Source organism: Streptomyces antioxidans (assembly GCF_000968685.2).
Taxonomy (GTDB): Bacteria; Actinomycetota; Actinomycetes; order Streptomycetales; family Streptomycetaceae; genus Streptomyces; species Streptomyces antioxidans.
Genome location: NZ_LAKD02000049.1, coordinates 1 through 115,343, shown reverse-complemented (window position 1 = coordinate 115,343; position 115,343 = coordinate 1). Strand labels below are relative to the sequence as shown.

The following is a 115,343-nucleotide window of genomic DNA, read 5'->3' as shown; positions in this document are numbered from 1 at the left end:
CGGGGATCCGCGGGATCACGGACGGCAGCAGCCCGCGCTGGAGCACCCGGCTGATGGTCGCCTGCCGGGTGTAGCGGCGGGCGGAGGCGAGCGCCAGGGCGACACGGCGGGCGAAGTCCTCGATCAGGCCGACCACTTCGGCGGGCATCCGCACCAGCCCGGCCCGCCCCAGCAGCAGCGTGCCGAGCGCCCGGCCGCCCGCAACCAGCCTGCACGCGAGGGCCGCGCCGCCGGGTCCGTACGCCGCGGGATCGGCCGGCCAGGGCCACTCCACGGCGCTGCCGCGGACGGCGGTGGGCACATGGGGCGGCTCCTTCTCGAGCACCTGCCGCAGGCCCTCGATGCGCCCCTCGCTGGCGTGCCAGACCCGGGCCAGCCGCGGCGGACCGCTGGTGGAGTCGAGCCAGATCGCGCACCAGTCGGCGAGCCGGGGCACCAGCAGCTGTCCGGCCAGCGAGGTCACCATGTCCTCGTCGAACTGCCCGGCCAGCAGATCGGACGCCTCGGCGAGGAAGGAGAGCGCGCCGCGCTGGATCCACTCGGGGTCGCGGCGGACCGGGACGAGGCCCTGCGCGGGCGCGACGATCTCGACGGCTTCGACGCTGTCCTTACGGCCTTCACCGACAGGCCCGGGCCCCAGGCCCTCCGGGTAGGCCCCGGTCCCGAAGCCGCCGTCCGGCCCGGCCGCGGTCGCGTTCGCCGCGTCCACGGGACCCGTGGCATCCATGGCGGCCGCGGCGTCCCTGAAGGCCGAGCCCCTGGCCCCCGCGGCGGCCGGGACCGTGGGCGCCACCGCCATCTGGAACCACACCGACTTGGTCGCCCGCCGATAGGTCGTCCCCCAGGACTCGGCGATCTCGGTCACCAGCCGCAGCCCGTGGCCCCCGGCGAACTCCGGCGGCTCGTCCGCGTCCGGCGGATCGCCGCGCACCACCCGGGCGGGATGGCGGTCGGTCACCTCCACCACCAGGGACGGAGGCTCGCCCTCGCGGTCCGACACATCCAGCGCACAGCTCACCTCGACGGCGGTCCCTGCGTGCACCACCGCGTTGGTGACCAGCTCGCTCACCAGCAGTACGGCCTCGTCCGCCACCTCGTCGGTGACCCGGTCGGCGGCCGGCACCTCGAGCGCGGCCCAGTCGGCGAGGGCGGCACGGACGAACCGGCGCGCGGCCGAGGCCGCGAGCGGACTGCAGGGCAGGTTGACCCGCGCCGACGCGCTGGTACGGACGGGGCCGACCCCACCCCCGACCGGTAGAACCACCTCACCGCCCTCAACCGACCCACCAGAAGTGGCAGAAGATGACGTCCCCACTGTGCGGCTCCTGAAGAAGCTCCGTCATAACGCCGTATCCGTAACCGTATCCGGCACGGACAGAGTGACAGACGGACCGCCCCCATATGCACCGGGTTACGCAAGTGAACCGCGATAAGGGGAAAATTAATGTGTTCTGCGGGCCGGTCAACCCGAAATCCGGTGCAGGGTCGTATCCTTGTCCGTTAAACCTTAAACCTCCCGCGCGCCGGCGTACATGTCCTCGATCAGATCCTTGTACTCACGCTCGACGACCGGGCGCTTGAGCTTCAGGCTGGGCGTCAACTCCCCGTGCTCCACGTCCAGATCGCGCGGCAGCAGCCGGAACTTCTTGATCGTCTGCCAGCGCTGCAGCCCGTCGTTGAGCCGCTGCACATGACCCCCGATCAGCTCCCGCACCTCATCGGTGGCCACGACCTCCGCGTAGGTCTTGCCGCCGAGGCCGTGCTCATCCGCCCATTTCATGATCGTGGGCTCGTCGAGGGCGATCAGCGCGGTGCAGTAATTGCGGTCGGCGCCGTGCACCAGGATGTTGGAGACGAACGGGCACACCGCCTTGAACTGGCCCTCGACCTCCGCCGGGGCCACGTACTTGCCGCCCGAGGTCTTGATCAGGTCCTTCTTGCGGTCGGTGATCCGCAGATAGCCGTCGGGCGACAGCTCGCCGATGTCCCCGGTGTGGAACCAGCCGTCGGACTCCAGCACCTGCGCGGTCAGCTCCGGCAACCCGTGGTAGCCCTGCATGATGCCGGGGCCGCGCAGCAGCACCTCACCGTCCTCGGCGAACCGCACCTCCAGACCGGGGAACGCCTTGCCGACCGTACCGGTGCGGTAGTCCGCCGGGTTGAGGAAGCTGGCGGCGCTGGACTCGGTCAGGCCGTAGCCCTCCAGGATGTTGATCCCGGCGCCCGCGAAGAAGTAGCCGATGTCGGGCGCGAGCGCGGCGGAGCCGGACACCGCGGCCCGCAGCCGCCCGCCGAACGCCTCGCGCAGCTTGCCGTAGACCAGCTTGTCGGCGACCGCGTGCTGGGCCCGGAGGCCGAAGGGCACGGAGGCGGTGCCGGTGCGGCGGAAGTTGTCCTGAGAGACCCTGGCGTAGTCCCGGGCGACCTGGGCCGCCCACTGGAAGATCTTGTGCTGGGCCGCCCCGCCCTCGCGCGCCCGCTGGGCCACTCCGTTGTAGACCTTCTCGAAGATCCGCGGCACGGCGCACATGTAGGTCGGCCGGACCACCGGCAGATTGTCGATGATCTTGTCGACCCGGCCGTCCACCGCCGTGGTGTGGCCGACGTAGATCTGTCCCGCCGTCAGCACCTTGCCGAAGACATGCGCGAGCGGCAGCCACAGGTACTGCACATCGTCGGGGAAGAGCAGTCCGTCCCGACTGCCGATCACAATCGCCATGTAAGACCAGGAGTCATGCGCCAGGCGTACGCCCTTGGGGCGCCCGGTAGTACCGGAGGTGTAGATGAGCGTCGCCAGCTGATCGCTGCGCAGGGCGTCCATCCGCTCCCGTACGGCGTCCGGCCGACCCTCCAGAAGGGCCGTGCCGCGCTTCTCCAGCTCGGCGAGCGAGAGGACCCAGCCCTCGGGGTCGTCCGCGGCGGGGACCGCGTCATCGGCCTGGATCACCACCACATGGGCCAGCTCGGGGAGTTCCCCGCGCTGCGCCCGCACCTTGGCGAGCTGCGCCGCGTCCTCGGCGATCAGCACCCGGCTGCCGGAGTCGGAGAGGATGAAGGAGGTCTCGTCGGCGTTGGTGGTCGGGTAGACGGTGGTGGTGGCCGCGCCCGCGCACAGCACGCCGAGGTCGGCCAGGATCCACTCCACGCGCGTCGAGGAGGCCAGCGCCACCCGCTCCTCGGGGCGGATGCCCAGATCGATCAGCCCGGCGGCGATGGCGAAGACCCGGTCCGCGCTTTCCCGCCAGGTCAGCGGGCGCCACTCATCGGGACCCGTGCCCGAGGCAGGAGGCACCGGATAGCGGTACGCCTCCTTGTCCGGTGTCGCCTCGACTCGCTGCAGGAAGTGCGTCGCCAGGGACGGCGGCCGGTTCTCGAGCAAGTTCTGGGTGTCGGTCACGGCATCCTCCGGGGCCCGCATCATTGCTTGGTGACTCGCGAGTAACCTTCGAGTAGGTGATCAGGGTAGGGGCCGAATCCTTACGGCGTAAGGGGGCCGGGTCACGTTGTTCTCATGAGATGCCCAGTTGTTCTCACGGGACGCCCCGGAGAAGCGCCCGAAAGGGGGCGGGCCCGGCGCATCCAGCACGCCGGGCCCGGATCCTCCTTCTGGTCCTACGTCCGGCCCTACTTCTTCGCCTTGGAGTCCTTGCCGTCGGAGTCGGAGGACAGCACCGCGATGAAGGCCTCCTGGGGCACCTCCACGTTGCCGACCATCTTCATCCGCTTCTTGCCTTCCTTCTGCTTCTCCAGCAGCTTCCGCTTACGCGAGATGTCACCGCCGTAGCACTTGGCGAGGACGTCCTTACGGATGGCACGGACCGTCTCCCGGGCGATCACCCGGGAGCCGATGGCCGCCTGGATGGGCACCTCGAAGTTCTGCCGCGGGATGAGCTCGCGCAGCTTGGCGACCAGCCGGACGCCGTACGCGTACGCCTTGTCCTTATGGGTGATCGCCGAGAACGCGTCCACCTTGTCGCCGTGCAGCAGGATGTCAACCTTGACCAGCTCGGAGGTCTGCTCACCGGTGGGCTCGTAGTCGAGCGAGGCATAGCCGCGGGTCTTGGACTTCAGCTGGTCGAAGAAGTCGAAGACGACCTCGGCGAGCGGCAGGGTGTAGCGGATCTCGACCCGGTCCTCGGAGAGGTAGTCCATGCCGAGCAGCACCCCGCGGCGGTTCTGGCACAGCTCCATGATCGCGCCGATGAACTCGCTCGGGGCGAGGATGGTGCCCCGTACGACCGGCTCGTGCACCGTGTCGATCTTGCCCACCGGGAACTCGCTGGGGTTGGTCACCGTGTGCTCGGTGCCGTCCTCCATGTCCACCCGGTAGACCACATTGGGCGCGGTGGCGATCAGGTCGAGATTGAATTCGCGCTCCAGGCGCTCACGGATGACCTCCAGGTGCAGCAGCCCGAGGAAGCCGACGCGGAAGCCGAAGCCGAGCGCGGCCGAGGTCTCCGGCTCGTAGACCAGCGCGGCATCGTTGAGCTGCAGCTTGTCCAGGGCCTCGCGCAGCTCGGGGTAGTCCGAGCCGTCCAGCGGATACAGCCCCGAGAACACCATCGGCTTCGGGTCCTTGTAGCCGCCCAGCGGCTCCTGCGCACCGCCGCTGACCTGGGTGATCGTGTCACCGACCTTGGACTGGCGGACATCCTTCACACCGGTGATCAGATAGCCCACCTCGCCCACGGACAGGCCGTCGGCGGGGGTCATCTCCGGCGAGTTGGTGCCGATCTCCAGCAGCTCATGGGCGGCGCCGGTGGACATCATCTTGATCCGCTCGCGCCTGCTGAGCGTGCCGTCGACGACCTTCACATAGGTCACGACGCCCCGGTAGGCGTCATAGACGGAGTCGAAGATCATCGCGCGGGCGGGGGCGTCGTACACGCCCACCGGCGCGGGCACCAGCTCCACGACCCGGTCCAGCAGCTCGGCCACGCCCTCGCCGGTCTTGGCGGACACCCTCAGCACATCGGAGAGGTCACAGCCGATGAGGTGGGCGAGCTCGGCGGCGTACTTCTCGGGCTGGGCGGCGGGCAGGTCGATCTTGTTGAGGACCGGGATGATCGTGAGGTCGTGCTCCATCGCCAGATAGAGGTTGGCGAGGGTCTGGGCCTCGATGCCCTGGGCCGCGTCCACCAGCAGGATGCACCCCTCGCACGCGGCGAGGGAGCGCGAGACCTCATAGGTGAAGTCCACATGGCCGGGGGTGTCGATCATGTTGAGGATGTGGGTGGCGGGCTCGCCGCCCTCGTCCTTCGTCGGCGCCCAGGGCAGCCGGACCGCCTGGGACTTGATCGTGATGCCGCGCTCGCGCTCGATGTCCATGCGGTCGAGATACTGCGCGCGCATCTGCCGCTGCTCGACCACCCCGGTCAGCTGGAGCATGCGGTCGGCGAGCGTCGACTTGCCGTGGTCGATGTGCGCGATGATGCAGAAGTTACGGATCAGAGCCGGGTCGGTACGGCTCGGCTCCGGCACATTGGTAGGGGTCGCGGGCACGCGGGGTCCTGTGTCTAGGCGGGACTCGGTGTTATCGGTATGGGTCAGTCCCGTCCATGGTCCCATGAACGGCGACCTCTTCCGGGTTTGGGACGCCATGGACCCTGCTGGTAACCTGGCCGACTGTGTCTCGTGTCCCCTCTGTCGCGGAGATCTCCGAGGACATCCGCGTGGGGGGCATCTCCGTGGAGGACGTCTCTGTGGGGGACGCGATGGACGTCTTCACGGACGGACGCCATGGACGCCTTACGGACGTCATGGACGTCTTCACGGACTCCATGGGCACGGACGCACCACGAAGCAAGTGAAACCCAACGAACCTGCGAAGGCTTTTACGTGGCGAACATCAAGTCCCAGATCAAGCGGAACAAGACGAACGAGAAGGCGCGCCTGCGCAACAAGGCGGTCAAGTCCGAGCTGAAGACCGCCATCCGCCGCACCCACGAGGCCGTGGCCGCCGGTGACGCCGAGAAGGCCAACGAGGCCATCCGCATCGCCGCGCGCAAGCTCGACAAGGCCGTCAGCAAGGGTGTTCTGCACAAGAACAACGCCGCCAACAAGAAGTCGGCGCTCGCCCAGCACGTCTCCACCCTCCAGGGCTGACGCCTCCGGGGCTGACGCCTCCAGGGCTGAATGCCTTACGGGGCTGATGCCTTACGGGGCCGGTCTCCAGCCGGTTTGGGCACAGCGGTCCCTCTCACCCGCTCCAGCCGGCAGCCGAGGCCCTTTCAGCCCCCTCAGCGGCACCGCGCCGCACGCGGCCTGCGTTCGCCACGCGGGTGCGGCGCACTTGATCGACACGAAGGCCCCGCGCCTGTCCTTTCCCCAGGGCAGCGCGGGGCTTTCGCGCTTAATCCGGGTATGTTCACGTCATGTCGACACCGGGGGAAACACCCAATCCGTATGGGCCGCCGCAGCCGCCCCAGCCGCCTCAGCACAATCCGTACGCCCAGCCGACGATGCCCTCTGTCCCCCTCGGGGGCTACGGGTACGGCTACGGCCACGGTCACGGCCCGATGGGCGCACCGGGCATGCCTGCCGACGCGCCTCCCGTGGGCCCCGGGGGCGGGGGCAGCGGCAAGGGCTGGCTGTGGGGTCTGGGCGGGGCCGTCGTCGCCTCGGCGGTCTGGGCCGGGGTGCTGTTCGCCACGGGAGGCTTCGACGGGAAAGAGGCGGAGGCCGATCTCGCGGGCTACCGCTATACGACCGATCTGTGCGGCTCCACGGACTCCCAGGCCTTCAAGGACTCCGGGTACGAGCACAAGGACGGGAACGGCTCGTCGTCGAACCCCCAGCACAGCAGCTCCGAGAGCCCCGCGCTGGACTCGATGACCTGCAACATCGACTTCGAGCCGAGCGACGCGAGCAGCAGCGACTACTCCTCAGTGTGGGTCTACACAACGGCGTCGCTGCACAAGAAGACCGACCCGGGCCCCGAGTTCGAGGCCCAGTACCGGGCGTACGAGGACCAGAAGACGTCCACCTACAGCTATGCGGTGAGCCCGGTCAGGGGGCTGGGCGAAGAGGCGTATGTGGTGAGGCAGGAGAGCAAGCGCAGCACCTCCAACACCGGCGCCTATGTGATCCTCGCCGTGCGGGACGGCTGGATGACATATCAGTCGACCTGGTCGGAGTATGTGTCGACCTCCTCAGGCACCTCGGCCAAGACGCCGGAGGAGGCCACCGAGATGCTCAAGAAGAGCGCGAAGGCGACGCTGGAGAAGATGAAGCAGTAAGGCCAAGCCAGCACACGCCACGCACACCCATCAGGGCACGCACGCAACGGACCGAACGCCCAACCGACCCCGGGAACTGAGCCCGTGTCCCCGACTCACGGAGCGCAGCCCAAGTAAGCCTCGGGACAGAGCCCAAGCCCAGGCAGGGGCAGAACCCCAACGAAGCCAGGGGCGCGCCCCGGGACGCAGGCAGCCCCGGTTCGGGGACGGGACCGTGCCCGGTCAGCGGCGGGCTGTCCTCGCGGCGCGGGCGATCGTGACGACGGCCTTCTCCAGGGCGTACTCCGGATCGTCCCCGCCGCCCTTGACCCCCGCGTCGGCCTCGGCGATGGCCCGCAGCGCGATGGCCACTCCGTCCGCCGACCAGCCGCGCATCTGCTGCCGCACCCGGTCGATCTTCCACGGCGGCATGCCCAGCTCACGGGCGAGGTCGCCGGGGCGGGCGCCGCGCGGCGCCGAGGCCAGCTTGCCGATGGAGCGGACGCCCTGGGCCAGGGCGCTGGTGATCAGCACCGGCGGCACCCCGGTGGAGACGGCCCAGCGCAGGGCTTCCAGCGCCTCGGCCGCGCGGCCCTCGACGGCGCGGTCGGCGACGGTGAAGCTGGACGTCTCGGCACGGCCGGTGTAGTAGCGGGCGACGACGGCCTCGTCGATCGTGCCCTCGACATCGGCCACCAGCTGGGAGACCGCACTGGCCAGCTCGCGCAGATCGCTCCCAATCGCGTCGACCAGGGCCTGGCATGCCTCGGGAGTGGCCGACCGGCCGGTGCCGCGGAACTCCGACCGCACGAACGCCAGCCGGTCGGCGGGCTTGGTCATCTTCGGGCAGGCGACCTCGCGCGCCCCGGCCTTACGGGCGGCGTCGAGCAGCCCCTTGCCCTTGGCACCGCCCGCGTGCAGCAGCACCAGGGTGATCTCCTCGGCGGGGGTGCCGAGATAGCCCTTCACGTCCTTGATCGTGTCGGCCGACAGATCCTGTGCGTTGCGCACCACCACGACCTTGCGCTCGGCGAAGAGCGAGGGGCTGGCCAGCTCGGCGAGGGTGCCGGGCTGGAGCGCGTCGGGCATGAGGTCGCGCACATCGGTGTCGGGGTCGGCCGCGCGCGCGGCCGCCACCACCTGCTGCACGGCGCGGTCGAGCAGCAGCTCCTCCTGCCCCACGGCGAGGGTCACGGGGGCGAGCGGATCGTCGGTCGTCGTCTTCCTGGCCATCGCGGTCCAGCATCCCACGGACCACCGACAGCCCCGCCGTCCGGATGTCCGACAATGTTCCGGTGATCGATGAAGGACTGAACGGCGCCCGGCACATCCTGGTGCTCCCCGACCGCGACGCGGCGGAGGAGGTGGCCGGGGCCCTTCCCGAGCGCTTCGGTGTGGCCCAGGAGCCCCAGCTGGTGCGGGAGGCCCTGGCGGGCGAGGACGACGCCGAGGACGCCCAGTGGCTGGTGGTCGTCGAGGACCCGGCCGGCCGGCTGGACCCGACGGCGCTGGACGCGCTCGCGGATGAGTACGACGGCTGGCTTGAGGCCGAATGACGTCCGAGACTGGGCCCATAGACAACCGTGGTCACGGAAGAGGGGGACGCCGAGGATGAGCGGCACTGTGACGGCAGTCAGCAGCAACGGCGAGTACACGTTCACCAAGCCGAACCGGGACAGCATCACCCTGCTCACCGGCCTCGGCGTCGAGGGCGACGTCCACGCCGGTGTAACGGTCAAACACCGCTCCCGTGTCGCCCAGGACCCCACCCAGCCGAACCTGCGCCAGGTCCACCTCATCCACGAGGAACTCTTCGCGGAGGTCAGTGCGGAGGGCTTCAAGGTCCTGCCCGGTGACCTGGGCGAGAACATCACCACCCGCGGCATCGACCTGCTCGCCCTCCCCGTCGGCACCCTGCTGCGCATCGGCGACGAGGCAGTGCTGGAGGTCACCGGCCTCCGCAACCCCTGCCTGCAGATCGACCACTTCCAAAGCGGCCTCCTGAAGCGGGTCGTCGGCCGCGACGAGACCGGAAACATCATCCGTAAGGCCGGAGTCATGAGCGTCGTGCGGGAGGGCGGCACGGTCCGCCCGGGCGACCTGATCCAGGCCGAACTCCCCGCCGGACCCCACCGCCCCCTGGACCGCGTCTGAGACGGGTGCTCCCAGCCGCGATGAGTTCCGGCCGGGCCGGGAGTCTCTTCTGGTGACCGTCGGAGAGCGCCGTAGGGCGCTGACGCCGACGCTGACCGGTACGAGACACCACGGAGGACACCATGACGGCCACACCGGACGACCCGACCGCCGCGCTGCCCGGCCGCCCGCCCGTGGTCGACCCGGCCACCTGGCAGGCCGCCCGTGACGAGCTGCTGGTCCGCGAGAAGGCCCACACCCGCGAGGGCGACGCCATCGCCGCGGCCCGCCGCCGGCTGCCGATGGTGGAGTTCGACGGAACGGTCGAGGTCGTCGGAGCCGACGGCCCGGTCCCGTTCCTTGACCTGTTCCAGGGCCGCGACGAGCTCGTGGTCTACAAGCACATGTGGTACGACGGCGCGCCGCACCAGGGGCAGTGCGAGGGCTGCACCACCACGGCCTGGCATCTGAAGGAAGCGGACTACCTCAACGCGCGCGGCGTCTCGTTCGCCGTCCTGACCACGGGCCGCTGGGAAGAGGTGGCCGCCTACGTCGAGTTCATGGGCTACCCCCAGCCCTGGTACTCGGTGCGCGATGTGGAAGGGCCGGCCGGCGGCAGCATGGGGTATCTCACCTCCTACCTGCGCGACGGCGACCGCGTCTTCCTCACCTACTCCACGACCGGCCGCGGCAATGAGCGGGTCAACGGGTCCCTCGGACTGCTCGACATGACGCCCTACGGCCGGGGCGAGGCGTGGGAGGAGACCCCAGAGGGCTGGCCCGAGGGGCGCGCCGGATGTTGGTCCTGGCGCTCGGACGCGGACGGGAACACCACCTGGGGCCCGACCAGCCGCCCCGTGCCGCAGTGGTCCCGGCCCGGGGCGACCCCCGTGAAAAACCTCGGCCGCCACGGCCACCACTGCTGACGCGTGCCGCGGACATGGGGTGACGACAGGCCCAGAGGTGCGACCTGCCCACGGCGACCGGTGGTTGGGGTGCTCCCCGCGGGCCATCAGACGGCCCCGCCGCGGCCTCCGAGGACCGCGCGCAGGCCCCGGTCTCGCGTGACCGCGATGGGGCCGTCGGTGTCGGTTCGCAGCACGGCGGCACCCTGGGCACGCAGGGACGCGATGGTGCGGGGTGAGGGGTGGCCGTAGGGGTTGTCGGCGCCGCAGGAGATCAGGGCCAGACGGGGACTGAGGCGCCGGAGCAGCTGTGGATCCTGGTAGGCCGAGCCGTGGTGGGCCACCTTGAGAACGTCGATCTCGGGGAGGGCCGGGTGGGTCGTCAGCAGGGCCTGCTGGGCGGGCGGTTCGAGATCGCCCAGCAGGAGCAGGGTCAGCCCTGCCGTGCGGACGTAAAGGGTGACGCTCGCGTCGTTCGGGCCCTCGGCCGCGGCCGGGGCGGGCGGCTGGGCGGGCCAGAGGACCTGCCAGGACAGCGGGCCGACACGTCGTCGTTCCCCTGGCCGCGCCGGGATGAGCGGAATATGCGCCGACCTGGCCGTGCGGCGTACGGACTCGGCCTGGCCCGGTGGTTCTTCCAGGGCGGTCGTCTCGATCGCGCCGACCGCGCGGCCGCGCAACGCACCGGCCAGCCCGGCCACATGGTCGGCGTGGAAGTGGGTCAGGATCAGCAGCGGGATCCGGACGATGCCCAGGGAGCGCAGGCAGCGGTCGACGGCTCGGGGCTCGGGGCCGGTGTCCACGACGACGGCCGTTCCGGAGCCCGCGGCCAGGACCAGGGCGTCACCTTGTCCCACATCGCACGCCACCATCCGCCAACCGGGCGGTGGCCAGCCGGTGATGACCCGGGCCAGGGGTGCCGGGCGTACGACGGCCAGCAGCACCAGCAGCACGCATATGGCGCACAGCAGGCGGTGGCGCAGCAGTCGGCGGCCGGCGAGGACCACGGCGAGCGTGACCGCGGCCAGCAGGAGCGCGCCGGTCCAGCCGTCCGGCCAGTCCGCCTCCGCTCCGGGCAGCGCGGCGCCGGTGCGGGCCACCTCGGCGATCCACTCGGCGGGCCAGCCCGCCGGCCAGGCGATCCACCGGGCGAGCGGCGGTGCGACGGCGGCCGCCGCGAGCGCGGCGAAGCCGAGGGTGGTGGCGGGGGCCACCGCCACCTCGGCGATCAGGTTGCACGGGATCGCCACCAGGCTCACTCGCGCGGCCATCACCACGACGACCGGTGCGCAGACCGCCTGGGCCGCGGCGGCGGCCGCCAGCGCCTCGGCCACCCGGGGCGGCACACCACGCCGCTGGAGGGCCGCGCTCCATCCCGGCGCGATGGTGAGCAGGGCGCCGGTGGCCAGCACGGAGAGCAGGAAGCCCTGGCTCCGGGCCAGCCACGGGTCGTAGAGCACCAGCGCGAGGACGGCGGCGGCCAGGGCCGGGAGCAGCGAACGGCGGCGGCCGGTGCCGAGGGCGAGCAGGGTGATCAGCCCGCAGGCGGCGGCGCGCAGCACACTGGGCTCGGGTCTGCAGACGATGACGAAGGCGAGCGTGAGCCCGCCGCCGAGGAGGGCGGTGGTGCGCAGCCGAATGCCGAGCGCGCCCGCGAGACCGCGCCGCTCGGCCCGCCCGGCCAGCCGCGGCGGACCCGTGAGCAGGGCGAGCACCAGCGTCAGATTGCTGCCGGATACGGCCATGAGGTGCAGCATGTCCGTGGCCCGGAACGCCTCGTCCAGCTCGGGCGGCACTCGTGAGGTGTCCCCCACGACCAGCGCAGGAAGCAGCGCCCGCGCGTCCGGGGAGAGCCCGTCGGCCGCGGTGCGCAGCCCGGCGCGCAGCCGCCCGGCCAGCCGCTGGACTCCGCTGGGCGGGCCCGTGACCCTCGGGGGCCCGCCGCGCACGCGCACTATGGCCGCGATGCGGTCCCCATCGCGCAGCGGCGGCACCAACCGGCCGTGGACGCGCAGACGTGTGGACGGCAGCAGCCCGAGCCAGGCCGCCCGCTCCGCGCCGGACCTGGGCTGAACCGTGACCAGGACGGGCGTGCGGATGGCGGTCGTGGTGCCGTTGGGGCCGGTGACCCGGTCGGCCTCCGCCTCCAGGACCACGGACGCGGGAGCGAGCGCCGCGCCCCGCACCCGCGGCCGGGTGAGCCGCGGGTCCCCCGTGACCGTCACCTCACCGGTGGCCTCCGCGTACTCCCGGGCGAGTGCGGGGATGGGGCCACGGCGTACGTCCGCCCCGTGCAGCCCGGCAACCGCCCCCGCGGCGGCCCCGCACAACAGCAATGCGGCGGTCGCTCCTGCCATACGGCGCCCGCGCCAGGCGACGGCGCGCGGCGGTGAAATGGCCTGCTGTTCCGGCGGATCGTCCGGTGTCGGGGCTCGTCGGCGGGGCCGCAGGAACAGGGCCACCGCTCCGAGGATGGCCGCCGCGCAGGCGAGGGCGACCGTCAGGGGGGATGCGTCCAGTGCTGTTGCCGCGGCTGCCCAGGCGGCCAGGGCCGGGGGCACGAGGCGGAGGTCGGGTGGGCCTTCCTGGCGTGGGTGTGACGCACCGCGCGGGGACGCGGCTGCCGCATGGACCGGGGCGCGGGTGCGCGGGGGCTGTGCGGACGTCATGGCTGGACCAGCGGGCGCAGGTCGGCGAAGCGGCGCTCGCCGATCCCGTTCACCTCGCGGAGTTCATCGATGGAGCGGAAACCTCCGTGCTGGGTGCGGTAGTCGATGATGTGCCGGGCCAGGACCGGGCCGACCCCGGGGAGGGTGTCCAGCTGTTCGGCGGTCGCGGAGTTGAGGCTGACCGAGCCGCCGGGTGCCGGTGCCCCCGGTCCGGCCGGTGCGGGTGCGTTGGGCGCGTTGGATGCGGTGGCCGTGCCGGGTGCATTGGCCGTATTGGGCGCGTTCGAGCCACTGGCCGCCGCGCCCGGCGCCGGTGGTCCGGCCGCGGGGGCGCCGACCACGATCTGTTCCCCGTCCACCAGCGGGCGGGCACGGTTCAGCCCGCTCAGGTCGGCGCCCGGCCGTACTCCGCCCGCCGCTTCCAGGGCGTCGGCGACCCTCGCCCCGGGCGGCAGCTCGCGCAGACCGGGGCGGCGGACCTTGCCCGTCACATCCACCACGACCTTCCGGCCGCCACCGGCCGGAGTGGGCCGCCCGCCCGGTGCCTGGCCGGGTTCGGAGGGCGCGGCGCGCGGAGGCTCCGGGTCCGGGGCGCGCACGGTCTGGGGACGGCCGGTCCAGAAGTGATAGGCCGCGAAGGCCATCGCGGTGAGCAGGGCGACCGCCAGGGCGGCGACCGTCTTCAGCTCCATGCCGCAGCGCAGCTGAAGCCACATCGGCAGCCGCTCGCGCAGGGCCAGGCCTGCCCGGTCACGTCTGCGCAGGCGCGGCGGGGCGTTCTCGGACGCACTCTCAGGCCCCTCCCCCGGCGGCTTCTCGCGCCCCTCCCCAGCCCCCTCCTTCCCCTCCTCGCGCCCGTGCCCGGGCGGGCCCCCGTACCCCTCCTCGGGCGGCTCCCTGTGCCCGTCCTCAGGCTCCTCCCTGTGCCCGTCCTCGCGCGGTTCCCCGTTCCGCACCTCCTCCGCTGCCCCAGCCGACCCCGCGACGCCCGGCCCCGCGACTCCCTTCGGTCCGTCCCGGCTGCCCAGAGCGATGGACCCGACCGCCACCGGGGACGCCCGGGGCGCCGGTGACGTGGCGAAGAGCGCCGCCGCGCGGCTCGCGCGTGCAGACGCGACCGGGTGTGTCTGACGGTGCGCGGTGCGCTGGCGGCTTGCGGCGCCGGCCGGGCCCGTACCGGACGGCGGTCGTGGACGGCGGCCCGCCGCGCCGTCGCGATGCCGCCCGCGCCCCGGGCCCGTGGTTACTGTGCGTGATCGTGACCTCATGCCACCTGACGTTAGGCACCTGGAGCCGACCGCGCTGGCCCGCGTCAATTCCCGGGGATAACCCCCGCGTTGTGGACAACTCCGTCACCCCGGCGGGTGAAGAGCCTCCTCCACCCTCCGCTACCGCGGAGAGACCACCGCCCCCAGCAGCCCCGGCCCGGTGTGCGCCCCGATCACCGCGCCCACCTCGCTCACGTACAGCTCCGCGAGCCGCGGCACCCGCTCCCGCAGCCGTTCCGCGAGCGCCGCCGCCCGTTCGCCCGCCGCCAGGTGCTGCACCGCGATGTCCACCGGGCTCCGTCCGGCCCGTTCCACCACGATCTCCTCGAGCCGGGCGATGGCCTTCGAGGCGGTGCGGACCTTCTCCCGCAGCTCGATCCGCCCCTCGTCGAGCTGGAGCAGCGGTTTGACCGCGAGCGCCGAGCCGAGGAGGGCCTGGGCCGCGCCGATGCGGCCGCCGCGCCGCAGATAGTCGAGGGTGTCGACGTAGAAGTAGGCGGCCGTGCCGTCGGCCCGCTTCTCCGCCGCCGCCACGGCTTCGTCCAGCGTGCCGCCGCCCTCCGCCGTCTCGGCCGCCGCCAGCGCGCAGAACCCGAGCGCCATCGCGACCATGCCGCTGTCCACCACCCGCACCGGAACGGGCGCGTCCTGCGCCGCGAGCGCCGCCGCGTCGTAGGTGCCGGAGAACTCGGCCGACAGATGCAGGGAGACGATGCCCATCGCGCCCTCCTCCGCGGCGGCCCGATACGCGGCCGCGAACATCTCCGGGCTGGGCCGGGACGTCGTCACCGGCTTCCGCTTCTGCAGCGCCTGCGCGAGGGACCGGGCCGAGATCTCGGTGCCCTCCTCCAGGGCCCGGTCGCCGAGCACCACCGTCAGCGGCACGGCGGTGATGCGGTGCCGCTCCATCGCATCCTGCGGCAAGTACGCCGTGGAATCGGTCACGATCGCGACATGGCGGGACATGACTGGGAGGTTATCGGGGGATGGCGTCTGCCGACAGCGCGACCCCACCGGATGATCAATTGCCTTGCCGATCATGCCCTGTTCAGACGTGACTCAGATCCTGTTCTCAGACCGGGTTCGTTCGGGGATTACCGTTCTGGGATTCCCGGGCTTCCGGGATTCCGGGGTTTCCTGGGGTTCCGGGCTCTCAGGCCGTGTTCTCGGGACGAGGGGACTGCTGCCAGTGCTTCTGCCACGGCTGGGGCTCCGTATGCTGCCTCTCCCCGAGCGACGGCCGCCGAGACTCCGCCTCCTGCCCCGCCTCGGGCGCAGGTGGCGCCCCCGCACCGGGCCCAGGTCGCGCCCCCGCCTCGGGCGCCGTCAACGGCTCGTCGGGCTCCACCGCCGTCCAGTGCCGCAGCGCCCCCGCCTCCATCTCGATCTCGCGGCCCAGCGAGTCCAGATCGTCGTGCGCCAGCCTCTGCGTCCGCTCCTGCACCGCCCAGCGCAACGAATCGGCCGAGTGGGTGATCCGCTGCGTGCGCTCCCGCATCTCGGGCAGCACGGCGGCGAGCCGGGATCTGTCGGGCTCCTGCTCCAGCCGCTTCAGATCCGCCTCCAGGTCCAGCGCATGCGCGCTCAGCCGCTGGAACAGGCCCAACGACTCCGACAGGGACCGGTCTTGCGGGGCGGCCGCCTGCAACGCCTGACTGGTGGCGCGCATCGAACCGCGCAGGGAGAGCCGCAGCTGGGCGAGCTCACCGGCCGCGCCCGGCTGGGCGAACTGCCGGGCCCGGAGTCTGGTGTCCTCCACCGTGACGCGGGCCTGGTGCACCGTACGGTCGATACCGCGCTTGGCCGCCCTGACCGCACGAACGGCCCCGTAGACCCCCGCCAGCATGATCAGGACGAAAAGCAGCAACAGGATCCAGATGGCTTCCATATGCGCTCCTTGGGGCGGCGGTCACGGCACGGTGGCGGTCGTCCTCTCAGCGTAAACGCGCCGGGCGGATCAGAGGTTCCTGACGAACCCCCAACCCGCCCCCACGGGGAAAGCCGATCAGGCCGGAACGATGTTCACCAGCTTCGGCGCGCGCACGATGACCTTACGGATGCCAGCTCCGTTCAGCGCCGCCACGACCGCCGGGTCGCCCAGGGCCAGCGCCTCCAGCTCCTCGTCCGAGACCGAGGGTGCGACCTCCAGCCGGGCCTTGACCTTGCCCTTGACCTGCACCACACAGGTGACGGTCTCGTCCACGACGTACTCCGGATCGGCGACCGGGAAGGGCTCGTGGACGACCGACCCGGAGTGGCCCAGCCTGCGCCACAGCTCCTCCGCGACATGCGGGGCCAGCGGCGCGATCAGCAGCACCAGCCCCTCGGCCACCGAGCGGGGCACCTCGCGCACCTTGGTGACGTGGTTGTTCAGCTCGGTGATCTTGGCGATGGCGGTGTTGAAGCGCAGGCCCTCCATGTCCTGCCGGACGCCGTCGATCGCCTTGTGCAGGGCGCGCAGCGTCGCCTCGTCGGGCTCGGTGTCGACGACGGAGACCTCTCCGGTGCCCTCGTCGACGACATTGCGCCACAGCCGCTGCAGCAGTCGGTACTGGCCGACCACGGCGCGGGTGTCCCAGGGCCGCGAGACGTCCAGCGGGCCCATGGCCATCTCGTACAGCCGCAGCGTGTCGGCCCCGTACTCGGCACAGATCTCGTCCGGCGTGACGGCGTTCTTCAGGGACTTGCCCATCTTGCCCAGCAGCCGGGTGACCCTCTCGCCCTGGTACCAGTAGGCGCCGTCCCGCTCCTCGACCTCGGCGGCCTGGACGGCGATACCGCGGCCGTCCCGGTAGACATACGCCTGGATCATGCCCTGGTTGTACAGCTTGTGGAACGGCTCGACCGAGGAGACATACCCCAGGTCGAACAGCACCTTGGACCAGAACCGGGCGTACAGCAGATGCAGCACCGCGTGCTCGGAGCCGCCCACGTACAGGTCGACACCGCCGTGCGGCCGCCCTTCGCGCGGCCCCATCCAGTAGCGCTCGGCCTCGGGGTCGACCAGCCGCTCGCTGTTGTGGGGGTCCAGGTAGCGCAGCTCGTACCAGCAGGATCCGGCCCAGTTGGGCATGGTGTTGGTCTCGCGGCGGAACGGCCGCGGCCCGCGGCCGTCGCCCAGGTCCAGCACCACGTTGACCCACTCCTCGTTCCGGGACAGCGGGGTCTCCGGGGAGGTGGCGGAGTCGTCCGGGTCGAAGGTGCGCGGGGAGTAGTCCTCGACCTCGGGCAGCTCCAGGGGCAGCATCGACTCGGGCAGGGGGTGGGCCACGCCCTCCTCGTCGTAGACGATCGGGAAGGGCTCGCCCCAGTAGCGCTGGCGGCTGAACAGCCAGTCGCGCAGCCGGTAGTTGACGGTGCCCTCGCCGATGGAACGGGACTCCAGCCACTCGGTGATGCGCGCCTTGGCCTCGACGACACCCAGCCCGTCCAGCGATACGGAGTCCCCCGTCGAGTTGACGATCTTCGCGTCGTACGAGACGAATGCGTCGTCCCAGGTGGCGGGGTCGGTGCCGCGGTCGTCGGAGGGCTCGACGACGCAGCGCACGGGCAGCTCGAAGGCGCGGGCGAAGGCGAAGTCACGGCTGTCATGGGCCGGGACGGCCATGATCGCGCCGGTGCCGTAGCCCATCAGGACGTAGTCGGCGATGAAGACCGGCACCCGCTCGCCGCTGACCGGGTTGACGGCGTAGGCGCCGGTGAAGACGCCGGTCTTCACCTTGGCCTCGGCCTGCCGCTCGACGTCGGACTTGGCCGCGGCCTGCTTGCGGTAGGCGTCGACGGCCTGGGCCGGGGTGGCGTGGCCGCCGGTCCAGACGTCGTGGGTGCCCTCGGGCCAGGCGTCCGGAACGATCTCGTCCACCAGGCCGTGCTCGGGCGCCAGGACCATATAGGTGGCACCGAACAGGGTGTCCTGGCGGGTGGTGAAGATCGTGATCTTGGCGTCGGGGTGCTCGGCCACCGGGAAGTCGACCCGGGCGCCCTCGCTGCGGCCGATCCAGTTGCGCTGCTGCAGCTTGATGGCCTCGGGCCAGTCCAGCTCGTCCAGGTCGTCCAGCAGCCGGTCGGCGTAGGCGGTGATGCGCATGTTCCACTGGCGCAGCTTGGCCTTGAAGACCGGGAAGTTGCCGCGCTCGGAGCGGCCGTCCGCGGTGACCTCCTCATTGGCCAGCACGGTGCCCAGGCCGGGGCACCAGTTGACGGGCGCGTCCGAGGCGTAGGCCAGGCGGTAGCGGCCCAGGGTGTCGGCGCGCTCGGGCTCGGTCAGCTCGGCCCAGGGGCGGCCGTCGGGGGTGGTGCGCTCATCGGAGGCGAACTGCTGGACCAGGGTGTCGATGGGGCGCGCCGCCCTCGCCTCCGGGTCGTACCAGGAGTTGAAGATCTGCAGGAAGATCCACTGGGTCCACTTGTAGTAGTCCGGGTCGATCGTCGCGAACGAGCGGCGCTTGTCGTGGCCCAGGCCCAGTCGGCGCAGCTGCCGCCGCATGTTCTCGATGTTGGCCTCGGTGCTGGCCCGCGGATGGGTGCCGGTCTGCACCGCGTACTGCTCGGCGGGCAGGCCGAAGGCGTCGAAGCCCAGGGTGTGCAGGACGTTGTGGCCCGTCATGCGGTGGTAGCGGGCGAAGACATCGGTGGCGATGTAGCCCAGCGGATGGCCCACGTGCAGTCCCGCGCCCGAGGGGTACGGGAACATGTCCATGACGAATGTCTTGGGCCGGGCGACCGCCTCGGGGTCGCCGGCCAGGTCGCCGCTCGGATTGGGCGCCTCATACGTGCCGTGCGCGTCCCAGAAGTCCTGCCAGCGGGCTTCGATGTCGGCGGCCAGGGCGGCCGTGTAGCGGTGCGGCGCGGCCACCTCGGCCGCGGCATTGGTCTCGCTCATGGTCCTCAAAGCTCCATCGGTCGTCTCTGCCCGCGGCAACGCAGCGGATCCCTGCTTCCGAAACAAAAAGACCCCTCGCACAGGAGGGGACGCCGCGCTGATGCCGACCGGAGCTGCACTCGGCCGGTACTGATCAGCGCGGCCCGCTAAGCAGAAGGCGTACGGCACGCATGGGGTCAGGTTACCGCAGGGTGCGGACGGGCCGCACGGAGGTGGTGACCGTCGTCACCCGACACAAAAGGCGGGACGTCCTTACGGACGACCCGCCTCCTTGATGTGGAGCTAAGGAGAATTGAACTCCTGACCTCCTGCATGCCATGCAGGCGCTCTACCAACTGAGCTATAGCCCCAGGTCTCACTCCGCCCGGTTTCCCCGGCGGCGACGCCTACATTACACGGACGCCCCGGCCTTCCGCCAAATCGATTACCCGAGGGCCGGAGCAGATCCCCTTTACGCCGTTTTACGCCGTCGCAAACGAATAGAAACGCTTCAGCGTGCAGTGCTCATCGAGGAGCCGACCGTAGATCGGCTCCCCTTCGAGCTCGCGGTAGGTCTCGATGGGATCGCCCCTGATGATCAGCGCCCGTGCGCATTCCGCACACCAGTACTGGTAGTCGGGGTTGAGCGGCTCCATGTCACGGACGATCGGTGTACCGGTGCCGCACCAGTCGCACTTCCGGCTGTGGGCTCCCATCTCACTCAGCTCCAGCTATGGCCGCAGGCCGTACACACGTAGGAAACACCGCCGTTGTCACCGAGGACCTGTGCCACATTCGCGGAGCCGCAGGCCGGGCACACGATGCCCGCTCGTGCCCTGCGGGATGGCACGATGCCCGCTCGTGCCCAGCGGGACGGGTCCTCGATCGCATCGAGGATGCTGGTCCGCATCCCACCTGCCCTCCCCATCGGACGTGTCGGCCCCATCCCCCTCCGGCCGTCCGATTCTGCCACGGGACGACGCGCAGGTCAGCGGAGATGCCCCAGTCGTCTCACCAGACTCGTCAGCGCTCCGCACAGCGCGGCCCCGGCCAAGGCGACGCAGGTCACCCATAGGGCGTCCGCGGAGGCACCCGCACTGGGCACCGTATCGTCCGCCGTGCCCAGGAACACCGCGCCGAAGACCGCGACGCCGGTGAGCAGGCCGAGTTGAGCCGCCGTCACCAGCACCCCGCTGGCATCCGCCGCGTCCTGCTGCCTTACGGTCGCCAACGTCCGCGTGAGCAGGGGGCTGTAGGCCAACGAGAGCCCCGCGCCGGAGGCCGCAAGGGCGACGAGGAGCCATGGGCCGCCGTCCGTACCGTCGCGCAGCGCAAGACCCGCCCCGGCGAACGAGACGGCCGCCAGCAGGAATCCGCCCGGGACGGTGGCGGCGTGCCAGCGGGCGGGCAGCCGCTGCCAGTTGAGACCCACGACGCCGAACGCGACCGCCGTGGGGACGAACGTCAGCCCCGCCCGCAGCGGGCCGTAGCCGAGCCCGCCCTGTACGTGCAGGGTCAGGGCGAACAGGAACCCCACGTTGGCCGCCATCCCCAGTGCGATACGGATCACCGCGCGCGGTATCCCCGGCGCCCGCACCACCCTGGGGGAGATCAGCGGCGCACCGCCGCGGCTGGCCAGCCGGGTCTCGTACGCGGCGAAGAGCGCCACGAAGACCGCGCTCAGCCCCAGGGTGATCCAGCACCACAGCGGCCAGCCCCGCTCCTGCCCGAGCACCAGGGGCACCGTGAACAGCAGCACGGCGGACGCGAGCAGCACCAGACCGGGCAGATCCAGTCCGCCGCGGCGAACGGCCGCGCCCTCCCCGCGAGGGCGCGGCGCGTCGGCCGGGCGCGGGGCCACGGCGGGGCGGGGCGCGTCGGCCGGGTCGTGCAGCAGCCGTGGGCCGAGGGCCAGCAGCGCGAGCCCGATCGGCACGTTCACCAGGAAGACCGGGCGCCAGCCGGAGCCGAACAGATCGGCCTCGACCAGCATCCCGCCGAGGATCTGCCCGCCGGCCGCGCCGGAGGCCAGCACCGCGGAGTACGCGCCCAGCGCCCGCGCCCGCGAACCGCCCGTGAACGTCCGCTGGATCAGGCTCAGCACCTGCGGCAGCATCAGCGCGGCACCGGCGCCCTGGACGAACCGGAAGGCGATCAGCAGCCCGGTGGTGGCGGCGAGCCCGCAGGCGAGCGAGGCGCCGGTGAAGACCGCGAGCCCGGTCAGGAACATCCGCCGGTGGCCGATCAGGGCGCCCAGCCGCGCGCCGGTGATCAGCAGCACGGCGTAGGAGATGGTGTAGCCCGCGATGACGAGTTGCAGTCCGGCGCCGGAGGCGTGCAGATCGGCGCGGACGGTCGGGGCCGCGATATTGACGATGAAGACGTCGAGGACAGCCATCAGCTGACCGGTGAGGACGATCGCGAGCAGCCAGCCGGGGCGCGGCGGGCGCCGGGCGGCAGAGCGCCGGGAGGCGGGGCGCTGGGAGGCGGGGCGCCGCGCGGCCCGGTGGCCGGTGGCCGAGCCGCCATGGGCCCGGTTGTCAGTGGTCTCGCCTTTACTGGATCCAGCGAGGTCCCCTGCCGGAGGGGTCGGAGGAAGGGTGGTCGGGGTGGTGTGTCTCATGGGTCGAGCCTGTGGCCGGACGGATACCGGTAACGAGAGCCCGCCGATGCTGGTAGTGGCAGCACCTGGCAGCCGCCCGCCACCCCCGCGAGCATGGGACCGTACGGCTCGGTGGGGGACCGACCGTGCGGCCCGACGGCACGGGGGATGGGGAGAGCGACGATGACCGCGAGCACTCGGCGCAGACGGCCGGAGCTGGCCGCCTTCCTGCGCAGCCGCCGTGCCCGGGTGGCCCCCGCCGACGTGGGTATGGCGCCCGGTCTGCGGCGCCGCACCCCGGGGCTGCGCCGCGAGGAGGTCGCCCAGCTCTCCGGCGTCGGCGTGACCTGGTACACGTGGCTGGAGCAGGGCCGACCGATCAACGCCAGCGTGCAGGTGCTGGACGCGGTCGCGCGCACCCTGCGGCTGGACCAGACCGAGCGCGAGCACCTTTACCACCTGGCCGAGGTGCCGTATGTGCCCGGCCGGGAGCGCGAGCCACGCAGCGTCAGCCCGGAGGTGCAGGGCATCATCGACGCGCTCGACCCGCTCCCGGCGGTGGTCTACAACGCCCGGTACGACGTCCTGGCCGCCAATGCCGCGTACGGCGGCCTGTTCCCGGAGATGCTGCTCTCCCCCGCCTCCGAGCGGAACGCCCTGTGGCAGCTGTTCGTGGCCCGCCGCTGCTGCGCCCCGTATGTGAACCTCGCCGAGGAGCTGCCGCTCCTGGTGGCCACGCTGCGCGGCGGGTACGGACGCCATGTGGGCGAGCCCGCCTGGGAGGACTTCATCGCCCGGCTGCTGGAGGCCAGCGAGGACTTCGCCCGGCTGTGGCAGAGCGGGGACGTCGCGCCGCAGGGCTCCCGGATCAAGGTGGTGCGGCACGCCTCGGTCGGCGAGATCCGGCTGACCTCGACCTCGATGCAGGTCAGCGGGGTTCCGGAGACCCGGCTCGTGGTCTATACGCCCTGCGACGAGGAGAGCCGCGACCATGCCCGGCGAGTGCGCCTGCTCCACGACCCGCTGATCGGCTGCACGATGCACGCCAAGCCGCTCTCGGTGCTGCGGGAGGAAAGAGCCGCCGCGGAGACACGGGCCGCGAGCGGTGCGGAAAGCAGCGATCCCGCCTCCCTGTGAGGGAGACGGGATCCTGGTGCTGTGGAGCTCCGGTGCTGTGGAGCTAAGGAGAATTGAACTCCTGACCTCCTGCATGCCATGCAGGCGCTCTACCAACTGAGCTATAGCCCCGCTCTTCTCCGCGCCCGAGCGCTTCGAACGAGAAGGAGCATAGCCGGTGACCTGCCGGAAAAGGAAATCCGCCCGGTCGCCGCCGCCGAGCACCGGCCCGGCCGCTCAGTCGTCGTCGCCGAGCACCGGCTCGGGCAGCGATCCGGCGTTGTGCTCCAGGAGCCGCCAGCCCCGCGCCCCCTCGCCCAGAACGGACCAGCAGCAGTTGGACAGCCCGCCCAGCGCCTCCCAGGTCCGGGGCTCCAGACCGAGCAGCCGGCCGATGGTGGTGCGGATCGTGCCGCCGTGGCTGACCACCACCAGCGTGCCGTTGTCCGGAAGCTTGTCGGCGCTCTCGAGCACCACAGGCGCCGCCCGGTCGGCGACCTCGGTCTCCAGCTCACCGCCGCCGCGCCGGATCGGCTCCCCGCGCTTCCACGCCGCGTACTCCTCGCCGAAGCGCTCGATGATCTCCTCGTGGGTCAGCCCCTGCCACTTGCCCGCGTAGGTCTCCCGCAGGCCCGCGTCATGCGCGACCGACAGACCCGTGACGGCGGACAGCTCGGCGGCCGTGGCCGCCACCCGCTTCAGATCGGAGGCGATGATCGCGTCCGGCTTCAGGGCGGCCAGCAGCCGGGCCGCGCGGTGCGCCTGCGCGACACCGGTGTCGGTCAGCTCGATGTCCAGGGAGCCCTGGAAACGGCGCTCTATGTTCCAGGCCGTCTGACCGTGGCGCCACAGGACGATGCGGCGGCCACGGACGCCTTGGATGCCGATCAGCTCAGCTCACCGCCCGCGCCGCCGTCCGGGCCCTGCGCCTGCGCGTACTCCTGCGCCTTGCCGCGGGTGGCCTCGGCGTCGGCCGGGAGCTCCAGCTGCGGACAGTCCTTCCAGAGCCGCTCCAGGGCGTAGAACACCCGCTCCTCGCTGTGCTGGACGTGCACCACGACGTCCACGTAGTCCAGCAGCACCCAGCGTGCCTCGCGGTCGCCCTCGCGACGCACCGGCTTGGCGCCCAGGTCCTTGTTCAGCCGCTCCTCGATCTCGTCGACGATCGACTTGACCTGGCGGTCGTTGGGCGCCGAGGCCAGCAGGAAGGCGTCGGTGATGGAGAGCACATCGCTGACGTCGTACGCGATGATGTCGTGCGCGAGCTTGTCGGCGGCCGCCTGGGCGGCGGCGTTGATGAGCTCGAGGGAGCGGTCCGTGGCGGTCACAGGCAAGGCTTTCGGTCGGTGGTACCTCGAAGGTCTGGTTCCCCCCAAGGGTCTCACGCCCCACCGTCCCGCCGGGCGGCCGCATTCCGGGCCGACCCGGCATTCCGGGTCGGCTCAGCCCCTGGCGTCGTAGTCCGGGCCGAGGAGGACCGTGATGTCCGCGTTGGCCGCGCCCTTGCCCTTCCGCACCGCCGTCTCCGGCAGCCCGAGCGTCTTGGCGACCTCCTTGGCGTGGCCCGCCTGGGCGGCGTCCGCGTAGGTCACCCGCGAGGCCGGCTGTGCATCGCCGCCCTCGGTGGCCGTGACGACCGTAAAGCCGCCATTGACCAGCGCCACCCGCGCGGCGCTCGACGCGTCCTTGGGGCCTCCGGCGTTGGTCACGCTCACCCGGGGCGCCGTGTTCTTGTCGGAGTTCTTGACCGTGCCGCCCAGGATGTCCTTGACCACATGGTCGGTCGCCCGGGCGCTGAGCGTCCCGTCCGCCTGGACCGGCAGCATCGCGGTGTCGTACGCGCCGCTCTTGGCCTGCCCGGCCAGCTTCGCCAGCGAGGCGCCCAGCTGCTGTTCGGACAGTGACGGGTCGGGGATCTGGGCCAGCGACTCCACGGTGCTGGTGGCGCCCTTCTCGTCGCTGGAGAGCTTCTTCAGCGACGCGTGCATGACCTGTCCGAACCGCGCGAGCTGCTTGGACTGGGCCTCTCCCGGCGCGCGGTAGGTGGCGTACGCCACCGCCGCCTGACCGCTCAGGATCTGGTCCTTGCCCCGCTTGACCAGGGGGTCCTCGCCCTTCTCGGGGCTGGGGACGGTCGCGTCGGTATCCAGGCCGATCCCGCCGACCAGTTCGACGAGGTTCTCCAGATAGGGCGTGTCCAGCCGCCAGGTGCCCTGGATCTTCGAGCCCAGCAGGGTGCCCAGGGAGTCCCGGGTGGAGTCGGAGCCCTCGTCGGTCACGGACTTGCCGAGCGTGGTGGAGGTGCCGTCCTCGGCGGAGACGGCCAGGGAGTTCGGCAGCAGGACGGTGGTGCCCTTCTTGGTGGTCTCGTTGTCCACCAGCAGGGCCGTGGAGGTGCGGCCGCCCTTGGTCTCGCGCAGATGGACGACGATCACATCGCGCTTCTGCGGACCGCCCGCGCCCGCCTCGTCCTGGGCACTGTCGGACAGCCCCGGGAGCTTGCCCGCGTGCCAGAGGTAACCGGCCCCGCCCGCCGCGGCGAGGACCAGGACCACGACGAGCGCTATAAGGCGGTTGCGGCCCTTACGGCGGCGTTCGTCACGGCGCTCGGAACGGGTCTCGGCGAACTTCAGCCAGTCGATGACATCGTCGGATTCCTCGTCCGGCTCCTCGACGAAGGAGAACTGCTCGGTGTGGTACTCCTGCCCATCGCTGCCCCCGGGGCGCTGCCGCTCCCCGGAACGGGGCCCGGCGGAACGGGGCGCCCCGGCCGGAGGCGCCTCTGACCCGGGGCGCAACTGCTCCGGGCTCAGCTCCTCGTAGGGGTTCGGCTCCGGGCCGGGCTCCTCGCGCTGCGGGGGGACGGTGGGGGTGGCGGCCTGTGGGTAGCCGTAGCCGTATCCCTGCTGGGGCTGTTGCTGTTGCTGGTACGGCTGCTGTTGTTGTTGGTACTGCTGCTGCTGTTGCTGCTGAACGTACGGGTCGTAGTTCTGCGTCTGGGGCTGCTGCTGGGGCTGGTGGGGCTGGTGATGCTGCGGCTGGCCGTAAGGGTCGTACCCGTACCCGTCGTGTCGCTGCTGTTGCTCCCGGTACTGCTCCTGCTGCTGCGCGTACGGGTCGTAACTCTGCTGCTGGTCCGCCTGCGGCTGGTAAACCGGACGCCCATAGGCGTCATAGCCGTAGATCCGCGGCTCCTGGCCATACGGGTCCTGTGCGTACGGGTCGTACGGATCCTGCCGGTCGTTCACCGGTACCCCTTCAGCAGTCGTGCCGGTACAGCTCGCGCTTGTCGATGTAGCGCACCACGCCGTCCGGCACCAGGTACCAGACGGGGTCGCCATGGGCGACCCGCGCCCGGCAGTCCGATGACGAGATCGCCAGAGCCGGGACCTCCACCAGCGACACCCCGCCCTCCGGGAGCCCCGGGTCGGCCAATATGTGACCGGGTCTGGTCACCCCGATGAAGTGGGCCAGCGAGAAGAGCTCTTCGGCGTCACGCCAGGTGAGGATCTGGGCGAGTGCGTCGGCCCCGGTGATGAAGAACAGATCGGCGTCACCGTTCAGCGCGCACAGTTCCCGGAGCGTGTCGGTGGTGTAGGTGGGCCCGCCGCGGTCGATGTCGATGCGGCTGACCGAGAACTGCGGGTTCGAGGCGGTCGCGATGACCGTCATCAGGTAGCGGTCCTCGGCCGGAGAGACCTTCTTGTGACTCTTCTGCCAGGGCTGCCCGGTCGGCACGAACACCACCTCATCGAGGTGGAACTGCGAGGCCACCTCGCTCGCCGCGACCAGGTGGCCGTGGTGGATCGGGTCGAACGTCCCGCCCATCACGCCCAGTCGCCGCTTGCCGGACCCTTTCTGCTCTTCCATGCGTGCAGACCCTACTGGGCCCGGCCCGGAGCCGGGGCCCATAGGGGCAATCGCCCAGGTCAGCGGTCCCGGTTAAAGCGCGTGGTGATCCACAGCAGCAGGAAGAGGATCACCAGGGCCGCACCGCCGGTCATGAAGGGGCTGATGCTCGAGTGGGTGTCGGTGTGCTCACCGCCCTCGGACGCGAGCGTGGTGAGGGCGGCATGTGCGGTGCTGAAAGCGGTCATCGCGGCAGTACCTATCCGGGTCTAGGCGTCACAACACGTCGGCCACATCGTATGTGAGACGGTTTTCGGTCCCGATGCCTGTATCCACTCAGTCCTGCTTGTAACCGCGCAGCAGGAACCACGCGAGCAGGGCGGCGCCCACCACGCCGACCACGATGACGACGCGCAGCAGCGCTCCCGGGCCGTCGTTGCTGTGGGAGGTGGCGGCGAGGGCTTCGGTGAGGCCAGTCATTTCGGGCATGTCTCCACGCTAACCCCCACACGCCCAGGGCCTAGGCTGGGGCCGCCGGACGGGGCCCTGACCGGGCGCCCCGTCGAGCGGGCAACCAACGAGGGGGCGACATGAGCGACAGCCACGAGACCGGTGGTGGAAACGGAACGGGAGGCGCCCGGGAGCACGTGCCCAGCCGGGAGCGGCGGCGGTTCCCCGGGATCTCCTCACGGGCGTACGAACATCCGGCGGACCGCTCCGCCCTGGTCGCGCTCCGCAAGCTGACCGGCTTCGACACCGTCTTCAAGGCGATGAGCGGGCTGCTGCCCGAGCGGAGCCTGCGGCTGCTCTACCTCTCCGACTCGGTGCGGGTCAGCGAGCGGCAGTTCGCCCAGCTCCACGACATGCTGCGGGACGCCTGCTACATCCTGGACCTGGAGCGGGTCCCGGCCATGTACGTCACCCAGAACCCGCAGCCGACCGCGATGTGCATCGGCATGGACGCGCCGATCATCGTGATCTCCACCGGTCTGGTCGAGCTGCTCGACGAGGAGGAGATGCGGGCGGTCATCGGCCATGAGGTGGGCCACGCGCTGTCGGGGCACTCGGTCTACCGGACGATACTGCTCTTCCTCACCAGCCTCGCCATGAAGGTCGCCTGGATTCCGCTCGGCAATGTGGCGGTATTGGCGCTGGTCACGGCGCTGCGGGAGTGGTTCCGGAAGTCGGAGCTGTCGGCGGACCGGGCGGGGCTGCTGGTCGGGCAGGACCTGCGGGCCTCGATGCGCGGGCTGATGAAGCTCGCGGGCGGCCATCACCTCCATGAGATGAACGTGGACGCCTTCCTCGAGCAGGCGGAGGAGTACGAGTCGAGCGGCGATCTGCGGGACTCCGTACTCAAGATCATGAACATGCTGCCGCGCAGCCATCCGTTCACCACCGTGCGCGCCGCCGAGCTCAAGAAGTGGGCCGCGACCCGCGACTACCAGCGGCTGATGGACGGCCACTACCCGCGCCGCGACGAGGACGGGGACGCCTCGGTCAGCGACTCGTTCCGGGAGTCCGCGAGCCACTACGCGGAGTCGGTCCGCAACAGCAAGGACCCGCTGTTCGCCTTCGTCAGGGATGTGGCGGGCGGCGCCGGGGACCTGGGCAGCAAGCTGCGCGACCGGTTCACCGGCGGCGCGGGCAAGCACGGTGAGACCGCCGAGGAGGACACCCGGCCCGGGGAGGAGGAGCCCCGGGACACGTACCAGGGCAGGGCCCAGGGCGCGGATGAGGACCAGCGGCCCGGAGACGGGCCGGAGGAGCGGCCGGGGAACGACGAGCCCGGGGACACCCCGCCGCAGCGCTGAAACGGCCCCTGGAGGCCCCCAGGCGGGCCTGCCGAGACGTCCGGCGACCCTCAGCGCTCAGGACCGCCCGTCGACGCCGGGCTGGGTCCCGGGGGCTCAAGACCGGGCGGGCTGGGCCCCGGGGGCCAGGACGCCGCACAGCGAGACCGTGGTCCGGCCCGTGGTGTACGGGTCGGTGCCCGTCGGGGCGTCGCCCTTGGCGCTCTGACCGGCGAGCAGCGGCCGCAGATAGCCGGACGTGTTCGCGGCGCACGCCTGCGGGCCCGCCAGCACGGTGCTCTGCACCAGCTCCAGATGGTGGTCGCGCAGATCGTCCCGGTCGAAGCGGAACCGCGTCTCACGGCGCACGGTGAACAGCGAGGCATGGTCGGGTCCGTGCTCATGGGCGGGCTGGAGCGCGTAGACGAAGATGTGGTCGGCGGCGACCTCCAGGGTCGCCGCGCTGCGCTCGATGACCGTAAGGGTGCCGCGGACCCGCACCGGGGTGTTGGCCAGGGCCACCTCGGCCGGGTTGAAGCGGTTCAGCCAGCCGGTGGCCGCATGCCGCCCGTCGTCGACCGGGTGCTCGAAGCTCTGGTCGAACTGGCTCTGCTGGGCCGGGTCCAGCAGCAGCCTCACGGCGTGCACCGGGCCGCCGGTGAGCACACCCGGGTCGATGGCGGACCTGACCAGGTAGTCCTTGGCGGTGGTGAGCGCCGTCATCACCTGGCTCTCGGAGAAGCTCTGGGTGCGGCGGGCGCCGGGCACGGTGACCCCTTCCGCGCCGGTGCGGAACCCCGCGGCCGGGCTGTCGCGGAACAGCTGGTCCGGCCGCCCTCCGGGCACCTCACCGCGCGGCGCGAGCGGCACCACGCTGCTGTGCAGCGGCTCCACCGTCTGCGGCTGCGGCGTCTGGTACGGGTGGCGCACACCCATGTAGACGGCCGCCGCGAAGGCGATGGCGATCAGCAGGACGAGCGCGACGGCCTGGCGCGACGCCCCGGCCCTCGCCCAGGCGTGCCGACTGCGCACCGCCCGTGCGTGCTCGCCCATGCGCTCATCGGCGGAGAACTCCTGGAGCCGGGCAGCACGGACGAACGACTCGTCGAACACGACGGAGCGGTACTCGTCCTCACCACCTCCCGGGACGCCATCGGGTGTCCCCTCGGGAGGGTCTCCACGCCCGGCCATATCTCAAGAGTAGGTCGCCAGGGGCGACCGTAAACGCGGTGGTACTCCACAACTTGGGCGGGGAGTGCGGAGGAAACGCCCCATACGCCGCGACGTGCTAGCGAGGTGCGAGGACGTCACCGCGACGGCGGTACGGCGGAGGCGGTCGGCCCCTTGGCCCCGGTGGGCTCCGAGGCCGACTCCGACCCCGAGGGCTCCAGGCGCGGCTGCCCCGTGGGCGAGCCGTCGACACCGCTGGTGGCGGGCGGCGGGGCGGGGTCCTGGCGGTTGCCAGAGGCGCCCCGGTAGACCGCCGTGAAGGCCAGGGCGACCACGCCGATGCCCATCAGGATGGCCAGCAGCCAGGCCACCGGGCGGTGCCAGCGGGCATGGCCGCGGTAAGGGCGCCCCGCACTGCCGTAGCGCCCATAAGGGCCGTAGGCGTCGCCGTCCCGTCCGGGGCCGAAGCGCCCGTCGGGGTCGTCCGCGCCGTAGTACTCGGCCTCCGCGCCGTACCCGTCCTCGAAGAGCTCGTCCTCGGGAGGGACACCGGCCCTGCGGCGCCGGGACGCCTCGGCCTCGGCACGGGCCTCGGCGGCGGCCAGCATCCGCTCGATGGCGGTGGGCTCGTGGATCGGGGCCGACCGTACGAAGTCCTCGTCGAAGACCACGGCGGCGAACTCGTCGTTCGTCTCGCCGTGGCTGCGGTCGTCGGGCTCGTCGCCGTCCGGGAACGGCTTGCCCCCCACGTCGTCCGGCACCCGTTCAGAGTAGACCGGACGGGTCAATTTGGGCAGGGCGAAATGGTATTCGGGGGAAGATCCACCCCAGGGGTGCCGGAAATCGACCATCCCCCGAACGGGTGAGTCAGCGGGTGTGGCCGTCGCCGGTGACGATGTACTTCGTCGAGGTCAGCTCGGGCAGCGCCATGGGCCCCCGGGCGTGCAGCTTCTGGGTGGAGATGCCGATCTCGGCGCCGAAGCCGAACTGCCCGCCGTCGGTGAACCGCGTCGAGGCGTTCACGGCGACCGTGGTGGAGTCCACGAGCTGGGTGAAGCGGCGGGCGGCCCGCTGGGACGACGTGACGATGGCCTCGGTGTGCCCGGAGGACCACAGGCGGATGTGGCTCACCGCGGCCTCCAGGGAGTCCACGACGCCCGCCGCGATGTCGTACGAGAGGTACTCGGTCTCCCAGTCCTCGACCACCGCCGGGACCACCGTGGCCTTGGAGCCCTCCGCGAGCGCCATGACCCGCTCATCGGCGTGGACCGTGACCCCGGCCTCGGCCAGCGCGTCCAGGGCGCGGGGCAGGAACCGGTCGGCGATGTCCTGGTGCACCAGCAGCGTCTCCGCCGCGTTGCACACGCTCGGCCGCTGGGCCTTGGAGTTCACCAGGATCTCGACCGCCATGTCGAGGTCGGCCTCGGCGTCCACGTACACATGGCAGTTGCCGGTGCCGGTCTCGATGACCGGAACCGTGGACTCCTCGACGACCGTACGGATGAGGGACGCGCCGCCGCGCGGGATCAGCACGTCCACCAGACCGCGGGCGCGCATCAGCTCGCGCACCGACTCCCGGCTCTCGCCCGGCACCAGCTGCACCGCGTCCGCGGGCAGCCCCGCCCCGCCGACGGCGTCCCGCAGGACCTTCACCAGCGCGGCGTTGGAGTGGGACGCCGACGAGGAGCCGCGCAGCAGCACCGCGTTGCCCGACTTCAGGCAGAGCGCGGCGGCATCCACCGTCACATTCGGCCGGGCCTCGTAGATGATCCCGACGACGCCGAGCGGAACGCGCACCTGGCGCAGGTCGATCCCGTTGGGCAGCGTGGCGCCGCGCACCACCTCGCCGACCGGGTCGGGCAGCGCGATCACGTCACGGACGTCGGAGGCGATGGCCCGCACCCGCTCCGGGGTGAGGGTCAGCCGGTCCACGATGGCGTCGCTGGTGCCGGCCTCGCGGGCCCGCTCCACATCGGCCGCGTTGGCCTCCACGATCTCCTTGGTGCGCACCTCCAGGGCGTCGGCCATCGCGAGCAGCGCGTCGTCCTTGACGGCGCGCGGCAGCGGCGCGAGATCGGCGGCGGCGACCTGGGCCCGGTAGGCGGCCTGGAGGACCGGGGACTTCGGCCAGGGGTCGGCGAGCGGCGACGTGGGTGCGCTGGTCATGCTCGAAGCGTACTGAGCCGGGAGCGGAGATCCACGCCCTATTCCGCAGTTCGAGATGGAGTTCTCACATCTCGGTGTCGCACATTTATCCTCAGAACGGGTGGACGCCCACCGGGGAGGCCGGTGGCGGCCCGTACCCCTCCGCGACCCGCTGGTGGTACGTATCACGGTCGATGACCTCGAGCCCCACGATCTCCCAGGGCGGCAGCTTGGCCGAGGCCCGGTGCTCGCCCCAGAGCCGCAGCGCGACCGCCGCGGCGTCGTGCAGATCACGGGCCTCCTCCCAGTAGCGGATCTCGGCGTGATCGTTGGCATAGCGGCTGGTCAGCAGGAACGGATGGTCATGGGCCAGCTGCTCGAGCGCCCTGCGGACCTCCGGCAGCGGCGCCTCGCTCCCCGAGACGCTGAGGGTGATGTGCCACAGCCGGGACGCCTCGCCCCGCCCGGCGTCGTGCGCCACCGCGTCGCCGGACCCGGCGTCGCCCGCTCCGACACTGGTCAGGGTGCGCTCCGCCGCCCCTCTGGGCGACGCCCCCGGGCGCCCTCGTCTCACCGGCGGCCTCCTGTAACTCGCTGCTCCGCTCACGCGCGGGCGGAGCATCTCGTAACGGTGCCATGGCCGCGGCCTTCCGCTCGGACTCCGCCGCGTCTCCCACAGCCGGCGCGCTGCCCCGCGCGACCCCGTTGAACAAAGTTGACCAGCCCACGCCCGCCCGCGGGGCGCTTTTGAAGTTTTTCGGAGGGGGGTTATTTTCCCGCGGCCCGGTTCGCCGCGAGTCGCCTTGAGCCGCCCCGAGGGTGCCCGTGCCGCCGGAGCGGTCCCGCCTCCGGAACGGCGGCTCAGTCCAGGACGACGAGGTCGTCGCGGTGGACCACCTCGCGTTCATAGGCCGGGCCGAGCTCGCGGGCCAGGTCCCTGGTCGAGCGGCCGATCAGCTGCGGGATCTCCTTGGCGTCAAAGTTGACCAGGCCACGGGCCACGGGGCGGCCCCCGGTGTCCCTCAGGTCGACCGGGTCCCCGGCGGTGAATTCGCCCTCCACTGCCGCGATCCCTGCGGGCAGCAGCGAGGTGCGGCGCTCCACGACGGCCCGTACCGCGCCGTCGTCCAGGGTCAGGGCGCCACGTGGCGCGGAGGCGTGGGCGAGCCAGAGCAGCCGGTTCGCCGAGCGGCGGCCGGTGCGGTGGAAGAACGTGCCCGTACGGCGGCCGAGCAGGGCGTCCCCGGCCCGGCTGGCGGAGGTGAGCACCACCGGGACCCCGGCCGCGGTGGCGATCCTGGCCGCCTCGACCTTGGTGACCATGCCACCGGTGCCCACCCCGGAGCGGCCCGCGCTGCCGATGGAGACGCCGTCCAGGTCCTGGGGGCCCCGGATCTCGTCGATCCGGGAGGTGCCGGGGGTCCTGGGGTCCCCGTCGTACAGGCCGTCCACATCGGAGAGCAGCACCAGCAGATCCGCCCGGACGAGATGGGCGACCAGGGCCGCGAGCCGGTCGTTGTCGCCGAACCGGATCTCGTCCGTGGCCACCGTGTCGTTCTCGTTGACGATCGGCAGCGCGCCCATGGCCAGCAGCTGGTCCAGGGTGCGGGTGGCGTTGCGGTAGTGGGCGCGGCGGCTGGTGTCGTCCGTGGTGAGCAGCACCTGGCCGACCCGCCGCCCGTAGCGCGCGAAGGAGGCCGTGTAGCGGGCCACCAGGAGCCCCTGCCCGACGCTCGCGGCCGCCTGCTGGCGGGCGAGGTCGCGGGGGCGCCGGTCCAGGCCGAGCGGCGCCAGTCCGGCGGCGATGGCGCCGGAGGAGACCAGGACTATCTCCCTGCCGTTCGCGACGCCCTTACCGTCGCCGTCCCTCCCCTTGGTGCCGCCCTTACCGTCGCCGTCCCTGGCGCCGTCGCCCTTACCGTCGCCGTCGAGCACCTTGGCGAGCACGTCGACCAGCGCGTCCACGCGGTCCGCGTCCAGGCCCCCCGCCGCGGTGGTGAGGGAGGACGAGCCGACCTTGACCACGATCCTGCGGGCGGCGGCCACCTCGTCCCGTACCGCCGAGCCGTCCTGCTCCGCCACGCCGCTCCCTTGCTCGTCCCCGCGCACCGCACGCCCCGAAGAAACGCATGCCCTACACACTCATCATGACAAGGGCGCAATCTACGGCAGACGAGCCGCGCCCGCCTCGGCATTTCAGCCTCCGGACACCGCCCGCGCACACCGCCTCACCCACCGCCATGAACGCCGCGCGGGCGCCTTCGGACAGACTTGCGGGCGCCTCCGGGCACGCTTGTGGCCACCGTCCGGGGCCCTTTTGACACCGATTGCGACCGGTTGGCACCGGCGCGGATTGTCACCGGGTGGGGCGGCGGCATACGGTCAGGGGTCCCCCCGTCAGTCCGTTCCATCAGTCCGTTGCTCTCCTGCCAGGAGCCCACCCCGTGCCCTCTGCCGGAATCGCCCCACGCCGGGTCGTACAGCTGACGGCGCTGCTCGCGATGCTCGTGTTCTTCGCCACACAGCTCGTCGGCGCCGTGCTTCCGAACGTACCGCTTTTCATCGCCTCCTCGGCGTGCGGTCTCGCGCTCGATCTCCTCCTGCAGCACAAGCAGCCCGGTCTGCTGTCGCTGCTGGGGAAGATCCGCCTCGACGTCACGGTGCGCCAGCTGTTCCGCGACATGCTCATCATGGTCGGGCTGCTGCGCATCGAGGGCATCAATCCCCTGCATGAACAGGCACCCCTGACCGTGGGGCTGCTGCTCTTCTACCTGGTGCACTTCGCCTGCCAGGCGGCGGCCGTCCTGGTCCGCAGGAGCCGTCAGCTGCCGTTCGTCACGCGCAACGTCGACGCCTCCGCGCTGCGTCTGAACGGGGCCCCGCCGCGGCTGTTCGCCCGTCAGCACGGGCGCCGTCTGCTGCGGTTGGCCGCACCGGCCACCGCCGGTCTGCTGGCCACCGCCGCCACCAAGGACGCCGTCTGGGGCGGCATCGGCCTGACGATCGCGCTGGTGATCGGCGTCGGCGGCACGGCCCACCTGGCCAGCTGGCTGCTGCCGCGCAAGCGCGTGGCGAACGAGGCCACGGCCCTGCGCTGGCTGGACCAGTGGCTGGCCGACTACCAGCCGACCGTGGGCATGTACTTCTCGGGCGGCAACTCCTCGGCGTACCAGGCGAACATGTGGCTCTCCACGCTCGCCGCGCTCGACGGCAAGCCGATCATCGTGCTCCGTGAGCGGTTCATGGTGCAGAAGGTGGAGGCGACGGACGTACCGATCGTCTGCATCCCCAAGGTCGCGCATCTGATGCGGCTTGAGCACTCCACGCTCAAGGTGCTGCTGCACCCGGCGAACTCCGGCAAGACCTCGCAGGTGCTGCGGATCCCCTCGATCAAGCACGCGTTCATCAACCACGGCGAGAGCGACAAGCTCTCCAGCTGCAACCCGTACGCCAAGGCGTACGACGAGGTGTGGGTCGCGGGCCCGGCGGCGCGCGAGCGCTACCAGCTCGCCGACATCGGCGTCGAGGACAAGGACGTCGTAGAGGTCGGCCGCCCCCAGCTGACCCCCATCCGCCCCTACGCGGGCGTGCCCACCGGTGAGTTGACGTCGGTGCTGTACGCGCCCACCTGGGAGGGCTGGGACGGGAACCCCGGCAACACCTCGGTGATCCTGGCCGGTGAGAACATCGTCCGCGAGCTGCTGGCCGACCCCAAGGTGCGACTGCTGTACAAGCCGCACCCGATGACCGGCTCCGTGGACCCGCGCGCGGGCCGCGCCAACGACCGCATCAGGGCCATGATCACCGAGGCGAACGCCAAGCGCGACGGCGACCGCCCCGGCCCCGAGGCCGCCGCCGAGCTGGCCCGGTGCACCGATGAGCTCAACCGGCTCACCAGCGCCTCCTTCCGCGCCAGCGCGGACGAGGTCGAGCGCATGAAGCTCCAGGGGGCCCCGGAAGGCGACCGCGCGGCGGCCGTCGCCGCGGCCACGGCCGCCTGGGAGAGCGCCTACTGGGCCTCGCTGCCGGTCTGGGAGCACCAGATCATCACCGGCCCGCGTCCGGCGATCTTCACCTGCTTCAACCAGGCCGACGTGCTGATCAGCGATGTCTCCAGCGTGGTCTCGGACTACCTGACGAGCGAGAAGCCGTACGCGGTGGCGAACACCAGCGGGATGACGGAGGAGGAGTTCCGGGCGGGCTTCCCGACCGTGCGCGCCGCCACGATCCTCACGCCGAAGGCCAAGGGCGTGGCCGAACTGCTGGAAGCGGTCCGCGACCCCGAGAAGGACACCCTCGCGGGCGCCCGCGCCGAGCTGAAGGTGCATCTGCTCGGCCCGTCCGACCCGCCGTCGCTGGTGCGCTTCGACCGGGCCACGCAGGACCTGTGCCGCAAGGCCGACGAGCGCCGGGCGCGGATGGCCACCCGGCTCACCGACGAGATCCCCTCGCAGCGCGAGGCCCGGGACGCGGCGGAGGAGATGGAGCTGGAGTCCGGCTCGCCGGAGCCGGAGGAGACCGCGACGGTCTGATGAGACCGTGACGGCGTGACGGCATGACGAAGGGCCCGGGAGATCCCTCCCGGGCCCTTCGTCATGCCACCTGCTACCCGGCCCCGAGAAGCCCGCTCAGAGCCCGTGCTGGGCCCTTGAGAGCGGACCGGGACACCGAGGGGGCGCCCACTACGGCCGCGCGGCCCTCAGAACGGCTTGAACGCGTCGAACTCCTGGTCCGCCTCGTCCCGCTCGGCATCCCGGTCCCGCCGCCGCTGCGCGGCCGGGCGCGGAGCGTCGAAACGGTGGTCCTCGCCACGGCGGCCCAGCATCTCCGCACCGGTCGCGAGGCTCGGCTCCCAGTCGAAGACGACCGCGTCGTCCTCGGGGCCGATGACGACCTCGTCGCCCGAGTGGGCGCCCGCCTTCATCAGCTCCTCCTCGACGCCGAGACGGGCCAGACGGTCGGCGAGATAGCCCACGGCCTCGTCGTTGGCGAAGTCGGTCTGGCGGACCCAGCGTTCGGGCTTCTCGCCCAGCACGCGGTAGAAGCCGTCCTCGGCGACGACCCTGAAGCCCGCGTCGTCCACCGCCTTCGGCCGGATGACGACCCGGGTCGACTCGTCCTTCGGCTTGGCCGCCCGCGCCTCCGCGACGATCTTCGCCAGGGCGAACGACACCTCCTTGAGGCCGAGATGGGCGACCGCCGAGGCCTCGAAGACCTGGTAGCCACGGGCCTCCAGGTCGGGCCGGATGATGTCGGCGAGGTCCTTGCCGTCGGGGACGTCGACCTTGTTGAGCACGACGACCCGCGGCCGGTCGTCCAGACCGCCGTACTGGGCCAGCTCCGCCTCGATCACATCGAGGTCGGTCAGCGGATCGCGCTCGGACTCCAGCGCCGCGGTGTCCAGTACGTGCACCAGCACCGAGCAGCGCTCGACGTGGCGCAGGAACTCCAGGCCGAGGCCCTTGCCCTGGCTGGCGCCGGGGATCAGACCGGGCACGTCCGCGATGGTGTAGACGGTCGAACCGGCCGTGACCACACCGAGGTTGGGCACCAGCGTGGTGAACGGATAGTCGGCGATCTTCGGCTTGGCCGCAGAAAGCACCGAGATCAGCGAGGACTTGCCGGCGCTCGGATAGCCGACGAGGGCCACGTCCGCGACGGTCTTCAGCTCCAGGATGACGTCCCCGGAGTGCCCCGGCTCGCCCAGCAGCGCGAAGCCGGGGGCCTTGCGGCGGGCCGAGGCGAGCGCGGCGTTGCCGAGGCCGCCGCGGCCGCCCTGGGCGGCGATGTAGGTGGTGCCCTCCCCGATCAGATCGGCCAGGACGTTGCCCCGCTTGTCGAGGACGACGGTGCCGTCCGGGACCGGCAGGACCAGATCGGTGCCGTCCTTGCCGGAGCGGTTGCCGCCCTCGCCGGGCTTGCCGTTGGTGGCCTTGCGGTGGGGGCTGTGGTGGTAGTCGAGCAGGGTGGTGACGGACTGGTCCACGACCAGGATCACATCGCCGCCGCGGCCGCCGTTGCCGCCGTCCGGTCCCCCGAGCGGCTTGAACTTCTCGCGGTGCACGGAGGCGCAGCCGTGGCCTCCGTTACCCGCGGCGACATGCAGTTCGACGCGGTCCACGAAGGTGGTCATGACGGGTGCCTCCAGTTACATACGGATTCGGGGTGTTCTGATGTGCCTCAGGCTCGTGCCTCACACTCGTGCCTCACGCTCGTAACGCGCCGAGGGCGGACCCGCTTCCCGTCACGGGAAGAGCGGTCCGCCCTCGGAAAAGGCTGTGCGACGCGATGTCGCCCGGGCTGATTACTCAGCGACCGGAACGATGTTCACGACCTTGCGGCCCCGGCTGGTGCCGAACTGCACCGCACCGGCGGCCAGCGCGAACAGCGTGTCATCGCCGCCGCGGCCGACACCCGCGCCCGGGTGGAAGTGCGTGCCGCGCTGGCGGACCAGGATCTCACCCGCGTTGACGACCTGGCCGCCGAAGCGCTTGACGCCGAGCCGCTGGGCGTTGGAGTCGCGACCGTTCCGAGTGGACGATGCGCCCTTCTTGTGTGCCATCTCTTCTCAGTCCCTTACTTCGCAGCCGAGTCGATGCCGGTGATCTTCAGCGCGGTGTGCAGCTGGCGGTGGCCGATCCGCTTCCGGTAACCGGTCTTGTTCTTGTACTTCAGAATGTCGATCTTGCCACCCTTGTGGTGGTCGACGACCTCGGCGTGAACCTTCACACCGGCCAGGACCCACGGGTCGCTGGTGACGGCATCGCCGTCGACAACGAGCAGAGTGGAAAGCTCGACGGTGTCGCCGACCTTGTTGCTGGCCAGACGGTCGACCTCGATGACATCGCCCACGGCCACCTTCTGCTGGCGGCCGCCGGTGCGCACGATTGCGTACACGCGGTTCTCACTCTCTCGCTAGAAATCGGGACCTCTGATGCCAGCCGCCCAACACGGCCCACGAGGGTCGTGACAACCGAGTGATCATGCGATTCAGCATCGGCCGAACGGCCTCTTCCGGCGAAGCGGAAGGGATGTGCTCAGGGGTTTGGCGTACAGACGCCGAGGGTCAAGGTTAGCAGAGCCCGGAGGGCACAGTTGCACGTGCGACTGTGCCCTCCAGGACGGCCGGGCGGCCGGTCAGTCGTCGGCGGCGGCCGAGACCGACCGCGGAGACTGCTGCTCCGCCGCCGCGGTCTTCTTCGCCGCCGTCTTCTTGGCGGTCGTCTTCTTGGCCGTGGTCTTCTTGGCGGCCGTCTTCTTCGCCGCCGTCTTCTTCTCGGCGGTCTTCTCGGCGGTCTTCTCGGCGGTCTTCTTGGCCGTCGCCTTCTTGGCGGGAGCCTTCTTGGCGGCCTTACGGGCGGTCTTCTTCGCCGGTACCGCGGCGTCGCCCTCGTCCCCGGCGGACGCGCCTTCGGGCGCGGACTCCGGCTCGGGCTTCGGCTCGGAGGTCGACTCGGACGTCGGCTCCGGCTCCGGCTCGGCGGACGACCCGCTCACGACCACCACGGCAGCCTCCTCGGAGCCCGTCGGCGAGCCCGCGGGGGCGCTCACCTTACGGGTCGCACGGCGGCGCGTACGCGGCGCGGGAACGCCCTCGAGCGGCGCCGGCTCCTCGGCGGGAGCGGCGGCGGGGGCCTCGGCGTCCGCCTGGGCCGCCTCCCCGTGCTCCTCGGTCACGACGACCACCACGCCCTCCGGCTCCTTGGCGGCCTTCGGGGCGCCCGCCGGGGCGGACACCTTACGGGTGGCACGGCGGCGCGTACGCCCACGGGTCGCGGCGGCCTCGGCCTCCGCGGCGCTGCTGTACAGCTCCTCGTCGGCCGCGAAGACCGGCTCGGGCAGCGGCTTGGGCTGGGTGGCCTCCGCGGCGATCTCGGCCGCCGCCTCGGTGACGTCCTCGGACTCCGCCTCGGCTTCGGCCTCCACCTCGGCCGCGGCGGCCCGCTCCTGCTGCTGGGCGGCGCCGGTCGCGGACTTCTTCTTCTTGCGCTTGCCGCCACCGCCCCCGGCGGACGACGCCTGCTCCATGTGGACGATCACGCCACGGCCGTTGCAGTGCACACAGGACTCGGAGAAGGACTCCAGCAGCCCCTGGCCGACCCGCTTACGGGTCATCTGGACCAGGCCGAGCGAGGTGACCTCCGCCACCTGGTGCTTCGTACGGTCCCTGCCCAGGCACTCCAGCAGCCGCCGCAGCACCAGATCGCGGTTGGACTCCAGCACCATGTCGATGAAGTCGATCACGATGATGCCGCCGAGGTCGCGCAGCCGCAGCTGGCGCACGATCTCCTCGGCCGCCTCCAGGTTGTTCCTGGTGACCGTCTCCTCGAGGTTACCGCCCTGGCCGGTGAACTTGCCGGTGTTGACGTCGATGACGACCATCGCCTCGGTCCGGTCGATCACCAGCGAGCCGCCGCTGGGCAGCCAGACCTTGCGGTCCAGCGCCTTCATCAGCTGCTCGTCGATCCGGTAGGTGGCGAAGACGTCGACGTCCGAGGTCCACTTCTGGAGCCGGTCCGCGAGGTCGGGCGCCACGTGGGCGACATAGCCGTGGATGGTCTCCCAGGCCTCGTCACCGCTGACGATGACCTTGGAGAAGTCCTCGTTGAAGATGTCCCGTACGACCCGGACGGTCATATCGGGCTCGCCGTAGAGCAGCGACGGGGCGCTGCCGCTCTTCGCCTTCTTCTTGATCTCCTCCCACTGCGCCTGCAGTCGGGCGACATCGCGGGCCAGCTCGTCCTCGCTCGCGCCCTCGGCGGCGGTGCGGACGATCACGCCCGCGTCCTCGGGAACGATCTTCTTGAGGATCTGCTTCAGCCGGGCCCGCTCGGTGTCGGGCAGCTTGCGGCTGATGCCGGTCATCGAGCCCTCGGGCACGTACACCAGATAGCGGCCGGGCAGGGAGACCTGGCTGGTCAGCCGGGCGCCCTTGTGGCCGATCGGGTCCTTGGTGACCTGCACAAGCACCGACTGGCCGGACTTCAGGGCGGTCTCGATGCGGCGCGGCCCGCCTGAGAGCCCCAGCGCCTCGAAGTTCACCTCGCCCGCGTACAGCACGGCGTTGCGGCCCTTGCCGATGTCGACGAAGGCGGCCTCCATGGACGGCAGCACGTTCTGGACCTTGCCCAGGTAGACGTTGCCGACGTAGCTGGTCGCCTGCTCCTTGTTGACGAAGTGCTCGACGAGGACGTTGTCCTCCAGCACCCCGATCTGGGTGCGGTCGCCGTTCTGCCGGACCACCATGACCCGCTCGACCGCCTCGCGGCGGGCCAGGAACTCGGCCTCGGTGATGATCGGCACCCGGCGGCGGCCCTGCTCACGGCCCTCGCGGCGGCGCTGCTTCTTGGCCTCCAGGCGCGTCGACCCCTTGATCGACTGCACCTCGTCGGCACCGGACTCGGTTTCCTTGCCGCGGCGCTCCCGGGGCTCGCGGACCTTGACGACCGTGCGCTCCGGGTCGTCACCGGTCGCCTCGGACTCGGCGCCGTCGCCGCTGCGACGGCGGCGGCGACGGCGACGACGGCTGCTGCTTGAGCCGCCGTGCTCACCGGGCTCGGCGCCCGGCTCGTCCCGGCCCTCGCCCTGCTCCTCGGCGCCCTCGCCCTCCGCGGCCGTCTCGTCCTCGTCCCGCTCACCGGACTCGGAACGCCCGTCGGCGCCCTCGCCCTCCGCGGTCTCGCCCCGGCGGCGACGCCGTCCGCCACGGCGGCGGCGACGGGCCGGACGGTCGCCCGACTCCTCCTCGCCGGACTCGCCCTCGGGCTGACCGGCCTCCGTCTCCGGCTCGCTCTCCTCGGCGGCCTCGGGCTCGACGGCCTCCGGCTGCTCCTCGGCGGGCGCGGCGCCACGGCGGCGGCGCCTGCGGCGGCCCGCGGGCGCCTCGGGCTCGACGGCCTCGGCCGTCGGCTGCTCCTCGTCCTCCTCCTCGGGCTCCTCCAGCGCGGCGGCGGCCTCTGCGGCGGCGCTCTCCGGCGTCTGGAAGACCGGCTCGGTGAAGACGGGCGCCTGGAACACGGCCGTCGGCGGGCGGACCGCCCGGCGCCGCGAGCGGGGCCCGGGCTCCGGCTCGGACGCGGCTGCCTCGTCGGCGGGCGCCTCGGCCCCGGCCGTCCGCGGCTCCTGAGCGCCTGCCGGCTCCTCGGCGGCGGGCGCGGTGCCCCGGGCGGCACGACGGCGGGCGCGGGTGCGGGGCGCGTCGTCCTCGGCCCGCGCACCGCCGGTCTCCTCGGCGCTCCCGGTCCGCTGCTCGGCGGCGGGCTCCTCGGTGGCCTCCGCCTGCGGCGCGCCCTCGGGGGCAGTGGCCTTACGGCTCGCACGGCGACGGGTACGGGCGGGGGTCGAAGGCACGGCCTCGGCGTCAGCCTCGGCAGCCACCGCGGCCTCCTCGGTCTCCTCCTGCTCCACTGCCTCCGCCTCCGCGGGGGCCACAGCCGGAGCGGTCGCCTTACGGGCCGCACGGCGGCGCGTACGGGTGCGCGGGGCCTCGTCGGCCGGGGCATCGGCTGCGACTGCGGCTGGGGCCGTGGCCTCGTCACCACTGCCACCAGCTGCCGCCGCAGACGACGCGTCCGCGTCGGCGGCCTCCGCCTGCGGCGCGCCCTCGGGGGCGGTGACCTTACGGCTCGCACGGCGGCGCGTACGGGCGGGGGCCGGAGGCACGGCCTCGGCCTCGGCAGCCACCGCGGCCTCCTTGGTCTCTTCGGCTTCCTCCGCCGCCTCCGGCTCGTTCACCTCGCTCGGCGGCACGGCCTCCGACTCCGCGGGGGCACCGGCCGGGGCGGTCGCCTTACGGGTGGCACGGCGGCGCGACCGCGCGGGCGGCGCGGCCTCGGCCGCGGTCTCCGCCACGGGCTCCGTGACAGGCTGCTCCGCGGCGGCCTCGGTCTCCTCGCCGTCACGTCCGGCGTCGGCCGGGACGACGGTCTCCGCGGCCTCCGGCGAACCCGCCGGGGCGGTCGCCTTACGGGCGACCCGGCGCCGCGTACGGGCGGGCGGAGCGGCGGATTCGGTGTCGGACCCGGATCCAGACGCGGTCTCGGACCCGGATACGGACACGGATCCGCTCTCGGTGGCCATGGCGGCACCGGCGGCGATGGGCTCCGCAGCGGCCTCGGCGGCGACGACGGCACCGGTCCGCTCAGCGGCTATGGCCGGTACCGAGGGCGCGGTGACCTCGGCCTCGCTCACCGCGCCGGGCGGCGGACCGGCCGGGCGGGAGGCCGCGCGGCGGCGGCGCGGCGGCAGGGTGTCGCTGGGCGTGTTCTCGATGGATTCCCCGGGCACCGCGGCACGTGGCGCGGACGACCCCAGGGACTGGACAGGTTGGGTCGGCTCAATAGGTTCGAGCATGCGGGCGTTTCTCCCGTCACGCTCCCGGGCGCCGCGCCTGCTTCCGGCCGGGTCACCCGCGCACGGTGCGCGGGTGCCGCCGTCCGGGGCGCGGTCGCCGCACGGGAGCTGTTGTCTCGCTCGCCGGGACCGGTTCTGCCGGGACCGGCGAAAGTCTTCTGGTCAGTGCGCCAGCCGGACCCGGGTGGCTCCCAAGTGCATCGGCGGCGCGTCGACGGCGGCCCTACGCGGAATCTTCCGGCGCCATCGCGGCGGTCAGCTGGGCGGCCGTGGTTGGAGCGGCCTGAGCTGCCTCGCGATCGGGCGCGAGCGGGTCGGTCACCGTGCCGGACTCCTCATCGAGCAGCCCCTGCGCCAGCCTGGTCACCGCTGCGGGGACCGGCGGCGCCAGGTCGGCCGTAGCGCGGAGACCGGACAGGACGTCGTCGGGTCGTACGGCAGGTGTCAGATGCCGTACCACCAGCCGCAGTATCGCACAGCCACCGTCGCCGGGCCTATCGGCCCGGGCCGGAAGCGTCTCCAGCCGGGCCACGGCGGCACGGGTGTCGAAGGTTCGCAACCCGTTTTTCGTCCGGCGTTCCACCTCGACCGTGTCGGCCTCCAGGAAGGCCGCGACGGCCCGCTCGGCGTCCGCCAGGCCGACCTGGTCGAGCCGGATCTCCCATACGGACGCCTGCAGCCGGTCGGCGAGTCCCGGGGTGTGGGCCTCCACGGACTCGATCACATCGAGGCCCGCGGGCAGCGACTCGTCGAGGACCGCCCGCAGCTTCTCGGGGTCGCGCGCCTCGGTCAGCTGGATCTCCAGGTACTCCGCCTCGCTGCCGGTGCCGGTGGGTGCGGCATTGGCGTAGGACACCTTCGGATGCGGGGTGAAGCCCGCCGAGTACGCCATCGGTACCTCGGCGCGGCGCAGGGCCCGCTCGAAGGCGCGCTGGAAGTCGCGGTGGCTGGTGAACCGGAGGCGGCCGCGCTTGGTGTAACGCAAACGGATGCGCTGCACCGCGGGTGCGGGCGGCGGGCCTTCGGGCTGTCGCTTGCCCAGGGGACTGTCTCCTTGTACTTCCTCGCGGTCGAACACCAAGGCCATGTAGGGCCCCGGTGTCTTCCAGCCTACTTTGTGGGCGCTGCGGGCGGCCCGGTCACGCAGGGCCGCCGTACGGCTACGTCACGGCCGTACGGCTATGCGGCCACCGGAGCGCTATGCCACCGCCCGACCAGCCGCGTCGCCGCCGTACGGCTACTTCACCGACAGCGGCAGCAGCTTCCGTCCGGTGGGGCCGATCTGGATCTCGGTCTGCATCTGCGGGCAGACGCCGCAGTCGAAGCAGGGGGTCCAGCGGCAGTCGTCGACCTCGGTCTCGTCCAGGGAGTCCTGCCAGTCCTCCCACAGCCAGTCCTTGTCGAGGCCCGAGTCCAGGTGGTCCCAGGGCAGGACCTCCTCGTAGGTGCGCTCGCGCGTGGTGTACCAGTCGATGTCGACGCCGAAGCCGGGCAGGGTCCGCTCGGCGCACTCCATCCAGCGGTCGTAGCTGAAGTGCTCGCGCCAGCCGTCGAAGCGGCCGCCGTCCTCGTAGACGGCGCGGATGACCGCACCCACCCGGCGGTCGCCGCGCGAGAGCAGGCCCTCGACGATGCCGGGCTTGCCGTCGTGGTAGCGGAAGCCGATCGAGCGGCCGTACTTCTTGTCGCCGCGGATCTTCTCGCGCAGCTTCTCCAGCCGGGCGTCGGTCTCCTCGGCGCTCAGCTGCGGGGCCCACTGGAAGGGGGTGTGCGGCTTGGGGACGAAGCCGCCGATGGAGACCGTGCAGCGGATGTCGTTCTTGCCGGACACCTCACGGCCCTTGGCGATGACCTTGGTGGCCATGTCGGCGATCTGGAGCACGTCGTCGTCGGTCTCGGTGGGCAGCCCGCACATGAAGTACAGCTTCACCTGCCGCCAGCCGTTCCCGTACGCGGTGGCCACCGTACGGATGAGGTCTTCTTCCGAGACCATCTTGTTGATGACCTTACGGATGCGCTCACTGCCGCCCTCGGGGGCGAAGGTGAGGCCCGAGCGACGCCCGTTGCGGGTCAGCTCGTTGGCGAGGTCGATGTTGAAGGCGTCCACCCGGGTCGACGGGAGGGACAGGCCGATCTTGTCCTCCTCGTACCGGTCGGCGAGGCCCTTGGCGACGTCGCCGATCTCGGTGTGGTCGGCGGAGGACAGCGACAGCAGGCCGACCTCCTCGAAACCGGTGGCCTTCAGCCCCTTGTCGACCATCTCGCCGATCCCGGTGATCGACCGCTCGCGCACCGGCCGGGTGATCATGCCCGCCTGGCAGAAGCGGCAGCCCCGGGTGCAGCCGCGGAAGATCTCCACCGACATCCGCTCGTGGACGGTCTCGGCCAGCGGAACCAGCGGCTGCTTGGGGTAGGGCCATTCGTCGAGGTCCATGACGGTGTGCTTGGACACCCGCCACGGCACGCCCGAGCGGTTCGGCACCACGCGCGAGATCCGCCCGTCGGCCAGGTACTCCACGTCGTAGAACTTCGGGACGTAGACGCTGCCGGTGCGGGCGAGGCGGAAGAGCAGTTCGTCCCGGCCGCCCGGGCGGCCCTCGGCCTTCCAAGCACGGAGGATCCCGGTCATGTCGAGCACGGCCTGCTCACCGTCGCCGATCACCGCGCAGTCGATGAAGTCGGCGATCGGCTCGGGGTTGAACGCGGCGTGGCCGCCCGCGACCACGACGGGGTGGTCCTCGGTGCGGTCCACGGCGTCCAGGGGGACGCCCGCGAGGTCCAGCGCGGTGAGCAGGTTGGTGTATCCCAGCTCGGTGGAGAACGAGACGCCGAGGAAGTCGAACGCGGACACCGGGCGGTGCGAATCCACGGTGAACTGCGGCACCTTGTGCTCGCGCATCAGCTCCTCGAGGTCCGGCCACACGCTGTAGGTGCGCTCGGCGAGCACGCCCTCGCGCTCGTTGAGGACCTCGTAAAGGATCATGACGCCCTGGTTGGGGAGCCCGACCTCGTAGGCGTCCGGGTACATGAGCGACCAGCGGACGTCGCACGCCTCCCACGGCTTGACGGTGGAGTTCAGCTCACCGCCGACGTACTGGATCGGCTTCTGCACATGGGGGAGCAGGGCCTCGAGCTGTGGGAAGACCGACTCGACAGACATCAGTAACCTTCGTGCGCCGACAGGGGTGACCCTCAAGCGTACCTGCCCCGCCGGGCGCCCTCGCCTCGGATCGGGCCCCGGGTCCGCCCCGTCACACCTCCAGGTCCGCCCGGTGCTTCGTGCGCGAGACCTCGGCCCACAGCTCCGGCAGCTCGCGCTCGCGGGCCGCGGCCCGCTCCTCCTCCCTGCCGTACAGCAGCCCGAAGGTGAAGTCACTCTCCCCCGCCCCATGGGCCTGGGTGGCCAGCTGCCGCAGCGCCTCGCGGGCCACGACGCTGTCCTGGTGGTCGCCGAGCACGTCCTGCACGGCCCGCATGCGGCGGGCGAACCGCTTGGCGGACTTGCCGAGCGCGGGCCGGGCCGTCTCGGCCGCGTAGCGCACCCGCTTGGCGGCCTTGCGGGCCTGGTGGATGGCGATGTCCCGGTCCGGCCCCGGGGGCGTCTCCAGCGCGGTGGCCATACGGCCCGCCAGCCGCTCGTAGTCGCGCAGCACCGCCTTGGCGGCCACCGGCGCGGCGGGCTTCGCGGCACCGCGGCGCAGCGGCGGATCGGCCACCAGGGCGTCGAGGGCGTCCAGGAGGGTGAGGTAGCGGTCGCTGTCCAGTGCGCCCAGGACGGTGGCGCGGGCGCCGTCGCGCCGCCCGTGGGACCAGTGGTGCAGCCGTTCGCGCACCGGGCCGCGCCGGAGCTCCGCCGGCAGTTCGGCGAGGTGGCCCTGGAGCCGATCGGTGAGCACCTCGCGGTCGCGTTCCACACCGAGCTCACCGGCCAGCCACTTCAGCTCGTCGCCGAGCGGATCGGTCACCGTACGGTCCAGGACCTCGCGGTAGGAGCGGAACGCGCTGCGCAGCCTGCGGGTGGCCACCCGCATCCGGTGCACCGCGTCCGGCACGTCCCCGCGCACGGCCGGGTCGAGTCGCACCAGGGCGTCGAACTGACGGCGTACGTAGTCCAGGACGACATCGTCGGCGCCGAGCGGCCGGCGGGGCGCCGACGCGGCACGCTCGACCTGACGGGCGGTCTTCGCGGGCCTGCCGGGCTTGGCGGGCCTGCCGGGCCCGGCTCCGCCGCTCTCGGCCGCGACCGCGGCCCTCTCCGTCTCGGTCAGGGCCTTGGCGAGCTTGGAGGGGCTGTCGGCGCGGTGCAGACCGCCGTCGCGCAGCCGCGCCTCGACCGTGTCGAGCAACCGCTGGTCCTGGCCCCGGCCCTCGGCGAGCTCGACCTCGACCTCGGTCCACCGGGCCGGTTCGCCCTCCTCGGGCGCCAGCCGCCGGGCCGTCACCCGGTCGACGGACACCTCGGCGAGCACCGTGCCGTCGGCGTCCACCAGGTCCTTGCGGTCCCGTTCGGTGTGCAGATGAGCGAGCGGACGCAGCGGATCGTGGCGGACCCGCGAGCGCAGCAGCGCGGCCAGCTCGGCGGGGACCTCGTCGCCGAGCGGTGCCCACAGCTCCTCCCGGGTGTCCGGGCCGACGGGCAGCTTCAGATGCCAGCCCTCGTCACGGCCGCCGGTGCGGTGGCGCAAGGTGATGCCGTCGGCCAGCAGCCGCCGCCCGGGGGTGTCGTAGTAGGTGGCCTCCAGGGTGGCGACTCCCCGGCTCACCACGGTCGCGACCGGGCCCGCTCCGGTCAGTTCGGGCAGGCCCGGCAGGTCGGGCCGCCCGGACGGACCGGCTTCCTCGGCGGTGGCCTCGTACTTGCGTTCTATCTCCTGCTTCGTGTCCACCATAGGAGTCACGTACCCGAACTCGGGCTTATCAGCCTCAAGCGGAACGTGATGCCAGCCGGGCCCTGTGCGGGCCCTACGCGGAGACGGGCCTCTGCACCCGGATGGACTGCAGCAACCCGACCGCGATCCATACGGCGAACATCGAGGACCCGCCGTAGGAGACGAACGGCAGCGGCAGACCGGCCACCGGCATGATGCCCAGCGTCATCCCGATGTTCTCGAAGGACTGGAAGGCGAACCAGGCGATGATCCCGGCCGCGACGACCGTCCCGTACAGCTCCGTGGTGTCGCGCGCGATCCGGCAGGCGCGCCACAGCACGACCCCCAGCAGCACGATGATCAGGCCCGCGCCGAGGAAGCCCAGCTCCTCGCCCGCGACCGTGAAGACGAAGTCGGTCTGCTGCTCGGGGACGAACTGACCGGTGGTCTGGGTGCCGTGGAAGAGCCCCTTACCGGTGAGCCCGCCCGAGCCGATCGCGATCCGCGCCTGGTTGGTGTTGTAGCCGACCCCGGCCGGGTCGAGCGCGGGGTTGGCGAAGGCCGCGAAGCGGTCGATCTGGTACTGGTCCAGGATGTGCAGCTGCCAGACGAGCAGCGCGCCCGCCACGGCCGTGAGGATGAGCCCCGCGATCCACCGGTTGGAGGCTCCGGAGGAGAGCAGCACGGCGAGCACGATCATCGCCATGACCATCACCGAGCCGAGGTCCGGCATCAGCAGCACGATCACGATGGGCAGCGCGGCCAGGCCGAGCGCCTGGACGACGGTGCGGTGGTCGGGGTTGAGCCGGTCGCCCGCGTCCACCCGCGCGGCCAGCAGCATCGCCATCCCCAGAATGATCGTGATCTTGGCGAACTCACCCGGCTGAATGGAGAATCCGCCGCCGACCACGATCCACGCGTGTGCGCCGTTGATCGTGGAGCCCAGCGGGGTGAGCACGGCGAGGACGAGGATCACGGACAGCCCGTAGAGGACCGGGACCGCGCCGCGCAGGGTGCGGTGGCCCAGCCAGACGGTGCCGATGGCGAGCAGCAGCCCGATGCCGGTGTTGAGGGCGTGCCGGACCAGGAAGTAGTACGGGTCGCCCTGGTTGAGCTCGGTGCGGTTGCGGGTGGCGGAGTAGACGAGCGCCCCGCCGATCGCGGACAGGGCCAGCGCGGTGAGCAGCAGCACCCAGTCCAGGCGGCGGACGACCGAGTCCCGCGCCATGAGCTTGCCCCAGGCGCCGCGCTCCGGGGTGAAGCGGCGGACGGAGTACCCGTGCGTGGACGTGCTCATGAATCACCGCCCCGCCGCCGCTCCCGCGACGCCGCCTCGAACTGCTTGCCCAGCGGCTGGGGCTCGATGGAACCGTCGGACGAGATCTTCGGCAGTTTGGCCTGCGGCTGGGGCAGCAGGGCCTTCTTCTTGTCGATGCCGCCCTTGGCGCCGACCCCGTACAGCGCGTCGTAGATCTTGCGCACGGCGGGTCCTGAGGCACCGGAGCCGGTACCACCCTGGGAGATCGTCATGACGACCGTGTAGTCCTTGGTGTACGTGGCGAACCACGAGGTGGTCTGCTTGCCGTAGACCTCCGCGGTACCGGTCTTGGCGTGCATCGGGATCTTGTCCTGCGGCCAGCCCTGGAACCGCCAGGCGGCGGTGCCCCGGGTGGCCACGCCCGCGAGCGCGTTGTCGATCTTCTTGTGCAGACTCGCGCTGATCGGCAGCTTGCCGTGCGCCTTCGGCTTGATCTCCTGGATGTCCTTGCCGTCGGGGCTGACGATCGCCTTGCCGACGGTCGGGTCGTGGAGCGTTCCGCCGTTGCTGATGGCCGCGTAGATGGTGGCCATCTGGATCGGGGTGACGAGGGTGTCACCCTGGCCGATGGAGTAGTTCACGGAGTCACCGGCACGCATCTTCATGCCCTCGAGGCAGTTCTCGTAGGCGATCCGCTCGCCGTAGGACCCACCCTTCTTGCCGGACTTGCACCAGGCGTCCTTGTTGGCCTTCCAGTAGTCCTTCTTCCACTGGCGGTCCGGGACCCGGCCGGTGACCTCGTTGGGCAGGTCGATCCCGGTCTCCTTGCCGAGGCCGAACTTGTGGGCGGTCCGGTAGAACCAGTCCCCCGGCTTCTTCTTGGGCTTGTTGCCGCCGTCCTTCTTCCACTCGTCGTAGGCGATCCGGTAGAAGACGGTGTCGCAGGAGACCTCGAGCGCGCGGCCGAGGCTGATCCCGCCGTAGTTCTCGGACTCGAAGTTCTTGAAGACCTGGCTGCCGATGTTGAACGAGCTGGTGCAGGCGTAGGGGCCGTTGAAGTCGTAGCCGGCGTTGACCGCGGCGGTCGTCGGGATGACCTTGAAGATCGAGCCGGGGGCCGCCTGGCCCTGGATCGCCCGGTTGAGCAGCGGGTAGTTGGACTTCTTACCGGTGAGCTGCTTGTAGTCCTTGCCGGAGATGCCGCCGACCCAGGCGTTGGGGTCGTACGTCGGGTTGGACGCCATGGCCACCACCCGGCCGGTCTTGGCCTCCATGACCACGACCGCGCCGGAGTCCGCCTTGTAGTTGGTGCCGGTGTTCCGGTCGTGCTGCTTGCGGGCGTCCCGCATCGCCTGCTCCAGCTCCTTCTCCGCGACCGACTGGACCCGTGAGTCGATGCTGGTGACCACGTTGGCGCCGGGAAGGGCCCGCTGACTCTCCCGCTGGCCGATGACCCGGCCGAGGTTGTCGACCTCATAGCGGGTCACGCCCGCCTTGCCGCGCAGCTCGCTGTCGTACTGGCGCTCGAGGCCGTTGCTGCCGACCTGGTCGGAGCGGAGCAGCGGCGACTTGGAGTCCTCGGCCTCCTTCACCTGCTCATCGGTGACCGGGGAGAGATAGCCGAGCACCTGGGCGGCGTTGGAACCGGCGGGCGCGGCATAGCGGCGCACGGCGGTGGGCTCGGCGCTGATGCCGGGGAAGTCCTCTTCGCGCTCGCGGATCTGGAGCGCCTGCTTGGCGCTGGCCTCGTCGGTGATCGGGATGGGCTGGTACGGGGAGCCGTTCCAGCAGGGCTGGGGGGTCTTGGCGTCGCACAGCCGGACCTTGTCCATGACGTCCTTGGGCTTCATCCCCAGGACGTCGGCGAGGCGGGTGAGGGCGGCCTTGCCCTGGTCCGGCATCTTCATCAGCTCGGTGCGGCTGGCGGAGACCACCAGACGGGTCTCGTTGTCGGCCAGCGGCACCCCGCGGGCGTCCAGTATGGAACCGCGCACGGCGGGGTGGACGACCTGCTGGACGTGGTTGTTGGCGGCTTCGGCGGTGTACTCGTCGCCGTTGCGGATCTGGAGGTACCACAGGCGTCCGCCGAGGGTCAGCAGCAGTGAGAAGACCAGGATCTGGAGGCCGACGAGCCGGATGGTGACCCGGGAGGTCCTTCCGGTCTCAGGGATGTTACTCATGACGCGCAGCGCCTCCGTTGAGGGTGGTGGCGGGCGACGGGAGGGCGGCGGGAGACGGCCGGGCGGCGGACGGCGGGAGGGCGTTACTCACAGGCGCTTGACCCCCTTGATGCGTGCCGTCCTGCTCTTCCCCGAGCGGGGCAGCAGCCCGCCGCGCTGACTGCCGATCCGCGGCGTCCGGCCCGGCCGCCTGAGCCGGGTCATCCGGCCGATCCGGCTGGTGCTGACGCCGCCCGCCGTGCTGATCCAGCGGGACGGGCTCTCGCCGCCGCCCGCGCTGTCGGCCATCGGATCGTTCTCACTCCGTCTGGCGAGCCCCATGATCAGCGGCACCGTGAAGGGGGCCAGCAGCAGGTCGTAGAGGGCCGCGGTGAACAGCAGCTTGGCCAGGCCCACCTGGCGGGCCGCGTCGTCGCCGACGAGGATGCCGACCCCGGCGTACAGCAGCGTGGCGCCGATGGCCGCCGCCACGACCACCAGCATCGGCCCGGAGGCCGACCTGAGCTGGCCGCTCTCCGGTTTGGCGAGCCCGGCCAGATAGCCGATGACGCACAGCACGAGGGCGTAGCGGCCGGCGGCGTGGTCGGCGGGCGGGGCGAAGTCGGCGAGCAGCCCCGCGGCGAAGCCGATGAGCGCGCCGCCGGTGTGGCCGTAGACGAGCGCGAGGCCGAGCACGACGAGCAGCAGCAGGTCGGGGACGGCGCCGGGCAGTTGGAGGCGGGCCAGTACGCAGATCTGGACGACGAGGGCGAAGACCACCAGGCAGGTCGACAGGACGATCCGGTTGAGGTGCAGCATCGGTCAGCTCCTGTTGGCGGCCGGGCTGGTGGCGGAGGCGGAGGGGTTGGCCGTGACGGTGACCGTGGGCGTCGGCTTGGGCTTCGCGGGCTTGGGCGGGAGCACCGCGTCCCGCGGATTGGCGCGCGGCGGCTGGACGACGACCCCGACGATGTCCAGCTTGCTGAACCGCACGTACGGACGCACCTGCAGCGTGCGGGTCAGATCGCCGCCGGTGGGATCGACGCGGACGACCTTGCCGACCGGGACCCCGGGGACGAACGGCTTGTCCGCCTGGGAGCCGAAGGTGACCATCCGGTCGCCCTTCTTGATCCGGGCCTTTCCGTTGAGGAGCTGCACATGGAGCGAGCGGTCACCGCGCCCGGTGGCGAAACCGAGCTCGCCCGATCCCTCCATACGGGTGCCGACGGTGAAGTCCGGGTCGATGGCGAGCAGCACGGTGGCCGTCGAGGAGCCGACGGTGGTGACCCGGCCGACCAGCCCGTCGCCGTTGATGACGGTCATGTCGCGGCGGATGCCGTCGCTGCTGCCCATGTCGATGGTGACGGTCCAGGAGAAGCCCTGGGCGGCGCCGATGCCGATGACCTGGGCGCCCTTGATGCCGTATTGACCGGCCCCGGCGGTCTTGAGCAGCTTGTCGAGCTCGGCGGAGCGGGCACGGTCCCGGGCGTTGTTGCCGAGCCGCTGCTTGAGCTTGGTGTTCTCCTCCTCCAGCCGGCGGACCCGGTCGTGCCGGTCACCGGATTCCCGTACGGCGGCGACCGCGTTGCCGACCGGGTCCACGGCGGAGGCGACGCCGTCCTCCACGGGCCCGAAGACGGACGCGGCGGCGTGCCGGGCGCCATCGAGGGGTGAGTCCTCGCCGCCGCGGATATCCACCGTGATCAGCGCGAACGCGATGGCGACCAGCAGCACCAGCAGCAGCCGGCTCTCTCGTGTGTCCCTCACGTGCGGCGACGTGCCTTCCTCGTCGAAGTCGGACCGGAGCCGGGGATGTGGTGACCCGGTCGGTCCTGGGGAGCCTTATGCCTGTATATCAGCGTTCCGCCGCACGAGCAGCCAACCACCCGTACGGCCGGTCCGCCGGATTGTCATCCGCTCATCTGCGGGGCTGGGCGTCCAGCACCTGCTGGAGCGCCTCGAACTCCTCGACGCACTTGCCGGATCCGAGTGCGACCGAGTCCAGCGGGTCCTCGGCGATGTGGATCGGCATCCCGGTCTCGCGGCGCAGCCGCTCGTCCAGGCCGCGCAACAGCGCACCGCCGCCGGTGAGCACGATGCCGCGGTCCATCACGTCGCCCGAGAGCTCCGGGGGGCACTTGTCGAGGGTGGTCTTGACCGCGTCGACGATCGAGTTGACCGGCTCCTCCATGGCCTTGCGGACCTCGGCGGCGGAGATCACCACGGTCTTGGGGAGGCCGCTGACGAGGTCACGGCCGCGGATCTCGGTGTGCTCCTCCTCGTCGCCCTCGTACGCCGAACCGATGGTGATCTTGATGTTCTCGGCGGTGCGCTCGCCGAGCAGCAGGCTGTACTCCTTCTTGATGTGCTGGATGATCGCGTTGTCCAGCTCATCGCCCGCCACCCGGATGGACTGCGCGGTGACGATGCCGCCCAGCGAGATGACGGCGACCTCGGTGGTGCCACCGCCGATGTCCACGACCATGTTGCCGGTGGCCTCGTGGACCGGAAGGCCGGACCCGATGGCCGCGGCCATGGGCTCTTCGATGATGTGCACCTGGCGGGCGCCCGCCTGGGTGGACGCCTCGATGACGGCACGGCGCTCGACCCCGGTGATTCCGGACGGCACACACACGACCACTCTGGGCCGGGCGAGATAGCGCCGCTTATGGATCTTGAGGATGAAGTACCGCAACATCCGCTCGGTGATCTCGAAGTCGGCGATAACGCCGTCCTTGAGCGGGCGCACAGCGACGATGTTGCCAGGAGTGCGGCCGATCATCTTCTTCGCCTCGGCGCCCACGGCGAGAATTCCGCCGGTGTTGGTGTTGATGGCGACGACGGATGGCTCGTTGAGGACGATGCCGCGGCCCCTGACGTACACCAGCGTGTTGGCGGTCCCGAGGTCGACAGCCATGTCACGGCCGATGAACGACATGTTGTTCCCCATGAGGATACGTCAGGCCTTCCCTGCTGGAGCGAGTGCTTGCTAGAGGTCGGCAGGATGGGTGTGCGCTGCGAGGCGCGGAAGCTTCATCGTAGTCACGCCCGCTCGAACACGCTGCGGGGGTCCTCCGCCATTGTCAGCAGAACACGACCCCGCCTCCTCTAATGGTGACGTCGTGTCGCGGAGATGCGTTCCCCCGATCGGCTCGCATATGCCGAAGGGCGGCCGGTCAATTCGGCCGCCCCCAGGTCAGCAGGGGTGTGGCAAGCTGATGATCAAACTGATGGCGGATCAGCCGCGATCGGCCGGGATCAGGCGATCCCGGGAAAGAAAATCTTGATTTCCCGTTCGGCGGACTCCGCCGAGTCGGAGGCATGGACCAGATTTTCCCGAACGATGGTGCCGAAATCACCACGGATGGAGCCGGGTGCCGCGGCGATCGGATCGGTCGGCCCGGCCAGCGCCCGGACGCCCTCGATCACCCGCTCGCCCTCGACCACCAGCGTCACGACCGGGCCGGAGGCCATGAACTCCACCAGCGCCTCGTAGAACGGCTTGCCGACATGCTCGGCGTAGTGCTGCTCCAGGACCTCACGGCCCAGCTGGCGCAGCTCGAGGGCGCTGATCGTCCAGCCCGCCTTGTTCTCGATCCGCCCCAGAATCTCGCCCACCAGTCCGCGTCGGACGGCGTCGGGCTTGAGCAGGACGAGCGTGCGCTGGCTCACGGTGCGGGCTCCTTCGGGAAAGGACATGGGAAAAGACATGCGATGCGGCTGTGAGGCAGAGGCTACATGGGGGAACGAGGGCCACGTCACGCAGCGTCAGGCGAGGCCGCCGAGGAGGCCGCGAACCGCGCCTTGGCCTCGTCGACCTTGCGGCCGAAGTGCACCGAGGCCCACCACAGGGCGGCGAAGACGGCCCCGAGGAAGAACATGGTGGGCACCACGAATCCGCTCAGCACCAGCCCGGTCTGCAGGGCCCAGCCGATCTGCACCGCTCCCGGACGGCTCAGCAGCCCGCACAGCAGCACACACAGCCCCATGGCGATCCCGCTGACCGTCCAGACGGTGCCCGTGGACAGCCCGGATGTCTTCATCGCGACCAGCCCGGCGAAGCCGATCACGAAGAACTCGCCGATCAGGGTGGAAGCGCACAGCGTTCGCATATCAGCCCCTTCCCATGAGCAGCCGGGCCTCGCCGACCGTGATCACCGACCCGGTCACCAGAACGCCCGCTCCGGCGTATTCGCCCTCTTCCTCCGCCAGGGTGATGGCGGCCTCCAGGGCGTCGTCCAGCCGCGGCTCGACCTGGACCCGGTCCGGGCCGAACACCTCGACGGCGATCGCGGCCAGGTCGTCGGGGTCCATGGCGCGGTGGGTGGAATTGCCGGTCACCACGACCTCGGCGAAGATCGGCTCGAAGGCCTCAAGCAGACCGCGCACGTCCTTGCCTTCAGTGGCCCCGACCACGCCGATCAGCCGGCTGAAGTCGAAGGACTCGGTGACCGCCGCGGCGGCGGCACGGGCGCCCGCGGGGTTGTGCGCGGCGTCCAGCACCACGGTGGGGCTGCGGCGCACGACCTCCATCCGGCCGGGCGAGGTCACGGAGGCAAAGGCGGAGCGGATGGTGTCGATGTCGAGCGGGCGGGCGTGCTGGGAGCCGACGCCGAAGAACGCCTCCACGGCCGCCAGCGCCATCGCCGCGTTGTGCGCCTGGTGGGCGCCGTGCAGCGGGAGGAAGACGTCGGGGTACTCCCCGCCGAGGCCGCGCAGGGTCAGCAGCTGACCGCCGACCGCCACCTCACGGGACAGCACCCCGAACTCCATGCCCTCACGGGCGACCGTGGCGTCCACCTCGACCGCGCGCTTGAGCACCACGGAGGCGGCCTCCACCGGCTGCTGCGCGAGCACCACGGTGGCGTCCTGCTTCACTATGCCGGCCTTCTCGACGGCGATCTGCTCCGGAGTGGTGCCGAGCCGGTCGGTGTGGTCCAGCGAGATCGGCATGATCACCGCGACGTCCGCGTCGATCACATTGGTGGCGTCCCAGGAGCCGCCCATGCCGACCTCGACCACCGCGATGTCCACCGGCGCGTCCGCGAAGGCCGCGTACGCCATGCCGGTGAGCACCTCGAAGAAGGACAGCCGGTGCTCCTGCTGGGCGTCGACCATCTCGATGTACGGCCTGATGTCCTGGTACGTCTCGATGAACCGCTCGGCGGAGACCGGCGCCCCGTCCAGGCTGATCCGCTCGGTGATCGACTGGACATGGGGGCTGGTGTAGCGGCCGGTGCGCAGCTCGAAGGCGCCCAACAGCGACTCGATCATGCGGGCGGCGCTGGTCTTGCCGTTGGTACCGGTGATGTGGATGGACGGATAGGCCCGCTGCGGCGAGCCCAGGATGTCCATCAGCGACTCGATCCGCACCAGCGACGGATCCAGCTTGGTCTCCGGCCAGCGCCCGGCCAGCTCGCCCTCCACCTCCCGCAGGGCGCGGTCCACCTCGGGGTCGGCCGGGCGGGCCGGGATGCCGTCCCCCTGCGGCGGCCCCGACTGCGCGCGCAGCGTCCGGCTGCCGGCCTCGATCACCGCCAGATCGGGGTCGCGGTCGGTCTCGGCTTCGACGATCTCTTCGAACTCGTCGGACTCGTTCTGGGGACGCTCCTCGCTCACGCCGACCAGTCTACGAGGGAGGGGCGACAACGCCGTCCAGCGCCATCCCCCCGCAGGTCACGACCCAGTATCGGCCAATGCCGCCTTCATCATCGACTTGGCGATCGGGCCCGCCAGGCCGCCGCCGGAGATGTCGGCGCGAGCCGCGTCGCTGTCCTCGACCACCACCGCGACCGCGACCTTGTGGCCGCCGCCGGCGTCCGCGTAACTGATGAACCACGCGTACGGATTGGCGCTGTTGTTCTCACCGTGCTGGGCGGTGCCGGTCTTGCCGCCCACCGTCACCCCGGGGATCTTCGCGTTGGTCCCGGTGCCCTGGTCCACGACCGTCCGCATCGCGGACTGCAGCTCGGACGCGGTGTGCCGGGACATCGCCTGGCTGTAGGTCTTGGCCGAGGTCTGGTCCAGGGTGGACGCGCTGCCGTCCGTGGTGCGGTCGACCTCGTACGGGGTCATCAGCCTGCCGTCGTTCGCGATGGCCGAGGAGACCATCGCCATCTGCAGCGGAGTGGCCGTCACATCGAACTGCCCCATACCGGTCAGGGCCGTCTGCGAGTCGTTCATGCCGCTCGGGTAGGTGCTCTTCGCGGCGCGCACCGGGATGTCCAGCTTGGCATTGTCGAAGCCCAGCTTCTTGGCCTCGGCGGCCACCTTGGACTGGCCGAGGTCCACGGCCATCTTCGCGAAGACCGTGTTGCACGAGTACTGCAGGGCGGTGCGTATCGTCGCGTTCTCACAGGGCGCCGACCTGTTCTCGTTGTGCATATCGGTGACCGTGCCCGGCAGCCGGTACGGATCCGGGCTCTTGGTCGGCTCGCCCACCGACGAGTACAGCCCGTTCTCCAGCGCCGCGGCGGCGACCAGGACCTTGAAGGTCGAGCCCGGCGGGTAGGTCTGGCGCAGCGCCCGGTTCAGCATCGGCTGCTTGTCGTCCTTCTGCAGCGCGGTCCACGCCTTCTGGTCCGCCGAGGAGGAGCCCGCGAAGCTGCCGGGGTCGTACGAGGGGGTGCTGGCCAGGCCCAGGACGGCGCCCGTGGTGGGGTCCATCGCGACGGCCGCACCGGTCTTGTTCCCCAGCCCCTCGTAGGCGGCCTTCTGCACGGCCGGGTTGATCGTGGTGATCACGTCGCCGGACTTGGACCGCTCCCGCGTCACCGCCTCGAGCGGGTTCTTCAGCCGGCTGTCGGAGCCGTCGAGCACCTGCCGCTGCAGGGCCTCCAGCTGAGTGCTGCCGTAGGACTGGGAGGCGTAGCCGGTGACCGGCGCCCAGAGCTTCCCGTCGGCATAGGTGCGCTTGTACTTCAGGTCGCCCTTGGTGGCGGCCGAGCCGGTGACCGGCTTGCCCCCGGCGATGATGTCGCCCAGCGGCCCCGCGTACTCGGAGATGGCCACCCGCGCGTTGCGCGGGTCTTCCCGGAGACTGTCGCCTCTGGCCAACTGCACATAGGTGACCCAGGCGAGCAGGGTCAGCACGAGCAGCAGCGAGAACACCGATGCCCTTCTCAGCGGCTTGTTCATGGAGGGGGAGCTCCTTCCGGGACGTACGGCCGGATAACTCCCTGAAGGCAGTGTTTGGTTCCCGGTGGGGCATTGCCGTGCGGTGCCTGTGCGGTGCCTGTGCGGCTGTCAGAGGGGTCTGTGGGACATCACACACCCCACGCGCCACCGCGCCCCCACCGGATTCCGGTGGGGGCGCGGTGGCGCGATCGGCGCTCCTCGGTGGTCAGCCCTTGGGGAGGGCCGCCAACTGAGCGGTGATCCGGGCGATATCGGCCTCGGCGGTCGCCTGCCGGGTGCGGATCTTCTCCACGACATGGTCGGGGGCCTTGGCCAGGAAGCCCTCGTTGGACAGCTTCGCGGCCGTCTGCGCCTTGTCCTTCTCGGCCGCGGCGAGGTCCTTGGCCAGCCGCTTGCGCTCGGCCTCGACATCGATCGCACCGGACAGGTCCAGTGCCACGGTCGCGCCCGCCACCGGCAGCGACGCAGTGGCCGTGAAGTCCTCACCGGGCGGCTGGAGGCGCAGCAGGGACCGCATCGCGTCCTCGTGGGCGGCCAGCGAGGTGCCGGACAGCTCCAGGCGGGCGGGAACCCGCTGACCGGGCTGGAGGCCCTGGTCGGCGCGGAACCGGCGGACCTCGGTGACCACCTGCTGGAGGTTCTCGATCTCCCGCTCGGCCGCCTGGTCCCGGAAGCCGCTGTCGCCCGGCCAGTCCGCGATGACGATGGACTCCCGGCCGGTCAGCGAGGTCCACAGCTGCTCGGTGACGAACGGGACCACCGGGTGCAGCAGCCGCAGCGTGACGTCCAGGACCTCGCCGAGGACCCGCCGCGCGGCGTCGGCCTCCGCGCCGCCCTTGGCGAAGGTGGTCTTGGACAGCTCGACGTACCAGTCGAAGACCTCGTCCCAGGCGAAGTGGTAGAGGACGTCGGAGAGCTTGGCGAACTGGTAGTCCTCGTAGTACGCGTCGACCTCGGCGACCACCGCGTTCAGCCGGGAGAGGATCCAGCGGTCGGTGGCGGACAGCCGCTCGGGGGCGGGCAGTTCGCCCTCGACCGTGGCGCCGTTCATCAGCGCGAAGCGGGTCGCGTTCCAGATCTTGTTGGCGAAGTTGCGGGACGCCTGGACCCAGTCCTCGCCGATCGGGACGTCCACGCCGGGGTTGGCGCCCCGGGCCAGGGTGAAGCGGACCGCGTCCGAGCCATAGGTGTCCATCCAGTCCAGCGGATTGACCGCGTTCCCAAAGGACTTGGACATCTTCTTGCCGAACTGGTCACGGACCATGCCGTGCAGCGCGATGGTGCGGAACGGCGGGGTGCCGTCCATCGCGTACAGGCCGAACATCATCATCCGGGCGACCCAGAAGAAGAGGATGTCGTAGCCGGTGACCAGGACCGAGTTCGGATAGAACTTCGCCATGCTCTCGGTCCGCTCGGGCCAGCCGAGCGTGGAGAACGGCCACAGGGCGGAGGAGAACCAGGTGTCCAGGACGTCGCTGTCCTGCGTCCAGCCCTCGCCGCCCGGCGGCCGCTCGTCCGGTCCGACGCAGACGACCTCGCCGTTCGGCCCGTACCAGACCGGGATCCGGTGACCCCACCACAGCTGGCGCGAGATGCACCAGTCGTGGAGGTTGTCGACCCAGTCGAAGTAGCGCTTCGCCATGTCCTCCGGGTGGATCGTCACCCGGCCGTCGCGGACCGCGTCGCCCGCGGTCTTGGCCAGCGGGCCCACCTTGACCCACCACTGCATGGACAGCCGCGGCTCGATGGTCGTCTTACAGCGCGAGCAGTGGCCCACGGAGTGGGTGTACGGGCGCTTCTCGGCCACGATCCGGCCCTCGGCGCGCAGGGCGCCGACGACGGCGCTGCGCGCCTCGAGCCGGTCCAGGCCCTGGAAGGGGCCGTGGGCGGTGATGACCGCGTGCTCGTCCATGACGGTCAGGTTCGGCAGGCCGTGCCGCTGCCCGATCTCGAAGTCGTTCGGGTCGTGGGCCGGGGTGACCTTGACCGCGCCGGTGCCGAACTCGGGGTCCACGTGCTCGTCGGCGACGACCGGGATCCGGCGGCCGGTGAGCGGCAGCTCGATCTCGGTGCCGACCATATGGCGGTAGCGCTCGTCGTCGGGGTGGACGGCGACCGCGGTGTCGCCCAGCATCGTCTCGGCCCGGGTGGTGGCCACGACGATGGAGGCGTCGCCCTCGCCGTACCGGATCGAGACGAGCTCGCCGTCATCGTCGTCGTACTCCACCTCGATGTCCGAGATGGCCGTAAGGCAGCGCGGGCACCAGTTGATGATGCGCTCGGCGCGGTAGATCAGCTCGTCCTCGTAGAGCCGCTTGAAGATCGTCTGGACGGCCTTGGACAGCCCCTCGTCCATGGTGAAGCGCTCGCGGTTCCAGGCCACGCCGTCGCCCAGGCGCCGCATCTGGCCGGAGATCTGCCCGCCGGACTCGCCCTTCCACTGCCAGACGCGCTCGACGAACGCCTCGCGGCCCAGGTCGTGGCGGGAGACGCCCTCCCTGGCCAGCTCGCGCTCGACCACGTTCTGGGTGGCGATACCCGCGTGGTCCATCCCCGGCTGCCACAGCGTCTCAAAGCCCTGCATTCGCTTGCGCCGGGTGAGCGCATCGATGATCGTGTGCTCGAAGGCATGGCCGAGGTGGAGCGAGCCGGTCACATTGGGGGGCGGGATGACGATGGTGTAGGGCTCTTTGTCGCTCTTCGCGTCCGCCTCGAAGTAACCGCGCTCTACCCAGCGCTCGTACAGCGGTCCCTCTACGTCGGCCGGCGCGTACTGGGTCGGCAGTTCGGGGTGGCTGTTCGGCCCGCTCATGGGGCGCTGCGAAGAGTTATCGGTCACGCCCGCAGTCTAAAGGGCCGCGGCCTTCCGTTACGAACCCGTTGTGGCCCCGGCGCCAAGGCACCCGAGGGCGTCGGGAAGGATGTTTGGTACCTGTCATGCGCATAAGGAGAGGCACATGAGCCATCAGCAGCCGCCGCCGCAGCCCGGCCCCTATGGGGGCCAGCCAGGGCCGTACGGCGCCGGTCAGCCTCCCGTGCCCAATCCGTACGCGCAGACGCCGGGCTACGGCCAGCCGCCGCAGGGCGGCTACGGCCAGCCGGGCCCGTACGGCGGGTCCGGCGGCGGCTATGGCCATCCTCAGCCCGCGAACCCCTATGGCCAGCCCCAGCCCGCGAACCCTTACGGCCAGCCACCGCAGCCGGGCCCGGGGTACTACGGCGGGCCCCAGCCGCCGGCCCCGGGGCCGGCGGCCGGTGGCGCCGGCAAGGGCAGGAAGGTGGGTCTCGCGGTCGGCGCGGTGGTGGTCGTGGCGGCGCTGGGGGCGGGGGCGTTCGCGCTGTTCGGCGGTGGCAGCGGCGGCCCGTACAAGCTGACCACGCCCGAGAGCGTGGCCTCGGACTACCAGCGCCAGGGCTCGGGCACGGACGACAGCGATCTGTCCGCGGCGGGCCGGAAGGACCTCCAGCAGGTGCCGGTCGTCAAGGACCCGCATCTGGTGGCGGCCGACTACCAGACCTCCGGTAAGGAGATGCTGAAGTTCACCGGCGTCTGGGGCGAGGTGACCGACCCGAAGCGGGGCGCGGACCTCGCCCTGGCGGTCATCGTCAAGACGCTGCAGGACAACGGCACCGCACAGGCCAAGGGCAGCCCCCAGGAGTTCTCGCCGGACGGCTTCGACGGGGACGTCCTGAAGTGCCAGTCCATGAAGTTCACCTCGGATCAGGGATCCATGGAGGCCCCCGCGTGCGTCTGGGGCGACAAGGACACCCTGGGCGTCACGGTCATGGCGGATCCGGCGGCCGCGGTGCTCGGCGGTGGTATGTCCCTTGAGGACGCCGCCGACATCACGGCCAAGGTGCGCAAGGACGCGCGCGTCGAGATCGACGGCTAGCCCGCGGCCCGCGCGGAGCAACACAAGAGCACGTTTTCTAACGAGGGATACAGATGAGCTACAACCAGCCGGGCCCCTACGGCCAGCAGCCCCAGCAGCCGGGTCCCTACGGACAGGGTGGAGCGGCCGGCCAGCCCGGCTACGGCTACCCTCAGCAGCCGCCCCAGCCGGGCCCCTACGGGCAGCCGCAGCAGCCGCCCCAGCAAGGTCCCTACGGGCAGCCGCAGCAGCCGCCCCAGCCGGGCTACGGCTACCCCGGACAGCCGCCGCAGGGCCAGCCGGGCCCCTACGGCCAGCAGCCGAACCCGTACGGCCAGCAGCAGCCGTACGGCCAGCCGGGCATGCCGGGCCCGTACCAGCCGGGTCCGGGCCAGGGCGGCGGCAAGAAGAAGGGCCTGGCGATCGGGATCGGCGCGGTGGTCGTGGTGGCCGCGGTCGTCGGCGGCGTCCTGATGTTCAAGGGCGGGGACGACGACAACGGTGGCGGCGGTAAGGTCGCCGACGACGGCAAGCGGTACAAGCTCACCACCCCCGAGACGGTGGCCACCGACTACACGAAGAGCTCCTCCGGCGGGGGCGGGCTCACCTCCTCGGACGCGGACGACTTCAAGAAGTTCGGCGTCACCAACCCCAAGACCGAGAGCGCGGAATACAAGTCCGGCGAGGGCATGAGCGCCAAGCAGCTGCAGCTCAACGGCGTCTGGGGCGAGGTGAAGGACCCCGAGGCGGTCGTCGACGGCGCCTTCTCGAAGATCGCGCAAGAGGCCGAGAAGGACTCGTCCACCAGTAGCGGGATGAAGGCCGAGCTCGTGGGAAGCCCGGAGACGGTGACGCCCAGCGGCTTCGAGAACGCCGTGATGAAGTGCCAGAACACCAAGTTCACCCCGACCGGGGACACCGGCTCCAGCGGCATACCCAGCAAGGGCTTCTCGATCCCGATCTGCATGTGGGGCGACAACAGCACGGTGGCCTATGTGGTCATCTCCGACGCGTCGGCGGCGCTGTCCGGCAAGGACATGTCGCTCGACCAGGCCGGTGAGATCACCGCGAAGGTCCGCAACGACGCGCGCGTGGAGATCAAGTAGCCCAGCGGTCCGCGCAGTTCACAGCCCACAGCCGATCCGGAGGGGGACCCCCACAGCCATGAGCCACAACCAGCCACCGCCGCCGGGGCCCTACGGCGGCGGACCCGGCCCGTACGGGAGCGCCACGCCCAATCCGTACGGCGGGGGTCAGCAACAGCCCGCGGAGCCCAACCCGTACGCGCAGCCGCCGGGATACGGCTATCCGCAGCCACAGCCCCAGCAGGGCTACGGCTACCCGCAGCAGGCGGGCCCCTACGGCCAGCCGCCCTACCCCGCGCCGCCCGCGGCCGGCGGGGGCGGCAACCGCACCAAGATCATCGCGATAACGGTGGCCGGGCTCGTGGTGGTGGGCGCGATCGTCACCGGCGCCCTGGTGCTGTCCGGCGGCGACGACGGTCCCAAGGCGATGAAGCTGGTCACCCCCAAGACGCTCGACGACGGCACCTACACGCTGGACAAGGGCACGGACGACCTCGACAACGAGGGCACCAGCGTGCAGGGCAGCATGCCGAAGGGCGCGACCTCGGTCCTGGCCCAGTACAAGCGGTCGGACGACGACAATTCGGGGCTCGCCTTCTCCGGCATGTACGGCGACATCAGCGACCCGGACACGGTCCGCGACGAGATGTTCAAGGGCTTCGCGGGCGGCGACGGCTCCCCCACGGTGGAACAGAAGCGCAAGCGGTTCCAGCCGAAGGGCGCTGACGGCCCGTCGGTGGAGTGCGAGGTGGTCAAGCTCTACGACCGGATCTACGCCCCGGCCTGCGTCTGGGCGGAGGAGACGGACGCGGCGATGGTGCTCGACGTCAACGCGGAGAACACCTCGGCGTCCGACGCCGACATGGAGTCCTTCGCCAAGGTCACCGCGGACATCTACCAGGACAGCCGCAAGCCCGCCTGAAACGCCCGCGAAGGCGCCGCAGGGCGCGTACGACACGAAGAGGGCCCCGGGAGACCGGGGCCCTCTTCGTACGCCCTCAGCGGCGCGGCTGTGCGTGCGGGGGCCGCTGGGCGCGGGGACCAGCGGGGCCAGGCGCGGGCTAGGCGCTCTTCTCGTGCCGCTCGCCCGGCTCGGTGCCGCGGGTGCGGGGCACCAGCGTGGGATTCACATTGGAGTGCACGACGTCCTCGGTGATGACGACGCGGGCCACGTCCTTGCGGGAGGGCACCTCGTACATCGCCGACATCAGCACCTCCTCGATGATCGCGCGCAGGCCCCGGGCCCCGGTGCCGCGCAGGATCGCCTGGTCGGCGATGGCCTCCAGGGCGGGGCGGTCGAAGTCCAGCTCCACCCCGTCGAGTTCGAACAGCCGCTGGTACTGCTTCACCAGGGCGTTCCGCGGCTCGACGAGGATCTGCAGCAGCGCCTCGCGGTCGAGGTTGTGGACGGAGGTGATGACCGGGAGACGGCCGATGAACTCCGGGATCATTCCGAACTTCACCAGGTCCTCGGGCATGACCTCCTGGAACTGGTCGCTGGCCTCGATCTCGCGCTTGGAGCGGATCGTGGCGCCGAATCCGATGCCCTTGGCGCCCGCCCGCGCCTCGATGATCTTCTCCAGACCGGCGAAGGCACCGCCCACGATGAACAGCACATTCGTGGTGTCGATCTGGATGAACTCCTGGTGCGGATGTTTCCGGCCGCCCTGCGGCGGCACCGACGCCGTGGTCCCTTCCAGGATCTTCAGCAGCGCCTGCTGAACGCCCTCGCCGGACACATCGCGGGTGATCGAGGGGTTCTCGCTCTTGCGGGCCACCTTGTCGATCTCGTCGATGTAGATGATGCCCGTCTCGGCCTTCTTGACGTCGTAGTCGGCGGCCTGGATCAGCTTCAGGAGGATGTTCTCCACGTCCTCGCCGACATAGCCCGCCTCGGTGAGCGCGGTGGCGTCGGCGATGGCGAAGGGGACGTTGAGCATCCGGGCGAGGGTCTGCGCGAGCAGGGTCTTCCCCGAGCCGGTGGGACCGAGCAGCAGGATGTTGGACTTGGCCAACTCGATGCCGTCGTCGCGGTTGTGGCCGCCGTTCTCGCCCGCCTGGACCCGCTTGTAGTGGTTGTAGACGGCGACCGAGAGGGCCTTCTTGGCGGCCTCCTGGCCAACCACATAGCCCTCGAGGAACTCATAGATCTCGCGCGGCTTGGGAAGTTCCTCCCAGCGCACTTCGGAGGTCTCGGCGAGCTCCTCCTCGATGATCTCGTTGCAGAGATCGATGCATTCATCGCAGATGTACACACCCGGGCCCGCGATGAGCTTCTTCACCTGCTTCTGGCTCTTCCCGCAGAACGAGCACTTGAGCAGGTCGCCGCCGTCACCGATGCGTGCCACGAGGTGCTTCCCCTTCGCCTTGGATCCGCTTTGCTCCGCGGAACCGGGTGCTTGCGCTGCGCTTTCTGCTTCTTTCCCGTGGGCCGGGGCCCTCAGCCCCCTACGACGGTACCTTGCCGAGCCCCCGGTTCGGGCCCCCCTTGGACCTACTCGGTGCAAGGGGGGTGTTTCCACCGAAGATTCAGCCGAGGCCGACCGAGGTCTTACGGGTGGAGACGATCTGGTCCACGAGACCGTACTCCAGGGACTCCTCAGCCGTGAGGATCTTGTCCCGCTCGATATCGTCGCGGATCTTCTCGATGGGCGTCGTGGAGTGCTTGGCCAGCATCTCCTCGAGCTGCGAGCGCATCCGCAGGATCTCGTTGGCCGCGATCTCCAGGTCGGAGACCTGACCGCGTCCGGTCTCACTGTACGGCTGGTGGATCAGGATCCGGGCATTGGGCAGGGCCATCCGCTTGCCGGGCGTCCCGGCGGCGAGCAGCACGGCCGCGGCGGACGCCGCCTGGCCCATGCACACCGTCTGGATGTCGGGCTTGACGAACTGCATCGTGTCGTAGATGGCGGTCAGCGCGGTGAACGAGCCGCCGGGGGAGTTGATGTAGACCGAAATGTCGCGGTCCGGGTCCATCGACTCCAGGCACAGCAGCTGCGCCATGACGTCGTTGGCCGAGGCGTCGTCGATCTGGACGCCCAGGAAGATCACGCGCTCTTCGAAGAGCTTGGCGTACGGGTCGTACTCGCGGATGCCCTGGGAGGTGCGCTCGACGAAACGCGGAACGACATAGCGGGATTCGGCCGTCGGGCCGGTGTACAGGCCGCTGCCGGGGAAGTTGCTCATCTGGGTCTTCACCATCCTGTGGCGATCTTGGGGCTGGAGGTCGGCTACGGGACGGCGGGCCTCAGGCCCCGGTGCCGCCCCCGCCCGGAACGCTGGAGGCGGACGTCATGACGTCGTCGACCAGGCCGTACTCCTTGGCCTCGTCGGCGGAGAACCAGCGGTCTCGGTCGGAGTCACGGACGATCTGCTCAACCGTCTGACCGGTGTGGAAGGCGGTCAGCTCGGCCATGCGCTTCTTGGTGTGCAGCAGCCGCTCGGCGTGGATCTTGATGTCCGAGGCGGAACCCGCCAGCCCCGCGGAGGGCTGGTGGATCAGGATCTCGGCGTTGGGCAGCGCGAAGCGCTTGCCCGGGGTGCCCGCGCTCAGCAGGAACTGGCCCATCGAGGCGGCGAGGCCCATGGCGATGGTGACCACGTCGTTCTGGATGTACTGCATGGTGTCGTAGATCGCCATGCCCGCCGAGATCGAGCCACCCGGGGAGTTGATGTAGAGGTAAATGTCCTTGTCCGGATCGGCGGCGAGCAGGAGCAGCTGAGCCGTGATCTTGTTGGCGATGTCGTCGTCGACCGGCTGGCCGAGGAAGATGATCCGCTCGCCGAGCAGCCGGTTGTAGACCTGGTCGCCGAGGCCACCGACGGTCGGCTCGCCGGCGGCGGAAGGCATCGTATTCGTCACGTATCCACCTGCTCGTCTCTGACGGCTTACTGGCCGTCTCAGCGTCTTCTTCTGGGGTGTGGGGGCCTGGCCGCCCATGTGGCCGGCGGGCTCGCGTGACTCCCCTGCCCTCGTATCTACGGACCCTAACGCGCTGGTCGGCGGGCGCCATCCCGCATCAGGAACTGTTCGCTCTGAGCGCATGTCCCGGCGCCGGGCCGGCATCGCGGAACACGAACGGGCCCGGACGCGTGCAGACGTTCGGGCCCGTTCGTATACGGGCTGTGGAGCGGACCGGGATCAGCTCTCGGCCTTGTCCCGCTTCTCCTCGGACTCCGCGGGCGCCTCGGCGGCCTCCGCCTCGGACTCCGCGGGCTCCTCGGCGGTCTCGGAGGAGGTGGCCTCGACCGTCTCGCCGGTCTCGTCCTCCTCGTCCAGGTCCACGGTCTCGCCCTTGTCGTCGACGACCTTGGCGGCCTCGACCACCACGGCCAGCGCCTTGCCGCGGGCGACCTCGCCGACCAGCATCGGCACCTGGCCGCCCTCGACGACGGCCTGGGCGAACTGGTCCGGGCTCATGCCGGAGGACTGCGCACGGCGCATGAGGTGCTCGGTGAGCTCCTCCTGGCCGACGGACAGCTGCTCCTTGTTGACCAGCTCGTCCAGGACGAACTGGGTCCGGATGCCCTTCTCGGCCTGCTCCTTGAGCTCGGCGTCGAACTCCTCGGCGGTCTTGTCCTGCATCTGCAGGTACGAGTCGAGGTTGAGGCCCATCTGGCCGAGCTGGTGGTGCTCGAGGTTGTGCTTACGGGTGTTGATCTCGTCCTGGAGGAGCTTCTCCGGGATCGGCACCTCGACCAGCTCAAGCAGGGCGTCCAGCACCTTCTCCTGGGCCTGGGTGGCCTGCTCGAACTTCTTCGACTGCTCCAGGCGCTTACGGCTGTCGCCGCGCAGCTCCTCGAGGGTGTCGAACTCGCTGGCCAGCTGGGCGAAGTCATCGTCGAGCTCGGGCAGCTCACGGGCCTTGACCTCGGAGACCTTGACCGAGACCTCGGCCTCCTTGCCCTGGGCGGAGCCGCCCTTGAGCTCGGAGGTGAAGGTGGCCTCGCCGCCCGCCTCCAGGCCGGTCACGGCCTCGTCGATGCCGTCCAGCAGCTCGCCGGAGCCGATGGTGTAGGTGACACCGCTGGCGACACCGTCCTCCAGGACCTCGCCGTCGACCTTCGCCTCGAGGTCGATCACGACGATGTCGCCCTCGGCGGCGGCGCGCTCCACCGGGCTGGTGGTGGCGAAGCGCTCCCGCAGCTGCTCGACGGACGTGTCGATGTCCTCGTCCGAGACCTCGACGGAGTCGACCGTGACCTCGATGCCGGAGTAGTCCGGGATCTCGATCGCCGGGCGGATGTCCACCTCGGCGATGAAGGTCAGCAGCTCGTTGTCCTTGAGCTCGGTGATGTCGACCTCGGGCTGGCCGAGCGGGTTCAGCTCACCCTCGTTGACCGCGTCGGTGTAGAACTTCGGGAGCGCCTCGTTGACGGCCTCCTCCAGCACGGCGCCACGACCGAACCGCTGGTCGATGATGCGGGCCGGGATCTTGCCCTTGCGGAACCCAGGCACCGTGACCTGCTGGTTGATCTTCTTGTACGCCGCGTCGAGGCTGGGCTTGAGCTCCTCGAAGGGCACCTCGACAGTGAGCCGAACCCGGGTCGGGTTCAGGTTCTCCACGGCGCTCTTCACGGTTCGGTCTCCTTGGGGGCTGACGTGTGGTGTTCAGCTGCGGTGCGCTGTCGCGTCGCAGCGGATTCGCGTCCGGTTAAAAGACACAGACACGCAGCTTGCATAGTAACCGCAAGCATGACGGGCCCCACAACGCGATCTTGAGCCTGTGGATGGTCGGGGTGGCCGGATTCGAACCGACGACCTTCCGCTCCCAAAGCGGACGCGCTACCAAGCTGCGCCACACCCCGTCGGTGCGACACGTAGGGTACATGCCCGCGGACCCCCCGGCTGCCGGTTATTCGACTGGTGGGCATGGGTGTGCGGGGAACGGTCGGGAACCGCTACGATGCATGCCGTGCCGCGTTCGGGGCGATCATGCCCGAGCGGAGGTGGCCGGGAGACCGGTGCATCCGTGTACGCGGCGTGTGCGGGCGTAGCTCAATGGTAGAGCCCCAGTCTTCCAAACTGGCTACGCGGGTTCGATTCCCGTCGCCCGCTCCATCGCTTTCGGCCCGGCCCGGGGAGTTCCCGGGACCGGGCCGTTCGCTTTCGCGTACACCCGCGTTTGCACACCCCCCGCTCGTCCGGGCATCCGCTCCCCGGGGACGCGGGGGGTGGATGTTCGGGGCGTCGATGCCGGGGCCGGCGATCGGGGGTGCTGCAGGGGGCCGGTGATCAGGGGTTGATGTCGGCGATGGCCTCGGCGGCCGAGTCGAGGAAGTTCTGGATGTCCGGTGCGACATCGGACGAGGCGAGCAGGAACCCGAAGAGGATCGCGACCAGGGCCGGACCCCATTTGACCCGGCCATTGCGGATCATGAACACCAGGATGATGCCCACCAGCAGCACCAATGACAGGGAAATCGCCACAACATCCCACCCTCGGTCGCACACGTCTCACAGGCCCCGGAAGCACGCGACCCCGCACACCCCCGCAGCCACCATCGTGCCACCAACTCCCCCTGCTCAGCAGTGGGGTGGAGCGATAAACAGTCACATGTGCACACGACACCCGCCCCTCCGATACCCGTCGGGCAACCGTTCATTCAAAGGGTTACGAGTGATGCTCCCCACAACTCGGCGAGCCGCCAGACCGATGAATTCCGATCACCCCGGATGACCTCGGGCAGGAATTCGGAATTCACTCGGCGATCACTCGGCAGGGTGACAAAACACCAATGAACCGGACATTCCGCCAGAGCCCCCTGCGGGGCATATGCCCCAATTAAGCGGGATGAAGGCCATCAGAACGGACAGCCTGCGCCCGGATATCGAATGATCGCATCGCTTTGTCGACCTCCCGGTCGACTTCCCGGGATCGACTATCGGCCGCGGTACGAAGACTTTGAACGGAAAGCAAACTGAACGAGGTTTTACGCAATACAGGTTTCGGCGCTATCGTGCCTCAGATGTTCCACGCTGCCATGACTCCCCCACGCGCAGTGAGGTCCCGGGTACTCTCCCCCAGTTCCTGGTGGGAGGGCCTGTGACCAACTCCCTGCGCCCGCACGGTTATCAGCGGACCCCGCTCCCCCAGGAGTCGGCGCCCACTCCTCCCTCGCCGCGGGCCGACGAACCAGGGCAGCAGGCGACCACCCCGCCCGCCGCCTCCCCCGCCGGGCAGAAGCCCAAACAGCGGGACGCGTTCTTCGACAACGCGAAGTACCTCGCGATCGTGCTGGTCGCGATGGCCCACTCCTGGGAGCCGCTCACCGACAGCAGCCGCACCGCGGAAGCGCTGTACATGGTCGTGTACACCTTCCACATGCCGGCCTTCATCGTGATCTCCGGCTACTTCTCGCGCAGCTTCGACCTGCGGCCGGACCGGCTCAAGCGGCTGATCACCGGTATCGCGGTGCCCTATGTGATCTTCGAGGTCGCGTACACGCTGTTCAAGCGGTGGGCGGACGACGATCCGACGTACGACTTCAGCCTGCTGGACCCCTGGTACCTCACCTGGTTCCTGATCTCGCTGTTCGTATGGCGGCTGACCACTCCGATCTGGAAGCTGGTGCGCTGGCCGATCCCGCTCGCGCTGGCCATCGCCACGCTCTCCGCGGTCTCGCCCGACATCGGCGACGACCTGGACATGCAGCGGCTGCTGCAGTTCCTGCCGTTCTTCATCCTCGGCCTGTGCATGAAGCCCGAGCACTTCCAGATGATCCGCCGCCGCTCGGTGCGGATCGCATCGGTGCCGATCTTCGCGTGTGCCTTGGTGTTCGCCTACTGGGCGGCGCCGCGGATGAGCTCGGCGTGGTTCTACCACCGCGACAGCGTCCAGGAGCTGGGTGCACCGCCGTGGACCGGCCCGGTGATGACGCTCGCCCTCTTCGGCTGCTCGGTGGTGCTCGTCAGCTGCTTCTTCGCCTGGGTGCCGCGGCGCCACATGTGGTTCACGGTGCTGGGCGCCGGGACCCTGTACGGCTATCTGCTGCACGGCTTCCTGGCCAAGGGCTCCCGGTTCTGGGGCTGGTTCGACGACTACGAGTGGCTGCACAAGCCGCTGGGAGAGATCGCGGTCACGATCATCGCCGCCACCGTGGTCACCGCGCTGTGCACACCTCCCGTCCAGCGCGCCTTCCGCTTCGCCATGGAGCCGAAGATGGCCTGGGCCTTCCGTAAGGACCCCGCCGAACAGGCTCGCAGCCGTACGACGACGGCGGCCTAGGACGACGGCGGCCTAGCGCGCCAACGCCCGCCACGACACGAAGGGCTGGCCCGTGGAATCCCACGGGCCAGCCCTTTCTTTTGGGTCTGCGTGGCCGCGCGGCGGGCACAGCGCAACGCGGTCAGCCTGTTCTCACTCGTTCAGGTGATTACGGTGCCGCCAGGGGTTACTGGCGGCAGATCAGCAGCAGGGCGCGGTCGTCGTTGACGTCCTTCGCCACCGTCTCGATCAGGTGCCAGGCGGCGCCCTGGAAGCCGGAGCCGACATAGCGGTCCGCCTCGCCGGTGAGGCGGTCGATGCCCTCGCTGATGTCCCGGTCGGCGGTCTCCACGAGGCCGTCGGTGAAGAGCATCAGGACGTCTCCCGGCCGCAACGTGCCCTTGGTGGGATCGAATTGGGCGCCGTCGTAGACGCCGAGCAGCGGGCCGTCCGCGGACTTCTCCTCCCACTTGCCGGTGCCCGCGCTCAGCTGGAGCGCGGGCAGATGTCCGGCGGAGAAGAGCTCGAAGTCGCCGCTGTCGAGGTCGAGGACGAGATGGATGGAGGTCGCGAAGCCCTCGTCCCAGTCCTGGCGCAGGAGATAGCCGTTGGCGGCCGGGAGGAAGCCGTGCGGCGGCAGGGATCCGAGGAGGCCGCCGAAGGCGCCGGAGAGCAGCAGGGCGCGCGAGGCGGCGTCCATGCCCTTGCCGGAGACATCGGTGAGGACGACCTCGAGGGTGCGTCCGCCGCCGGTGCGGGCGGCCACCACGAAGTCACCGGAGAAGGACTGTCCGCCGGCCGGGCGCAGCGCCATCTCGCGGTGCCAGCCGCGCGGCAGGTTGGGCAGCTTGCTCTGTACGCGGATGCGCTCGCGCAGGTCGAAGAGCATGGTGCCGCCGCGCCGCCAGGGCACCCCGACGCGGCTGCGGAACTGGGCGATCAGCAGCCCGAAGAAGCCGACGGCGGCGACGACCAGGATGGTGCCGGGGGTGACCCGGGAGGAGGCGTCCTCCTCGGTGTACGGGCCGAGCACGGCCGACTCCACGATCAGGGCCGTGGCGGCCGCCGCGTACAGGGCGAGCAGGCTGGCGGGGCGCAGCAGCAACCCGCCCGCGACGATGGGCAGGACGAGGGCGGACGGGGAGCACCAGTCGGGCTGGGCGATGGTGCCTCCGGCGATGGCGGGGACGCCGAGGAGCAGCGCGGTCAGGGCGAGCCGGTCGGAGCCCTCACCCCGGAAGTAGTCCACCCCGGCTTTGCGCACGCCTGTGCGAGCCCGGTGCAGAACTCTGCGCATCCGGACCCACGGAGTGTCCACGCCGCCAGTCATTGCATCGGGACCCTACCCACCCGTTCGGACGCGCGTCGATTCGTGGCGCGTTGAACCACCCAGCCAGGGGGGCAATCGTAAGCGAAATTCGTTCGCGTGTACGGGAAACGGCTGCTAGGGATGGGAATATGAGGACTGAGCTGCGCGTGCTCGACCCATCGGTTTGGGACGATTGGTACGGAAACTTGCTACTCGCGTTCGGCGGAGTTCCCGAAGCGCCCGAGAAATCCGCGCTCTGGCGGGAGTTGACCGAATGCGAGCGGTCGATCGGCGCCTGGGACGGCGCCGACATCGTGGGCACCGCGTCGCTCTACAGCTTCCGGCTGTCGGTCCCGGGCGGTGGGATCGTCCCCGCGGCCGGGGTCACGATGGTAAGCGTGCGGGCCACACACCGGCGGCGCGGGGTGCTCCGGGCCATGATGCGGCGGCAGTTGGACGACATCCGCGCGGCGGGCGACGAGCCGCTGGCCGTTCTGACCGCGTCTGAACCGGACATCTACGGACGGTTCGGCTACGGCGCGGCCACGCAGACCGCCTACGCCGAGATCGACACCGCCAAGGTGCGGCTGACCGTCCCCGAAGGCACCGACGGCGTACGGCTGCGCGCCGTTCCCCTGGAGTCCGCCGTCGAGGCGTGCGAGGCCGTCTACGCCCGCCGGGTGCGCGCCCGGCCGGGCATGCTGGAGCGGACCCCGGGCTGGGAGCGGGTACCGCTGCTGGACCCGCCGGGCGACCGTAAGGGGGCGTCCCCGCTGCGCTGTGTGCTGGCCGAGTCGGGCGGCGGGGTCACCGGCTATGCGCGGTTCGCGGTCAAGCCCGACTGGGATCTGGCCGGGCCGAAGGGCGAGGTCGTCCTGCGCGACCTGGAGGCCCTGGACCCGGCGTCCTACGCGGCGCTGTGGCGCTTCCTGTTCGACCTCGACCTGACCTCGGTCATCCGGACCGGCCCCCGCCCGGTCGACGACCCCTGGCAGCTCCTGGTCTCGGACATCCGGCGGTGCGCCGTGAGGCTGCGGGACTCGCTGTACGTCCGCCTGGTGGACGTGGGGGCCGCGCTCGAGGCGCGGACGTACACGACGCCCGTGGAGACCGTCCTGGAGGTCACGGACCCCCTCTGCCCCTGGAACGAGGGGCGCTGGCGGCTGAGCGGCGACGCCAAGGGCGCCTCCTGCGAGCGCACGGACGACTCCCCCGATCTCCGGCTCGGCGTGCGGGAGCTGGGAGCGGCGTACCTGGGCGGTGTCCCACTGACCGCGCTGGCGGGTGCCGGACGTGTCCAGGAGGCCCGTGAGGGCGCCCTTACGGAGGCCACGAACGCGTTCGCGACCCCGGTCGCCCCATGGCTGCCGCACGCCTTCTGAGAGCTCAGGCGCTCTGGCAGTCAGGGCACCAGAAGAGATTGCGGGCGGCGAGATCGGCGGTGCGGATCTCGCCACCACAGATGTGGCAGGGCTGTCCGGCGCGCCGGTAGACATAGACCTCACCGCCGTGGTCGTCCACGCGCGGCGGGCGGCCCATCGCCTCGGGGGTGTGCTCGGGGCGGACCGTGTCGATCCGGTTGTTTCGCACCCCCTCGCGCATCAGCGCCACCAGATCGGGCCATATGGCGTCCCATTCGGCGCGGGTCAGCGCACGGCCGGGCCGGTAGGGGTCGATTCCGTGCCGGAAGAGCACCTCGGCGCGGTAGACGTTTCCGACCCCGGAGATCACCTTCTGGTCCATGAGCAGCGCGGCTACGCTGACCCGGCTGCGGGAGATGCGGGCCCAGGCGCGCTCGCCGTCGTCCGCCGGGCGCAGCGGATCGGGGCCCAGCCGGTCGTGGATCACCTGCTTCTCCCCGTCGGTGATCAGCGCACAGGCGGCCGGGCCGCGCAGGTCCGCGTACCCCTCGGGGTTCGCCAGCCGCAGCCGGACGGTGTCGGTGGGCGGCGGCGCGGGGGCCGGGCCGAAGGCGTACGTACCGAAGAGCCCCAGGTGGACATGGACCCAGCCGGTGGCGGCGAAGTCCAGGAAGAGGTGCTTGCCGTGTGCCTCGGCGTGGCGCAGCGGCTGGCCGTCGATCAGCCCGGCGCCGTCGGCGAACTTCCCCTGTGGGCTGGTGGCCCGGACGGGCCGGCCGCCGAAGGTCTCGAGGTGGTCGGCGGCCAGCCGGTGGATGGTGTGCCCTTCGGGCATCAGTCGCCTTGCGGGTGGTGGGCCGGGATGGGCGGCAGCTCGCCGGTGGCCTCGTAGCCGCTGAGCATCTCAATACGGCGGGTGTGGCGCTCCTCGCCCGAGTACGGGGTGTTCAGGAAGATCTCGACGAACTTCGTGGCTTCGTCCTGGGTGTGCATCCGGGCGCCGACGCTGACCACATTGGCGTCGTTGTGCTCACGGCCGAGGGCGGCGGTCTCCTCGCTCCAGGCCAGCGCCGCACGCACCCCCTTGACCTTGTTGGCGGCGATCTGCTCACCGTTGCCGGATCCGCCGATGACGATGCCGAGGCTCCCCGGGTCGGCGGCGGTCCGCTCCGCCGCGCGCAGGCAGAACGGCGGGTAGTCGTCCTGGGCGTCGTAGATGTGCGGGCCGCAGTCGACGGGCTCGTGCCCGGCCGCCTTGAGCCACTCCACGAGGTGGTTCTTGAGTTCGAAACCGGCATGGTCGGAGCCGAGGTACACGCGCATGTACCGAGTGTGTCATGGCCGTGTGGTCCCCGCCGCCCAGGGTAGGCATCGCGTAAATCTCCGTAATGCCAAAGAACCTCATGAAAACCTCAAGTAACAATCCGGATTCAAAGGTTCAACTGGCAGACCTCCTGAGATTCACTGGCGTCGCTCGTTACGCGAGAGCAAAGGAATCGAGCACATGAGCGCACAACCTGCGACCACGCCGGAGCAGCAGCGGGCCCCCGGCGACCCGGGTTCGCCCGACGGCCTCAAGGCGGGGCTCAAGAACCGCCACCTATCGATGATCGCGATCGGCGGCGTGATCGGCGCCGGCCTCTTCGTCGGCTCCAGTGCGGGTATCGCCAAGGCCGGCCCCGGCATTCTCATCTCGTATGCGCTGGTCGGCCTCATGGTCGTCTTCGTCATGCGGATGCTCGGCGAGATGTCCGCCGCCAATCCCACCTCCGGCTCCTTCTCCGCCTACGCCGACCGGGCGCTCGGCCGCTGGGCCGGTTTCTCCATCGGCTGGCTGTACTGGTTCTTCTGGGTCGTGGTGCTGGCGGTCGAGGCCACCGCCGGCGCCAAGATCCTGGAGGGCTGGTGGCCGGCCGTTCCGCAGTGGGGCTGGGCGCTGATCGTGATGGTGGTGCTCACCGCGACCAACCTGGTCTCGGTCGGCTCCTACGGTGAGTTCGAGTTCTGGTTCGCCGGGATCAAGGTCGTGGCGATCGGCGCGTTCATCGTGATCGGCGGGCTCGCGGCGTTCGGGCTGCTGCCGCATTCGGACAACGAGGGCTCGGGCCTGGCCCACCTCACCGACCACGGCGGCTTCCTGCCGAACGGGCCGGGCGCCATCCTCACCGGTGTGCTGCTGGTGGTCTTCTCCTTCATGGGCAGCGAGATCGTCACCCTCGCGGCCGGTGAGTCCGCGGACCCGCAGCGGGCGGTCACCAAGGCCACCAACAGCGTGATCTGGCGTATCGCGGTCTTCTACCTGGGCTCGATCTTCGTGGTGGTCACCCTGCTGCCCTGGGACTCCAAGGCGATCGCCGACAACGGCAGCTATGTCGCGGCGCTCGACTCGGTCGGCATACCGCACGCCGGTGACATCATGAACGTGATCGTGCTGACCGCCGTGCTCTCGTGTCTGAACTCCGGCCTCTACACCGCCTCCCGCATGGCCTTCTCGCTCGGCCAGCGCGGCGACGCCCCGGCCTCCTTCGCCCGCACCAACTCCCGCGGGGTGCCGCAGGCCGCGATCCTCGGCTCGGTCGTCTTCGGGTTCGTCGCGGTGTGGTTCAACTACCAGTGGCCGGACACCGTCTTCACCTTCCTGCTGAACTCCTCCGGCGCGGTCGCGCTCTTCGTATGGCTGGTGATCTGCTTCAGCCAGCTGCGGATGCGCGGGATGATCCTGCGCGAGAACCCCGAGAAGCTGATCGTGCGGATGTGGCTCTTCCCCTATCTGACCTGGGCGACGATCGGGATGATCTCGTTCGTCCTGGTCTATATGCTCACCGACAAGGACGGGCGCGAGCAGGTGATCCTCTCCGCGCTGGTGGCCGTGCTCGTGGTGGCTCTCGCCCTGGTCAAGGAACGCCTCACCGCCGCCCGTGGCCCCGCCCCGGCGGCCTCCCCGGAGCCCGCGCCGAAGGAGCGGGCGGCCCCGTAGCCGGCAGGAGGAACGTGCTCCGCTGATTCTGGTTCCCCGTGCCCCTGGGTGGCGGCGAAGTGTCGCCCCCAGGGGCACGGTCGTGTCCGTGGGCTGGCAGCCGTTGTCTGTGGGCGCACCGGCCCACAGGGCCCAGATGCTCAGACGACGCGCGGAAGGACCCGCTCCGCGAAGCGCCGTACCGCGTCAAGCACCCCCATCCCCCGGTGTCCCACGCCGGGCACGATGTCGAGGGTGACGTCGATGCCCAGCTCGGTGTAGTTGTCCCGCAGCGCGGTGATGCGCTCCACGCGGGTGCGCCCGACGGCGTCGGCGCCGTCCATCCAGTTGGAGTCGCCGGGATTGTTGATCTCCCAGGTCTCGGTGTCCTCCGCCCCGACCACCATGTGCACGGGCACCTTACGGATGTCCTCCAGCCGCAGCGGTGCCCCGAAGCGCTGCTCGAACCCCTTCGTGCCCAGCCACCACTCGCGGTCCGGGTCGATCAGCGTGACCCGGCCGGGCGCGCCGATGGACACCCCGCTGAGCCGGTCGGGGTGCAGATACAGGAAGCGGTGCGCGAACTGCCCGCCGCCCGAGAAGCCCTGCAGCAGAAAGCGCCCGGTGTCGATGTGGAACCGCTCCCCCGCCTCGTCCACGATCGCGAGCAGCTGCTCGTCGTAGCGGATGCCGCGGTACTCGATGAACTTGAAGTTGTGCAGGTCCTCCGGGTCGTCGATGCCCGCGGGGAACATCGGGGTGAGCACGACACAGCCGTGCCGCTCGGAGAACTCGGCCATCGCGTCCCGGTATTGGGACGCGGTGCGCCCGGTGCCGTGCTGGATCACCATGAGCGGCAGTGGGGTGTCGGTGGTCTCGTGGACGGACGGGATGTGCAGACCGTACGAGAACCGCTGGTCGTGCCGGGAGGCGAACCAGGTGGTGGAGCCGGTGCGGTAGAACGCCTTGGTGGTCTTGACGCGGGGGGTGGTCACGTATCGCTTCCTTCTGCCGTCGCGGGTGTCGCAACGATCCGCAACGGTCGGCGCGCGCTCAAGATGATTGCCGCCTGAGCGTCAATGCCTCCGCCGATCCTGATCCCGGCGGTGCGGAGGACCTTCTCGGCGGTGCCGAGGACTTGGGCAGCGGTGCAGCCGACTTTCTCAGCGGTGCAGCGCGGAGAGCAGGTCGACACCGAGATTGCGCACCGCCGCCTCGTCCAGCTGGTAGTGCACCCGCGCCCCCTCCCGGTGGGTGTGCACCATTCCGGCCTCCCGCAGCTTGCGCAGGTGCCGTGACATCTGCGGCGGCGTCATCTCGAACTGGGTGGCCAGCTCCGTCGTCGTCATCGACTGCCGCAGCAGCGCCCGGCACATCCGGATGCGCAGCGGCTCGTCCAGCGCCCGCAGCCCGCGCACCACCACGTCCAGGGCGGTCGGCTCCGCGCCCGCCCCGTCCCGCACCGGGTACTGCACCACCACCGGGAAGCCGGGATAGTGCTTGATCGCGAGATGTGGGTTGATGTGCAGCGACGGCACCAGCAGACAGGGGTGGTCGGCGAGACTGGCCCGTGCGTTGTAGAGCTTGTCGAACACCACCCGGGGCGGGTCCTGCTCCATGCGGGCGGTGGGGAACCCGGCCAGCACCGCCGGCCCGTAGCGGGAGTGCTCATGGGAGCGGACCCGGGCGTCGGCCTCCAGGATGGGGCGCAGCCGCGTCCACTCCGCCTCGAAGACCTCCTCAGCCACGGCGGACAGGAAGGCGAGGAGGGCGTCGCGGAATCCGGAGGGGTCGGCGAGCAGCCGCAGCCCCAGGGCGAACCGGCGCTCGGAGAGCTGCCGCAGCCGGGCCAGGAAGCGCTCCGGCGTACGGCCGCCGCGCCGGGAACCGGGGCCCGGGCCATGACCGGAGCCGTGGTCTGAGGCGGGCACCGGGCCGTGGCCGGAGCCGTTGCCGGACCCCGGATCGGGTCCGGAGCCCGGGCCGTGGCCGTTCTTGCCGACGAGCGCCTGCTCGGTCATGGTCGTGAACGTCTCCTCGTCCAGCCGCGCGACCTGCGCCAGCTCCTCCTCCAGGTCACGCTCCGGGCCCGGTGTGAGGGGCAGCAGATAGCGGGCGCGGAAGGCGCCCCACAGCGGCGCCCACCCACCGGCCCGCTCCAGCAGCCGCTCGTCCGCGCCCTCCAGGACCGCACCCGCCCAGCGCCTGCTGGCCGGATGGTGGCGCGGCCCGTCCAGCGCGTGCAGACAGGCGCACAGCTCGGCGAGCGGGGACAGACGGGTGCTGATGCGCTGCTCAGGGGCGGGCCCCAGCTCGATCACGACGGGCATCCGGGCAGCGTCGGCCATTGACGCCTTCGAGTCAATCGTCTTGTGAGGGCCGCCGGGGGAGGCGCAAGCTCCAGCCCACTTCGGCTTCCCCTCCTCCGCCTGGAGCGTCCCCCATGCCTCCTCTCCTCAGGAACGGCCCCCGTCTGGCAGTGGTGGTCGCGCTCGTGGCCACGGTGAGCAGTGCGTGCACCGTCGGTTCGCTGGACGACCCGGGCGCCGTCGCCGACTATCCGTCCCGGGGGCTGTCGGTCCTCGCTCCCGGGAGCGTCGGCGGCGGCTGGGACGCGCGGGCGCGGGGCATGGGTTCCGCGCTCACCAGCTGCGGGGTCATCGACGAGGACGTCACGGTCACCAACGCCCCGGGCGCGGGCGGCACCATCGGGCTGGCCCGGATGGCGGGGCGGGAGGGCGATCCGTACCAGCTGATGACCATGGACACGGTGACCATGATCGGCGGCGCCATCCAGAACCACTCCCCCGTCAAGCTGTCCGAGCTCACCCCCGTGGCGGGGCTCACGGTCAGCACCTCCGCGATCGTGGTGCCCGCCCGCTCCCCCTTCCACGATCTGCGCTCGGTGCTGGCCGCCATGCGCAACGACCCCAAGCGGACGTCCTGGGTGGGCGGTTCGCTGGGCGGCCCGGACCACATCACGGTGGCCGGGCTCGCCAAGGCCGAGGGCATCCCGGCGCGCAAGGTCACGTATGTGCCCACCGGTGGCGGCGGAGAAGTACTCAACCTGCTGCTGAGCGGGGCCTCGAAGGTCGGCCTCTCCACGCTGACGGAGGTCCGGCCGCAGATCGAGGCCGGGAAGCTGCGGGTCCTCGCGGTCAGCGGCGACAAGGCTCCCGAGGGCATCGACGCTCCCACCCTCGGCGCGCTCGGCTACGAGGACGAGTCCGTGGAGAGCGTCGGTGGGGTCATGGCCCCGCCCGGGCTGAGCGATGACGAACAGCGCGCGATCGTGAGGGTGGTGGACCGGATGCGCCGGACTTCGTGCTGGAAGCGGGCGTTGCGGCAGAACGACTGGAAGGACGTGTGGGTGCCGGGGAAGAAGTACGGCGCCCTGATCGACAGGCAGCAGCGCCAGGTCGGCCAGGCGCTCACATCCGTGGGACTCGGCTCATGAGCGCGCGGGACGAGGCGGTGAACGCACAGGACGACGCGGTGAACGCACAGGACGACGCGGTGAACGCGCGGGACGAGGCGCTGGGCGCGACGCCGGAGGCCGCGGCGAACCCCCCGGAGGGCGGCGCGGTGAACCAGGCGACGGACGGCGCGGCCCCGCCCGACGAGCGCCCCTGGAGCCCCCGGATCGCCGCGCTGCTCTTCCTCGCGGCGGGCCTGGCCGTGCTGGCCTGGGCCTTCGCCATCCCCGAGGGGACCATCGACCAGGACGTGGGCCCCCGGGCGTTCCCCCTGCTGGTCGGCGCGGGGCTGTGCGCCGCGGCTTCGGTCGCCGTCGTCCAGGCGTTCCGCGGCAGCGATCCGGCGCTGACCGAGCAGGCGCGCGAGGAGGCCCGGCTGACCGAGTGGCGTCCGGTGGCGGCCCTGTTGGCGCTGCTGGTCTGCTATCTGTTCGCGCTCGCCCCCTGCGGCTACTGGCAGTCGACCGCCGTGCTCTTCGCGCTGGTCGCGCGGGTGCTCGGCAGCCGCCGGATCCTCCGTGACGCCCTGATCGGCCTGGTGCTCGCGCTGGCCGTGTACTTCCTCTTCGACCGTCTGCTGGGCATCCATCTGCCGCCCGGCATCGTCCGATTGGCGTTCTGACCATGGATGTCCTCAACGACCTCATGGGCGGTTTCGGCAGCGCGTTCAGCCCCCTGCACCTGCTACTGGCGTTCGCGGGCTGCACGCTGGGCTCGCTGGTCGGCGTGTTGCCCGGCCTGGGCCCCGCCACCACGGTGGCGCTGCTGCTCCCGCTCACCTTCGTCTTCGACCCCACCGGCGCGCTGGTGCTCTTCGCGGGCATCTACTACGGCGGGATGTACGGCGGCTCCACCACGGCCATCCTGCTGAACGTGCCCGGGGAGACGGCGTCGGTCCCCACCACCCTGGAGGGCCATCCGATGGCCCGCTCCGGGCGCGCCGGGGCCGCGCTCGCCACGGCCGCCATCGGCTCGTTCGTGGCGGGCACGATCTCCACCGTGGGGATCACCTTCGCCGGTCCGGCCATGGCGCGGATCGCGGAGAAGATCCAGCCCGCGGAGTACTTCGCGGTGATGGTCCTCGCCTTCGCCACGGTCACCGCGGTCGTGGCCGACGCCCCGGCGCGCGGGCTGTGCAGCCTCTTCCTGGGCCTGGCCATCGGGCTCGTCGGCATCGACAGCCTCACCGGCCAGGCGCGCTACACCTTCGGGGTGCCGGAGCTCTACGACGGCGTCCAGATCGTGGCCGTCGCCGTCGGCCTCTTCGCGATCGGAGAAGCGCTCTACACCGCGGCCCGGCTGCGGCGGGCGCCCGAGGAACAGATGCTCCCGGTGGGCGGCAGGATCGGGATGAGCCCCGAGGACTGGCGGCGGTCCTGGAAGCCGTGGCTGCGGGGTACGGCGATCGGGCTGCCGATCGGCGCCCTGCCCGCGGGCGGCGCGGAGATCCCCACGTTCCTCAGCTACAACGTGGAGAAGCGGCTGTCCCGGCACAAGAAGCAGTTCGGCAAGGGCGCCATCGAGGGTGTGGCCGGTCCCGAGGCGGCCAACAACGCCGCGTTCTCCGGGGTGCTGATGCCGCTGCTGACGCTGGGCATCCCCACGTCGGCGACGGCCGGGGTGTTGCTGATCGCGTTCCAGATGTACGACGTGCAGCCGGGCCCGCAGCTGTTCGCGACCCAGTCGGCGCTGGTGTGGACGCTGATCGCCAGCCTCTACATCGGCAATGTGATGCTGCTCGTGCTGAACCTGCCGCTGATCCCGCTGTGGGTGAAGCTCCTCCGGCTGCCCCGCCCGCTGCTCACCGCGGGCATCCTGGTCTTCGCCGCCCTGGGGGTGTACGCCCTCTCCCAGAACGCGGTCGACCTCGGCATCGCGGTGCTCTTCGGCCTCCTGGGCTTCGGCATGCGCCGCACCGGCTATCCCGTGGCCCCACTGATCCTGGGCGCCGTACTGGGCCCGATGGCGGAGACCCAGTTCCGCCGCGCGATGGCCTTCAGCGAGGGCGACTGGACGATCTTCTTCACCCGCCCGCTCTCCGCCGCGATCCTGTGCCTGTCCCTGATCGCCCTGCTCGGCCCGATGGCCGCCCGCACCCTGCGCCGCCCACGAGCCCGCGAGCCGGAGCCGACCGGCTGACCGGCCGACCGCCACCCGTCGGATGAAACGGCGGGGCCCCCGCGCGAGTCGACCGCGCGGGGGCCCCTTTTCCGCCTGCCCGGTGTTCGGTGAGAAGACGATCACGCAAGCAGGGGGTCTGGTGGGCGCCCCGGATTACGGAGTCACGGGTTACGGGGCCAGCAGCAGGTTGTGGGCGCGCTCCTTGGCGGCCGTGTAACGGCGGGCCACGTCCTGCCAGTTGACGACCTTCCACATGGCCTCGATGAAGTCCACCTTCTGGTTCTTGTACTGCAGGTAGAAGGCGTGCTCCCAGGCGTCGAAGACCAGGATCGGCACCGAGCCCTGCCCCACGTTCCCCTGGTGGTCGTAGACCTGCTCGACCACCAGCCGCCCGCTGACCGGCTCATACGCCAGCACGCCCCAGCCCGAGCCCTGGGTGGTGGCGGCGGCCTTGGACAGCTGGGCCTTGAAACCCGCGAAGGAGCCGAAGTGCTCGCTGATGGCGTCGGCCAGCTCCCCGACACCGTCCCGCTCCAGCGGCTCGCCGCCGCCGTCGCCGGTCATGTTGTGCCAGTAGATGCTGTGCAGGATGTGGCCGGACAGATGGAAGGCCAGGTTCTTCTCGAGCCCGTTGATCGAGCCCCACTGATCCTTGTCCCGCGCCTCCGCGAGCTGCTCCATCGTGTCGTTCGCGCCCTTGACGTACGCGGCGTGGTGCTTGTCGTGGTGCAGCTCGATGATCTCGGGGCTGATGACCGGGGCCAGCTCCGAGTAGTCATACGGAAGTTCAGGAAGTGTGTAGATGGCCATGCGAAGCCCTTCGGACCGCTCTTATTGCAATTAACTTGCAAGTACACGCTAGCAGCAAGAGCGATTTCCGCCACCGTGCACAGGCCGTACGGGTCGCGCACAGGCCGTACGGGTGCCGTACGCCGCGCCTCGCTCACCGGGAGTGGCCTGATCCGATCCCTGCGTGAGGGGAACGGCGGCGAGAAGTTCGAGGCGGAGCTGGCCGCCGAGTGGCAGGGCCGGATGCGCCGACTGCTGCTGGCCCAGCCAGAGGTGGCGGACGAACTGCGCCGGGTCCTGGACGAGTTGAGCCCCCGGCTCCCCGATCAGCGCCCCGCCGCCGGTGAGCTCCGTATGACGGCCGAGGCACCACCACTACGGGGCCGGAGCGGAATCCCTCCTCGCGCCGCAATCGGTCGGCGCCCGGCCGCCCCAGGGCGCGACGGTCCCCGACTCCGTACGCGTACCGCTCGGCCTGGGCGGCTGCGGAGAGACGGCCGTGGCGCACGCCCTCTTCACGGAGGCCGTGAGCGCGCGTGGCCGCGTCGGGCTCTGGGTGAACGCCTCGGAGCTGATCTCCCTGCGCGCGGGCATGCTCGCGGTGGCGGGCGACCGCGGCGCGACCACCGGGGAGCTGGCTGCCGCGGCCAGCGGTCAGCGCGCCGCGGCCGACCTGGTCTGGCACTACCTGGACCACTCCGCGCAGCGCTGGCTGCTGGTCCTGGACAACGCTGACGACCCGACGGTCCTGGAGGAGGGCGGCTGGCCGCGCACCAGCCCGCTCGTCAGTGCCGCTCCGCGGCCATCCGCTGGCGCGCGAGACCAACGGCCGCGAGGGTGATCGCCATCGCCGCCGTGGCGTACAGCTGGCTGCGGGTGTCGGCCTCGCGCAGCATCAGCAGCAGCACCCCCACCGTGGCGGCCAGCGCGACCCAGGTCAGATACGGGAAGAGCCACATCTTCACCACAAGCTTCTCCGGGGCCTCCCGCTGCAGGCGGCTCCGCATCCGGAGCTGGGCCACGGCGATGAAGCCCCAGACCACCAGCACCGCCGCGCCGACCATGTTGAGCAGCCACTTGAAGATGGTGTCCGGCCACCAGTAGCTGAGCAGCACCGCGACGAAACCGAAGAAGGAGGAGGCGAGCACAGTGAGGCGGGGCACGCCGCCGGTGACCCGGCCCAGGAAGGCGGGGCCCTCGCCGCGGGTGACCAGGGAGTAGGACATCCGGGAGGCGCCGTAGATGTTGGCGTTCATCGCGGAGAGGAGCGCGATCAGCACGATCACGTTCATGATGTCGCCTGCCGCGGGGATGTCGAGGTGGTTGAGCACGGCCACGTACGGGCCGCTCTCGACCACGGACTCGTCGTTCCACGGAATGAGCGTGACCACGACCAGCATCGAGCCGACGTAGAAGAGGGCGATGCGCCACATCGCGGTGCGGACCGCGCCCGCCACGCTCTTGACCGGGTTCTCGGACTCGGCCGCCGCGATCGTCACGGTCTCCAGGCCGCCGTACGCGAAGACGGACGCCAGCAGGCCGACGACCAGGCCGTTCACCCCGTTGGGCAGGAAGCCACCGTCACCGTTGAGGTGGGAGCCGCCCGGGGCGTCGGTGCCCGGCAGGACGCCGAGGATCGCGAGTACGCCCAGGGCGAGGAAGATCGTGATCGCGGCGATCTTCAGCGCGGCGAACCAGAACTCGAACTCGCCGAAGTTGCTGACCGCCGCGAGGTTCGTGCCGCAGAACATCGCCATGAAGAGGGCGACCCACATCCAGGACTCGCTGCCCGGGAACCACTGGACCATGATCCCGGCCGCGCCGATCGCCTCCGCGGCGATGCCCACGCACAGCAGGATCCAGAACATCCAGCCCACCGTGAACCCGGCCCACGGCCCGATCGCCCGCTCGGCGTGGACGGAGAACGAGCCGGAGGCCGGGTTGGCCGCCGACATCTCGCCGAGCATCCGCATCACGAGCATCACCAGCAGCCCGGACAGCGCGTAGGCCACCACGATCGACGGACCGGCGGCGGCGATTCCGGCGCCGGAGCCGACGAACAGCCCCGCGCCGATCACGCCGCCGAGGGCGATCATCGACAGATGGCGCTGCTTGAGTCCGTGGGAGAGCGGCGGCGTCGCGGTCGCGCCCGTGCCGGTCGCCTCGGCGGTGCCGGATGGCGCCGAGGACGCGGGTGTCCGGTTCATGCTTGTTCTCTGTCCCTTACGAGCGCCGGTGACGGATGCAAAACGTCCCTAGTGTGAAGGGCGTGTCCTATGGGGACAACATCGCGGACAATCTTGTCTGGATATCGGACACCGCTGTCACGCTCCGTACCGGGGACATCTGCCAGAAGCCGCCAATCCGATGCGTCCGGCTTTGTGGTCATCCGACGGTGTCCGCGGCCCCCACGCTGGGTTAGCGTCGCGGTATCCACCCTCTGACCTGGGAGCATCGCTGATGAGCACGGTTTCTGCCGCCGCCACACCCGGTACGGTCCTCGCGGACGCGGTCTTTCCCGCCCGGCGCGTCCTGGCCCGTGACACCGCGCTGGTCATCGGGGGCGCCGTGCTCACCGGCCTCGCGGCCCAGCTCTCGGTGCCCGTCCCCGGCTCGCCGGTGCCGGTGACCGGCCAGACCTTCGCCGCCCTGCTGGTGGGCACCTCGCTGGGCGCCCGGCGCGGCTTTCTGTCGCTCGCGCTGTACACCCTGGTCGGCATGGCGGGCGTGCCGTGGTTCGCGGAGGGCAGCTCCGGCGCCGCCATGCCGTCGTTCGGCTATGTGCTTGGCATGCTGCTGGCGGCGACCGTGGTGGGCGCGCTCGCCCGGCGCGGCGGCGACCGCGGGGTGCTGCGCACCGCGGGCACCATGGCGGTCGGCTCGGCGGTCACCTACGCCGTGGGCGTTCCGTACCTCGCCGTGGCCACCCATATCTCCCTCGGTGAGGCGATCGCGGCCGGGCTCACCCCGTTCCTGATCGGTGACGCCCTTAAGGCCGCCTTGGCGATGGGCGCGCTCCCGGCCGCCTGGAAGCTGGTCGGCCGCCGCGGCTGAGCGGACGGAAGCAGGCCGGGAACGGAACAGGGCCCCCGCGCGGTCGACTCGCGCGGGGGCCCTGCCGTCGCCCCGGGCCCCTGCCCCGGCGGCGGCGGTAGAGATCGGTCGTCAGTCGAAGATCGGGCCGACCGTGCGGGTCCGCTTGATCTCGTAGAAGCCAGGGATCGAGGCGACCATCAGGGTGCCGTCCCAGAGCTTGGCGGCGTCCTCGCCCTTGGGGGCCGGGGTGACCACCGGGCCGAAGAAGGCGATCTGCTCGCCGTCCGAGCCCGGGACGGCGATGACCGGGGTGCCCACGTCCTGGCCGACCAGGTCGATGCCCTCCTTGTGGGAGGCGCGCAGCTCGGTGTCGTACGCGTCGGAGTCGGCGAAGTCGGCGAGCTCGGCGGGGAGACCGGCCTCCTCGAGGGCGGCCACGATCGTCTCGCGGTTCTTCTCCAGGCCCTGGTTGTGGAAGCGGGTGCCGAGAGCGGTGTAGAGGGGGCCGAGGACCTCGCTGCCGTGCTTCTGCTCGGCGGCGATGCAGACCCGGACCGGGCCCCAGGCGGTCTTCAGCAGCTCGCGGTACTCCTCGGGCAGCTCATCCAGCTTGGGCTCGTTGAGCACGGCCAGGCTCATGACGTGCCAACGCACCTCGACCGGGCGCACCTTCTCCACCTCGAGCATCCAGCGGGAGGTCATCCAGGCCCAGGGACACAGCGGATCGAACCAGAAATCAGCAGGAGTCTTGGCAGTCTCGGTCACGGTTTCTCCTCGTGCGGGCGCGTAGGTATCACAAACGAATAGAGAGCTGGCTTCTCGCGGCAACGCGCAGGGGAGGTGTCTCATTCCCCGATGCCGGGTGTCGGTGCCCCGTGACATGATTCCCGCTGTCCGATATCCGAGATGGAAGACACTGGCGAGGGAGCCGCGTCGTGCCCGGTGAGAACCTGACCCGTGACGAGGCCCGTGAGCGGGCGAAGCTGCTGACCGTCGAGGGTTATGAGGTGGCGCTCGATCTGCGGTCCGCGGTGGGTTCGCACACCGGGCCCGGACCGCGCACCTTCCGCTCCACGACGACGATCCGCTTCCGCTGCGCCGAGCCGGGCGCCGCGACCTTCGCGGATCTGCTGGCGCCCTCGGTGACCGCGGTGCGGCTCAACGGGCGGGAGCTGGACCCGACGGCGGTCTTCGACGGCTCCCGGATCGCGCTGGAAGCCCTCGCCGTGGAGAACGAGCTGGTGGTGGACGCGCAGTGCGCGTACAGCCGCACCGGCGAGGGGCTGCACCGCTTTGTGGACCCGGAGGACGGCGAGGTCTACCTCTACACCCAGTACGAGCCGGCCGACGCCCGCCGGGTCTTCGCCAACTTCGAACAGCCCGACCTCAAGGCCCCGTTCACCCTCTCGGTGACCGCCCCCGCGGGCTGGACGGCGCTGAGCAACGGGGCGGTGGACCGGGTGGAGCCGTCCGGCGCCGATGACACCGCCGCGACCAGCCACTTCCTGACCACCCGGCCCATCTCGACGTACATCACGGCGGTGGTCGCCGGTCCGTACCACTACGTGAGCGACCTCTACCGCCGCACCCTGCCGGACGGCTCGGCGCTGGAGATCCCGCTGGGCGCGCTGTGCCGCAAGGGGCTGGCCAAGCACTTCGACGCGGACGACATCTTCACCGTCACCAAGCAGGGCCTGGACTTCTTCCACGACCACTTCGACTATCCGTACCCGTTCGGCAAGTACGACCAGGCGTTCGTGCCGGAGTACAACATCGGCGCGATGGAGAACCCGGGGTGTGTGACCTTCCGGGAGGAGTTCATCTTCCGCGGCAAGGTCACCCAGGCGTCGTACGAGCACCGGGCGAACGTCATCCTGCACGAGATGGCCCATATGTGGTTCGGCGACCTGGTGACCATGGAGTGGTGGGACGACCTGTGGCTCAAGGAGTCGTTCGCCGACTTCATGGGGGCCTTCTCGCTGGTCGGGGCGACCCGCTTCACCGACGGCTGGATCACCTTCGCCAACCGCCGCAAGGCATGGGCGTACCGCGCCGACCAGCTGCCGTCCACCCATCCGATCACGGCCGACATCCGTGACCTGGAGGACGCCAAGCTCAACTTCGACGGGATCACCTACGCCAAGGGCGCGTCCGTGCTCAAGCAGCTGGTGGCCTACGTCGGGCAGGACGCCTTCCTGGAGGGCGCGCGGCGCTACTTCAAGCGGCACGCGTACGGCAACACCCGGCTGTCCGATCTGCTGTCGGTGCTCGGCGAGACCTCGGGCCGTGACATGGCCACCTGGTCGCGCGCCTGGCTGGAGACCGCGGGGGTGAACGCGCTGACCCCGCACGCCACCTATGACGCCGAGGGGCACATCACCGAGCTGGCGGTGGTCCAGGAGGCCGCCGAGAGCCACCCCACCCTGCGGCCGCACCGGGTGGCCGTCGGGCTGTACCGCAAGGAGGCCCCGGCCGGGGAGCGCCCCGGGGCGCTGGTGCGCTACGCCCGTGCCGAGGCGGACGTCGACGGCCCCCGTACGGTGATCCCCGAGCTGGCCGGTGCCTCCCGGCCCGATCTGATCCTGGTCAACGACGACGACCTCACCTACTGCAAGATCCGCTTCGACGAGGGCTCGCTGGACACCCTGCGCGAGCACCTGGGCGAGCTGACCGACCCCCTCGCCCGCGCCCTGAGCTGGTCCGCGCTGTGGAACCTCACCCGTGACGCGCTGCTGCCCGCCCGCGACTATCTGGAGCTGGTGCGCCGGTTCGCCGGGGCCGAGAGCGACATCGGGGTGCTGCAGATGGTCCAGGCGTGGGCGCTGTCCGCCCTGCACCACTACTCGGCGCCGGACGCCCGCGAGGAGGCCGCCGCCCGGCTGGCCGAGGGCGCGCTGAGCGAGCTGCGGCTGGCCGAGCCGGGCAGCGGGCACCAGCTGGCCTGGGCGCGGTTCTTCGCACAGGTCGCCTTCGCAGACTCCGAGCTGCGGCTGCTGCGCGGGCTGCTGGACGGCACGGCCCGGATCGACGGGCTGGATGTGGACCAGGAGCTGCGCTGGACGTTCCTGGCCGCGCTGGCCTCGGGCGGCCAGGCGGACGAGGCGCTGATCGCCGCCGAGCTGGCCCGCGACGACACCGCCTCCGGCAAGCGCCACCAGGTGCGGTGCCTGGCCGCCCGGCCCTCCGCCGCGGTCAAGGCCGAGGCGTGGGAGGCGGTGGTGGACTCCGACCGGCTCTCCAACGCCCTGGTGGAGGCCACCATCTCCGGTTTCGACCAGCCGGGCCAGCGGGATCTGCTGGCGCCTTACGCACCGCGCTACTTCGAGGTGCTCGAACGGGTCTGGCAGGAGCGGTCGATCGAGATCGGGATGGCGATCGTGCGCGGGCTGTTCCCTGCAGTCCAGGGCGACACCCCCACCCTGGACGCGACCGACGCCTGGCTGGACGCCCACCCGGACGCGGCCCCCGCGCTGCGCCGACTGGTCCTGGAGGCCCGCGACGACCTCGCCCGCGCCCTGCGCGGCCAGGACTGCGACGCGAGGGCGGCCGGCTGACGCGAACGACGACCGAAGCGGGAGCTCCCGCGAGGGCGGCGGGAAGCTCCCGCGGGAGATGCGGAGAGCTCTCCTCCGGGGGCGGCGGGGAGCTCTTTCGGCATTCGAACTGCCGTACTTTAGTACGGTGTTGTCCGCTTTTGTCGACGACTGTGTAACAGCGGTTAGCGGGTGGAGCGGGCGCGGGAATGGCGGGGGCATGAGCCACAACACGCCGCTGTCCCCCCGCCCCCTCCACCACCTCTCGGACGTCCAGCGCCGCGTCCTGACGACGCGTCAGCTGTGCGAGCACGGTGTGACCGCGTCCGTCGCCGCAGAGCGCAGCCGGGCCGGCGGGCCCTGGCAGCAGATCCTGCCGGGCGTCCATCTGCTCCATCCGGGCCCGGCGACCAGCGAGGAGCGGCTGCTGGCCGCGCTGCTGTACACCGCGAGCCGTGGCCAGGGGGCCGACGGGCCGGCGCCGGGCGGCGGCACCCCGGGCGGCGAAGCAATGATCACCGGCCTTGCGGCGCTCGCCCTGCGCCACTTCTCCTCCGCTCCCGCGCTGGCCTCCCTCGACCACATCGATGTGCTGGTGCCGCGCACCCGGCGGCTGCGCGCCACCGGCTTCGTCCGCTTCGTCCGGGCGGGCACCCCGCCCGCTCCCCAGTACCTCGCGGGGGTGCCCACCGCCCCGGTGGCCCGGGCCCTCGCCGACGCCGTCGCCCGGCTCACCGACGCCGTACTGGTCCGCAGACTGCTCACCGAGTCCGTGCGCCACGGCCACTGCGAGGCCGCGACCGTCGTCGCGGAGCTGAACTCGGCCCGGCTGCTGTCCCGGCCGCATGTTGTGGACGCCGTGGACGCGCTGCTCGCGGAGGGCCGGGCGATCGCCGAGGGGCGGCTGTACGACATGGTTCGCGGCCACCATCTGCCCGAGCCGCTGTGGAACGTGGAGCTGCGGCTGCCCGGCGGACCCGCCCTCGGCGGGGTGGACGCCTACTGGCGGGAGCAGGCGGTGGCGGTGGAGATCGACGCCCGGGCGCCGCGTCAGGACGAGGAGGTCTGGCGCGGCGGTTACGGGCGCAAGCGCGAGCACCTGGAGCGGCTTGGGATCACGGTCGTACGGGTGACCCCGAAGAGGCTGCGGGAGGCACCGGAGGAGCAGGCCGCGGTGGTCCGTACCGCCCTGATCGCGGCGGCCGACCGCGACCCGGCCCCGTATCTGGTGGTCCTGCCGCGCTGAAGCGCGGTCCCGCCACGCCGAAGCGCCCGCCGGACGGCTCAGGACTGAAGCGCCCGCCAGGCGGCTCAGGGCTTGCGCAGCAGCAGTTCGGTGTTGCGGTCCGTCGCGTCACCGGCCAGCTCCTGGCTGGCGCCGGGCGCGTTGAAGGACAGCTCGCGGTAGAGGGCCGCGAGCCCGGTCTGGGAGAGGTCGGAGAAGTCCGTGCGGTGCGGCGCGGCCGCCTCGATGAGCGTGGTGAACAGCGAGATCGTGCCGTCGTGGTTGTCCACGACCTCGAACACCCGGGCCAGCTGGGGGAAGTCCACGTGCGAGGCGGTGGTGATCTCCCAGAAGCTGCCGCGCGGGGTGATCTCGTTCTGGTGGCTGTGGCCGTTGATCCAGGCCAGCACCTTGGGGTGGCGCTGGAAGAGGGCGACGACCTCGTCCCCGCCGTGACGGGCCTCGCCCGGGCGGTCCGGGTCGTGGTTCATGTTGTCCAGGCCGCGGCTGTAGTGGTGGCTGAAGACGATCACGTAGTCGTCCTCGTGGGCCTTCAGTGTCCGCTCCAGCCACCGCAGTTGGGCGGTGCCGAGCGAACCGGTGTAGTGGCCGCCCGGGTCGGTGGTGTCCAGGCTGACGCCGATCATGTTCTCGGAGATCCGGAACGAGTAGTAGAGGGTGCCCTGTTCGAGGTTGGCCCTGGTGTAGCCGTGGCCGACCGGGCCGGAGCCGGTGGCGGCCGGGGCGAGGTGCGCGGCCAGGTACTCGGACCAGGTGAAGGGCGCGCGGCGCTCATCGGGGGTGACCGTGCGCATGTCCTTGGCGTGCGCCTCCAGCAGCGCCCTCAGCTGGACGCCCTTGGGGTCGTCCCCCACCCGCGTCCCCTTGAACACCCGCTCCGCCTCGGCCGCCGGAATGCTTTCCAGCTTGCGCCTTCCGGTGGCGAAGTCCGTGGAGTAGCCGTGGCCGAGGGAGTAGACACCGCCCGCCAGATCGTCGTGGTTGCCGATGGTGGAGTACCACGGCAGCCGCAGCCCGGGGCTGTTGACGGTGCGCAGCGCGGCCTCGAGGAAGCCGTCGATGCGCGGGAAACCGGCCTTCTTGTCGGCGTCGCGCAGCGCCTCCTCGGGGTGCCAGTACTCCTTGAGCCCGCTGTTCTGGACGCCCTCGTAGCGGCGCGGATCGCCGGTGTTGGGGGTGATCCGGCCGCCGTTCATGGCGGTCAGGAACCAGTCCAGCTCGATCTTGGCGTTGTTGTCGGTGTTGTCGCCGGTGGTCATGACGAACGACAGCGGCGTCCCGGTGGCGGGTCCGCCGCGCAGCCCGTTGATCCGCTCGATGAGCGAGACGACCCCGGCGATGGTCAGCGCCTCGTGCGGCCGCCATGCCCCGGCGCGCCCGGCGCGCAGATACTCGTAGCGCATCGGGTGCTGGACGTCGGTCAGATGCAGATCCGTGAGCTGGACGAACGAGGCGAGCGCGGTGCGCCGGTCCTCGCGTCCCCCCTTGGCGCCGGTGATCTCGGTGCGGACCTCGCGGGACCAGGCGGGGCCGTCGGCGAGCCGCCGGTAGCCGGTGGCGCCGGCCGCGGCCGAGAACGTCTCCAGCGTCGTACCGGCCGTCGACGGCGCCGCCGGGGCCTGCACCACCCGGCGGCCCACGGCGTGCGCGGTGGCGGGCTGCGAGGCACCGGCCGAGCCGCTGCCGGGGCCGAAGGCGATTCCCAGACCGGCCGTGGCACCGGTGGCGGTGGCGGCGGCGAGGAAGGTGCGACGGTCGAGAGCGGTGGCGGCAGCGGCGGCGGACCGTATGCGGGACATGCGCGATCTCCCCGAGTGGACACGCGGTGGCGGGCGGCCGGAGAAGCCGTCCTCACCTGGGATCGTTGGCATCGGGGATGGCCTGGGAGTGAACGAGGCGGCAACGCGGATCGCCGATCTCCACACGTGGATCTCGGCGGCAGCAAACGGTCATCGCACCCTTGTGAACAGGAATTCTTCCGCTCACTCGGCGTTCATCCGTTCGGGGAACCGCACCCGCCGTGGGATAAATCACGGGACGGTAACGGGCCCGCCTGAGACACTTGCCAGGAGGGTAGGCGCCCCGAACAGGCACAACCAAGGAAAAGGGCTGATATGAGGATTGGAATCGTCGGAGCGACCGGCCAGGTCGGCGGAGTGATGCGCAGGGTGCTCGCCGAGCGTGACTTCCCGGCCGAGCAGCTGCGGCTGTTCGCCTCCGCCCGCTCGGCCGGCCGTACGCTCCCGTGGCGCGGCAGCGAGATCACCGTCGAGGACGCCGCCACGGCCGACTACTCCGGTCTGGACATCGTCCTGTTCTCCGCGGGCGGCGCCACCTCCAGGGCGCTGGCCGGGAAGGTCGCGGCCCAGGGCCCGGTCGTGATCGACAACTCCTCGGCCTGGCGGATGGACCCCGAGGTGCCCCTGGTCGTCGCCGAGGTCAACCCGCACGCCGCGGTGGACCGCCCCAAGGGCATCATCGCCAACCCGAACTGCACCACCATGGCCGCCATGCCGGTGCTGCGCCCGCTGCACACCGAGGCCGGGCTCACCGCCCTGGTCGCCACCACCTACCAGGCCGTCTCCGGCTCCGGTCTCTCCGGCGTGGCCGAGCTCGACGGCCAGGTCCGCAAGACCGCCGACCGCGCGGCCGAGCTGACCCACGACGGCGCGGCGGTGGACTTCCCCGAGCCGGGGGTCTACGCCCGCCCGATCGCGTTCAATGTGCTCCCGATGGCCGGGAAGATCGTCGACGACGGCCGGTTCGAGACCGACGAGGAGCACAAGCTCCGCAACGAGAGCCGCAAGATCCTGGAGATCCCGGAGCTGAAGGTGTCCGGCACCTGTGTCCGGGTCCCGGTCTTCACCGGTCACTCGCTCCAGGTGAACGCCCGCTTCGAGCGTCCGATCAGCGTGGAGCGCGCCTATGAGCTGCTGGCCGCGGCCCCGGGCGTGGCGCTCTCGGAGATCCCGACCCCGCTCCAGGCGGCGGGCCAGGACCCCAGCTATGTGGGCCGGATCCGGGTGGACGAGACGGTCGAGCACGGTCTCGCGCTGTTCCTCTCCAACGACAACCTGCGCAAGGGCGCGGCGCTGAACGCGGTGCAGATCGCCGAGCTGGTGGCGGCCGACCTGACCTGACGCCCACGGACGCGCCCGAAGGGGGAGCGGCCCGGCGGCCGCTCCCCCGGTCGGACAAACCGGTCTACCGGCACTGTCCGTCCGACGTGCGAGGATGGCCATCCGCCTGACGCATGGCGTACCGCACATGACGAACGGGAGTTAGCCGACGTGCCTGGCACCAACCTCACAAGGGAGGAAGCGCAGCAGCGGGCGCGCCTCCTCACGGTGGACGCGTACGAGATCGAACTGGACCTGAGCGGCGCCCAGGAGGGCGGTACCTACCGCTCCGTGACCACGGTGCGCTTCGACGCCGCCGAGTCGGGCGCGGAGTCGTTCATCGACCTGGTGGCGCCCGCGGTGCACGAGGTGGTGCTGAACGGCGACGCGCTCGACCCGGACGAGGTCTTCAAGGACTCGCGGATCGCCCTCCCCGGCCTGCTGGCCGGACGCAATGAGCTCCGGGTGGTCGCCGCTTGCGCGTACACCAACACCGGTGAGGGGCTGCATCGCTTTGTCGACCCGGTCGACCAGCAGGCGTACCTCTACACCCAGTTCGAGGTGCCCGACGCCCGCCGGGTGTTCGCCACCTTCGAGCAGCCCGACCTGAAGGGCACCTTCCAGTTCACCGTGACGGCGCCCGAGGGCTGGACGGTGATCTCGAACTCGCCGACGCCGGAGCCGAAGGACAACGTCTGGCGGTTCGAGCCGACCCCGCGCATCTCCTCGTACATCACCGCGCTGATCGTCGGCCCGTACCACAGCGTGCACAGCTCCTACGAGAAGGACGGCCGCTCGGTGCCGCTGGGCATCTACTGCCGTCCCTCGCTCGCGGAGTACCTGGACTCGGACGCGATCTTCGCGGTGACGCGGCAGGGCTTCGCGTGGTTCGAGGAGAAGTTCGACTACGCCTACCCGTTCGCCAAGTACGACCAGCTGTTCGTGCCGGAGTTCAACGCGGGCGCGATGGAGAACGCGGGCGCGGTGACCATCCGCGACCAGTACGTCTTCCGCTCCAAGGTCACCGACGCGGCGTACGAGGCGCGTGCCGAGACCATCCTCCACGAGCTGGCCCATATGTGGTTCGGCGACCTGGTCACCATGGAGTGGTGGAACGACCTGTGGCTGAACGAGTCGTTCGCCACCTACACCTCGGTCGCCTGCCAGGCCCACGCACCGGGCAGCAGGTGGCCGCACTCGTGGACCAGCTTCGCCAACTCCATGAAGACCTGGGCGTACCGGCAGGACCAGCTGCCGTCCACCCACCCGATCATGGCCGAGATCAACGACCTGGACGACGTCCTGGTCAACTTTGACGGGATCACCTACGCCAAGGGCGCCTCGGTGCTCAAGCAGCTGGTCGCGTACGTCGGGATGGATGAGTTCTTCCGTGGCGTCCAGGCGTACTTCAAGCGCCACGCCTTCCAGAACACCCGGCTGTCGGATCTGCTCGGCGCGCTGGAGGAGACCAGCGGGCGCGATCTGAAGACCTGGTCGAAGCAGTGGCTGGAGACGGCGGGCATCAATGTGCTGCGGCCGGAGATCGAGACGGACGCGAGCGGCACGGTGACCTCCTTCGCGGTGCGGCAGGAGGCCCCGGCGCTCCCGCAGGGCGCCAAGGGGGAGCCGACGTTGCGTCCGCACCGCATCGCCATCGGGCTCTACGACCTGAACCCGACCGGCAAGCTGATCCGCTCCGAGCGCATCGAGCTGGACGTGGACGGCGAGCTGACCGAGGTGCCGCAGCTGACCGGCGCCAAGCGCTCCGCGGTGATCCTGCTCAACGACGACGACCTCACCTACGCGAAGGTCCGGCTGGACCCGGACTCGCTGGCCGTGGTCACCGAGCACCTCGGCGACTTCGAGGAGTCGCTGCCGCGCGCGCTGTCCTGGGCCTCGGCCTGGGACATGGTCCGCGACGGCGAGCTGGCCACCCGCGACTATCTGGCGCTGGTGCTCTCGGGCATCGCCAAGGAGTCGGACATCGGCGTCGTCCAGTCGCTGCACCGCCAGCTGAAGCTGGCCCTCGACCTGTACGCCGCGCCGGACTGGCGCGAGACGGGCCTGGCCCGGTGGACCGGGGCCACGCTGGACCATCTGCGGGCGGCGGCGCCCGGCAGCGACCACCAGCTGGCCTGGGCGCGTGCCTTCATCGCGAGCGCCCGCACCGACGCCCAGCTGGACCTGGTCTCCGGACTGCTCGAGGGCACCGAGGCGATCGAGGGCCTGACCATCGACACCGAGCTGCGCTGGGCGCTGCTGGAGCGGCTGGCCGCCACGGGGCGGGCCGACGAGGCCGCCATCGCGGCGGAGCTGGAGCGCGACAAGACCTCCGCGGGCGAGCGCCACGCCGCGACGGCGCGGGCCGCGCGGCCGACGCCACAGGCCAAGGCGGAGGCGTGGGCGTCGGTCGTGGAGAGCGACAAACTGCCGAACGCGGTGCAGGAGGCGGTGATCGGGGGCTTCGTCCAGACCGATCAGCGGGAGCTGCTCGCGCCGTACGCGGAGAAGTACTTCGCGGTGGCGAAGGACGTCTGGAACAGCCGCAGCCATGAGATGGCGCAGCAGATCGTGGTGGGGCTCTACCCGGCGCTGCAGGTCTCGCCGGAGACCCTGGACGCCACGGACGCGTGGCTCGCGTCCGCCGAGCCGAGCGCCGCGCTGCGGCGTCTGGTGACGGAGTCGCGGGCGGGCGTCGAGCGGGCGCTACGGGCGCAGTCCGCTGACGCGCACGCGAACTGACCGGGCGCGCGGCGCAGTGCGGGGCTAAGCCCCGCACTGCGCCGACCCGGTTCTGGTCGTGGGCAACGCGTTCCGCGGAGGGGGCACCCCCCGAGCGATGCCTCAGCCAGGGACTAGCTGGCCGCCGGGTCGGCCCGTCCCTGGTCAACGTTTCGTTGCCGGGTACCGGTCGGCGGCCGGTTTGTGCCCACCCGTTCCGCCCTGCGGAACGATTGCCCACAAGCCGGTTACCCAGGGTCTCGTAAGGCTGCGCGGGCCGCCTCTTCGGTACGGCCCAGCCCCCGCAGGGCTCTCGCCAGCCAGTACGGCGCCTCCTCGTGCTCCCCCTCACACGCCACCCTCAACAACGGCTCCGCCTCCGCACACGCCCCCCGCCGCACCATGCTCCGCCCCGCCAGAAAAGCGGGCGGCACAAGACCGCTGCGCGCGGCGCGCACGTACCACCGCTCGGCGTGCTGCGGATCCCCGCCGTACTCCTCCGACGTCCAGCCCAGCCACCACGCGGCGCGCCCATGCCCCAGGTCGGCCGCCCGGCGGAACCAGATCTGGGCGGTGCGCCGGTCCCCGGCCTCGTCATGGATCCGACCGATGTCATACGCCGCACCGGCGTCGCCCTCCGCCGCCGCGGGCTCGTAGTACGGCACCATCCGCACCCCCCTGGCGCCGCCCGCTTCGTACAGCATCCGCCCGAGGGCGAGCAGGGCGCGCGGAGTGCCCGCCTCGCGGTACCACTCGGCGGCCTCGGGGAGCCGGTACAGCCGGTCCAGCGCGTCGGCGTACGCGAACCAGGCGTCCGGGCCGCCCTCCTCGGCGCGGGCCCGCAGCCCGGGCAGCCGCTCCTCCCACTCGGCGGGCGGCATCCGCTCGGGGTCGGCCCGGATCGCGGCGATGTCCCGCAGCGCCGCGACGACCCGCTCCTCGCCCCCGCCGAACGGGTTCGGGCCACTCCCCTCGTCGACCCCGCCGACATCGTCGGCCCCGTCGGCCCCGTCGGCTCCCGCGGCCCGCAGCCACCGCTCCGCCTCCGCAAGCCGCCGCTGCCGCATGCACAGCACCCCGAGGTTGAAACGGGCCCACAGATGGCCGCCGTCCGCCGCGTCGGCCGTGCGGTACCACTCCTCGGCGGTGCGGAGCTCGCCGTTCTCCTCCGCCCAGACACCGAGGACGTACGCCGCGCCGTCGTAGCCCCGCTCGTGGGCGCGTTCCACGAGGGCGCGGGCCTCGGCCCAGCGGCTGTCGTCGCGGGCGATGAAGAGGGCCTGGTCCACCAGCGCCTTGACGCCGCCGACCGCGGCCGCCCGTGCGTACAGCGCCTCGGCCTCCGCGACCATCCCGGGGTAGCGCTCGAACATCGCCTTGCGCTCCGGGCCGAGCAGTTCGCGCAGCGCCTCGTACGCCTCCTCGGGGTCGCCGTCGGCCTCCGCGCGGGCGAGGTCCGCGCGCCACCGGTCCAGGTCCCTCAGCAAGCCCTGGATGGCCCGGCGGCTGTGGGTGGCGACGTCATCGCCCTCGGCGGACGCCTCGGCCAGCCGCTCCAGGGCGGTGTCCCAGGCGCCGCGGGCGGCCAGCAGCACGGCGCCGTTGGTCTTGCACTCGACGCTGCCGAGCGCGGCGCCGTGCTCGTACCACCGCTCGGCACCGGCCGTGTCACCCGCCTCGTGCAGCAGCCGGGCCAGACCGAACGCACAGCCGCCGTCGCGATCGGCGGCCGTGCGGTACCACCGCTCGGCCTCGGCGAACTCGCCGCGGTCCTTGTGGCAGATCGCGAGCGCGCGCGAGGCGTCCGCGTCCCCGGCGTCGGCGGCCCTGGCCCACCACGGCAGGGCCTCGTCCAAGCGGCCCCGGCCGGTGAGGAGTTCGGCGTAGGCCCGGTACGCACCCGGCTTCCCGATCGCCGCCGCGGCCCTCAGCCGGGCCGCCTCCGCTTCCGGATCCACCGCCGCGTCTTGCGATGAATGTTCGACCATCACCCGATGGTGCCAGAGTGATCACGCCCGTTCGGCACGGGCCCTGCGACGGGCCAGCAGCGCCTGGCGCCGCTCGTCGAACTTGGCGGCCTGATCGTCCAATCCGCCCATGTAGAGCCCCAGTTCCTCCTGCGCCTTGAGCCCTTCGGGGCCGAGTCCGCCGATCTCCAGGACCTTCAGGAAGCGCAGCACCGGCTGGAGGACGTCGTCGTGGTGGATGCGCAGGTTGTAGATGCCGCCGATGGCGATCTGGGCGGCGGCGCGCTCGAAGCCGGGCATCCCGTGGCCCGGCATGCGGAAGTTGACCACCACGTCGCGGACGGCGCACATGGTCTGGTCGGGGGCCAGCTCGAACGCCTTCCCGAGCAGGTTCCGATAGAAGATCATGTGCAGGTTCTCATCGGTGGCGATGCGCGCCAGCATCCGGTCGCAGACCGGATCGCCGGAGTGGTGGCCGGTATTGCGGTGCGAGATGCGGGTGGCCAGCTCCTGGAAGGCGACGTACGCCACGGTGTGCAGCATGCTGTGCTGGTTGTCCGATTCGAAGCCCTCGGACATGTGCGCCATGCGGAACCGCTCCAGCTCCACCGGGTCGACGGCGCGGCTGGTCAGCAGGTAGTCGCGCATCACGATGCCGTGGCGCCCCTCCTCCGCGGTCCAGCGGTGCACCCAGGTGCCCCAGGCGCCGTCCCGGCCGAAGAGGGTCGCGATCTCGTGGTGGTAGCTGGGGAGGTTGTCCTCGGTGAGGAGGTTGACCACAAGCGCTATCCGGCCGACCGCGCTGACCTTGGACTGGTCGGGCGCCCATGCCTCACCGCCCATGATCCCGTCGAAGTTCCGGCCGTCGCTCCAGGGGACGTACTCGTGCGGCATCCACTCCTTGGCGACCTTCAGATGCCGGTTGAGCTCGGTCTCGACGACCTCTTCGAGTGCGTACAGGAGCTGGGTGTCGCTCCAGACGGCCTGACCGTGGCGGTGGGAAGGGGCGAGTGTCACGGTGGTGGCTCCAGGGGACGGGGGCGACGGGCTATACCTACGGCCCCGTAGGTTACGGCACCGTAGGTTAAAGCGAAAATAAACGGGCCGCGGCGTGTGGATGGCCCCCGGTGAACTCGGCGTGGCGCGCTTCCACTCGGCGGCAGACAAAAGCGCCCCGGCCGGATGGCCGGGGCGCTCCGCAGCGGCGTGCGCGCTTCGTCGATCGATCGCGTCAGTCGGTCTGCTTACGGGGCTTCCTGTCCCCCGCCATCACCAGACCAGCGATCACCAGGAACAGGATGATCGGAGCAGCGACGTAGAGGCCCAGTGTCTCGGCGACACTGAGGCCCGGACCCGGGTCGTCACCGTCGTCGCGGGTGAGCGCGAACGCGGGGGACGACATCAGCAGCATCGCCGTCGTCGCGGCGATGACAGCACCGGCGCGCACGGCGTTCTTTTTGACCTTGTTGCTCACGGACTCAAGTTATCCGACGCCCCACGGCGCCGCGTGCCCGGGGTGTCCTCAACCCCGCCCCGGCGGGTGTCCGGGGTCCCCGGAGGGACCACGCGCGAGCCGGGCCACTTCCTCCATCAGCGCGCGCAGCCGGGGCGAGGCGACCAGCTCCTCCAGGGACATCGGGCGCCCCTCGGCGTCGGCGATCGGCAGCCGCCAGTTGGGATACTGATCCCAGGTGCCCGGCAGATTCTGCGGTCTGCGGTCCCCCACCGCGTCCGGCAGCCAGACCCCCACCATCCTCGCCGGGGTGCGCAGCAGGAAGCGGTGGACCGCCTTGACCGCCGCCTCCTCGTCGCCCGGCCCCTCCGGCAGCAGCCCGAGCCGTCCCAGCAGCCCCAGCCACTCGGCGACCTCGACCGCGTCCGCGGCGCGCTCCTCCTCGAGCGGGCGGCTCAGCAGGCCGAGCCGGTGGCGGAGCTCGACGTGGTCGCCGGTGAGCCGGGCGGCCGTGCTCGGCAGGTCATGGGTCGTCACGGTGGCCAGGCAGTCCGCCCGCCACTCCGCCGGGGACAGTGGCCGCGCGGCGCCCGCCCGGTTGTAGTTCCGCTCGAACCACATCACCGAGGTGCCCAGCACCCCCCGCCGCTCCAGCTCCTCCCGCACACCGGGCTCGACCGTCCCCAGGTCCTCCCCTATGACGACCGCCCCGGCCCGGTGCGCCTCCAGGGCGAGCGCGCCGAGCATCGCCTCCGCGTCGTAGCGGACGTAGCAGCCCTCGGTCGGCTCCCGCCCCTCCGGCACCCACCACAGCCGGAAGAGGCCCATCACATGGTCGATGCGGAGCGCGCCCGCGTGCCGCAGGAGACCGCTCAGCAGATCGCGGTAGGGGGCGTAGCCGGTGGCCGCGAGGGCGTCCGGGCGCCACGGCGGGAGGCCCCAGTCCTGGCCCCGTGAGTTGAAGGCGTCCGGGGGCGCGCCGATGGACATGCCGGAGGCGAAGACGTCCTGGAGCGCCCAGGCGTCGGCGCCCGAGGGATGGACCCCGACCGCCAGATCGTGTACGAGGCCGATGCCCATGCCCGCCTCGCGCGCCGCGCGCTGGGCGGCGGCCAGCTGGGTGTCGGTGAGCCAGGCCAGCCAGCAGTGGAAGTCGGTGCGGTCCAGGTGCTCGGCCCGCGCGCGGGCGGTGCCCGCCGAGCGCGGATCGGCCAGTCCAGCGGGCCAGGCGCGCCATTCGGGGCCGTGGGTCTCGGCGAGCGCGCACCACAGGGCGTGGTCCTCCAGGGCCTGACCGCGCTCGGCGAGGAAGTCACAGTAGGCGGCGCGGCGGCCGGGGCTGAGCGGGACCGTCCGCACCAGCTCCAGCGCCTCGCGCTTGAGGGCCCAGACGGCGTCGCGGTCGATGAGGGCGCCCTCGCGCAGGACGGCCGTACGGAGGGCGGCGGCGGCCTCCAGCAGCCGATCGGCCCGCTCCCTGGCGGGGCCGCGCAGCTGGGCGTATTCGGGCACGTCCTCGATGCGCAGATGGACCGGATCGGGGAAGCGCCGCGAGGAGGGGCGGTACGGCGAGGGGTCGGTGGGCGCGGCCGGGGTGCCTGGCACGGCGGCGTGCAGCGGGTTGATCTGGACGAAGCCCGCGCCGAGCGCCCGCCCCGACCAGGCGGCCAGCTCGGCCAGGTCGCCGAGGTCGCCCATGCCCCAGGAGCGTGCGGAGAGCAGCGAGTAGAGCTGCACCAGGAAGCCGTGGCTGCGGGCCGGGTACAGCGGCATCCGGTCGGGGGCCACGATGAGGGGGGCGGTGGCGCGGCGGCCGTCGGGGGCCTCGGCGAGCAGGGTGTGGGCGCCGGGCGGCAGCGCGGCGAGCGCGGTAAGGAGGCCATCGGCGGTGGCGTCCTCCGTAAGGACGCCATCCGCAAGGATCGCGGCTGTGAGAGGGCTCTTCGTCGGGGCGCCACTGGCAAGGGCGCCTTTCGCGTAGGCGCCTGCCGTAAGGGCGCCCTTCGCGTGGGTGTCCGCCGTAAGGGCGCCGTCTTCGCGGGCGCCCCTCGTGGAGGGGCCTTCGCCCCATAAGTCCCGGGCGGCCGCTAAGCCCCGGCCGCCCGCCCGCCCCCGCGCATGCGGTGCACCGTCCTCGGGGCGCACCCGCAGCGCCGTGCCCTCGGGCAGGCTCAGACGGGGCGCCTTGCCGGGGCGCACCACCACACAGGGGGGCAGCAGCCGGTCGCGCCGCCGGCCGTCGTGCCGGTCCAGCGCTTCGCGTACGGATCGGGGGGTCGAGGCGTCCACGCCGAGCGCGGCGAGCACGGCGACGACCGTGTCCTCGGGCACCTGGACGGTGCGGCCCGGGGCGGGCTCGTAGGAGGTGGAGACACCGTGCAGCTCGGCGAGCCGCGCTCTGCCCATCAGTACTCCATCGGCTCGCAGCCCGCGCCCGCGCCGGTCAGAACGGCGGTCGGCTCACTCGTCAGGGGAGGTTCGGTGGCGAGCGGCGGCTCGCTGGTCAGGGGGATGGTGTCGGAGAGGGGAGGCTCACTGGTGAGGGGCGCCTCGGTGGCGCTTCCGGACCCGAAGCCGTCCAGGCCGCACAGTCCGCAGTCGGGGTCGGAGACCCCGGCGAAGGGGTCCGGTTCGCTGGACGCCTCGGGGCCGGGTTTGGACAGGGCCGAAAGCAGGAGTTGAGCTGACGCGGCCACACGGACCTCCGTGGGGTTGTCGGCAGTGGGTCATCCCGAGCCCTACCCACTCCGGACGGACGCAGACGTAAACTCACCCCGTACGTGCTGTAGGTCACATCCCCTCTGGACGGCGATTTCACGGCGTGAAGGGTTCGGGGGCACAGAGTTTACGAACAGGACCGCCCTTCATCCGTCAGACTTGCGCCGGGCGTGCCGCGCCCGGCACGGGCCGCACGAGCCCTGCGCCAGGCGCCCTCGGCGCGGCGCACGCGGCAATGCCGACACTTCGGCCTTCTGCGTTGACACCCTCACCGGCCTGATGGTGGGCTCACGCCTATCGGCGCCATATCTACGGGGACCGGCTATCTGGATCGAGGAGAGGCCCGTGCAGTTCGGGGGGAAGAGGCCGAGGACGGCGGGCGCGACGGCCATGGCCGCCGCGGTCGTCGGGGGCCTGCTCGGCGGTGCCCCGGCGGCCACCGCATTACCAGTGGACCACGGCGCCCCGGGCGCCGCCACACCGGAGCGCGACGGCAGCGAGGGCACACCGCCGGTATGGCCGCGCCCCCAGTCGCTGCGGGCGCGGGGGCCGGAGGTGGCCCTGGGGGACGAGGCCACGCTCATAGCCGACGGCGACGCCGATCCGTACGCCCTGGACGCGCTGCGCGGCCTGCTGCACGACGCGGGGGTGCGCACCGTCAACGAGGCCACGCCCGGCGGCCGGGCCCCGGCCCGCGGGCTGGTGGTGCACGCCGGCGGTAAGGGCGCGACGAACGCGCTGCGCGCCCTGCGCGCGCCCGAGCGCGGCGACCTCCCCTCGGGCGGCTATCTCCTGGCCACGGGCCCGGTGGACGGGCACCCCACGGCCGCGCTGTCCGGTGTCGGCCCGGACGGTCTCTTCAACGCCGTCCAGACCCTGCGCCAGCTGCTGGTGAAGCGGGAGGGCCGGGGCTCCGCCTTCACCGGGGTGACCGTCCGCGACTGGCCCGCGACGGCCGTAAGGGGAACGACTGAGGGGTTCTACGGCTCCCCGTGGTCGCACCGCGACCGGCTGGCCCAGCTCGACTTCATGGGCCGCACCAAGCAGAACCGCTATCTCTACGCGCCCGGCGACGACACCTACCGGCAGGCCCGCTGGCGCGACCCCTACCCCGCCGAGCGGCGCGAGGAGTTCCGCGAGCTGGCCACCCGCGCCCGGGCCAACCATGTGACCCTCGGCTGGGCGGTCTCCCCCGGCCAGGAGATGTGCTTCTCGTCCGCCAAGGACCTCAGGGCGCTGCTGCGAAAGGTCGACGCCATGTGGGCGCTCGGGGTGCGCTCCTTCCAGCTCCAGTTCCAGGACGTCAGCTACAGCGAGTGGCACTGCGACGCCGACGCCGATGAGTTCGGCTCGGGGCCGGAGGCCGCCGCCACCGCGCAGGCCAAGGTGGCGGGCGCCCTCGCCCGCCACCTGGCCGACCGCTACCCCGGCTCGGCCCCGCTGTCCCTGATGCCCACCGAGTACTACCAGGACGGCGACACCGAGTTCCGCCGCGCGCTGGCCGGGGCGCTCGACCAGCGTGTGGAGGTCGCCTGGACCGGTGTGGGGGTGGTGCCCAGGACCATCACCGGCGGTGAGCTGGCCGGTGCCCGGTCGGCGTTCGGCCACCGCCTGGTCACCATGGACAACTACCCGGTCAACGACTGGGCGCAGGACCGGATCTTCCTCGGCCCGTACACCGGCCGCGACCCGGCGGTGGCCACCCGGTCCGCGGCGCTGCTGGCCAACGCCATGGAGCAGCCGACCGCCTCCCGGATCCCGCTGTTCACCGCCGCCGACTTCGCCTGGAACCCGCGCGGCTACCGCCCCCAGGAGTCCTGGCACGCGGCCATCGACGACCTCGCCGGGCCCGACGCCAAGACCCGCGCCGCCCTGCGCGCCCTCGCCGGAAACGACGCCTCCTCGGTGCTCGGCGGCGATGAGTCCGCGTATCTGCGCCCACTCATCGACGCGTTCTGGACGGCCCTGGGCGGTACGGACGTGGAGCGGCTTGAGCGCGCGTCCGGCCGGCTGCGTGAGGCCTTCGCGACGATGCGTGACGCCCCCGAGCGGCTTTCCCGCACGCTGGGCGACGATGTGCGGCCCTGGCTGGACCAGCTGAGCCGGTACGGCGACGCCGGGGTGCGGGCCGTGGACATGCTCACCGCCCAGGCGCGCGGCGACGGGGCGGCGGCCTGGAAGGAGCAGCTCGCGGTGGAGGCGCTGCGGGAGAGGATCGGGGACAGCCGGGTCACGGTCGGCAAGGGCGTTCTCGACCCCTTCCTCGCCAAGGCCCTGGTCCGGGCGGACGCCTGGTCGGGCGTGGACCGGACCCCGAAGCTGGGGCTGCGGACCGGCGAGGAGGACCGCGCGGCGGCCGACGGCAAGGCGGCCACCGAGGTGTCCTCGCCCGGCCGCCCGGTCACCGTGCGCTTCGGCCGCAGCCGTCCGCTCTCCTCGGTCTCCGCGCTCACCGCCCGGGTCCAGGACGCCGCGCCCGGCACCGTCGAGGCGCATGTCCCCGGCGAGGGCTGGCGCCGCATCGGCGCGCTTTCGGGCAGCGGCTTCACCCAGGTCAGGGCGGCGGAGGGGGACGAGGACCTGTCGGCGGACGGGATCCGGCTCAGCTGGCCGGAGGGCACCACCCCGCCTGCCGTGCACGAGATCACGCCCTGGTTCGGCGACACCCCGGACGCCGGGCTCACGCTGTCCCATCAGGCGGCGGACGCACAGATAGGCGGGGACACCGCCGTGGTCGAGGCCCAGCTGGTCTCCCACCGACCCGGCGATGTGAACGGCGACCTTGCGGTGGACGCGCCGCCCGGCATCACCGTCCGCGCCCCCGCCGGGGTGACGGCCCCGCGCGGCGGTACGGCGACCGCCCGGCTGGAGATTTCGGTGGCCAAGGGCACCAAGCCGGGCAGCTACTCGCTCCCGGTCCGCTTCGGGTCCGAGGAGCGCACGCTGACCGTAAGGGCGCTTCCACGTCCCAGCGGCCCGGACCTGGCCCGTGCGGAGGGCACGAAGGCGACCTCGTCCGGCGAGGAGACCGCCGAGTTCCCGGCGTCCGCCGCGATCGACGGTAAGGCGGACACCCGCTGGTCCTCCCGGCCCGAGGACGGCGCCTGGCTCCAGCTGGAGCTGGCCCACCCGGCCCGGATCGGCCGCCTGGAGCTGAACTGGCAGGACGCGTACGCGTCCCGCTACCGCGTCCAGGTCTCCGCGGACGGCCGCACCTGGCGGAACGCGGCGACGGTGGCCCATGGGAAGGGCGGCCGGGAGTCGATCGGCATGGACGCCCCGGACACGCGGTTCATCCGCGTCCAGGGCGTCAAGCGCGCCACCCGCTTCGGCTACTCCCTCTGGTCGGTCGCCGCCTACGCGACCAAGGACGAGTAGGTTCCGACGGCGCCTTCCAGCGGTGGCTGAGGGAGGCCGAAGCGCCCCGGAGGCGAACCCAGCCAAAAAAATAAGCTAGCCCGGTCTCAGGCAGATTTGCCGTCGATCCGGGCCATGGCGTCTTCCGCGCCGTATGCCTGCAAGTATGGCATCCAGCGCGGGTCCCTATGGCCCGTGCCGATGATCCGCCACGCGAGCCCCGACGGCGGCGCGGGTTGGTGGCGCAGCCGCCAGCCGATCTCGGCGACATGGCGGTCCGCCTTGACGTGATTGCAGCGACGGCACGCGGCGACCACGTTCTCCCAGGTGTGCTGCCCGCCGCGGCTGCGCGGGATGACGTGATCGACGCTGGTTGCGACGCCACCGCAGTAGGCGCACCTGCCGCCGTCGCGGGCGAACAGGGCGCGGCGGGTGAGCGGGACGGGGCCGCGAAAGGGCACCCGCACAAAGCGCTTCAGCCGGACGACGCTGGGTGCGGGGATCGCGCGGGTCGCGCTGTGCATCAGGGCGCCTGAGTCCTCGAGGCTGACGGCCTTGTCATTGAGGACGAGTACGAGCGCGCGGCGGAGCGGTACGACGCCGAGGGGCTCGTACGACGCGTTGAGGACCAGGACATGCGGCACGGGGGCCTCCTTGTACGCCGGCGGCGCGTGGCTCGCGCCGGGACGATCTCCCCCAGTTTCCCCTGAACCCTGGCCGGAACGCCACTATCACCGGGTTAACGGTTGAGAGGCATTTCCACGTACCGCACGTATACCCTCCGTACGCGCCCTGGACACCGGCCGCTTGACCACCGCCCTGCATGCCTTCCTGCGCCCTTGCGCACGAGGTGTGCGGGGAGCGGGGAGACCACCGCGAAGTGGCAAGAATCACGGCCCGGCTCCGACCCGGTGCCACCGCACCGCCCCGGCCGGGGCAGAAGGTGGAATTGCCGCCTCCGGACCCGCTCATACGCGCCCCCTGACCGCGCTCGCGCGCTCTCGAACACAGGAACGGCGCGTCTCGCGCCCGGCTACTGTGTGAGAGGTTGCGCGCGGGGGCGCTCCGTGCGGGCATGTCGTATACGAAGGGTTTCTGCTGTGTTCTGGTCCGCTGCGCTGGCCGCTGACTCGACGCCTCGTCCCAAGACTCTCGACGATGCGCAGAGGAGCGCCACGAACGCCGCGGGCTGGGTGGAGGAGAACTGGTCCACCTGGCTCGGCATCGGGCTGCGCATAGCCCTGATCCTGGTCATCGCCTTCGTGCTCCGGTCCGTCGTCCGGCGGGCGATCACCAAGCTGATAGAGCGCATGAACCGCACGGCCCAGGCCGTCGACGGCACCGCGCTCGGCGGGCTGCTGGTCAACGTCGAGCGGCGGCGGCAGCGGTCCGCGGCGATCGGCTCGGTGCTGCGCTCCGTGGCCTCGTTCCTGATCATGGGCACCGCGGGGCTGATGATCCTCTCCGCGCTGGAGATCAATCTGGCGCCGCTGCTCGCCAGCGCCGGGGTCGCGGGGGTGGCGATCGGTTTCGGCGCCCGCAATCTGGTCACCGACTTCCTCTCCGGTGTCTTCATGATCCTCGAGGACCAGTACGGGGTCGGCGACACGGTCGACGCTGGGGTGGCCTCCGGCGAGGTGATCGAGGTCGGCTTGCGCGTCACCAAGCTGCGCGGGGACAACGGCGAGATCTGGTACGTGCGCAACGGCGAGGTCAAGCGGATCGGCAACCTCAGCCAGGGCTGGGCGACGGCCGCGCTCGATGTCCAGGTCCGGGCCGAGGAGGATCTGGACCAGGTCCGGGCCGTGATCACGCAGGTCGGTGTGGACATGGCCAAGGAGGAGCCGTGGAACGAGCGGCTGTGGGAGCCGATCGAGGTCCTGGGCCTCGACGCGGTCTATCTGGACTCGATGATCGTCCGGGTGTCGGCGCGGACCATGCCCGGCAAGGCGGTCGGCGTCGAGCGGGAGCTGCGCTGGCGGATCAAGAAGGCGCTGAACGAGGCGGGCATCCAGCTCGTCGGCCGCCCCCTGGACCCGGAGCTCCAGACCGAGGCCATCGACCCGAGCGAGACCACGGCGGCGCCGTCGGCGCTGGCCAACCCGGAGTCGCCGCAGGCGATGGCGGCCAGCCCGATCGCTCCCGGCTCCCCCTCCGCGACGGTGCCACCGCCCACGACGAAGTGAGCGCGGCGGACATGACGGGGCTCCCGTCCCGGGACCGGAACGGGAGCCCCGTGCAAACCGTAAGGAGCTCAGCCCCGGCCGCTCAGCGGCGGTGGTGGGCGCCGAACGAGGTGAGGTAGCCAGCCGCGGGCGTGCCCACACCGGTCACGTCGTCATAGCCCACGACCGCGTGGAGCGAGCTGTCCCGGCCCAGGCTGCGCAGCGAGGTCACCAGCCCGTCGGCGTCGTCATGGCTGTTGACGTAGTCGACCCGGACCACGCCCAGCGAGACACCGGCGCCCAGCGGGTGGTCGGTCACATCGTGGTACGAGGCGGTGCCGTACCGGTCGTACAGCGACGGGTTGGCAAAGCCGATCGGCTGGCCGCCGCGCGCCTGCTGGGCGAGCGCCTGGACACCGGCGATCACGGGCGCGGCCAGCGAGGTGCCGCCGATGCGGTACTCGCCGTACTGGAGGGAGCCGTCCGGGAAGGTCTGCGTCTGCCCCACCAGGAAGCCGGTGTTGGGGTCGGCCACGGCCGCGATGTCCGGGGTCACCCGCTGCTTGGCCGTGCCGCCGCCTGCCAGGGCGAGCGCGTCCGGGACCACGCCACGCTGGTAGAAGGGCTGGGCGACGGTCTTGCTGGTGCCGCCTCCGGCGCCGGAGGTGTACTCACCGGGCAGCGCGTCCCAGTTGGTGCCGTCGGCCGAGAGGTTGGCCTTGGTGGTGCCCCAGCCGGTCTCCCACTGGTACTTCTCACCCTTGCCGACGGCCAGGGAGGTGCCGCCGACCGCCGTCACCCACGCCGAGTTGGCCGGGGTGTCGACCTGCTTGGTGCCGGTGGCCGCCACATTGTCGCCGTTGTCACCGGAGGAGAAGTAGAAGCCGATGCCCTCGACCGCGCCCTGCTGGAAGACCTGGTCGTAGGCGGCGGCCACGTCCGGCGTCTCGTTGGCCTCCACATCGCCCCAGGAGTTGGAGACGATGTCGGCCAGCCGGTTGTCGACGACCTTGGCGAGCGAGTCGAGCAGATCGTCGTCGGTGCAGGAGGCTCCGCCGACGTAGACGATGTCGGCCGCGGGCGCCACCGCGTGCACCGCCTCGACGTCAAGGGTCTCCTCGCCGTACCAGCCGCTCGCGTCGCACTCCTCGGTGTACCGGTAGTCGGCCGGCAGCACCTGCGTCAACTGGCCCTTGTGGTAGCCCGGGTCGCCATTGCGCTTGGCGTACTGGGCGGCGTCCGCGGCGATGGTGGGCGAGGCGAAGGCGTCGGTGATGGCCACGGTGACGCCCTTACCGGTGTTGCGGCTCTTGGCGCCGTAGGCGGCGCGCAGCTGCTTCCCGGTGTACCCCTTGATCGCGTACGGCTGCTTGGCGCCGTAGGCCGAGGGCAGGCTCCGGTCGGTCCGGGAGCCGTAATGGGCGGAGAACGGCCCGGCGTTCTTGAAGACCGGTCCGGGGGGCGGGAGGGTTTCGTCGTGCTTGGCCCGCTTGGGCGCGTTGTCCAGGCCGACGACGGTCAGCACGGCGCCGTGGAGCGAGGCGGGCACGGTGGCCGCGTTCGACGGCGCCCGGTAGACCTCGCCGTCCTTGGTGTAGTTGTGCAGCTGGGTGCCGAACGCCCGCTCAGCGGCAGAGACGTCACCGGTGACGGACAGATAGTGCTGGTTGCCGCCGGTGACAGCGAGCCCGGCGCCCTTCAGCCAGGCGCTCACGGCGTCCTTCTGCTGCCGTGTCGGTCCGAAACGTGCCTGGGTCTGCCGGGCCGACAGGTGCTTGCCGTAGTCCGGGGAGGAGGGGTCGGACACGGCCTTGGCGTAGTCGGCCAGCCCCTTGGCGTCCCGGCCGGCCAGATAGACCCGCGCGGTGACCTTACTGCCGTCATTGGTCGCGCCGCGGTCCGAACGCGCCGTCGCCCAGGCGGGCTTGGTGCCGTTCAGGGCGTCACGGCCGTGTGCTGTGGAGTCGGCCTGGGCCGTGGGTATGCCGAGCGCCAGCGCACCGGCCACCAACGGCAGCGCCGCCGCCAGCCCCAGGGCCGTGCGTTGTCTGGAACGGGTCGTGCGCTCGTGCTTTCTGGAACGGGTCGCGTGCCTCTTCTTTCTGGAATGGGTCGTGTTCTCTCCGGAACGGGTCATGCGCTCCCGGGAATTAATAGATCTCACCTAGCCCCCTCGCGATTCGAGTCGTCGCCTGACAGTGGGGGCCGACGATCACAGCCACCCCACCGGAGGCCACTCTTACGGTGACTTGTCCATGCCAGGCACATGGTTGATCCATCTCTTCGCCAAGAACCCGCCAAGGAAAGCCCGCCCATGACCCATTGACGCCGCCCCGGTCCGCCCCCTAGCTTGCTATTCATCAATAGGAAACTTTCTTAACAGAGTGAGACGGGGGCACCACCATGGCCGCATCACCCGGCAGCAATACGCAGGGCGGCACACCCGGGACCCCCCGCGTCCTCCGCGCCATGAACGACCGCGCCGCGCTGGAGCTGCTGGCCGCCCACGGACCGCTCACCCGGACCCGGCTCGGGGAGCTGACCGGGCTGTCCAAGCCCACCGCCTCCCAGCTGCTGACCCGTCTGGAGTCCGTCGGCCTGGTCCGCACCACCGGGAACGTCACCGGACGGCCGGGGCCCAACGCGCAGCTGTACGAGATCGATCCGGCCGCCGCCCATGTGGTCGCGCTCGCCGTGGACCAGGAGGGCATCACCGCCGCGATCGCCGACATCACCGGCCAGGTGGTCGGTGAACACCGGATGACGGCCCCGGCGACCGACGCCAGCGTGACCAACCGGACCGGGGAGCTGGTCGCCGAGGCGGTGGACGGGGCACTGGCCGCCGCCGGGCTCGGCCGGGACGATCTGCACTCCACCGTGATCGGCACCCCCGGCGCGCTCGACCCGCGCACCGGGACGCTGCGCTACGCCCCGCATCTGCCCGGCTGGCAGTCCCGCACCCTGCGGGACGACCTGGCCGCGGTGCTGAACACGCCGATCGTCATCGAGAACGACGTCAACCTCGCCGCCATCGCCGAACAGCACCACGGCACCGCCCAGGACTTCGACGACTTCGCGCTGGTCTGGGCCGACGAGGGGGTCGGCGCGGCCATCGTGCTCCACGGCACCCTGCTGCGGGGTGCCACCGGAGGGGCCGGGGAGATCGGCTATATGCCGCTGCCTGGCGCCCCGCTGGCCCGGGGCGGACCGGACGCCGCCGCCCGGCCGGACGGGGGCGGGGGGTTCCAGAAGCTGGTCGGCTCGCCCGCCGTCGTGGAGCTCGCCCGTGAGCACGGGATCGACGCGCCCACAGCCACCAAGGCGCTCGCCGCCGCGCTGCGCGCCCCCGGCCCGGGTGACGAGGTGCTGACCGAGCTGGCCCGGCGGCTGGCCACCGGGCTGGCCTCCGTCGTCGCCGTGGTCGACCCGGAGCTGGTCGTCCTTTCGGGTGAGGTCGCACAGGCCGGTGGGGAGCGGCTGCGGCAGCTGGTCGAGGCCGAGATGACCGGCCTCGCGCTGCCCCGCCCGCAGTTGCGGATCAGTGAGATCGAAGGGGATCCGATTCTCATCGGCGCGCTGTGGACGGCGGTCGCCAGTGCCCGCCAGACCGTTTTCGACACCGCCCGGTTCGACGCCTGAGTCACCGGGCCCAACTCGACCACCCCGCAGGGCCCTTTTCCCTTTCCCTCCCCTCTGTCCGCCCCCATCCCCCGACCCGTCTCCTCTCTGTCCGTTCTCCCCTTTGCCCGTTGTCCCCTTTATCCGTTCTCCCCTTTGTCCGTTGTCCGGCGCCCCGCACCGCCGCTTCCCCTGCCGTCCCCCTCGTACCGCAGTAAAGGAAGTCTCCCCATGGCACGAAAACTGGCCGCGCTCGCCTCGGCGCTGAGCGCCGCCGCGCTCATTCTGACCGGCTGCGCCAATCCCAGTACCGGCAGCGCCGAGGACGATCCGACCAAACCCGTCACGCTGAAGTTCTGGCACGGCTGGTCGGAGGAGGGCGAGGTCAAGGCGATCGATGCCAGCATCGCCCGGTTCGAGAAGCTCCACCCCAATATCAAGGTGAAGGCCACCGGGAATGTCTCCGACGCCACCCTGAACCAGGCGCTGCGGGCGGGCGGCGACGACGCCCCCGATGTCGCCTCCTCCTTCACCACCAACAATGTGGGGCAGTACTGCTCCTCCGGGATGTGGGTGGACCTCGATCCGTTCTTGAAGAAGACCGGGCCGGACAAGGCCAAGGTCTTCCCGAAGACGCTGCTGGACTATACGAGCTATCAGGGCCAACAGTGCGCCCTCCCGCTGCTCGCCGACGCGTACGGTATGTACTACAACAAGGACGCCTTCGCCGAGGCGGGCATCAAGCGGCCGCCCCGCACCATGTCGGAACTGAAGCGCGACGCCGTCAAGCTGACCAAGCGCACCAAGAGCGGCGGCTATGAGCGGGTGGGCTTCATGCCCAATTTCCGGCTCTACCAGAACAGCCCGGACCGGTTCCTCGCCCAGTGGGGCCCCACCTACTTCGGCAAGGACGGCAAGGCGCGGCTGGCGAAGGACAAGGTGCTCAAGGACTTCTACGCCACCACCGGGGAGCTGATGCGGAGCCAGGGCGGCTATGGCCCGCTGGAGACGTTCCGCACCTCCTTCGGCGATGAGATGTCGTCCCAGAACGCCTTTCGCACCGGAAAGCTCGCGATGCACATGGACGGCGAATGGCGCGGGCTCTTTATGAAGGGCGCGAAGTTCGCATGGGACACCGCGCCGCTGCCCGTGCCCGACGACCGGCCCGAGACCTATGGCCGGGGCTATCTCACCGGCACGGTCATCGGCATCGCGCACAGCAGCACCCATCAGAACGCCGCATGGGAGCTGGTGAAGTTCCTGACCACCAACACCGATCAGGTGGTCTCCTTCGCCAACGCCATTCACAATGTGCCGTCCACCAAGGCGGCGCTCACCTCCCCGAAACTGGATACGGATCCCACCTTCCGGGCCTTCCTCGATATCGCGCAGAACCGCTACAGCACCGCCCTGCCGCCCTCGATCAACGGTGGTCAGTACGTCGTCTCGCTGCAGGACTTCTCCTACGGCGTCGAGGCGGGCAAGGAGCACGATCTGGACGCGGGGCTACGAGAACTCGATGACGAGATAGACGCCGACAATCTCCAGGCACAGAACTGACGGAGTGCTCCATGGCCACCTCGACGAACGCCCCCGCCCTGCGCCGTAAGGCACGGCGCGAGCGGCTGCGCACCCTCGGTTTTCTCTCCCCCTGGCTGGTCGGCTTCACCGTCTTCTTCGGCTATCCGCTGATCGCCACCGTCTACTTCTCCTTTATGCACTACAACCAGATCAAGGCCCCGACCTTTGTGGGGCTGCGCAACTGGCGTTATGTGCTCGAGCAGATGCCGCTGTTCGGACCTGCGCTGTGGAACACCCTCTGGCTGGTCGTGGTCATGGTGGCGCTGCGGGTCGTCTTCGGCCTGGGCATCGGACTGCTGGTCACCAAGGTGAAGTCCGGGGTGGGATTCTTCCGCACCGCCTTCTATCTGCCGTATCTCGCCCCTCCGGTGGCGGCCACCGTCGCCTTCGTCTTTCTGCTCAATCCCGGAACCGGCCCGGTGAACGACATTCTCGGCAGCATCGGGATCCACGCCCCGAACTGGTTCAACGACCCGGCCTGGGCCAAGCCGTCCCTCGTACTGCTCTCCCTGTGGGGCATCGGGGATCTCATGGTCATCTTCATGGCGGCCCTCCTGGACGTCCCCAAGGAGCAGTACGAGGCGGCGGACCTGGACGGCGCCGGGGCGTTCCACAAGTTCCGCTATGTGACCTGGCCGTCGATCACCCCGATCGTGATGTTCGCGGTCGTGACGGGTGTCGTCCAGACCATGCAGTACTACACCCAGGCGCTGGTCGCCGGAAAGCTCGCCTCCGGGGTCAGCCTCGGGCCCGGCACGGTCATCCAGCCCGGCTATCCCGACCATTCCACGCTCACCGTGCCGCAGCTCGTCTATTCGCTCGGCTTCCAGAACTTCAACACCGGAGCCGCCTGTGTGCTCTCACTCGTGCTGTTCGCGATCGCGATGGCCGTGACAACGCTGCTGATGCGCAGGCGTGCCGGACTGCTGTCGGCCGATGACTGAACCGAGGACGCCGATGACTGAGCCAAAGACGCCAATGACCGAGCCGCGTACACCGAGGACCGAGCCGCGTACACGGATGACCGAGCCGAGGACCGAGAGAACCGAGAGGACCGATTCGCCATGACCGCCACTACCGCCCTCTCGGCGCCGTCCGCGTCCGCGCGCCCCGCCCCCGGCCGCTCCCCCGCCCCCGCCGCCCGCCGCCGC

89 protein-coding genes, 4 tRNA genes and 1 pseudogene (1 of these 94 running past the window's edge) are annotated in these 115,343 nt (G+C 71.1%); 30 read left to right on the top strand and 64 right to left on the bottom strand.

What is annotated here, in order from left to right; translation table 11 throughout:
* From VT50_RS19895 to lepA, 3 genes are all read right to left on the bottom strand, one after another.
* Positions 1-1,264, bottom strand: partial view of an ATP-binding SpoIIE family protein phosphatase gene (locus VT50_RS19895; protein WP_046090749.1) — the 5' portion only. The gene continues 794 nt to the left of window position 1, outside the view; only the first 1,264 of its 2,058 coding nucleotides appear in the window; it begins with the start codon at positions 1,262-1,264; its stop codon lies beyond the left edge, outside the window.
* A 243-nt stretch (positions 1,265-1,507) separates the two neighbouring features.
* Positions 1,508-3,397 carry an AMP-dependent synthetase/ligase gene (locus VT50_RS19890; RefSeq protein WP_046090759.1) on the bottom strand — a complete coding sequence of 630 codons (1,890 nt, stop codon included), beginning with the start codon at positions 3,395-3,397 and terminating at the stop codon, positions 1,508-1,510.
* 227 nt (positions 3,398-3,624) lie between these two features.
* Positions 3,625-5,502: a translation elongation factor 4 gene (gene lepA / locus VT50_RS19885; RefSeq protein WP_046090750.1), complete on the bottom strand. Its 1,878-nt coding sequence runs from the start codon at positions 5,500-5,502 to the stop codon at positions 3,625-3,627.
* A gap of 125 nt (positions 5,503-5,627) precedes the next feature.
* Here lepA and VT50_RS19880 point away from each other — a divergent pair, with 125 nt between their 5' ends.
* From VT50_RS19880 to VT50_RS19870, 3 genes are all read left to right on the top strand, one after another.
* Positions 5,628-5,810 (top strand): hypothetical protein, encoded by a 183-nt coding sequence (locus tag VT50_RS19880; protein WP_046090751.1) that lies wholly within the window; start codon positions 5,628-5,630, stop codon positions 5,808-5,810.
* Positions 5,811-5,838: 28 nt separating this feature from the next.
* The gene (gene rpsT / locus VT50_RS19875) at positions 5,839-6,105 is read left to right on the top strand and encodes a 30S ribosomal protein S20 (RefSeq protein ID WP_046090752.1); all 267 of its coding nucleotides are present in this window, start codon (positions 5,839-5,841) and stop codon (positions 6,103-6,105) included.
* Between the two features lie 356 nt (positions 6,106-6,461).
* On the top strand, positions 6,462-7,238 hold the full coding sequence (locus VT50_RS19870; protein ID WP_075200584.1) for a hypothetical protein: 777 nt from the start codon (positions 6,462-6,464) through the stop codon (positions 7,236-7,238).
* Between the two features lie 222 nt (positions 7,239-7,460).
* Here the strand turns inward: VT50_RS19870 and holA are convergent, their stop codons facing one another.
* The gene (holA, locus tag VT50_RS19865) at positions 7,461-8,450 is read right to left on the bottom strand and encodes a DNA polymerase III subunit delta (protein ID WP_046090753.1); all 990 of its coding nucleotides are present in this window, start codon (positions 8,448-8,450) and stop codon (positions 7,461-7,463) included.
* A gap of 44 nt (positions 8,451-8,494) precedes the next feature.
* Between holA and VT50_RS19860 the strand changes: the two genes are divergently transcribed.
* From VT50_RS19860 to VT50_RS19850, 3 genes are all read left to right on the top strand, one after another.
* Entirely contained in the window at positions 8,495-8,773 is a 279-nt protein-coding gene (locus VT50_RS19860; RefSeq protein ID WP_046090754.1) for a hypothetical protein, read from the top strand.
* 55 nt (positions 8,774-8,828) lie between these two features.
* Positions 8,829-9,371: an MOSC domain-containing protein gene (locus tag VT50_RS19855; RefSeq protein ID WP_046090755.1), complete on the top strand. Its 543-nt coding sequence runs from the start codon at positions 8,829-8,831 to the stop codon at positions 9,369-9,371.
* 122 nt (positions 9,372-9,493) lie between these two features.
* Positions 9,494-10,276: a DUF899 family protein gene (locus VT50_RS19850; protein ID WP_046090756.1), complete on the top strand. Its 783-nt coding sequence runs from the start codon at positions 9,494-9,496 to the stop codon at positions 10,274-10,276.
* 86 nt (positions 10,277-10,362) lie between these two features.
* Here VT50_RS19850 and VT50_RS19845 read toward each other — a convergent pair whose 3' ends face one another.
* From VT50_RS19845 to VT50_RS19805, 9 genes are all read right to left on the bottom strand, one after another.
* Complete coding sequence (locus VT50_RS19845) at positions 10,363-12,924, bottom strand: ComEC/Rec2 family competence protein (RefSeq protein ID WP_046090757.1); 2,562 nt, start codon at positions 12,922-12,924, stop codon at positions 10,363-10,365.
* Positions 12,921-13,880: a ComEA family DNA-binding protein gene (locus VT50_RS19840; protein WP_338058333.1), complete on the bottom strand. Its 960-nt coding sequence runs from the start codon at positions 13,878-13,880 to the stop codon at positions 12,921-12,923. The genes VT50_RS19845 and VT50_RS19840 overlap by 4 nt, the downstream gene beginning before the upstream one ends.
* A 432-nt stretch (positions 13,881-14,312) precedes the next feature.
* Positions 14,313-15,158, bottom strand: coding sequence for a DegV family protein (locus tag VT50_RS19835; protein ID WP_079343861.1), 846 nt, complete (start codon positions 15,156-15,158; stop codon positions 14,313-14,315).
* 187 nt (positions 15,159-15,345) lie between these two features.
* Complete coding sequence (locus VT50_RS19830) at positions 15,346-16,080, bottom strand: hypothetical protein (protein ID WP_046086598.1); 735 nt, start codon at positions 16,078-16,080, stop codon at positions 15,346-15,348.
* Positions 16,081-16,197: 117 nt separating this feature from the next.
* On the bottom strand, positions 16,198-19,074 hold the full coding sequence (gene leuS, locus VT50_RS19825) for a leucine--tRNA ligase (protein WP_046086599.1): 2,877 nt from the start codon (positions 19,072-19,074) through the stop codon (positions 16,198-16,200).
* A gap of 277 nt (positions 19,075-19,351) precedes the next feature.
* A tRNA-Ala gene (locus tag VT50_RS19820) sits at positions 19,352-19,424 on the bottom strand.
* A gap of 111 nt (positions 19,425-19,535) precedes the next feature.
* Entirely contained in the window at positions 19,536-19,769 is a 234-nt protein-coding gene (locus VT50_RS19815) for a hypothetical protein (protein ID WP_037945988.1), read from the bottom strand.
* Between the two features lie 5 nt (positions 19,770-19,774).
* Positions 19,775-19,963: a hypothetical protein gene (locus tag VT50_RS40490; protein ID WP_075200367.1), complete on the bottom strand. Its 189-nt coding sequence runs from the start codon at positions 19,961-19,963 to the stop codon at positions 19,775-19,777.
* Between the two features lie 78 nt (positions 19,964-20,041).
* Positions 20,042-21,676 (bottom strand): MFS transporter, encoded by a 1,635-nt coding sequence (locus tag VT50_RS19805; RefSeq protein WP_143645242.1) that lies wholly within the window; start codon positions 21,674-21,676, stop codon positions 20,042-20,044.
* Between the two features lie 162 nt (positions 21,677-21,838).
* Here VT50_RS19805 and VT50_RS19800 point away from each other — a divergent pair, with 162 nt between their 5' ends.
* Positions 21,839-22,792 (top strand): helix-turn-helix transcriptional regulator, encoded by a 954-nt coding sequence (locus VT50_RS19800; RefSeq protein WP_078840732.1) that lies wholly within the window; start codon positions 21,839-21,841, stop codon positions 22,790-22,792.
* Positions 22,793-22,830: 38 nt separating this feature from the next.
* Here VT50_RS19800 and VT50_RS19795 read toward each other — a convergent pair.
* From VT50_RS19795 to VT50_RS39320, 7 genes are all read right to left on the bottom strand, one after another.
* Positions 22,831-22,903: transfer RNA gene (locus VT50_RS19795), tRNA-Ala, on the bottom strand.
* Positions 22,904-23,008: 105 nt separating this feature from the next.
* Complete coding sequence (locus VT50_RS19790; RefSeq protein ID WP_046086601.1) at positions 23,009-23,662, bottom strand: histidine phosphatase family protein; 654 nt, start codon at positions 23,660-23,662, stop codon at positions 23,009-23,011.
* Positions 23,659-24,099: a ribosome silencing factor gene (gene rsfS, locus VT50_RS19785; protein ID WP_046086602.1), complete on the bottom strand. Its 441-nt coding sequence runs from the start codon at positions 24,097-24,099 to the stop codon at positions 23,659-23,661. The genes VT50_RS19790 and rsfS overlap by 4 nt, the downstream gene beginning before the upstream one ends.
* 114 nt (positions 24,100-24,213) lie before the next feature.
* Complete coding sequence (locus VT50_RS19780) at positions 24,214-26,019, bottom strand: LCP family protein (RefSeq protein WP_046086603.1); 1,806 nt, start codon at positions 26,017-26,019, stop codon at positions 24,214-24,216.
* 10 nt (positions 26,020-26,029) lie between these two features.
* Positions 26,030-26,641 carry a nicotinate-nucleotide adenylyltransferase gene (gene nadD, locus VT50_RS19775; RefSeq protein ID WP_046086604.1) on the bottom strand — a complete coding sequence of 204 codons (612 nt, stop codon included), beginning with the start codon at positions 26,639-26,641 and terminating at the stop codon, positions 26,030-26,032.
* A 59-nt stretch (positions 26,642-26,700) separates the two neighbouring features.
* Positions 26,701-26,868 carry a hypothetical protein gene (locus tag VT50_RS39645; RefSeq protein WP_046086605.1) on the bottom strand — a complete coding sequence of 56 codons (168 nt, stop codon included), beginning with the start codon at positions 26,866-26,868 and terminating at the stop codon, positions 26,701-26,703.
* An 88-nt stretch (positions 26,869-26,956) separates the two neighbouring features.
* Positions 26,957-27,109, bottom strand: coding sequence for a hypothetical protein (locus VT50_RS39320; protein ID WP_046086606.1), 153 nt, complete (start codon positions 27,107-27,109; stop codon positions 26,957-26,959).
* A gap of 101 nt (positions 27,110-27,210) precedes the next feature.
* Between VT50_RS39320 and VT50_RS19770 the strand changes: the two genes are divergently transcribed.
* Positions 27,211-28,434, top strand: coding sequence for a M48 family metallopeptidase (locus VT50_RS19770; RefSeq protein WP_046086607.1), 1,224 nt, complete (start codon positions 27,211-27,213; stop codon positions 28,432-28,434).
* A 96-nt stretch (positions 28,435-28,530) separates the two neighbouring features.
* Here the strand turns inward: VT50_RS19770 and VT50_RS19765 are convergent, their stop codons facing one another.
* From VT50_RS19765 to proB, 5 genes are all read right to left on the bottom strand, one after another.
* Positions 28,531-29,604 (bottom strand): SCO2583 family membrane protein, encoded by a 1,074-nt coding sequence (locus VT50_RS19765; protein ID WP_046086608.1) that lies wholly within the window; start codon positions 29,602-29,604, stop codon positions 28,531-28,533.
* Between the two features lie 116 nt (positions 29,605-29,720).
* Positions 29,721-30,344 carry an SCO2584 family spore wall biosynthesis protein gene (locus VT50_RS19760; protein ID WP_046086612.1) on the bottom strand — a complete coding sequence of 208 codons (624 nt, stop codon included), beginning with the start codon at positions 30,342-30,344 and terminating at the stop codon, positions 29,721-29,723.
* 106 nt (positions 30,345-30,450) lie between these two features.
* The gene (locus VT50_RS19755; protein ID WP_046086609.1) at positions 30,451-31,749 is read right to left on the bottom strand and encodes a glutamate-5-semialdehyde dehydrogenase; all 1,299 of its coding nucleotides are present in this window, start codon (positions 31,747-31,749) and stop codon (positions 30,451-30,453) included.
* 91 nt (positions 31,750-31,840) lie between these two features.
* Complete coding sequence (locus VT50_RS19750) at positions 31,841-32,302, bottom strand: hypothetical protein (RefSeq protein ID WP_063893219.1); 462 nt, start codon at positions 32,300-32,302, stop codon at positions 31,841-31,843.
* A gap of 287 nt (positions 32,303-32,589) precedes the next feature.
* Positions 32,590-33,810 carry a glutamate 5-kinase gene (proB, locus tag VT50_RS19745; protein ID WP_053048587.1) on the bottom strand — a complete coding sequence of 407 codons (1,221 nt, stop codon included), beginning with the start codon at positions 33,808-33,810 and terminating at the stop codon, positions 32,590-32,592.
* 362 nt (positions 33,811-34,172) lie between these two features.
* Here proB and VT50_RS19740 point away from each other — a divergent pair, with 362 nt between their 5' ends.
* A complete protein-coding gene (locus VT50_RS19740; protein ID WP_046086610.1) occupies positions 34,173-36,260 on the top strand; it encodes a hypothetical protein in 2,088 nt (695 codons plus the stop codon).
* Positions 36,261-36,427: 167 nt separating this feature from the next.
* On the opposite strand, the gene obgE is transcribed toward VT50_RS19740, so the two are convergent.
* The 17 genes from obgE to VT50_RS19655 form a co-directional block, all read right to left on the bottom strand.
* Complete coding sequence (gene obgE / locus VT50_RS19735; RefSeq protein WP_046090458.1) at positions 36,428-37,861, bottom strand: GTPase ObgE; 1,434 nt, start codon at positions 37,859-37,861, stop codon at positions 36,428-36,430.
* Positions 37,862-38,032: 171 nt separating this feature from the next.
* Positions 38,033-38,290, bottom strand: coding sequence for a 50S ribosomal protein L27 (gene rpmA, locus VT50_RS19730; protein WP_046090457.1), 258 nt, complete (start codon positions 38,288-38,290; stop codon positions 38,033-38,035).
* A 14-nt stretch (positions 38,291-38,304) separates the two neighbouring features.
* Positions 38,305-38,625 (bottom strand): 50S ribosomal protein L21, encoded by a 321-nt coding sequence (gene rplU / locus VT50_RS19725; RefSeq protein WP_037945965.1) that lies wholly within the window; start codon positions 38,623-38,625, stop codon positions 38,305-38,307.
* Positions 38,626-38,865: 240 nt separating this feature from the next.
* Positions 38,866-43,080, bottom strand: a complete 4,215-nt coding sequence (locus tag VT50_RS19720; RefSeq protein WP_078841011.1) for an Rne/Rng family ribonuclease — start codon at positions 43,078-43,080, stop codon at positions 38,866-38,868.
* A gap of 223 nt (positions 43,081-43,303) precedes the next feature.
* Entirely contained in the window at positions 43,304-44,080 is a 777-nt protein-coding gene (locus tag VT50_RS19715; RefSeq protein ID WP_046090456.1) for a TIGR03936 family radical SAM-associated protein, read from the bottom strand.
* 237 nt (positions 44,081-44,317) lie between these two features.
* The gene (locus tag VT50_RS19710; RefSeq protein ID WP_206269438.1) at positions 44,318-46,240 is read right to left on the bottom strand and encodes a TIGR03960 family B12-binding radical SAM protein; all 1,923 of its coding nucleotides are present in this window, start codon (positions 46,238-46,240) and stop codon (positions 44,318-44,320) included.
* A 91-nt stretch (positions 46,241-46,331) separates the two neighbouring features.
* Entirely contained in the window at positions 46,332-47,969 is a 1,638-nt protein-coding gene (locus VT50_RS19705) for a CYTH and CHAD domain-containing protein (protein ID WP_046090455.1), read from the bottom strand.
* Positions 47,970-48,042: 73 nt separating this feature from the next.
* The gene (rodA, locus tag VT50_RS19700) at positions 48,043-49,245 is read right to left on the bottom strand and encodes a rod shape-determining protein RodA (RefSeq protein WP_046090454.1); all 1,203 of its coding nucleotides are present in this window, start codon (positions 49,243-49,245) and stop codon (positions 48,043-48,045) included.
* Positions 49,242-51,386 carry a penicillin-binding protein 2 gene (gene mrdA, locus VT50_RS19695; RefSeq protein ID WP_046090453.1) on the bottom strand — a complete coding sequence of 715 codons (2,145 nt, stop codon included), beginning with the start codon at positions 51,384-51,386 and terminating at the stop codon, positions 49,242-49,244. Before mrdA ends, rodA begins: the two co-directional genes overlap by 4 nt.
* A gap of 87 nt (positions 51,387-51,473) precedes the next feature.
* Positions 51,474-52,181: a rod shape-determining protein MreD gene (mreD, locus tag VT50_RS19690; protein ID WP_046090459.1), complete on the bottom strand. Its 708-nt coding sequence runs from the start codon at positions 52,179-52,181 to the stop codon at positions 51,474-51,476.
* Between the two features lie 6 nt (positions 52,182-52,187).
* The gene (gene mreC, locus VT50_RS19685; RefSeq protein ID WP_046090452.1) at positions 52,188-53,132 is read right to left on the bottom strand and encodes a rod shape-determining protein MreC; all 945 of its coding nucleotides are present in this window, start codon (positions 53,130-53,132) and stop codon (positions 52,188-52,190) included.
* Positions 53,133-53,283: 151 nt separating this feature from the next.
* Positions 53,284-54,303: a rod shape-determining protein gene (locus VT50_RS19680; RefSeq protein WP_037946248.1), complete on the bottom strand. Its 1,020-nt coding sequence runs from the start codon at positions 54,301-54,303 to the stop codon at positions 53,284-53,286.
* Positions 54,304-54,623: 320 nt separating this feature from the next.
* Entirely contained in the window at positions 54,624-55,037 is a 414-nt protein-coding gene (ndk, locus tag VT50_RS19675; protein ID WP_046090451.1) for a nucleoside-diphosphate kinase, read from the bottom strand.
* 86 nt (positions 55,038-55,123) lie between these two features.
* A complete protein-coding gene (locus VT50_RS19670) occupies positions 55,124-55,477 on the bottom strand; it encodes a DUF4233 domain-containing protein (protein WP_046090450.1) in 354 nt (117 codons plus the stop codon).
* Position 55,478: 1 nt separating this feature from the next.
* The gene (folC, locus tag VT50_RS19665) at positions 55,479-56,984 is read right to left on the bottom strand and encodes a bifunctional tetrahydrofolate synthase/dihydrofolate synthase (RefSeq protein ID WP_046090449.1); all 1,506 of its coding nucleotides are present in this window, start codon (positions 56,982-56,984) and stop codon (positions 55,479-55,481) included.
* Between the two features lie 57 nt (positions 56,985-57,041).
* Entirely contained in the window at positions 57,042-58,502 is a 1,461-nt protein-coding gene (locus VT50_RS19660) for a peptidoglycan D,D-transpeptidase FtsI family protein (protein WP_046090448.1), read from the bottom strand.
* Between the two features lie 205 nt (positions 58,503-58,707).
* Positions 58,708-61,341: a valine--tRNA ligase gene (locus tag VT50_RS19655; RefSeq protein ID WP_046088940.1), complete on the bottom strand. Its 2,634-nt coding sequence runs from the start codon at positions 61,339-61,341 to the stop codon at positions 58,708-58,710.
* Between the two features lie 118 nt (positions 61,342-61,459).
* Between VT50_RS19655 and VT50_RS19650 the strand changes: the two genes are divergently transcribed.
* From VT50_RS19650 to VT50_RS19640, 3 genes are read left to right on the top strand one after another with little or no spacing between them, the layout of a single operon-like run.
* Positions 61,460-62,395, top strand: coding sequence for a hypothetical protein (locus tag VT50_RS19650; protein ID WP_046088939.1), 936 nt, complete (start codon positions 61,460-61,462; stop codon positions 62,393-62,395).
* Positions 62,396-62,448: 53 nt separating this feature from the next.
* On the top strand, positions 62,449-63,480 hold the full coding sequence (locus VT50_RS19645; RefSeq protein WP_046088938.1) for a hypothetical protein: 1,032 nt from the start codon (positions 62,449-62,451) through the stop codon (positions 63,478-63,480).
* A gap of 58 nt (positions 63,481-63,538) precedes the next feature.
* Entirely contained in the window at positions 63,539-64,381 is an 843-nt protein-coding gene (locus VT50_RS19640; protein WP_046088937.1) for a hypothetical protein, read from the top strand.
* Between the two features lie 139 nt (positions 64,382-64,520).
* Here the strand turns inward: VT50_RS19640 and clpX are convergent, their stop codons facing one another.
* The 5 genes from clpX to VT50_RS19615 form a co-directional block, all read right to left on the bottom strand.
* Positions 64,521-65,807, bottom strand: a complete 1,287-nt coding sequence (gene clpX, locus VT50_RS19635; protein ID WP_037945935.1) for an ATP-dependent Clp protease ATP-binding subunit ClpX — start codon at positions 65,805-65,807, stop codon at positions 64,521-64,523.
* Between the two features lie 181 nt (positions 65,808-65,988).
* The gene (locus VT50_RS19630; protein ID WP_046088936.1) at positions 65,989-66,645 is read right to left on the bottom strand and encodes an ATP-dependent Clp protease proteolytic subunit; all 657 of its coding nucleotides are present in this window, start codon (positions 66,643-66,645) and stop codon (positions 65,989-65,991) included.
* A gap of 61 nt (positions 66,646-66,706) precedes the next feature.
* The gene (locus VT50_RS19625) at positions 66,707-67,309 is read right to left on the bottom strand and encodes an ATP-dependent Clp protease proteolytic subunit (RefSeq protein WP_206269442.1); all 603 of its coding nucleotides are present in this window, start codon (positions 67,307-67,309) and stop codon (positions 66,707-66,709) included.
* A gap of 291 nt (positions 67,310-67,600) precedes the next feature.
* Positions 67,601-69,037, bottom strand: a complete 1,437-nt coding sequence (gene tig, locus VT50_RS19620; protein ID WP_046088934.1) for a trigger factor — start codon at positions 69,035-69,037, stop codon at positions 67,601-67,603.
* A 153-nt stretch (positions 69,038-69,190) separates the two neighbouring features.
* A tRNA-Pro gene (locus VT50_RS19615) sits at positions 69,191-69,267 on the bottom strand.
* A gap of 179 nt (positions 69,268-69,446) precedes the next feature.
* On the opposite strand from VT50_RS19615, the gene VT50_RS19610 reads away from it, so the two are divergent.
* Positions 69,447-69,520: transfer RNA gene (locus VT50_RS19610), tRNA-Gly, on the top strand.
* Positions 69,521-69,694: 174 nt separating this feature from the next.
* Here VT50_RS19610 and VT50_RS19605 read toward each other — a convergent pair.
* Positions 69,695-69,889, bottom strand: a complete 195-nt coding sequence (locus VT50_RS19605) for a hypothetical protein (protein WP_046088933.1) — start codon at positions 69,887-69,889, stop codon at positions 69,695-69,697.
* A gap of 616 nt (positions 69,890-70,505) precedes the next feature.
* On the opposite strand from VT50_RS19605, the gene VT50_RS19600 reads away from it, so the two are divergent.
* The gene (locus VT50_RS19600; protein ID WP_046088932.1) at positions 70,506-71,687 is read left to right on the top strand and encodes an acyltransferase family protein; all 1,182 of its coding nucleotides are present in this window, start codon (positions 70,506-70,508) and stop codon (positions 71,685-71,687) included.
* 166 nt (positions 71,688-71,853) lie between these two features.
* On the opposite strand, the gene VT50_RS19595 is transcribed toward VT50_RS19600, so the two are convergent.
* Complete coding sequence (locus tag VT50_RS19595) at positions 71,854-72,996, bottom strand: PP2C family protein-serine/threonine phosphatase (RefSeq protein WP_046088931.1); 1,143 nt, start codon at positions 72,994-72,996, stop codon at positions 71,854-71,856.
* 128 nt (positions 72,997-73,124) lie between these two features.
* Here VT50_RS19595 and VT50_RS19590 point away from each other — a divergent pair, with 128 nt between their 5' ends.
* On the top strand, positions 73,125-74,357 hold the full coding sequence (locus VT50_RS19590; protein WP_046088930.1) for a GNAT family N-acetyltransferase: 1,233 nt from the start codon (positions 73,125-73,127) through the stop codon (positions 74,355-74,357).
* 4 nt (positions 74,358-74,361) lie between these two features.
* On the opposite strand, the gene VT50_RS19585 is transcribed toward VT50_RS19590, so the two are convergent.
* Both VT50_RS19585 and VT50_RS19580 read right to left on the bottom strand, forming a co-directional pair.
* On the bottom strand, positions 74,362-75,171 hold the full coding sequence (locus tag VT50_RS19585) for an Fpg/Nei family DNA glycosylase (RefSeq protein WP_046088929.1): 810 nt from the start codon (positions 75,169-75,171) through the stop codon (positions 74,362-74,364).
* Entirely contained in the window at positions 75,171-75,659 is a 489-nt protein-coding gene (locus tag VT50_RS19580; protein WP_046088928.1) for a ribose-5-phosphate isomerase, read from the bottom strand. The genes VT50_RS19585 and VT50_RS19580 overlap by 1 nt, the downstream gene beginning before the upstream one ends.
* 181 nt (positions 75,660-75,840) lie before the next feature.
* Between VT50_RS19580 and VT50_RS19575 the strand changes: the two genes are divergently transcribed.
* The gene (locus tag VT50_RS19575; RefSeq protein ID WP_046088927.1) at positions 75,841-77,313 is read left to right on the top strand and encodes an amino acid permease; all 1,473 of its coding nucleotides are present in this window, start codon (positions 75,841-75,843) and stop codon (positions 77,311-77,313) included.
* A 140-nt stretch (positions 77,314-77,453) separates the two neighbouring features.
* Here VT50_RS19575 and VT50_RS19570 read toward each other — a convergent pair whose 3' ends face one another.
* Together VT50_RS19570 and VT50_RS19565 are read right to left on the bottom strand one after the other, a co-directional pair.
* Complete coding sequence (locus tag VT50_RS19570) at positions 77,454-78,287, bottom strand: hydrolase (protein WP_046088926.1); 834 nt, start codon at positions 78,285-78,287, stop codon at positions 77,454-77,456.
* 168 nt (positions 78,288-78,455) lie between these two features.
* Complete coding sequence (locus VT50_RS19565; protein WP_046088947.1) at positions 78,456-79,622, bottom strand: ArsR/SmtB family transcription factor; 1,167 nt, start codon at positions 79,620-79,622, stop codon at positions 78,456-78,458.
* 113 nt (positions 79,623-79,735) lie between these two features.
* On the opposite strand from VT50_RS19565, the gene VT50_RS19560 reads away from it, so the two are divergent.
* The 3 genes from VT50_RS19560 to VT50_RS19550 are packed head-to-tail and all read left to right on the top strand — an operon-like array spanning position 79,736 to position 82,907.
* Positions 79,736-80,749: a Bug family tripartite tricarboxylate transporter substrate binding protein gene (locus tag VT50_RS19560; RefSeq protein WP_046088925.1), complete on the top strand. Its 1,014-nt coding sequence runs from the start codon at positions 79,736-79,738 to the stop codon at positions 80,747-80,749.
* Complete coding sequence (locus VT50_RS19555) at positions 80,746-81,390, top strand: tripartite tricarboxylate transporter TctB family protein (RefSeq protein WP_240529224.1); 645 nt, start codon at positions 80,746-80,748, stop codon at positions 81,388-81,390. The genes VT50_RS19560 and VT50_RS19555 overlap by 4 nt, the downstream gene beginning before the upstream one ends.
* A gap of 2 nt (positions 81,391-81,392) precedes the next feature.
* Entirely contained in the window at positions 81,393-82,907 is a 1,515-nt protein-coding gene (locus tag VT50_RS19550; protein WP_046088924.1) for a tripartite tricarboxylate transporter permease, read from the top strand.
* A gap of 150 nt (positions 82,908-83,057) precedes the next feature.
* Here VT50_RS19550 and VT50_RS19545 read toward each other — a convergent pair whose 3' ends face one another.
* Entirely contained in the window at positions 83,058-83,699 is a 642-nt protein-coding gene (locus tag VT50_RS19545) for a superoxide dismutase (RefSeq protein ID WP_046088923.1), read from the bottom strand.
* A gap of 349 nt (positions 83,700-84,048) precedes the next feature.
* On the opposite strand from VT50_RS19545, the pseudogene VT50_RS19540 reads away from it, so the two are divergent.
* Positions 84,049-84,459 (top strand): annotated as a pseudogene (locus VT50_RS19540) (tetratricopeptide repeat protein); the annotation flags it as partial.
* 4 nt (positions 84,460-84,463) lie between these two features.
* On the opposite strand, the gene VT50_RS19535 reads toward VT50_RS19540, so the two are convergent.
* Positions 84,464-85,885, bottom strand: a complete 1,422-nt coding sequence (locus VT50_RS19535) for an amino acid permease (RefSeq protein WP_046088921.1) — start codon at positions 85,883-85,885, stop codon at positions 84,464-84,466.
* A 253-nt stretch (positions 85,886-86,138) separates the two neighbouring features.
* Here VT50_RS19535 and VT50_RS19530 point away from each other — a divergent pair, with 253 nt between their 5' ends.
* A complete protein-coding gene (locus VT50_RS19530; RefSeq protein WP_046088920.1) occupies positions 86,139-86,732 on the top strand; it encodes a biotin transporter BioY in 594 nt (197 codons plus the stop codon).
* A gap of 111 nt (positions 86,733-86,843) precedes the next feature.
* Here VT50_RS19530 and VT50_RS19525 read toward each other — a convergent pair whose 3' ends face one another.
* Positions 86,844-87,479 (bottom strand): mycothiol-dependent nitroreductase Rv2466c family protein, encoded by a 636-nt coding sequence (locus VT50_RS19525; protein WP_046088919.1) that lies wholly within the window; start codon positions 87,477-87,479, stop codon positions 86,844-86,846.
* Between the two features lie 170 nt (positions 87,480-87,649).
* Here VT50_RS19525 and pepN (VT50_RS19520) point away from each other — a divergent pair, with 170 nt between their 5' ends.
* Both pepN (VT50_RS19520) and VT50_RS19515 read left to right on the top strand, forming a co-directional pair.
* Positions 87,650-90,268 carry an aminopeptidase N gene (pepN, locus tag VT50_RS19520; RefSeq protein ID WP_046088918.1) on the top strand — a complete coding sequence of 873 codons (2,619 nt, stop codon included), beginning with the start codon at positions 87,650-87,652 and terminating at the stop codon, positions 90,266-90,268.
* A gap of 199 nt (positions 90,269-90,467) precedes the next feature.
* Positions 90,468-91,493 (top strand): hypothetical protein, encoded by a 1,026-nt coding sequence (locus VT50_RS19515; RefSeq protein ID WP_046088917.1) that lies wholly within the window; start codon positions 90,468-90,470, stop codon positions 91,491-91,493.
* A 65-nt stretch (positions 91,494-91,558) separates the two neighbouring features.
* Here the strand turns inward: VT50_RS19515 and VT50_RS19510 are convergent, their stop codons facing one another.
* Positions 91,559-93,292: a TIGR03767 family metallophosphoesterase gene (locus VT50_RS19510; RefSeq protein ID WP_046088916.1), complete on the bottom strand. Its 1,734-nt coding sequence runs from the start codon at positions 93,290-93,292 to the stop codon at positions 91,559-91,561.
* 315 nt (positions 93,293-93,607) lie between these two features.
* Between VT50_RS19510 and VT50_RS19505 the strand changes: the two genes are divergently transcribed.
* A complete protein-coding gene (locus tag VT50_RS19505; RefSeq protein WP_046088915.1) occupies positions 93,608-94,633 on the top strand; it encodes an aspartate-semialdehyde dehydrogenase in 1,026 nt (341 codons plus the stop codon).
* Positions 94,634-94,783: 150 nt separating this feature from the next.
* The gene (gene pepN / locus VT50_RS19500) at positions 94,784-97,354 is read left to right on the top strand and encodes an aminopeptidase N (RefSeq protein WP_046088914.1); all 2,571 of its coding nucleotides are present in this window, start codon (positions 94,784-94,786) and stop codon (positions 97,352-97,354) included.
* Positions 97,355-97,581: 227 nt separating this feature from the next.
* On the opposite strand, the gene VT50_RS19495 is transcribed toward pepN (VT50_RS19500), so the two are convergent.
* The 5 genes from VT50_RS19495 to VT50_RS19475 form a co-directional block, all read right to left on the bottom strand.
* The gene (locus VT50_RS19495) at positions 97,582-99,321 is read right to left on the bottom strand and encodes a tetratricopeptide repeat protein (RefSeq protein WP_240529223.1); all 1,740 of its coding nucleotides are present in this window, start codon (positions 99,319-99,321) and stop codon (positions 97,582-97,584) included.
* Positions 99,322-99,342: 21 nt separating this feature from the next.
* Positions 99,343-100,317, bottom strand: a complete 975-nt coding sequence (locus tag VT50_RS19490) for an acyl-ACP desaturase (RefSeq protein WP_046088913.1) — start codon at positions 100,315-100,317, stop codon at positions 99,343-99,345.
* A 214-nt stretch (positions 100,318-100,531) separates the two neighbouring features.
* Positions 100,532-100,774: a hypothetical protein gene (locus VT50_RS19485; protein WP_046088912.1), complete on the bottom strand. Its 243-nt coding sequence runs from the start codon at positions 100,772-100,774 to the stop codon at positions 100,532-100,534.
* Between the two features lie 48 nt (positions 100,775-100,822).
* On the bottom strand, positions 100,823-103,159 hold the full coding sequence (gene malQ, locus VT50_RS19480; RefSeq protein ID WP_046088911.1) for a 4-alpha-glucanotransferase: 2,337 nt from the start codon (positions 103,157-103,159) through the stop codon (positions 100,823-100,825).
* Positions 103,159-103,449, bottom strand: a complete 291-nt coding sequence (locus VT50_RS19475; RefSeq protein ID WP_046088910.1) for a hypothetical protein — start codon at positions 103,447-103,449, stop codon at positions 103,159-103,161. The genes malQ and VT50_RS19475 overlap by 1 nt, the downstream gene beginning before the upstream one ends.
* 412 nt (positions 103,450-103,861) lie before the next feature.
* On the opposite strand from VT50_RS19475, the gene VT50_RS19470 reads away from it, so the two are divergent.
* The gene (locus tag VT50_RS19470) at positions 103,862-106,849 is read left to right on the top strand and encodes a glycoside hydrolase family 84 protein (RefSeq protein WP_046088909.1); all 2,988 of its coding nucleotides are present in this window, start codon (positions 103,862-103,864) and stop codon (positions 106,847-106,849) included.
* Between the two features lie 86 nt (positions 106,850-106,935).
* Here the strand turns inward: VT50_RS19470 and VT50_RS19465 are convergent, their stop codons facing one another.
* On the bottom strand, positions 106,936-107,472 hold the full coding sequence (locus VT50_RS19465) for an HNH endonuclease (protein ID WP_046088908.1): 537 nt from the start codon (positions 107,470-107,472) through the stop codon (positions 106,936-106,938).
* A gap of 456 nt (positions 107,473-107,928) precedes the next feature.
* Here VT50_RS19465 and VT50_RS19460 point away from each other — a divergent pair, with 456 nt between their 5' ends.
* Complete coding sequence (locus VT50_RS19460) at positions 107,929-109,014, top strand: mechanosensitive ion channel family protein (RefSeq protein WP_046088907.1); 1,086 nt, start codon at positions 107,929-107,931, stop codon at positions 109,012-109,014.
* An 82-nt stretch (positions 109,015-109,096) separates the two neighbouring features.
* Here the strand turns inward: VT50_RS19460 and VT50_RS19455 are convergent, their stop codons facing one another.
* On the bottom strand, positions 109,097-111,130 hold the full coding sequence (locus VT50_RS19455; RefSeq protein WP_240529222.1) for a S53 family peptidase: 2,034 nt from the start codon (positions 111,128-111,130) through the stop codon (positions 109,097-109,099).
* A gap of 266 nt (positions 111,131-111,396) precedes the next feature.
* On the opposite strand from VT50_RS19455, the gene VT50_RS19450 reads away from it, so the two are divergent.
* The 3 genes from VT50_RS19450 to VT50_RS19440 all read left to right on the top strand — a co-directional run bounded on the left by VT50_RS19450 (position 111,397) and on the right by VT50_RS19440 (position 115,136).
* Entirely contained in the window at positions 111,397-112,632 is a 1,236-nt protein-coding gene (locus VT50_RS19450; RefSeq protein WP_078840892.1) for an ROK family transcriptional regulator, read from the top strand.
* A gap of 210 nt (positions 112,633-112,842) precedes the next feature.
* Complete coding sequence (locus tag VT50_RS19445) at positions 112,843-114,171, top strand: extracellular solute-binding protein (RefSeq protein WP_046088905.1); 1,329 nt, start codon at positions 112,843-112,845, stop codon at positions 114,169-114,171.
* Between the two features lie 11 nt (positions 114,172-114,182).
* Positions 114,183-115,136 carry a carbohydrate ABC transporter permease gene (locus tag VT50_RS19440; RefSeq protein ID WP_046088904.1) on the top strand — a complete coding sequence of 318 codons (954 nt, stop codon included), beginning with the start codon at positions 114,183-114,185 and terminating at the stop codon, positions 115,134-115,136.
* The last annotated feature ends 207 nt before the right edge of the window (positions 115,137-115,343 follow it).

Bases quoted from the DNA above. Each gene is read 5' to 3' on its own strand.
- rodA (WP_046090454.1), bottom strand. From the start codon at position 49,245: ATGAGCACGTCCACGCACGGGTACTCCGTCCGCCGCTTCACCCCGGAG.
- VT50_RS19630 (WP_046088936.1), bottom strand. From the start codon at position 66,645: ATGAGCAACTTCCCCGGCAGCGGCCTGTACACCGGCCCGACGGCCGAA.
- VT50_RS19660 (WP_046090448.1), bottom strand. From the start codon at position 58,502: ATGAACAAGCCGCTGAGAAGGGCATCGGTGTTCTCGCTGCTGCTCGTG.
- VT50_RS19545 (WP_046088923.1), bottom strand. From the start codon at position 83,699: ATGGCCATCTACACACTTCCTGAACTTCCGTATGACTACTCGGAGCTG.
- VT50_RS19580 (WP_046088928.1), bottom strand. From the start codon at position 75,659: ATGCGCGTGTACCTCGGCTCCGACCATGCCGGTTTCGAACTCAAGAAC.
- leuS (WP_046086599.1), bottom strand. From the start codon at position 19,074: ATGAGCGAGACCAATGCCGCGGCCGAGGTGGCCGCGCCGCACCGCTAC.
- VT50_RS19830 (WP_046086598.1), bottom strand. From the start codon at position 16,080: ATGGAAGCCATCTGGATCCTGTTGCTGCTTTTCGTCCTGATCATGCTG.
- VT50_RS19640 (WP_046088937.1), top strand. From the start codon at position 63,539: ATGAGCCACAACCAGCCACCGCCGCCGGGGCCCTACGGCGGCGGACCC.
- VT50_RS19565 (WP_046088947.1), bottom strand. From the start codon at position 79,622: ATGCCCGTCGTGATCGAGCTGGGGCCCGCCCCTGAGCAGCGCATCAGC.
- VT50_RS19710 (WP_206269438.1), bottom strand. From the start codon at position 46,240: ATGTCTGTCGAGTCGGTCTTCCCACAGCTCGAGGCCCTGCTCCCCCAT.
- VT50_RS19455 (WP_240529222.1), bottom strand. From the start codon at position 111,130: ATGACCCGTTCCGGAGAGAACACGACCCATTCCAGAAAGAAGAGGCAC.
- VT50_RS19445 (WP_046088905.1), top strand. From the start codon at position 112,843: ATGGCACGAAAACTGGCCGCGCTCGCCTCGGCGCTGAGCGCCGCCGCG.
- VT50_RS19800 (WP_078840732.1), top strand. From the start codon at position 21,839: ATGACCGCGAGCACTCGGCGCAGACGGCCGGAGCTGGCCGCCTTCCTG.
- obgE (WP_046090458.1), bottom strand. From the start codon at position 37,861: ATGACCACCTTCGTGGACCGCGTCGAACTGCATGTCGCCGCGGGTAAC.
- VT50_RS19625 (WP_206269442.1), bottom strand. From the start codon at position 67,309: ATGCCTTCCGCCGCCGGCGAGCCGACCGTCGGTGGCCTCGGCGACCAG.
- VT50_RS19595 (WP_046088931.1), bottom strand. From the start codon at position 72,996: ATGACTGGCGGCGTGGACACTCCGTGGGTCCGGATGCGCAGAGTTCTG.
- malQ (WP_046088911.1), bottom strand. From the start codon at position 103,159: ATGGGCAGAGCGCGGCTCGCCGAGCTGCACGGTGTCTCCACCTCCTAC.
- VT50_RS19505 (WP_046088915.1), top strand. From the start codon at position 93,608: ATGAGGATTGGAATCGTCGGAGCGACCGGCCAGGTCGGCGGAGTGATG.
- VT50_RS19670 (WP_046090450.1), bottom strand. From the start codon at position 55,477: ATGCGAACGCTGTGCGCTTCCACCCTGATCGGCGAGTTCTTCGTGATC.
- VT50_RS19845 (WP_046090757.1), bottom strand. From the start codon at position 12,924: ATGACGTCCGCACAGCCCCCGCGCACCCGCGCCCCGGTCCATGCGGCA.
- VT50_RS19590 (WP_046088930.1), top strand. From the start codon at position 73,125: ATGAGGACTGAGCTGCGCGTGCTCGACCCATCGGTTTGGGACGATTGG.
- VT50_RS19645 (WP_046088938.1), top strand. From the start codon at position 62,449: ATGAGCTACAACCAGCCGGGCCCCTACGGCCAGCAGCCCCAGCAGCCG.
- VT50_RS19575 (WP_046088927.1), top strand. From the start codon at position 75,841: ATGAGCGCACAACCTGCGACCACGCCGGAGCAGCAGCGGGCCCCCGGC.
- VT50_RS19535 (WP_046088921.1), bottom strand. From the start codon at position 85,885: ATGAACCGGACACCCGCGTCCTCGGCGCCATCCGGCACCGCCGAGGCG.
- VT50_RS19855 (WP_046090755.1), top strand. From the start codon at position 8,829: ATGAGCGGCACTGTGACGGCAGTCAGCAGCAACGGCGAGTACACGTTC.
- VT50_RS40490 (WP_075200367.1), bottom strand. From the start codon at position 19,963: ATGCGGACCAGCATCCTCGATGCGATCGAGGACCCGTCCCGCTGGGCA.
- VT50_RS19815 (WP_037945988.1), bottom strand. From the start codon at position 19,769: ATGGGAGCCCACAGCCGGAAGTGCGACTGGTGCGGCACCGGTACACCG.
- VT50_RS19440 (WP_046088904.1), top strand. From the start codon at position 114,183: ATGGCCACCTCGACGAACGCCCCCGCCCTGCGCCGTAAGGCACGGCGC.
- VT50_RS19765 (WP_046086608.1), bottom strand. From the start codon at position 29,604: ATGGCCGGGCGTGGAGACCCTCCCGAGGGGACACCCGATGGCGTCCCG.
- VT50_RS19805 (WP_143645242.1), bottom strand. From the start codon at position 21,676: ATGAGACACACCACCCCGACCACCCTTCCTCCGACCCCTCCGGCAGGG.
- nadD (WP_046086604.1), bottom strand. From the start codon at position 26,641: ATGGAAGAGCAGAAAGGGTCCGGCAAGCGGCGACTGGGCGTGATGGGC.
- VT50_RS19510 (WP_046088916.1), bottom strand. From the start codon at position 93,292: ATGTCCCGCATACGGTCCGCCGCCGCTGCCGCCACCGCTCTCGACCGT.
- VT50_RS19650 (WP_046088939.1), top strand. From the start codon at position 61,460: ATGAGCCATCAGCAGCCGCCGCCGCAGCCCGGCCCCTATGGGGGCCAG.
- VT50_RS19450 (WP_078840892.1), top strand. From the start codon at position 111,397: ATGGCCGCATCACCCGGCAGCAATACGCAGGGCGGCACACCCGGGACC.
- VT50_RS39645 (WP_046086605.1), bottom strand. From the start codon at position 26,868: ATGACCGCTTTCAGCACCGCACATGCCGCCCTCACCACGCTCGCGTCC.
- VT50_RS39320 (WP_046086606.1), bottom strand. From the start codon at position 27,109: ATGCCCGAAATGACTGGCCTCACCGAAGCCCTCGCCGCCACCTCCCAC.
- VT50_RS19560 (WP_046088925.1), top strand. From the start codon at position 79,736: ATGCCTCCTCTCCTCAGGAACGGCCCCCGTCTGGCAGTGGTGGTCGCG.
- VT50_RS19585 (WP_046088929.1), bottom strand. From the start codon at position 75,171: ATGCCCGAAGGGCACACCATCCACCGGCTGGCCGCCGACCACCTCGAG.
- VT50_RS19530 (WP_046088920.1), top strand. From the start codon at position 86,139: ATGAGCACGGTTTCTGCCGCCGCCACACCCGGTACGGTCCTCGCGGAC.
- VT50_RS19720 (WP_078841011.1), bottom strand. From the start codon at position 43,080: ATGCTCGAACCTATTGAGCCGACCCAACCTGTCCAGTCCCTGGGGTCG.
- VT50_RS19555 (WP_240529224.1), top strand. From the start codon at position 80,746: ATGAGCGCGCGGGACGAGGCGGTGAACGCACAGGACGACGCGGTGAAC.
- VT50_RS19835 (WP_079343861.1), bottom strand. From the start codon at position 15,158: ATGTCCCGCCATGTCGCGATCGTGACCGATTCCACGGCGTACTTGCCG.
- VT50_RS19870 (WP_075200584.1), top strand. From the start codon at position 6,462: ATGCCCTCTGTCCCCCTCGGGGGCTACGGGTACGGCTACGGCCACGGT.
- VT50_RS19470 (WP_046088909.1), top strand. From the start codon at position 103,862: ATGGCCGCCGCGGTCGTCGGGGGCCTGCTCGGCGGTGCCCCGGCGGCC.
- VT50_RS19850 (WP_046090756.1), top strand. From the start codon at position 9,494: ATGACGGCCACACCGGACGACCCGACCGCCGCGCTGCCCGGCCGCCCG.
- VT50_RS19755 (WP_046086609.1), bottom strand. From the start codon at position 31,749: ATGACCAGCGCACCCACGTCGCCGCTCGCCGACCCCTGGCCGAAGTCC.
- VT50_RS19860 (WP_046090754.1), top strand. From the start codon at position 8,495: ATGTCCGACAATGTTCCGGTGATCGATGAAGGACTGAACGGCGCCCGG.
- rpmA (WP_046090457.1), bottom strand. From the start codon at position 38,290: ATGGCACACAAGAAGGGCGCATCGTCCACTCGGAACGGTCGCGACTCC.
- VT50_RS19770 (WP_046086607.1), top strand. From the start codon at position 27,211: ATGAGCGACAGCCACGAGACCGGTGGTGGAAACGGAACGGGAGGCGCC.
- holA (WP_046090753.1), bottom strand. From the start codon at position 8,450: ATGGCCAGGAAGACGACGACCGACGATCCGCTCGCCCCCGTGACCCTC.
- VT50_RS19515 (WP_046088917.1), top strand. From the start codon at position 90,468: ATGAGCCACAACACGCCGCTGTCCCCCCGCCCCCTCCACCACCTCTCG.
- VT50_RS19495 (WP_240529223.1), bottom strand. From the start codon at position 99,321: ATGGTCGAACATTCATCGCAAGACGCGGCGGTGGATCCGGAAGCGGAG.
- VT50_RS19705 (WP_046090455.1), bottom strand. From the start codon at position 47,969: ATGGTGGACACGAAGCAGGAGATAGAACGCAAGTACGAGGCCACCGCC.
- VT50_RS19550 (WP_046088924.1), top strand. From the start codon at position 81,393: ATGGATGTCCTCAACGACCTCATGGGCGGTTTCGGCAGCGCGTTCAGC.
- mrdA (WP_046090453.1), bottom strand. From the start codon at position 51,386: ATGAGTAACATCCCTGAGACCGGAAGGACCTCCCGGGTCACCATCCGG.
- VT50_RS19680 (WP_037946248.1), bottom strand. From the start codon at position 54,303: ATGTCGTTCATCGGCCGTGACATGGCTGTCGACCTCGGGACCGCCAAC.